Source organism: Variovorax sp. NFACC27 (assembly GCF_048301545.1).
GTDB lineage: Bacteria > Pseudomonadota > Gammaproteobacteria > Burkholderiales > Burkholderiaceae_C > Variovorax > Variovorax gossypii.
In genome coordinates this window covers 1,462,517-1,574,792 of record NZ_CP157613.1, presented here as the reverse complement: position 1 = coordinate 1,574,792, position 112,276 = coordinate 1,462,517, and the positions used below count along the sequence as shown (strand labels likewise).

General features: G+C 68.9%; 98 protein-coding genes (2 of these 98 cut by a window edge). 42 read left to right on the top strand and 56 right to left on the bottom strand.

The annotated features are described in order from the left end of the window. The 3 genes from ABL840_RS07320 to ABL840_RS07310 all read left to right on the top strand — a co-directional run. Positions 1 to 612: the 3' portion of a nucleobase:cation symporter-2 family protein gene (locus ABL840_RS07320; RefSeq protein ID WP_093196664.1), read on the top strand. The gene continues 804 nt to the left of window position 1, outside the view; only the last 612 of its 1,416 coding nucleotides appear in the window; the start codon falls outside the window, past its left edge; it ends in the stop codon at positions 610 to 612. A gap of 4 nt (positions 613 to 616) precedes the next feature. Next, the gene (locus ABL840_RS07315) at positions 617 to 2,044 is read left to right on the top strand and encodes an 8-oxoguanine deaminase (RefSeq protein WP_093196666.1); all 1,428 of its coding nucleotides are present in this window, start codon (positions 617 to 619) and stop codon (positions 2,042 to 2,044) included. A 177-nt stretch (positions 2,045 to 2,221) separates the two neighbouring features. Next, complete coding sequence (locus ABL840_RS07310) at positions 2,222 to 4,231, top strand: lipoxygenase family protein (protein WP_093196668.1); 2,010 nt, start codon at positions 2,222 to 2,224, stop codon at positions 4,229 to 4,231. 1 nt (position 4,232) lies between these two features. Here the strand turns inward: ABL840_RS07310 and ABL840_RS07305 are convergent, their stop codons facing one another. Genes ABL840_RS07305 through ABL840_RS07295 form a run of 3 tightly spaced genes read right to left on the bottom strand, consistent with a single transcriptional unit; the run spans position 4,233 to position 6,434 of the window. Next, positions 4,233 to 5,522, bottom strand: coding sequence for a c-type cytochrome (locus ABL840_RS07305; protein ID WP_093196670.1), 1,290 nt, complete (start codon positions 5,520 to 5,522; stop codon positions 4,233 to 4,235). 16 nt (positions 5,523 to 5,538) lie between these two features. Beyond that, positions 5,539 to 6,249 (bottom strand): c-type cytochrome, encoded by a 711-nt coding sequence (locus tag ABL840_RS07300; protein WP_093299777.1) that lies wholly within the window; start codon positions 6,247 to 6,249, stop codon positions 5,539 to 5,541. After that, on the bottom strand, positions 6,246 to 6,434 hold the full coding sequence (locus ABL840_RS07295) for a DUF2970 domain-containing protein (protein ID WP_093196674.1): 189 nt from the start codon (positions 6,432 to 6,434) through the stop codon (positions 6,246 to 6,248). The genes ABL840_RS07300 and ABL840_RS07295 overlap by 4 nt, the downstream gene beginning before the upstream one ends. A gap of 97 nt (positions 6,435 to 6,531) precedes the next feature. On the opposite strand from ABL840_RS07295, the gene ABL840_RS07290 reads away from it, so the two are divergent. Further along, positions 6,532 to 7,950 carry a PLP-dependent aminotransferase family protein gene (locus tag ABL840_RS07290; protein ID WP_093196676.1) on the top strand — a complete coding sequence of 473 codons (1,419 nt, stop codon included), beginning with the start codon at positions 6,532 to 6,534 and terminating at the stop codon, positions 7,948 to 7,950. Here ABL840_RS07290 and ABL840_RS07285 read toward each other — a convergent pair. The 7 genes from ABL840_RS07285 to ABL840_RS07255 form a co-directional block, all read right to left on the bottom strand. Beyond that, complete coding sequence (locus tag ABL840_RS07285; RefSeq protein ID WP_093196678.1) at positions 7,898 to 9,172, bottom strand: MFS transporter; 1,275 nt, start codon at positions 9,170 to 9,172, stop codon at positions 7,898 to 7,900. The two genes, ABL840_RS07290 and ABL840_RS07285, sit on opposite strands and share 53 nt — an antisense overlap. Positions 9,173 to 9,266: 94 nt before the next feature. Then, entirely contained in the window at positions 9,267 to 9,410 is a 144-nt protein-coding gene (locus ABL840_RS07280) for a hypothetical protein (protein WP_170217084.1), read from the bottom strand. Between the two features lie 64 nt (positions 9,411 to 9,474). Then, positions 9,475 to 10,308 carry a phosphonoacetaldehyde hydrolase gene (phnX, locus tag ABL840_RS07275; RefSeq protein WP_093196680.1) on the bottom strand — a complete coding sequence of 278 codons (834 nt, stop codon included), beginning with the start codon at positions 10,306 to 10,308 and terminating at the stop codon, positions 9,475 to 9,477. A 49-nt stretch (positions 10,309 to 10,357) separates the two neighbouring features. Next, on the bottom strand, positions 10,358 to 11,503 hold the full coding sequence (locus ABL840_RS07270; protein ID WP_093196682.1) for a TIGR03364 family FAD-dependent oxidoreductase: 1,146 nt from the start codon (positions 11,501 to 11,503) through the stop codon (positions 10,358 to 10,360). Further along, entirely contained in the window at positions 11,500 to 13,215 is a 1,716-nt protein-coding gene (locus ABL840_RS07265; RefSeq protein ID WP_093196684.1) for a putative 2-aminoethylphosphonate ABC transporter permease subunit, read from the bottom strand. Before ABL840_RS07265 ends, ABL840_RS07270 begins: the two co-directional genes overlap by 4 nt. A gap of 2 nt (positions 13,216 to 13,217) precedes the next feature. Next, positions 13,218 to 14,297, bottom strand: a complete 1,080-nt coding sequence (locus ABL840_RS07260) for an ABC transporter ATP-binding protein (protein ID WP_093196686.1) — start codon at positions 14,295 to 14,297, stop codon at positions 13,218 to 13,220. 31 nt (positions 14,298 to 14,328) lie between these two features. Next, positions 14,329 to 15,363, bottom strand: coding sequence for a putative 2-aminoethylphosphonate ABC transporter substrate-binding protein (locus ABL840_RS07255; RefSeq protein ID WP_093196688.1), 1,035 nt, complete (start codon positions 15,361 to 15,363; stop codon positions 14,329 to 14,331). 297 nt (positions 15,364 to 15,660) lie between these two features. Between ABL840_RS07255 and ABL840_RS07250 the strand changes: the two genes are divergently transcribed. Further along, complete coding sequence (locus ABL840_RS07250) at positions 15,661 to 16,221, top strand: phosphonate degradation HD-domain oxygenase (RefSeq protein ID WP_093197224.1); 561 nt, start codon at positions 15,661 to 15,663, stop codon at positions 16,219 to 16,221. A 123-nt stretch (positions 16,222 to 16,344) separates the two neighbouring features. Continuing rightward, the gene (locus ABL840_RS07245) at positions 16,345 to 18,135 is read left to right on the top strand and encodes an ABC transporter ATP-binding protein/permease (protein WP_093196690.1); all 1,791 of its coding nucleotides are present in this window, start codon (positions 16,345 to 16,347) and stop codon (positions 18,133 to 18,135) included. Here the strand turns inward: ABL840_RS07245 and queC are convergent. Next, positions 18,087 to 18,821 carry a 7-cyano-7-deazaguanine synthase QueC gene (queC, locus tag ABL840_RS07240; RefSeq protein ID WP_093196691.1) on the bottom strand — a complete coding sequence of 245 codons (735 nt, stop codon included), beginning with the start codon at positions 18,819 to 18,821 and terminating at the stop codon, positions 18,087 to 18,089. The genes ABL840_RS07245 and queC overlap by 49 nt on opposite strands. A gap of 79 nt (positions 18,822 to 18,900) precedes the next feature. On the opposite strand from queC, the gene ABL840_RS07235 reads away from it, so the two are divergent. Next, positions 18,901 to 19,311 (top strand): DUF2177 family protein, encoded by a 411-nt coding sequence (locus ABL840_RS07235; RefSeq protein ID WP_093196693.1) that lies wholly within the window; start codon positions 18,901 to 18,903, stop codon positions 19,309 to 19,311. A gap of 21 nt (positions 19,312 to 19,332) precedes the next feature. On the opposite strand, the gene ABL840_RS07230 is transcribed toward ABL840_RS07235, so the two are convergent. Both ABL840_RS07230 and ABL840_RS07225 read right to left on the bottom strand, forming a co-directional pair. Then, positions 19,333 to 19,812: a DUF1854 domain-containing protein gene (locus ABL840_RS07230; RefSeq protein ID WP_093196695.1), complete on the bottom strand. Its 480-nt coding sequence runs from the start codon at positions 19,810 to 19,812 to the stop codon at positions 19,333 to 19,335. After that, a complete protein-coding gene (locus tag ABL840_RS07225; protein ID WP_093299775.1) occupies positions 19,809 to 22,085 on the bottom strand; it encodes an ABC transporter ATP-binding protein in 2,277 nt (758 codons plus the stop codon). Before ABL840_RS07225 ends, ABL840_RS07230 begins: the two co-directional genes overlap by 4 nt. Positions 22,086 to 22,224: 139 nt before the next feature. Here ABL840_RS07225 and cphA (ABL840_RS07220) point away from each other — a divergent pair, with 139 nt between their 5' ends. From cphA (ABL840_RS07220) to ABL840_RS07200, 5 genes are all read left to right on the top strand, one after another. Beyond that, positions 22,225 to 24,465, top strand: a complete 2,241-nt coding sequence (gene cphA / locus ABL840_RS07220) for a cyanophycin synthetase (RefSeq protein WP_240652106.1) — start codon at positions 22,225 to 22,227, stop codon at positions 24,463 to 24,465. 46 nt (positions 24,466 to 24,511) lie between these two features. Next, a complete protein-coding gene (gene cphA / locus ABL840_RS07215) occupies positions 24,512 to 27,079 on the top strand; it encodes a cyanophycin synthetase (protein WP_093196701.1) in 2,568 nt (855 codons plus the stop codon). Positions 27,080 to 27,232: 153 nt separating this feature from the next. After that, the gene (locus tag ABL840_RS07210; protein ID WP_093196703.1) at positions 27,233 to 27,649 is read left to right on the top strand and encodes a hypothetical protein; all 417 of its coding nucleotides are present in this window, start codon (positions 27,233 to 27,235) and stop codon (positions 27,647 to 27,649) included. A gap of 77 nt (positions 27,650 to 27,726) precedes the next feature. Next, a complete protein-coding gene (locus ABL840_RS07205; protein ID WP_093196705.1) occupies positions 27,727 to 28,194 on the top strand; it encodes a hypothetical protein in 468 nt (155 codons plus the stop codon). Positions 28,195 to 28,331: 137 nt separating this feature from the next. Then, positions 28,332 to 28,598, top strand: a complete 267-nt coding sequence (locus ABL840_RS07200) for a hypothetical protein (RefSeq protein WP_093196707.1) — start codon at positions 28,332 to 28,334, stop codon at positions 28,596 to 28,598. A gap of 49 nt (positions 28,599 to 28,647) precedes the next feature. Here the strand turns inward: ABL840_RS07200 and ABL840_RS07195 are convergent, their stop codons facing one another. The 10 genes from ABL840_RS07195 to ABL840_RS07150 form a co-directional block, all read right to left on the bottom strand. After that, complete coding sequence (locus tag ABL840_RS07195; protein ID WP_093196709.1) at positions 28,648 to 29,565, bottom strand: dihydrodipicolinate synthase family protein; 918 nt, start codon at positions 29,563 to 29,565, stop codon at positions 28,648 to 28,650. A gap of 16 nt (positions 29,566 to 29,581) precedes the next feature. After that, positions 29,582 to 31,330 carry an IlvD/Edd family dehydratase gene (locus ABL840_RS07190; protein WP_093196711.1) on the bottom strand — a complete coding sequence of 583 codons (1,749 nt, stop codon included), beginning with the start codon at positions 31,328 to 31,330 and terminating at the stop codon, positions 29,582 to 29,584. Between the two features lie 30 nt (positions 31,331 to 31,360). Continuing rightward, positions 31,361 to 32,392: a galactofuranose ABC transporter, permease protein YjfF gene (yjfF, locus tag ABL840_RS07185; protein ID WP_093196713.1), complete on the bottom strand. Its 1,032-nt coding sequence runs from the start codon at positions 32,390 to 32,392 to the stop codon at positions 31,361 to 31,363. After that, complete coding sequence (locus ABL840_RS07180; protein ID WP_093196716.1) at positions 32,389 to 33,438, bottom strand: ABC transporter permease; 1,050 nt, start codon at positions 33,436 to 33,438, stop codon at positions 32,389 to 32,391. The genes yjfF and ABL840_RS07180 overlap by 4 nt, the downstream gene beginning before the upstream one ends. Then, positions 33,435 to 34,961, bottom strand: coding sequence for a sugar ABC transporter ATP-binding protein (locus ABL840_RS07175; RefSeq protein ID WP_093196719.1), 1,527 nt, complete (start codon positions 34,959 to 34,961; stop codon positions 33,435 to 33,437). The genes ABL840_RS07180 and ABL840_RS07175 overlap by 4 nt, the downstream gene beginning before the upstream one ends. A gap of 16 nt (positions 34,962 to 34,977) precedes the next feature. After that, the gene (gene mmsB, locus ABL840_RS07170) at positions 34,978 to 36,195 is read right to left on the bottom strand and encodes a multiple monosaccharide ABC transporter permease (RefSeq protein WP_093196721.1); all 1,218 of its coding nucleotides are present in this window, start codon (positions 36,193 to 36,195) and stop codon (positions 34,978 to 34,980) included. Then, a complete protein-coding gene (gene mmsA / locus ABL840_RS07165; protein ID WP_093197227.1) occupies positions 36,182 to 37,708 on the bottom strand; it encodes a multiple monosaccharide ABC transporter ATP-binding protein in 1,527 nt (508 codons plus the stop codon). Before mmsA ends, mmsB begins: the two co-directional genes overlap by 14 nt. A gap of 38 nt (positions 37,709 to 37,746) precedes the next feature. After that, entirely contained in the window at positions 37,747 to 38,817 is a 1,071-nt protein-coding gene (gene chvE / locus ABL840_RS07160; RefSeq protein ID WP_093196723.1) for a multiple monosaccharide ABC transporter substrate-binding protein, read from the bottom strand. A gap of 15 nt (positions 38,818 to 38,832) precedes the next feature. Next, positions 38,833 to 39,798 carry an ABC transporter substrate-binding protein gene (locus ABL840_RS07155; protein WP_093196725.1) on the bottom strand — a complete coding sequence of 322 codons (966 nt, stop codon included), beginning with the start codon at positions 39,796 to 39,798 and terminating at the stop codon, positions 38,833 to 38,835. Between the two features lie 75 nt (positions 39,799 to 39,873). Continuing rightward, positions 39,874 to 41,328: an aldehyde dehydrogenase family protein gene (locus ABL840_RS07150; RefSeq protein ID WP_093196727.1), complete on the bottom strand. Its 1,455-nt coding sequence runs from the start codon at positions 41,326 to 41,328 to the stop codon at positions 39,874 to 39,876. 149 nt (positions 41,329 to 41,477) lie between these two features. Here ABL840_RS07150 and ABL840_RS07145 point away from each other — a divergent pair, with 149 nt between their 5' ends. Further along, positions 41,478 to 42,437: a LysR family transcriptional regulator gene (locus ABL840_RS07145; RefSeq protein WP_093196729.1), complete on the top strand. Its 960-nt coding sequence runs from the start codon at positions 41,478 to 41,480 to the stop codon at positions 42,435 to 42,437. A gap of 22 nt (positions 42,438 to 42,459) precedes the next feature. Here the strand turns inward: ABL840_RS07145 and ABL840_RS07140 are convergent, their stop codons facing one another. Next, positions 42,460 to 43,233, bottom strand: a complete 774-nt coding sequence (locus ABL840_RS07140) for an SDR family NAD(P)-dependent oxidoreductase (RefSeq protein ID WP_093196731.1) — start codon at positions 43,231 to 43,233, stop codon at positions 42,460 to 42,462. Positions 43,234 to 43,370: 137 nt separating this feature from the next. Here ABL840_RS07140 and ABL840_RS07135 point away from each other — a divergent pair, with 137 nt between their 5' ends. The 3 genes from ABL840_RS07135 (at position 43,371) to ABL840_RS07125 (ending at position 46,196) form a co-directional block, all read left to right on the top strand. Beyond that, positions 43,371 to 44,312 (top strand): SMP-30/gluconolactonase/LRE family protein, encoded by a 942-nt coding sequence (locus ABL840_RS07135; RefSeq protein ID WP_093299770.1) that lies wholly within the window; start codon positions 43,371 to 43,373, stop codon positions 44,310 to 44,312. Positions 44,313 to 44,394: 82 nt separating this feature from the next. Further along, entirely contained in the window at positions 44,395 to 45,357 is a 963-nt protein-coding gene (locus tag ABL840_RS07130) for an AraC family transcriptional regulator (RefSeq protein ID WP_256228261.1), read from the top strand. Between the two features lie 101 nt (positions 45,358 to 45,458). Further along, positions 45,459 to 46,196 (top strand): Crp/Fnr family transcriptional regulator, encoded by a 738-nt coding sequence (locus ABL840_RS07125; RefSeq protein ID WP_093196735.1) that lies wholly within the window; start codon positions 45,459 to 45,461, stop codon positions 46,194 to 46,196. On the opposite strand, the gene ABL840_RS07120 is transcribed toward ABL840_RS07125, so the two are convergent. The 5 genes from ABL840_RS07120 to ABL840_RS07100 form a co-directional block, all read right to left on the bottom strand. Continuing rightward, on the bottom strand, positions 46,128 to 47,219 hold the full coding sequence (locus ABL840_RS07120) for an aldose epimerase family protein (RefSeq protein ID WP_093196737.1): 1,092 nt from the start codon (positions 47,217 to 47,219) through the stop codon (positions 46,128 to 46,130). The genes ABL840_RS07125 and ABL840_RS07120 overlap by 69 nt on opposite strands. A 14-nt stretch (positions 47,220 to 47,233) precedes the next feature. Further along, positions 47,234 to 48,175: an alpha/beta hydrolase family protein gene (locus tag ABL840_RS07115; protein ID WP_093196739.1), complete on the bottom strand. Its 942-nt coding sequence runs from the start codon at positions 48,173 to 48,175 to the stop codon at positions 47,234 to 47,236. Then, complete coding sequence (locus ABL840_RS07110; RefSeq protein WP_093299767.1) at positions 48,172 to 52,911, bottom strand: CapA family protein; 4,740 nt, start codon at positions 52,909 to 52,911, stop codon at positions 48,172 to 48,174. Before ABL840_RS07110 ends, ABL840_RS07115 begins: the two co-directional genes overlap by 4 nt. Positions 52,912 to 52,999: 88 nt before the next feature. Then, positions 53,000 to 54,043 (bottom strand): OmpA family protein, encoded by a 1,044-nt coding sequence (locus ABL840_RS07105; protein WP_093196743.1) that lies wholly within the window; start codon positions 54,041 to 54,043, stop codon positions 53,000 to 53,002. A gap of 185 nt (positions 54,044 to 54,228) precedes the next feature. Continuing rightward, entirely contained in the window at positions 54,229 to 55,107 is an 879-nt protein-coding gene (locus ABL840_RS07100; protein WP_093196745.1) for a LysR family transcriptional regulator, read from the bottom strand. 140 nt (positions 55,108 to 55,247) lie between these two features. On the opposite strand from ABL840_RS07100, the gene ABL840_RS07095 reads away from it, so the two are divergent. Next, entirely contained in the window at positions 55,248 to 56,228 is a 981-nt protein-coding gene (locus tag ABL840_RS07095) for a DMT family transporter (protein ID WP_093196747.1), read from the top strand. Continuing rightward, positions 56,225 to 57,361, top strand: a complete 1,137-nt coding sequence (locus ABL840_RS07090) for an NADH:flavin oxidoreductase/NADH oxidase (protein WP_093196750.1) — start codon at positions 56,225 to 56,227, stop codon at positions 57,359 to 57,361. Before ABL840_RS07095 ends, ABL840_RS07090 begins: the two co-directional genes overlap by 4 nt. Before the next feature lie 19 nt (positions 57,362 to 57,380). Here ABL840_RS07090 and ABL840_RS07085 read toward each other — a convergent pair whose 3' ends face one another. From ABL840_RS07085 to ABL840_RS07070, 4 genes are all read right to left on the bottom strand, one after another. Continuing rightward, a complete protein-coding gene (locus ABL840_RS07085; protein ID WP_218152977.1) occupies positions 57,381 to 58,178 on the bottom strand; it encodes a class I SAM-dependent methyltransferase in 798 nt (265 codons plus the stop codon). After that, positions 58,175 to 58,717 (bottom strand): GNAT family N-acetyltransferase, encoded by a 543-nt coding sequence (locus tag ABL840_RS07080; protein WP_093196752.1) that lies wholly within the window; start codon positions 58,715 to 58,717, stop codon positions 58,175 to 58,177. The genes ABL840_RS07085 and ABL840_RS07080 overlap by 4 nt, the downstream gene beginning before the upstream one ends. Position 58,718: 1 nt before the next feature. After that, positions 58,719 to 59,336 (bottom strand): helix-turn-helix domain-containing protein, encoded by a 618-nt coding sequence (locus tag ABL840_RS07075; protein ID WP_093196754.1) that lies wholly within the window; start codon positions 59,334 to 59,336, stop codon positions 58,719 to 58,721. Positions 59,337 to 59,411: 75 nt separating this feature from the next. Beyond that, positions 59,412 to 60,506 (bottom strand): hypothetical protein, encoded by a 1,095-nt coding sequence (locus ABL840_RS07070; protein ID WP_093196756.1) that lies wholly within the window; start codon positions 60,504 to 60,506, stop codon positions 59,412 to 59,414. A gap of 171 nt (positions 60,507 to 60,677) precedes the next feature. Between ABL840_RS07070 and putA the strand changes: the two genes are divergently transcribed. Beyond that, positions 60,678 to 64,397, top strand: a complete 3,720-nt coding sequence (gene putA / locus ABL840_RS07065) for a trifunctional transcriptional regulator/proline dehydrogenase/L-glutamate gamma-semialdehyde dehydrogenase (protein ID WP_093299765.1) — start codon at positions 60,678 to 60,680, stop codon at positions 64,395 to 64,397. A 19-nt stretch (positions 64,398 to 64,416) separates the two neighbouring features. Here the strand turns inward: putA and ABL840_RS07060 are convergent, their stop codons facing one another. The 3 genes from ABL840_RS07060 to katG all read right to left on the bottom strand — a co-directional run bounded on the left by ABL840_RS07060 (position 64,417) and on the right by katG (position 67,640). Beyond that, positions 64,417 to 64,809, bottom strand: coding sequence for a carboxymuconolactone decarboxylase family protein (locus tag ABL840_RS07060; RefSeq protein ID WP_093196760.1), 393 nt, complete (start codon positions 64,807 to 64,809; stop codon positions 64,417 to 64,419). A gap of 56 nt (positions 64,810 to 64,865) precedes the next feature. Beyond that, complete coding sequence (locus tag ABL840_RS07055) at positions 64,866 to 65,300, bottom strand: hypothetical protein (protein ID WP_093196762.1); 435 nt, start codon at positions 65,298 to 65,300, stop codon at positions 64,866 to 64,868. Between the two features lie 135 nt (positions 65,301 to 65,435). Further along, positions 65,436 to 67,640: a catalase/peroxidase HPI gene (gene katG, locus ABL840_RS07050; protein WP_093196764.1), complete on the bottom strand. Its 2,205-nt coding sequence runs from the start codon at positions 67,638 to 67,640 to the stop codon at positions 65,436 to 65,438. Between the two features lie 497 nt (positions 67,641 to 68,137). On the opposite strand from katG, the gene blaOXA reads away from it, so the two are divergent. Next, positions 68,138 to 68,944, top strand: a complete 807-nt coding sequence (gene blaOXA, locus ABL840_RS07045; protein ID WP_093196766.1) for a class D beta-lactamase — start codon at positions 68,138 to 68,140, stop codon at positions 68,942 to 68,944. Beyond that, the gene (locus ABL840_RS07040) at positions 68,941 to 69,867 is read left to right on the top strand and encodes a polysaccharide deacetylase family protein (protein ID WP_093196768.1); all 927 of its coding nucleotides are present in this window, start codon (positions 68,941 to 68,943) and stop codon (positions 69,865 to 69,867) included. The genes blaOXA and ABL840_RS07040 overlap by 4 nt, the downstream gene beginning before the upstream one ends. A gap of 21 nt (positions 69,868 to 69,888) precedes the next feature. On the opposite strand, the gene glmS is transcribed toward ABL840_RS07040, so the two are convergent. Beyond that, positions 69,889 to 71,769, bottom strand: a complete 1,881-nt coding sequence (gene glmS / locus ABL840_RS07035; RefSeq protein WP_093196770.1) for a glutamine--fructose-6-phosphate transaminase (isomerizing) — start codon at positions 71,767 to 71,769, stop codon at positions 69,889 to 69,891. A 138-nt stretch (positions 71,770 to 71,907) separates the two neighbouring features. Between glmS and ABL840_RS07030 the strand changes: the two genes are divergently transcribed. Further along, positions 71,908 to 72,399 carry an Lrp/AsnC family transcriptional regulator gene (locus ABL840_RS07030; RefSeq protein ID WP_093196771.1) on the top strand — a complete coding sequence of 164 codons (492 nt, stop codon included), beginning with the start codon at positions 71,908 to 71,910 and terminating at the stop codon, positions 72,397 to 72,399. Positions 72,400 to 72,420: 21 nt separating this feature from the next. On the opposite strand, the gene glmU is transcribed toward ABL840_RS07030, so the two are convergent. After that, a complete protein-coding gene (glmU, locus tag ABL840_RS07025; RefSeq protein ID WP_093196773.1) occupies positions 72,421 to 73,851 on the bottom strand; it encodes a bifunctional UDP-N-acetylglucosamine diphosphorylase/glucosamine-1-phosphate N-acetyltransferase GlmU in 1,431 nt (476 codons plus the stop codon). Between the two features lie 49 nt (positions 73,852 to 73,900). Here glmU and ABL840_RS07020 point away from each other — a divergent pair, with 49 nt between their 5' ends. After that, the gene (locus ABL840_RS07020) at positions 73,901 to 74,755 is read left to right on the top strand and encodes a DUF6279 family lipoprotein (protein WP_256228262.1); all 855 of its coding nucleotides are present in this window, start codon (positions 73,901 to 73,903) and stop codon (positions 74,753 to 74,755) included. A 33-nt stretch (positions 74,756 to 74,788) separates the two neighbouring features. Here ABL840_RS07020 and ABL840_RS07015 read toward each other — a convergent pair whose 3' ends face one another. Beyond that, complete coding sequence (locus ABL840_RS07015; protein ID WP_256228263.1) at positions 74,789 to 75,559, bottom strand: Crp/Fnr family transcriptional regulator; 771 nt, start codon at positions 75,557 to 75,559, stop codon at positions 74,789 to 74,791. Positions 75,560 to 75,662: 103 nt separating this feature from the next. Here ABL840_RS07015 and ABL840_RS07010 point away from each other — a divergent pair, with 103 nt between their 5' ends. Continuing rightward, on the top strand, positions 75,663 to 76,073 hold the full coding sequence (locus tag ABL840_RS07010; protein WP_093196777.1) for a BLUF domain-containing protein: 411 nt from the start codon (positions 75,663 to 75,665) through the stop codon (positions 76,071 to 76,073). A gap of 80 nt (positions 76,074 to 76,153) precedes the next feature. Here the strand turns inward: ABL840_RS07010 and ABL840_RS07005 are convergent, their stop codons facing one another. Next, a complete protein-coding gene (locus ABL840_RS07005; protein WP_093196779.1) occupies positions 76,154 to 76,471 on the bottom strand; it encodes a DUF2917 domain-containing protein in 318 nt (105 codons plus the stop codon). Positions 76,472 to 76,641: 170 nt separating this feature from the next. Here ABL840_RS07005 and ABL840_RS07000 point away from each other — a divergent pair, with 170 nt between their 5' ends. Then, entirely contained in the window at positions 76,642 to 77,625 is a 984-nt protein-coding gene (locus ABL840_RS07000; RefSeq protein ID WP_093196782.1) for a LysR substrate-binding domain-containing protein, read from the top strand. A 131-nt stretch (positions 77,626 to 77,756) separates the two neighbouring features. On the opposite strand, the gene ABL840_RS06995 is transcribed toward ABL840_RS07000, so the two are convergent. After that, positions 77,757 to 78,374 carry a 5-formyltetrahydrofolate cyclo-ligase gene (locus ABL840_RS06995; RefSeq protein ID WP_093196784.1) on the bottom strand — a complete coding sequence of 206 codons (618 nt, stop codon included), beginning with the start codon at positions 78,372 to 78,374 and terminating at the stop codon, positions 77,757 to 77,759. Between the two features lie 9 nt (positions 78,375 to 78,383). Here ABL840_RS06995 and ABL840_RS06990 point away from each other — a divergent pair, with 9 nt between their 5' ends. From ABL840_RS06990 to ABL840_RS06980, 3 genes are all read left to right on the top strand, one after another. Then, a complete protein-coding gene (locus ABL840_RS06990) occupies positions 78,384 to 80,414 on the top strand; it encodes a lytic transglycosylase domain-containing protein (RefSeq protein ID WP_093196786.1) in 2,031 nt (676 codons plus the stop codon). Positions 80,415 to 80,426: 12 nt separating this feature from the next. Further along, on the top strand, positions 80,427 to 80,981 hold the full coding sequence (locus ABL840_RS06985) for an MgtC/SapB family protein (RefSeq protein ID WP_093196788.1): 555 nt from the start codon (positions 80,427 to 80,429) through the stop codon (positions 80,979 to 80,981). Positions 80,982 to 81,091: 110 nt separating this feature from the next. Continuing rightward, positions 81,092 to 81,781 carry a glutathione S-transferase family protein gene (locus tag ABL840_RS06980; protein ID WP_093196790.1) on the top strand — a complete coding sequence of 230 codons (690 nt, stop codon included), beginning with the start codon at positions 81,092 to 81,094 and terminating at the stop codon, positions 81,779 to 81,781. Positions 81,782 to 81,923: 142 nt separating this feature from the next. On the opposite strand, the gene ABL840_RS06975 is transcribed toward ABL840_RS06980, so the two are convergent. Further along, complete coding sequence (locus ABL840_RS06975; protein WP_093196792.1) at positions 81,924 to 82,649, bottom strand: OmpW/AlkL family protein; 726 nt, start codon at positions 82,647 to 82,649, stop codon at positions 81,924 to 81,926. Positions 82,650 to 82,813: 164 nt separating this feature from the next. On the opposite strand from ABL840_RS06975, the gene ABL840_RS06970 reads away from it, so the two are divergent. From ABL840_RS06970 to otsA, 5 genes are all read left to right on the top strand, one after another. Further along, the gene (locus ABL840_RS06970; RefSeq protein ID WP_093196794.1) at positions 82,814 to 83,983 is read left to right on the top strand and encodes a multifunctional CCA addition/repair protein; all 1,170 of its coding nucleotides are present in this window, start codon (positions 82,814 to 82,816) and stop codon (positions 83,981 to 83,983) included. 91 nt (positions 83,984 to 84,074) lie between these two features. Beyond that, positions 84,075 to 85,931 (top strand): hybrid sensor histidine kinase/response regulator, encoded by a 1,857-nt coding sequence (locus ABL840_RS06965; protein WP_093196796.1) that lies wholly within the window; start codon positions 84,075 to 84,077, stop codon positions 85,929 to 85,931. A gap of 102 nt (positions 85,932 to 86,033) precedes the next feature. Further along, on the top strand, positions 86,034 to 86,837 hold the full coding sequence (otsB, locus tag ABL840_RS06960; RefSeq protein WP_093196798.1) for a trehalose-phosphatase: 804 nt from the start codon (positions 86,034 to 86,036) through the stop codon (positions 86,835 to 86,837). After that, positions 86,834 to 88,756 (top strand): glycoside hydrolase family 15 protein, encoded by a 1,923-nt coding sequence (locus ABL840_RS06955; RefSeq protein ID WP_093196800.1) that lies wholly within the window; start codon positions 86,834 to 86,836, stop codon positions 88,754 to 88,756. The genes otsB and ABL840_RS06955 overlap by 4 nt, the downstream gene beginning before the upstream one ends. Positions 88,757 to 88,862: 106 nt before the next feature. After that, the gene (otsA, locus tag ABL840_RS06950; protein WP_093196802.1) at positions 88,863 to 90,248 is read left to right on the top strand and encodes an alpha,alpha-trehalose-phosphate synthase (UDP-forming); all 1,386 of its coding nucleotides are present in this window, start codon (positions 88,863 to 88,865) and stop codon (positions 90,246 to 90,248) included. Positions 90,249 to 90,260: 12 nt separating this feature from the next. On the opposite strand, the gene ABL840_RS06945 is transcribed toward otsA, so the two are convergent. Then, positions 90,261 to 90,602, bottom strand: a complete 342-nt coding sequence (locus ABL840_RS06945; RefSeq protein ID WP_093196804.1) for a hypothetical protein — start codon at positions 90,600 to 90,602, stop codon at positions 90,261 to 90,263. 172 nt (positions 90,603 to 90,774) lie between these two features. On the opposite strand from ABL840_RS06945, the gene ABL840_RS06940 reads away from it, so the two are divergent. Then, a complete protein-coding gene (locus ABL840_RS06940) occupies positions 90,775 to 92,220 on the top strand; it encodes a PLP-dependent aminotransferase family protein (RefSeq protein WP_093197237.1) in 1,446 nt (481 codons plus the stop codon). Positions 92,221 to 92,245: 25 nt separating this feature from the next. On the opposite strand, the gene ABL840_RS06935 is transcribed toward ABL840_RS06940, so the two are convergent. Genes ABL840_RS06935 through hisN form a run of 5 tightly spaced genes read right to left on the bottom strand, consistent with a single transcriptional unit; the run spans position 92,246 to position 96,215 of the window. Continuing rightward, on the bottom strand, positions 92,246 to 92,692 hold the full coding sequence (locus ABL840_RS06935; RefSeq protein WP_093196806.1) for a DUF1877 family protein: 447 nt from the start codon (positions 92,690 to 92,692) through the stop codon (positions 92,246 to 92,248). Beyond that, entirely contained in the window at positions 92,689 to 94,233 is a 1,545-nt protein-coding gene (locus tag ABL840_RS06930) for a tetratricopeptide repeat protein (RefSeq protein ID WP_093196808.1), read from the bottom strand. Before ABL840_RS06930 ends, ABL840_RS06935 begins: the two co-directional genes overlap by 4 nt. Positions 94,234 to 94,275: 42 nt before the next feature. Further along, a complete protein-coding gene (locus ABL840_RS06925; protein ID WP_093196810.1) occupies positions 94,276 to 95,202 on the bottom strand; it encodes an ROK family protein in 927 nt (308 codons plus the stop codon). Between the two features lie 30 nt (positions 95,203 to 95,232). Further along, on the bottom strand, positions 95,233 to 95,427 hold the full coding sequence (locus tag ABL840_RS06920) for a DUF2905 domain-containing protein (RefSeq protein WP_093196812.1): 195 nt from the start codon (positions 95,425 to 95,427) through the stop codon (positions 95,233 to 95,235). A gap of 11 nt (positions 95,428 to 95,438) precedes the next feature. Next, positions 95,439 to 96,215, bottom strand: coding sequence for a histidinol-phosphatase (gene hisN / locus ABL840_RS06915; RefSeq protein WP_093196814.1), 777 nt, complete (start codon positions 96,213 to 96,215; stop codon positions 95,439 to 95,441). 114 nt (positions 96,216 to 96,329) lie between these two features. On the opposite strand from hisN, the gene ABL840_RS06910 reads away from it, so the two are divergent. After that, complete coding sequence (locus tag ABL840_RS06910) at positions 96,330 to 96,728, top strand: DUF5329 family protein (protein ID WP_093196816.1); 399 nt, start codon at positions 96,330 to 96,332, stop codon at positions 96,726 to 96,728. An 8-nt stretch (positions 96,729 to 96,736) separates the two neighbouring features. Here ABL840_RS06910 and ABL840_RS06905 read toward each other — a convergent pair whose 3' ends face one another. The 5 genes from ABL840_RS06905 to ABL840_RS06885 form a co-directional block, all read right to left on the bottom strand. Continuing rightward, complete coding sequence (locus tag ABL840_RS06905) at positions 96,737 to 97,606, bottom strand: ABC transporter permease (protein ID WP_093196818.1); 870 nt, start codon at positions 97,604 to 97,606, stop codon at positions 96,737 to 96,739. Further along, positions 97,603 to 98,463, bottom strand: coding sequence for an ABC transporter ATP-binding protein (locus ABL840_RS06900; RefSeq protein ID WP_371287137.1), 861 nt, complete (start codon positions 98,461 to 98,463; stop codon positions 97,603 to 97,605). The genes ABL840_RS06905 and ABL840_RS06900 overlap by 4 nt, the downstream gene beginning before the upstream one ends. A 63-nt stretch (positions 98,464 to 98,526) precedes the next feature. Further along, the gene (locus ABL840_RS06895; RefSeq protein ID WP_093196820.1) at positions 98,527 to 99,537 is read right to left on the bottom strand and encodes an ABC transporter substrate-binding protein; all 1,011 of its coding nucleotides are present in this window, start codon (positions 99,535 to 99,537) and stop codon (positions 98,527 to 98,529) included. Between the two features lie 28 nt (positions 99,538 to 99,565). Continuing rightward, positions 99,566 to 100,459 (bottom strand): TauD/TfdA dioxygenase family protein, encoded by an 894-nt coding sequence (locus ABL840_RS06890; protein WP_093196822.1) that lies wholly within the window; start codon positions 100,457 to 100,459, stop codon positions 99,566 to 99,568. A gap of 744 nt (positions 100,460 to 101,203) precedes the next feature. Then, positions 101,204 to 102,319 carry a class I SAM-dependent methyltransferase gene (locus ABL840_RS06885; protein ID WP_093196824.1) on the bottom strand — a complete coding sequence of 372 codons (1,116 nt, stop codon included), beginning with the start codon at positions 102,317 to 102,319 and terminating at the stop codon, positions 101,204 to 101,206. 26 nt (positions 102,320 to 102,345) lie between these two features. Here ABL840_RS06885 and ABL840_RS06880 point away from each other — a divergent pair, with 26 nt between their 5' ends. Together ABL840_RS06880 and ABL840_RS06875 are read left to right on the top strand one after the other, a co-directional pair. After that, positions 102,346 to 103,125: an SDR family oxidoreductase gene (locus tag ABL840_RS06880; protein WP_093196826.1), complete on the top strand. Its 780-nt coding sequence runs from the start codon at positions 102,346 to 102,348 to the stop codon at positions 103,123 to 103,125. A gap of 8 nt (positions 103,126 to 103,133) precedes the next feature. Further along, positions 103,134 to 103,514: a dihydroneopterin aldolase gene (locus ABL840_RS06875; RefSeq protein WP_093197242.1), complete on the top strand. Its 381-nt coding sequence runs from the start codon at positions 103,134 to 103,136 to the stop codon at positions 103,512 to 103,514. A gap of 25 nt (positions 103,515 to 103,539) precedes the next feature. On the opposite strand, the gene ABL840_RS06870 is transcribed toward ABL840_RS06875, so the two are convergent. After that, the gene (locus ABL840_RS06870) at positions 103,540 to 104,766 is read right to left on the bottom strand and encodes an MFS transporter (RefSeq protein ID WP_093196828.1); all 1,227 of its coding nucleotides are present in this window, start codon (positions 104,764 to 104,766) and stop codon (positions 103,540 to 103,542) included. A gap of 100 nt (positions 104,767 to 104,866) precedes the next feature. On the opposite strand from ABL840_RS06870, the gene ABL840_RS06865 reads away from it, so the two are divergent. The 4 genes from ABL840_RS06865 to ABL840_RS06850 are packed head-to-tail and all read left to right on the top strand — an operon-like array spanning position 104,867 to position 108,200. Further along, the gene (locus ABL840_RS06865) at positions 104,867 to 105,865 is read left to right on the top strand and encodes a LysR family transcriptional regulator (protein WP_093196829.1); all 999 of its coding nucleotides are present in this window, start codon (positions 104,867 to 104,869) and stop codon (positions 105,863 to 105,865) included. 55 nt (positions 105,866 to 105,920) lie between these two features. Continuing rightward, positions 105,921 to 106,865: a tRNA 2-thiocytidine(32) synthetase TtcA gene (gene ttcA, locus ABL840_RS06860; RefSeq protein ID WP_093196831.1), complete on the top strand. Its 945-nt coding sequence runs from the start codon at positions 105,921 to 105,923 to the stop codon at positions 106,863 to 106,865. 46 nt (positions 106,866 to 106,911) lie between these two features. Further along, positions 106,912 to 107,535 carry a DUF4136 domain-containing protein gene (locus ABL840_RS06855; protein WP_093196832.1) on the top strand — a complete coding sequence of 208 codons (624 nt, stop codon included), beginning with the start codon at positions 106,912 to 106,914 and terminating at the stop codon, positions 107,533 to 107,535. Between the two features lie 20 nt (positions 107,536 to 107,555). Continuing rightward, positions 107,556 to 108,200, top strand: a complete 645-nt coding sequence (locus tag ABL840_RS06850) for a histidine phosphatase family protein (RefSeq protein WP_093196834.1) — start codon at positions 107,556 to 107,558, stop codon at positions 108,198 to 108,200. A gap of 21 nt (positions 108,201 to 108,221) precedes the next feature. Here the strand turns inward: ABL840_RS06850 and hmpA are convergent, their stop codons facing one another. Continuing rightward, positions 108,222 to 109,415, bottom strand: a complete 1,194-nt coding sequence (gene hmpA, locus ABL840_RS06845) for an NO-inducible flavohemoprotein (RefSeq protein WP_093196836.1) — start codon at positions 109,413 to 109,415, stop codon at positions 108,222 to 108,224. A 158-nt stretch (positions 109,416 to 109,573) separates the two neighbouring features. On the opposite strand from hmpA, the gene norR reads away from it, so the two are divergent. Beyond that, entirely contained in the window at positions 109,574 to 111,112 is a 1,539-nt protein-coding gene (gene norR, locus ABL840_RS06840; protein ID WP_256228264.1) for a nitric oxide reductase transcriptional regulator NorR, read from the top strand. A gap of 41 nt (positions 111,113 to 111,153) precedes the next feature. Here the strand turns inward: norR and ABL840_RS06835 are convergent, their stop codons facing one another. Next, positions 111,154 to 112,276 carry the 3' end of an efflux RND transporter permease subunit gene (locus ABL840_RS06835; RefSeq protein WP_093196840.1) on the bottom strand. Its footprint extends 2,048 nt past the window's final position, so only the last 1,123 of its 3,171 coding nucleotides appear in the window; its start codon lies off the right edge, out of view; it ends in the stop codon at positions 111,154 to 111,156.

Below are 112,276 nucleotides of genomic sequence, written 5' to 3'. Positions count from 1 at the left end.
TGCATCGTGATGCTGATCACGCTGGTCGAATCCACCGGCATGTTCCTCGCGCTCGGCGAGATCACCGGCCGCAAGGTGGGCACCGATGCGCTGACGCGCGGCCTGCGCGCCGACGGCCTGGGCACGGTGATCGGCGGCGTGTTCAACACATTCCCGTACACCTCGTTCTCGCAGAACGTGGGGCTCGTGACAGTCACCGGCGTGCGCTCGCGCTACGTGGCGGCCGGCGGCGGCGTGCTGCTCATCGCGCTCGCGCTCTTCCCGAAGATCGCGCACATCGTGGCCTCGGTGCCGCAGTTCGTGCTCGGCGGCGCGGGCATCGTGATGTTCGGCATGGTGGCGGCCACGGGCGTGCGCATCCTCGGCGAGATCGACCATTCGCAGAACCGCCATGCGCTGTACGTGATCGCGATCTCCATCGGCCTGGGGCTGATCCCCACGCTGTCGCCGAACTTCTTCCAGCACTTTCCGGCCTGGACGCATCCGCTGACGCACAGCGGCATCGTGCTCGGCACCTGCGCCGCGGTGCTGCTCAATCTTTTCTACAACGGCGTGCTGTCGAGGGAGCGATCCTTCACACTGGCGGCGCGCACCTCGCATGGGACCGAATGACATCATGAACACATCCACCACCGCCACGCCCTCCCCGCTGCGTATCGTCCGGCACGCCGACGTGCTGGTCACCATGGACGCCGCGCGGCGCGAGATCCGCGACGGTGCGGTGGTGATGCAAGGGCCCGCAATCGCCTGGGTCGGAGAGACAGCGCAGCTGCCGGCGGTGTACCTCGACGCCCTGCGCGAGGGCCGCGCCGAAGCCATCGACATGCACGGCCACGTCGTGATGCCCGGACTGGTCAACACGCACCACCACATGTACCAGAGCCTCACGCGCGCGGTGCCCGAAGCGCAGGACGCCGAGCTCTTCGGCTGGCTCACCAACCTGTACCTGCTGTGGGCGCGCCTCACGCCCGAGATGATCCGCGTGTCCACGCAGACCGCGATGGCAGAGCTGATGCTCTCGGGCTGCACCACCACCAGCGACCATCTCTACCTGTTTCCCAACGGCTCGCGGCTCGACGACTCCATCGAGGCAGCCGACGCAATGGGAATGCGCTTCCACGCGGCGCGCGGCAGCATGAGCGTGGGCCGCAGCGCCGGCGGCCTGCCGCCCGACGAGGTGGTGGAGACCGAGGAAGCGATCCTGCGCGACAGCGAGCGGCTCATCGACCGCTGGCACGACGCCTCGCGCCATTCGATGCGCCGCATCGTGCTCGCGCCCTGCTCGCCCTTCTCGGTGTCGCGCGACCTGATGCGCCTGTCGGCCGAACTCGCGCGCGAGCGCGGCGTGTCGCTGCACACGCACCTGGCCGAGAACGACAACGACGTGGCCTATTCGCGCGAGAAGTTCGGCATGACGCCGGCCGAGTACGCCGAAGACCTTGGCTGGGTCGGCCGCGACGTTTGGCACGCGCACTGCGTGAAGCTCGACGAGGCTGGCATCGCGCTCTTCGGCCGCACCGGCACCGGCGTTGCGCACTGCCCCTGCTCCAACATGCGGCTGGCCTCGGGCATCGCGCCCATCGGTGCGATGCGCCGCGCGGGCGTGCCCGTGGGGCTGGGCGTGGACGGCAGCGCGTCGAACGACGGCGCGCACATGCTGGGCGAGGCTCGGCAGGCCATGCTGCTGCAGCGCGTGGGCTACGGCCCGGCCGCGATGACTGCGCGCGAGGCACTCGAAATCGCCACGCTTGGGGGCGCGAAAGTATTGGGCCGCGACGACATCGGCTCAATCGCGCCCGGCATGTCGGCAGACATCGTGGCCTTCGACATGCGCGGCGTCGCGCACGCGGGCGCGGGGCACGACCCGGTGGCTGCGCTGGTGTTCTGCACGCCGGCCTCGGTGTCGCTGAGCGTGATCGGCGGCACGGTCCGCATCCGCAATGGCGAATTCACCGGGCTCGAGCTGTCACCGCTGCTGGCAAGGCACCGCGACCTGGCGCACACGCTGTACGAAGCCGCGCGTCATCCGCATACTGCCGCCTGACTGCATCCTGACCCGCTTCCGGCGCGGTTGCTGTGCACCTTCGAGGTAGGCAGCAACCCTGATTGCCAACGCCGGAGCCCCTCCGCAGAATCCGGCCACAAATAGAACGAGCGTTCGATTTTGTGGCCAACCACCCCGTCGGCCTTCCCAAGATTCATAACGACAGGGAACTCCCCGATGAAGCGCAGAGACATCCTCAAATGGTCCGCCTCGGCGGGCGGCCTGGGCCTGCTGGCCGGCAAGACTTCCACCGCCTCGGCCGCGCTGCCGGTGCCCAAGCCCACGCTGCCGCAGAAGATCGACCCGATCAGCGCCACGCTGCGGCGGCTCGAGCTGGTGGGGCGGCAGGCGACCTATCTCTGGACCGAGTCGCACATCAACCTGGCCGGCGTGCCGATGGGCGCTGTGGTGCCCGCGACCGAGCTGCCTGCGCTGGAGCACCAGCTCAAGACGATCGCGAAGGCGCTGGAAGCCGTCACCAATTTCGCGGCTTCGTTCGCCACCAGCGCGCTGGCCTCGGGCAGCCTGCAGTCGCTCGATAACCTGCGCACGCGACTGGCCGGCCTGCAGGCCAGCTTCGACCAGCTGCTGGCCGCCAACGGCGGGCTGGCGACGCTGCCGGCCGCGGTGCTGGCGCTGCTGGGCACGCTCACCGGCACGGCGGGCGACATCGCCACGCAGCTCAAGCAGATCCACCACGACCTGCTGTCGCAGGGCCCGTTGGGCGCACTGAACGGTCCGAAGACGGTGGCTCAATACGACGCCCTCTTCGTCACCATCGAGAAGCCCGCCATCGCGCAACTGCTGCACGACAACGACCTGTTCGCCGCCATGCGCGTGTCGGGGCCCAACCCGATGCTGATACAGCGCGCTACCACGCTGCCGGCGAAGTTCCCGCTGGGCGACGCGCAATACCGGCAGGTGATGGGCGCGGGCGACAGCCTCGCCGACGCTGCCGCCTCGGGCCGGCTCTACATCCTCGACTACGAAGGCCTGGGCGACATGGCGCCCGCCGGCCCGCAGATCAAGCCGCTCACGGGCACGGGCTACATCCACGCGCCCATCGCGCTGTTCGCACGGCCGAAGACCGGCCGCTCGCTGGTGCCGGTCGCCATTCAATGCGGGCAGGACCCGGCCGCGAACGCGATCTTCCTGCGCGTGGACGACACCGCGAACGCCGAGGCTTACTGGGCCTGGCAGTCGGCCAAGACCGTGGTGCAGGTGGCCGACTTCAACTACCACGAGATGTTCGTGCACCTGGGCCGCACGCACCTGATGTCGGAAGCCTTCGCGATGGCCACGCAGCGCCAGCTCGCGACCGCGCACCCGCTGAGCCGGCTGCTGTCGCCGCACCTGGAAGGCGCGATGTTCATCAACGAGGCCGCGACGCTGATCATCATGGCGCCGCTGACCACGGGCGACGTGATCCTCGCCGCGCCCATCGAGACGCTGCAGCAGCAGTGTGGCCGCGACCGGCTGGCCTACGACTTCTACGACCGGATGATGCTGCCCAACGACCTGCGCACGCGCGGCGTGGACGATGCGACCGCGCTGCCCGACTACCCGTACCGCGACGACGCGCTGCTGGTGTGGAACGCGATCGCGCAGTGGGTGGGCGACTACGTAGCCACCTACTACCTGAGCGACGCCGACGTGACCGGCGACTACGAGCTCAAGGCCTGGGCCACCGAGCTGGCCACCAGCGGCAAGGTGCACGGCTTCCGCGCGATCACCACGCGCGCGCAGCTGATCGACGTGCTCACCGCCATCATCTTCAACGCCAGCGCGCAGCACGCGGCGGTGAACTTCCCGCAGTATTCGGTGATGACCTATGCGCCCTTCAGCGCGGGCACCGAAGGCACACCGGCGCCGACGAGCAGCACCGGGCAGAACGAGGCGAGCTGGTCGCAGATGCTGCCCTCGCGACTGGCGGCGCAGGAGCAGATCCTGCTGTTCCACATCCTCGGCGGCGTGTACTACCGGCCGCTGGGCGAATACAAGGACAACGTGTTCCCGCATCTGCCGGTGCTGCTGGACCCTGCCATCGCGGGGCAAGGCGGGCCGCTGGAGCGCTTTCGTAATGCGCTCGCGGGCATCGAGGCCACCATCGGCCAGCGCAACACCACGCGCGTGCGGCCCTACGAGCACCTGTTGCCGAGCCGGATTCCGTCCAGCACGAACATCTGACTCAGCGCCGCATGGTGTCGAGCTGCGTGACGGGCGGGCTGTCGTTGCCCCAGGAGCCGCGCACGTAGGTGAGCACTGCCGCTACCTCGGCTGCGTCCAGCGTCTGGCCGAACGGCGGCATGCCGTAGGGACGCGGATTGCCGGAGGTCGATGGCAGGAAGCCGCCGTGCGAGATCACCTGGATCAGGTTGGTGGGCCGCGCCATGTTCACGGCGCGATTGCCCGCCAACGGCGGATAGGCGCCAGCCGCGCCCTGCCCCTGGTCGCCATGGCAGTAGGCGCAGCGCTGGTCGTAGATCTTCGCGCCGCGCGCCATGGTGCCGGCATCGCGGCGGATCGGGGCCTTCGCTGCTGCGACGGCCGGGGCTTCGGCCTTCGGCGCGTCGGGCAGATCCTTGAGGTAGTTCGCCATCGCCGCAAGGTCGGCGTCGCTCAGGTACTGCGTGCTGCGGAACACCACGTCGGCCATCGGCCCCATGACCGATCCGCGCGGCGCGGTTCCGTTCTTGAGCAGCGCCACCACCTCGGTTGCAGGCCAATCGGCCAAGCCCGCCTCGTGCGGATCGGTGAGCGAAGGTGCATACCAGTTCTCGACCGCGATGAGGCCGCCCGATAGCCCCAGCTTCGTCTCCGTCGCCCCCAGCGAGTTGCGGCTGCCGTGGCAGGCGATGCAATGGCCCAGGCCGTTGACCAGGTAGGCGCCACGGTTCCATTCGGCGGGCTTGCCGGCATTGGCGACGAATGGCTCGGGCTTGAACGAGAGCGCGCGCCACACGGCCAGCGCGGCCTGCGTGTCGTACGGAAAGCGCAGCCGGTGCTCCCGGTTGGGCACCGCCGAGGGCGGCACGCTGCGCAGGTAGGCGTAGATCGCGTCGGAGTCCTCGCGCGTCACCTGCGTGAAGCTGGGATACGGGAACGCCGGATACAGCAGCCGCCCATCCTTGCTTCGGCCGTTGTGCATCGCGCGCCAGAAATGCGCGCTGCTCCAGCTACCGATGCCGGCCTTGTCGTCGGGCGTGAGATTGCTCGAATAGACGGTGCCGAAGGGCGTGTCGATCGGCATGCCACCCGCGTAGGGCTCGCCGCCGCGCGTGGTGTGGCAGCCCGCGCAGTTGCCGGCCAGCGCGAGGTAGCGCCCGCGCTCGACGAGTTGTGGCGTGGACTGGAAGGCCTCGGCCTGCGCGGGCAACGGGTCTTCGCCGCGCAGGTTCATCGCCACGATGCCGCCGGCGGCAGCGGCGCCGAGCACGACGAGCGCGAGCAGCGTCCAGGCGAGGTGTCGCAGTTTCATGATGGGCGCGGCTCCGTCACTTCGGCATGCCGCCGCAGGTCATGGGCAGCGGCGCGGGCAGCGAGGTCGCGGGTTTCGTGTCGACCGGCATCGGCTGCACGGCGAGCCAGCTCGCGACGGCGTTGATGTCGGCGGTGCTCATGCGCCGGCCGATGTCGGCCATGCAGTCGGGCGCCGGCGCGTGCCGCTCCTTCGTGAGCCAGGCACCGAGCTGCGACGACACGTACAGCCGCGGCAGCCCCAGCAGCCCCGGGATGGCCGGCTGTACGCCGGTCAACGCCGCGCCGTGGCACTGCACGCAGGCGGGGATGCCGCGCGCGGCGTCGCCTTCGCGCACCAGCTGGCGGCCGCGTTGGAGCTGCTCGGGCGTGGCGTCGCTGTTGGGGGAAATGGGCGGATACGGCAGCTGCAGCCCGGCGAAGTAATCGGCCATCTCGCGCAGATAGGCGTCCGACAGGTGCTGCACCATGTACGCCATGTCGCTGTTGAAGCGGCGGCCGTCGCGAAAGCTCACGAGCTGGTTGAACAGGTAGCCGGCCGGCTTGCCCGCCAACCGCGGAAAGTAGCCTGCGTTGGTGGTCGCGCCCTCGCGGCCGTGGCAGGCGATGCAGGCGGCCACGCGCTGCTCGATGGTGTCCGGCACGATGGCGGGCGTGGCCGCGTTCGCCATGCCCTGCACGACAAGCAGCAGCCCGAGCGCGAAGAGCCTGAGCGCGCGCTTCTTCATGTGCCGGCAACGTAGTGCGCCAGCGTGATCAGCCCCGCGATCAGCAGCAGCACCATCACGAGGGCCACGCCGATCAGCGGCAGGATGCCGACCTGCGCCGTCCGCCTCTCGGCGTCGGCCCGGCGGCCTCCCAGCCCGATGAAACTCCAGAGAACGGCGCGCAGCGCGCGCAAGAGATTCGACATGGGTCGAGTGTGGCCCAGGCCGGCTAGAAAAAACAGATGCAGATTCGCTCCAATTGACCGGTGCAGATAAAGTGCCTCCGAACGAACACCCCCAGCGATGAAGAGATACGAAGCCCTGGCCGCCGACATCGAGGCCTCGATCCGCAACGGCACGCTGAAGACCGGCGACCGCCTGCCCTCGGTGCGCCACACCGGCCAGAGCCGCGGAGTCAGCGCGTCGACCGTGTTCGAGGCCTACTACCTGCTCGAGGCGCGCGGCCTGGTGCGGGCGCGCGACCGCTCGGGCTACTACGTCACGGGCGGCGGCCTGCGCGACGCGCCGCCCGAATCCACACTCACCTCGCGCCCCGCCGGCGGGCCGAAGTCGCTCGACGTGAGCGACCAGGTGTTCGACATCCTCGAAGCCAGCATGTCACGCAAGGTCGTGCCCTTCGGCTCGGCCTTTCCGAGCCCGCTGCTCTTTCCGCTGGCGCGGCTCGGGCAATTCATGGCCGCAAGCGCCAGGTCGCTCGACCCGTGGAGCACGGTGGACGACCTCACGCCCGGCAGCGCGGCGCTGCGCCGGCAGATCGCGCTGCGCTACCTGGCCGACGGCATGCAGGTGGCAGCCGACGAGATCGTTGTCACCAACGGCGCACTGGAGGCGCTCAACCTCTGCCTCTCGGCGGTGACGCGACCGGGCGATACGGTGATCGTCGAATCGCCCACCTTCTACGCGGCGCTGCAGGCGCTGGAGCGCATGGGCCTGCGCGCCGTCGAGGTGCCGACGCATCCCGGCGAGGGCATCAACCTCGAAGCGCTGGAGCTGGCCATCGCGGCGCACAGGCCCACCGCATGCTGGTTGATGACCACCTTCCAGAACCCGCTCGGCAGCCTGATGCCCGACGCGAAGAAGAAGGCGCTGGTAGAGCTGCTCGCACGCCACGGCCTGCCGCTGATCGAGGACGACGTGTACGCCGAGCTCTACTTCGGCGAACGCCGTCCCGCGCCCGCGAAAGCCTTCGACACGCAGGGGCTGGTGCTGCACTGCTCCTCGTTCTCGAAATGCCTGGCGCCGGGCTATCGCATCGGCTGGACCTCGGCCGGCCGCTTCGCGCGCAAGGTCGCGCGGCAGAAGCTGTCGAGCACGCTCAGCACCTCTGCGCCGGCGCAGCTGGCGCTCGCGGGCTACCTGGAGAAAGGCGGGCTCGACAAGCACCTGCGTAAGCTACGCCAGACGCTGGCGGTGCAGCAGGCCAGCTTCGCGCAGGCCGTGGGGCACTACTTTCCGCCGGGCACACGCGCGACACGGCCGCTGGGCGGGTACTTCCTGTGGGTCGAGCTGCCGGCTCGGGCCAACGCGCTGGAGATCCACCGCAAGGCGCTGGAACTCGGCATCAGCGTCGCGCCGGGTCCGATCTTCTCGGCCACGCGCGCCTTCTCCAACTGCCTCAGGCTGAACTACGGCCACCCATGGGACGCGGTCAGCGAGCAGGCAATGCAAACACTCGGCCGCCTGATCGCCGAAGCGTCCTGAACAGCAGGAAGGACGCGATGCTCACGTTCACCAGGTTCCAGCCGATGCCGTTGATGAAGGCCGCGTGGTAGCTGCCCGTGAGGTCGAACACCTTGCCCGACATCCAGCCGCCCAGCGCCATGCCGAAGAGCGTGAACATCAGCACCGTGCCCACGCGTCCGCCCGCTTCCTTCGGCGGGAAGTGCTCGCGCACGATGATCGCGTACGACGGCACGATGCCGCCCTGAAACAGCCCGAACAGCGCCGAGATCACGTAGAGCGGCACCAGCCCGTCGAAAGGCAGGAACAGCAGCAGCGCCACGCACTGCAGCACGCCGCCCAGCAACAGCGTGCGCAGCCCGCCGATGCGGTCGCAGATGGCGCCCGACACCAGCCGGCTCACGATGCCGAAGCCCAGCATCAGCGACAGCATGATCGCGCCCTGCGCCGGTCCGTAGCCCAGGTCGCCGCAGTAGGCCACGATGTGCACCTGCGGCATCGCCATGGCAACGCAGCAGGCCACGCCGGCCACGCACAGCAGGCCCTGCGCCGTGCCCATGCTCAGGCCGAAGGGGCGCGTCATGTCGCGCGCAGCCACGGTGCCCGCTGCCGCGTTGGCCGGTGCCGCCACGACCAGCGCAGGTGGCCGTGCGCGAAAGAACATGGCCAGCAGCGCCATCGTCACGCCGCAGAAGATGCCCATGCCGATGTAGGTCTGGCGCCAGCCCACCGTTTCGACGAAGTGCTGCGCGATCGGCGGCCATACAGCGCCCGCCAGGTAGTTGCCGCTCGCGCACACTGCGACCGCAATGCCGCGCCGCTTGACGAACCAAAGCGAGGTGTCGGCCACCAGCGGCGCGAAAGCCACCGAGCTGCCGAGCAGGCCGACCAGCAGGGCCTGCACGATGGTGAAGCTGACAATGCCGCTGGAGAAGCCCGTGGCGACATAGCCCGCACCCAGAAAGATCGCCCCCATCAGCAGCGGCTTCATTACGCCGATGCGGTCCGCCAGCTTGCCCATCAGCACGCCGCCGAAGCCGAACCCGAGCATCAGCAACGTGTAGGGCAGCGAGGCATCGGCGCGCGCCACGCCGAACTCTGCCTGCACCGCCGGCAGCATCACCGACACCACGTACATGCCGCTGCTACCGACCGTCATGATCAGCAGCGTGAGGCCCAGGCGGACCATGGCGTAGCGTGAATCGGGCTGGTGCTGGTGGGTGGTTGTCTCGTTTGTCGTCATTGTTTTCTCCGCGGCGAGGATACCCCCTGGCGCGGAAACGCGAGACAAGCGAGGAGCCCGGTGGTGCCGGACCACCGTCAGGAGCGGCTTGCGCTCAACGATGCGCGACCAACGCAGGCGCGGCGACGATGCTCGTCGAAGCCTTGGGCACCGGCACGCCGGGCTTCGTCGGCTTTTCGTCGCACGCGGCCGTCAGCAGGCCGAGGCAGAAGAGAAGGACAAAGGCTGTGCTTCGCATGCGGGCCATGCTAGGCCCGCGAGGCGGCGCGTCAAGTCGGACGCTGCCGCTTTCTCTTCGTCGCTCAGACGGCAGTGGCGGCGGGCCGTTCGCCGGCTTGCAGGCGGCGCTCGATGTCTTCCAGCACCTGCGGCAGGTCGGCGACGCTGTCGATCACGTAGTGCGCGCCGGCTGCTTCGAGGTCGGCGGTGGCGCGCGCGCGGCGCTCCTGCTGCTGCGCTTCGTCGAACGCCTGCCACTCGGCCAGCGTGAGTCCGTTGGCGTTGCCGCTGACCGCGAGGCCCACGGCCCAGGTGCCGGCGTTGAGACCTTCCTGCAGGCCGACGCCGGTGTCGTCGACCTTCACCACGGTGTGCGGCGGCCACACGCCGAGGTCGGCGAAGCAGCGGTACATCATGAGCGGCGACGGGCGGCCTTCGGCCAGGTCGCCGGCGCACACGAGGTTGTCGGGCGAGTAGCCGCCGGCCGCGGCGATGGGCACGACCACTTCCATGATCGGGCGGTTGTAGCCGGTGGTGGAGCCGATCTTCAGGCCGCGCTCGCGCGCCGCTTTCACCGCCTCGAGCGCGCCGGGAATGAAGTCGGCATGGTCGCGCACGCTGGCCGCGTTCATCGGCGTGAACACCTCGTAGAGCCTGTCGACGTCGGCGTCGTTGAAGGCGTGGCCGTGCTTGGCTTCCCATTGCGCGGCGATGCGCGGCAGCGTGCCCAGCGCCTTGATGTGATCCCACTTGGCCATGCCCATCGGGCCGCGCGCCTCGGCGATGGTGATGTCGACGCCGAACTGCTCGAACAGCTTCACGAAGGCGCCCATGGGCGCGCAGGAGCCGAAGTCGAGGATGGTGCCGGCCCAGTCGAAGACGACGGCCTTGAGTTGCGAGTGGTTGTGGGCGTTCATGGCGGCGGAGTGTGAGTGGCTGGCTGAAAAGGTTGCGGCGGGCCGGAGGTCACCATGCATTGAAGACGTCGTGCGCGATGCCGAAGCCGGTGCTCGCGCCGCTGCCGCTGGTGACCAGCACCAGCCGCGTGGCGTCGTCGGGCGCGTCGATCACGCAGGGCGTGGTCTTCGACGAAGGGTACACGCCCGTCCAGCGCTCGACGATCTGCGCGGATTCGAGGTTCAGCGTGCTGCGCAGGTGACGCAGGATGAGCTGGTCGACCTCCTCCATCGCGAAGGGCTCGGGCGCGTCGGCGTAGTGATGCGAATCGCCGACCACCAGCGAGCCGTCGGCGCTCTGCACCACGATCAGGTGGATGCCGTGCGCGAGCGACGCGGCCTCTTCCTGCTCCAGGCGCGCGCGCAGCGCGGCGGCCTCGGGCAGCGTGCTGTAGCCCTCGTAGCGTGCGAGGCTCAGGTCCATCATCACCGAGCCCGGCAGGCGGAACCCTTCCTCGGGCTTCACGCGCAGCATCTGCAGGCGGCACAGCGTGAGGTCGTGCGTGACGATACGGTCGGAGAAAAGGCCGTGCAGGTCGGTGTTGGTGCAGACCACCACGCGCTCCGCGTGCAGCGTGCCGCGCGAGGTGCGCACGCGCGGCGTTTCCACCTCGTGCACGGTTTCGCCGAAGCGGAAGGTCACGCCGTGCGCCTCGGCCAGCCACTTCGTGAGCAGGCCGATGGCGGTGCGCGATTCGACGCGCAGCTCATGCGGGCTGAAGAGCACCGAGCGCGCATCTGCAAGGCTCAGCGCGGGCGCCCTGGCCTGCGCGTCAGCGGCATCGAGCAGCTCGCAACCCTTGCCCATCGGCGTGCGCATGAATGCTTCGAGCACGTCGTGCGCCTCCGGGCGATAAGCCGCGAGCCACAGGTTGCGGTGCACGACCTCGATGCCGGCCTGCGGTGCGACCTCGTTCCACACGCCGCGTGCATGCATGGCGCGGCGCCACATGTCGCCCGGCGCCTGGCCGGTGATGGTGATGAAGCCGAAGTTGCGGATCGACGCGCCGATGGCGGCCGCGTCGCGCTCGATCACGCAGACCTTGAGGCCGCGCTGCACGGCGGTGTAGGCATGGGCCAGGCCGACGATGCCGGCGCCGACCACGATGAGGTCGAAACTGTCGGGGTTGCTTGCTTGCGGGGTTGCGCTTGTCAACGATGTCTCCAGGTCTGGGTGCGCTCGAGTGCCCAATGCCCCGCCAGCGCGAACAGGCCCCGGCCGATGGCGGCCGTGAGCATGATCAGCGAGGCCATGGCGGCGGCGGGCGCCACGTCGCCGGCGTCGTCCATGTTGAGCACGGCGATGGCGGCGAGGGTGGTCTGCGGCGAGTAGAGGAACACGACGGCAGACACGGTCGTCATCGCGTTCACGAAGAAATAGCCGCCCACGTTGAGCACGGTGGGCAGCGCCACCGGCAGGTGCACGCGCCACAGCGTGTGCCAGAACGGCACGCCCATCGATTCCGACACCAGCTCGTACTCGCGGTCGAGCTGGCGCAGCGCGGTGAGCGAAGTGAGGTGCGCCACCGAGAAGAAGTGCGCCACCGTGCAGACCACGAGGATGGTCATGCTGCCGTAGATGGCGCGCAGCGGGTTCGAAGGCGAGATGAAGAAGAAGATGTAGCCCACGCCCAGCACCAGCCCCGGCACCGCCAGCGGCAGGTTGGCCAGCAGGTTGAGCAGCTCGCGCAGCAGCCCGAAGTGGCGCGGCTTCTCGACGAAGTAGGCCGATACGAAGGTGACGAGCGCGCCCGCCACCGCCGCGCACACGGCCATGCGCAGCGAATTGAAGTAGCTGCCCCAGCCGCCGCCGTCCATGTTGCTGAAGTCGTAGTTCTTGAACGACGGCACGAGGTTGTAGGGCCAGTAGGTGGCCAGCGACGCGAACACCGCCATGCCGATCATCACGAGGATGGCGAGGGCAGTGAGCACGCAGAACGCCAGCAACGCGCGGTCGCGTGTCTTCACGGGTTCGGGGTGATAAGGCGTGGCGCGCGCCGACAGCGCCGCTGCCTGCCTGCCGCGCACATGGCGCTCGACGAGGAAGGACAGCACGGCGGGAATCAGCAGCACGAGACCGACCACCGCGCCCATCTGGAAGTTCTGCTGCCCGACCACCTGCTTGTAGATGTCGGTGGCGAGCACGCCGGTCTGGCCACCCACCACCTTCGGCACGCCGAAGTCGGTGACGACCAGCACGAACACCACCATCGCGGCCACGATGAGGCCGTAACGTGAGGAAGGCAGCGTCACCGTGCGGAAGATGCGCCAGCGCGAGGCGCCCAGCGTCTGCGCGGCCTCGTAGAGCCGGCCGTCGGAGGTGGCCATGGCGGTGGTGAGGATCAGCAGCGCGTGCGGCAGCGTCCAGAACACCGAGCCGAGCACGATGCCCAGCGGGCCGTAGATCGACACGTCGCCCAGCAGCCCCTTGAACAGGCCCTGGTTGCCGAACAGGTAGACGAGGCTGATCGCGGGAAGCAGCGAAGGCGCGAGCAGCGGCATCAGCGCCACCGCGCGCAGCACGCCCTTGGCCGGCATGCAGGACAGCGTAAGCCCGTAGGCATAGACGTAGGCGATGGCGGTGCAGATCACCGCGCTGATCGCCGCGAGCCCCACGCTGTTGAATGCCGACTGCACCAGCGCGGGGTTCTCGAGGTAGCGCGCGAAGTTGGCAAGGCCGACGAAGGCGCCATCGCGATCGAAGAAGCTCTGGCCGACCAGTGCGCCGACGGGCAGCGCGACGATCACCACCAGCAGCAGCACGACCAGCAGCACGGCGGCGCCCGTCAGCCAGCGCTCGCGGTCGAAGGTGCTGCGGCGCATCGCCACCACCGGCGCGACGGCGATGGCGTCGGGAGAACTGCTCATGCTCAATGCGCCAGGACCGACAGCGCGTTCAAAGGCAGCTGGATGTGGACCATGCTGCTGGGCACCAGCGGCTCGTCGCCGCCGCTGCGGGCATCGGCGGGCAGCTCGGCTTCGATCTCGATGCCCAGCGGCTCGCAGGCCAGCCGGGCCGACGTGCGGTTGCCGAAGAACTCGGTGTCGAGCAGGCGCGCGGCGAAGCTGTTGGCGCCGAGCTCGGTGCCGAAGCGCTTCACCACCACGTGCTCGGGACGGATGCCCACCGTGGCCTGCGAGCCGATGCTGAGGTTGCCGGGCGCGCACAGCAGCTCGCTGTCGCGCACGCGCACCTTGCCGTCGGCCAGCACCGTGGCGGGCAGCATGTTCATTCGGCCCACGAAGCCGGCCACGAAGCGGGTGCGCGGCTGGCGATAGAGCTCGTCGGGCGTGCCGGCCTGCTCGATGCGACCGTTGTGCATGAGCACGACGCGGTCGGCCATCGAGAGGGCTTCTTCCTGGTCGTGCGTGACCATGATGGTGACGATGCCCAGGCGCTTCTGCAGCGCGCGGATCTCGCTGCGCAGCGTGGCGCGCACCTGCGCGTCGAGCGCGGAGAGCGGCTCGTCGAGCAGCAGCAGGCGCGGATTGGGCGCGAGCGCACGGGCCAGCGCGATGCGCTGCTGCTGGCCGCCCGAGAGCTGCACGGGGTACTTGTCGGCATGCGCGGCGAGCCCGACCAGGTCGAGCATCTCGCGCGAGCGCTTGGCCATCTCGCGGGCCAGCGCGCCCGTGGGATGCAGGCCGTAGGCGATGTTCTGCGCGGCCGTCAGGTTGGGAAAGAGCGCGTACGACTGGAACACCACGCCGAAGCCGCGCGCCGCGGGCGGCAGGCCCGCGATGTCCTGGCCGCCGAGCAGGATCTGGCCGCTGTCGGCACGCTCGATGCCGCAGACGATGCGCAGCAGCGTGGTCTTGCCGCAGCCCGAGGGGCCGAGCAGGCACACGAACTCGCCGGGCTCGATGTCGAGATCGATGCCGTCGAGCACGCGTGTGGCGCCAAAGGACTTGCCGATGCCGCGGAGGGAAAGAAAGCTGCTGCTCGTCATGGCCGGATACCGTCTTGCTTCGATGCCGGGATCAGAGCGGCTTCTTTTCCGACTTCGATTCGTAGCGCTTCGACCACTCCGTCAGGATGCGCTCGCGGTTGGCGGCGGCCCAGTTGAAGTCGTTCTTGGCAAGCAGCTTCTCGACATCGCCCGGCACGAACTCGAGCTTCTCCTGGATGCCAGGCAGCGCGAGCACGGCGAAGTTCTTGGCGTACAGCTCGTTGGCCTGCTTCGTCACGGCCCAGTCGGCCAGCGCCTTGGCGGCTTCCTGCTTCTTGCTGGTCTTGATGATGCCGGTGGCTTCCATGTCCCAGCCCAGGCCTTCCTTGGGCAGCACGATGTCGATGGGAGCGCCGTCGCGCTTGGTCTTGTTGGCGCGGTATTCGAAGGACATGCCGAGCGCAAACTCGCCGGCGCCGGCCTGGCGGCAGGGCTTGCTGCCCGACTGGCTGTAGATGCCGATGTTCTGGTGCAGCGCGTCCATGTACTTCCACGCCTTCTCTTCACCCATCATCTGGATCCAGCCCGACACCATCAGGTAGCCCGTGCCCGAGGCGGCGGGGTTGGGCATGGTGATCTGGCCCTTGTAGACCGGGTTGGTCAGGTCGGCCCAGCTGGTGGGCTTGGGCAGGTTCTTCTTCGTGGCTTCGGCGGTGTTGAAGCAGATGGCCGAGGACCACACGTCCATGCCGACCCACTTGGGCGGGTTGGCCGGATCGCGCATGTTGGCCTTGATGGCGTCCAGGCCCTTGGGCGCGTAGGGCTGGAGCATGCCTTCCTTGTCGAGCAGCATCAGCGAGGTGGCGGCCAGGCCCCACACCACGTCGGCCTGCGGGTTGGCCTTTTCGGCGAGCAGCTTGGCGGTGACGATGCCGGTGGAGTCGCGCACGAACTTCAGCTCGATGCTCGGGTTCTCCTTTTCGAAGGCAGCCTTGTAGGCCTGCACCTGGTCGGCTTCGAGCGCGGTGTAGACCAGCAGCTCGGTGCGGCCCTGGGCCGATGCGGCGAAGGCCAGCGAGAGCAGAGCGGCCGGCACGGCGGCCCAGCGGATGGAACGATGCAGCATGGACGGGGTTTCCTTGGGAGAAAGTGGAAAGAAGAAAGGACGCAGCGGGGGAGCAACCGGACGCGAATTCGAAAGTACGCAGATTCCGCCCGGCGACGAATGGGGGCGATGTTGGCAGCGGCATATGACAGAGATTTGTCAAAATGCCTCAAAAAAACTCAAATACCCAAAAATGCGCCGGAGAGTGACGATTCCCGGCAGTCCTGCCACGACAGCGTCATCCAGGTGTCACCGTGGCGCAGCAGACTCACGGACTTATTGCCTGTGCTTTCGCCCCGTCCGTTCGGTTTCACTTTCATGACACTCGACCTCGCCGAGATCGCCCGCCTGTTCGCCGAGCGCGGTGGAGTCGCATACGCGGGCGAACCGGTGTCGCAGCTCGAACATGCGCTGCAATGCGCCTGGCTCGCCGAACAGGCCGGCGCGAGCGACTCGCTGGTCACCGCGGCGCTGCTGCATGACCTGGGGCACCTGCTGATCGCCGAGCACCAGACGCTTTCGCACTCTCCTACAGAGCTGGGCATCGACGACCGGCACCAGTACATCGCCCTGCCCCTGCTGCGCGGCGTGTTCGACGTCGAGGTGCGCGAGCCGATCCGGCTGCACGTGGACGCCAAGCGCTACCTGTGCGCGACCCGGCCCGACTATTTCTCCAGGCTCTCGCCCGATTCGGTGCGCAGCCTCGCCCTGCAGGGCGGCGTGATGGACACCGAGGCGGCCCAGCGCTTCGCCTCCCACCAATGGTCCGGCGATGCGATCCGGCTGCGGCTGTGGGACGAGGAGGCGAAGATCGAGAAGCTGCAGACGCCGCCTCTGGCCCACTTCCTGACGACTGCAGCCAGGGTCATGCTGCGCTGACGAGTTCTTTTCGGGGCGTCCGGGCAGGTTCGCGGCCCGTTTCAGGCCGGTTTAAGAAACATTTGTCTACGATGGTCTCCTCAAGATGACCAGCGCCGCCCGGGCGCGTTCGAGGAAACCAGCATGTCCCCATCCATCACAGCTCGCGCGGGCTCGTTCATCCAGGTGCTGCGCCGCGTCTTCAGGCTTGCGGCGCCTTACTTCCAGTCCGAGGAGAAATGGCGCGCGCGGACCATGTTCGCCGCCATCGTCGCGCTCAACCTGGCGTACGTCTACGCGCTGGTGCTCTTCAACCAGTGGTACGGACGCTTCTACGACGGGCTGCAAAACAAGGACGTGACGGTGTTCTGGCGCGAGATCCGCGTGTTCGTCGTGCTGGCCTTCTTCAACATCGCGCTGCAGGTGCTCAAGTTCTATGTGACGCAGCTGCTCCAGTTGCGCTGGCGCGCCTGGATCACGCGCGACTATCTCGGCCGCTGGATGGCGGACCGCACCTTCTACGAGATGGAGCTGGCCCGCTATGCCGGCAAGGACGGCACGACGCCGGACAACCCGGACCAGCGCATCCAGGAAGACATGCAGTTGTTCACCAGCGCGACCATGACGCTGTCGATGGGCTTGCTGAACGCCGTGGTCACGCTCGTCAGCTTCGTCGGCATCCTCTGGGGACTCTCGGGAACGACGGAGCTCTCGCTGAACGGCACCACCTACCAGGTCGCGGGCGCGATGGTCTGGCTGGCGGTGGCCTACTGCGTGGTCGGCACGATCATCACCCACTACATCGGACGGCCGCTGATCGGGCTGAACTTCCGCCAGCAGCGCTTCGAGGCCGACTTCCGCCACCACCTCGTGCGCGTGCGCGAGTACAGCGAGGCGATCGCGCTCGACCGCGGCGAGAAGGTGGAGCATGGCCAGCTCGACCTGCGCTTCGGCTCCGTGCTGCGCAACTACCTGCAGCTCATCAAGCAGCAGAAGAATCTCGTGACCTTTACTGCGTTCTTCGGGCAGGCCGCTGTGATCTTCCCGTTCGTGGTCGCCGCGCCGCGCTTTTTCAGCGGCGCGATCCAGCTCGGCCAGCTGATGCAGATCTCGTCGGCCTTCGGCAAGGTGCAGGATTCGCTGAGCTGGTTCGTCGACAACTACGACAGCGTGGCCGTGTGGCGCGCCACGACCGACCGTCTCACCAGCTTCGACGATGCAATCCGCGCGCATGCCGCGCAGGAGAACGCCCTCGAGCGCAGCGATGCAGCCGGGCTTCATACCGACGGCCTCTCGCTGAACCTGCCGAACGGCACGCCGCTTCTGGCCAACGCGGCACTCACCGCGAAAGCCGGCGACAGCGTGCTCGTGCAAGGCCCCTCGGGCAGCGGCAAGTCGACCCTGTTCCGCGCCTTCGCGGGCATCTGGCCGTTCGCGCGCGGACGGGTGCAGGTGCCGGCCGATGCGATGTTCGTGCCGCAGCGGCCCTACATGCCGGACGGCCCGCTACGCGTTGCCCTGGCCTATCCGGAAGACGCCGCGAAATACGACGACGAACAGCTGCGCCGGGCGTTGAAGGACGCCCTGCTGCCCGAGTTCGCCAACCGGCTGGACGACAGCGATGCATGGAGCCAGAAGCTGTCGGGCGGCGAGCAGCAGCGGCTCGCCATCGCGCGCGTCCTGCTGAAGAAACCCCGCTGGGTCTTTGCCGACGAGATCAGCAGCGCACTGGATGCGCCGGCCGAGCGCACGCTGTACCAGCGGCTTTCGGAGATGGTGCGCGCGGGCGGCGGCGCGATGGTCTCGGTGGCCCATCGAGCGGCGGTGGGCGAGTTCCACAACCAGCGCTGGACGCTGGTGCCGGAAGCCGAGGGCGCCACGGCGCGCTACCGCGTGGAAGTCGTGGCGGCGCCGGCGGGCAGCGCAGCCGCGTAGCGCTCCCAGCCCTTCTTGCGCAGGTCGCAGGCAGGGCACTCGCCGCAGCCGTAGCCCCACGCATGGCGGTGCACGCGATCGCCGAGATAACAGGTGTGGGTTTCCTCCACGATCAGGTCGACCAGCGGCTCGCCGCCCAGGCGATGGGCCAGGCTCCAGGTCTCGGCCTTGTCGATCCACATCAGCGGCGTCTCGATGACGAGGCGGCGCTCCAGGCCGAGCGAGAGCGCGAGCTGCATCGCCTTCATGGTGTCGTCGCGGCAGTCGGGGTAGCCGGAGAAGTCGGTCTCGCAGACGCCGGTCACGATCACCTGCAGCCCGCGCCGGTAGGCCAGCGCGCCCGCGAGCGTGAGAAACAGCAGGTTGCGCCCGGGCACGAAGGTGTTGGGCAGGCCGTCGGCCTGCATCGCGAAGGCGACCTCCTCGGTGAGCGAGGAGCCGCCCAGCTGCGCCAGCGCGGCGAGCGTGAGCACGTGGTCCTCGCCCAGGCGGGGCGCCCAGTCGGGAAAGCGCTCGCGCATCTTCGCGAGGATGTTGCCGCGCACGTCGAGCTCCACACGGTGGCGCTGCCCGTAGTCGAAGCCCAAGGTTTCGACGCGCTGGTACTTCGAGAGCGCATCGGCGAGGCAGGTGGTCGAGTCCTGGCCGCCGGAAAACAGAACGAGGGCGGTGGTGTGCAGAGGCATATCCGTCAACGGCGGGGCCGCTGTAGTCCAAAGGCGCAATTTTCGCAGGCTGCGCGAGGCCGCGGATACGATCCCGCGCATGAGTGCCAAACACCTGGTTGCATGGGTCGTCACCCTGGCGGTGCTGCTGGCGCTCGACATGGTCTGGCTCGGCGTCGTGGCCAAGGACATGTACCAGCAGGGCATGGGCGGGCTGATGTCGCCGAACCCGCGGCTGGGCTTCGCGGCCGTGTTCTACCTGGCCTACCCCGTCGGCCTGCTGGTGTTCGCGATCGTGCCCGGCCTGCGAGCGGGAGGCACGATGCGGGCGGCGCTGATGGGCGGGCTGTTCGGCCTCTTCTGCTACGGCACCTACGACCTCACCAACCTGGCGGTGGTGCGCGACTGGCCGGTGGCGCTGTCGTTCATCGACATGGCCTGGGGCACGCTGGTGAGCGGCGCGGCGGCGGCGGCAGGTGCCACCGCATTGCACCGGTTCGCACGGCGCTGAAGGCGCGGCGGGATTCTTCTGCTAGAGGAAACGCTCGAGCAGCTTGCGCGAGGTACGGTCGAGCGTCTTCACGTCCGGAATGCGGAACTGCACGCCGTGCGCGCTCGCGATCAGCAGCGCGCCGCCCTCGAGCCGGCGGATGTCTTCCTCGGCCTTGAGCACGAAGCTGGTTTCGCCGCGATCGGTGCTGATGGTCCAGGTGCTCGGCACGCCGAAGCTGGACACGCCGTGCAGCTTCAGCAGCGTGGGCGCGAAGTCGCGCACCGCGAGGTCTTCCTCAAGCAGGGCCTTGGCCTGCGCCGGCAGCTGATCGACGCTGTCGATCCAGACCAGCTCGCGCCCTTCGCTGCCGACCATTGAAATGCCATGGCCGGGCGCGCTCAGCGGAAAGGCCCGCACGGGCACGACGCCGACATGGCGCTCGCCTTGTGCATCGGTCAGCACGAGGCGGCCGAAGGGATCGCGCTCCAGTTGAAAGTCGTTGTTGTTGTCGTTGGTCATGCGTCCCCCGCCGGATGGGCTGCGTGGGCGATGGCGACCGGCGCCTGCGCATTGGCGCGCTCGTCGGCCGCACCTTCGCTCGCGTCGTCGTCGCCCTGGCGCAATTGCGCCTGGTAGAGCCGCCAGTAGGCGCCCTGCTTCGCCATCAGGGCGTCGTGCGGCCCGACCTCGACCACCTCGCCGCGGTCCATGACCACGAGCCGGTCGGCCTTGCGCAGCGTCGACAGGCGGTGCGCGATGGCGATGGTGGTGCGGCCCTGCACGAGGTTGTCGAGCGCCTTCTGGATTTCCTTCTCGGTCTCGGTGTCCACGGCCGAGGTGGCCTCGTCGAGGATCAGGATGCGCGGGTCGATCAGCAGCGCGCGCGCGATGCTGATGCGCTGGCGCTCGCCGCCCGACAGGCCCTGCCCGCGCTCGCCCACCAGCGAGTCGTAGCCGTGCGGCAGGCGCAGGATGAAGTCGTGCGCATGCGCGGCGCGCGCGGCGGCGACGATTTCCTCGCGCGTGGCGTCGGGCTTGCCGTAGGCGATGTTCTGCGCGATGGTGCCGAAGAAAAGGAAAGGCTCCTGCAGCACCAGACCGACGTGGCGGCGGTAGTCAGCCACGGCGAAGCGGCGGATGTCGGTGCCGTCGACCTTGATGGCGCCGTCGGTCACGTCGTAGAAGCGGCAGATCAGGTTGACCAGCGTGCTCTTGCCCGAGCCGCTGTGGCCCACGAGGCCGATCATCTCGCCGGGCTCGATGGTCAGGTCGAGGTCGTGGATGACGGCGCGCGAGCCGTAGCGGAAGCCCAGCCCGCTCATGTCGATGCGACCCTGCACCCGCTCCACCTTCACCGGGTTGGCCGGTTCGGGCACGTTGCTCACGTGGTCGAGGATGTCGAAGATGCGCTTGGCGCCCGCCGCGGCCTTCTGCGTGACCGAGACGATGCGGCTCATGGAGTCGAGCCGGGTGTAGAAGCGGCCGATGTAGGCGATGAAGGCGGTGAGCACGCCCACCGTGATGCTGCCGCGCGCCACCTGCCAGATGCCGAAGGCCCAGACCACGAGCAGGCCGATTTCGGTGAGCAGCGACACGGTCGGGGTGAACAGCGACCAGGTGCGGTTGAGCTTGTCGTTGACCTGCAGGTTGTAGACGTTGGCCACGCGGAAGCGCTCGGCCTCGCGACGTTCCTGGGCGAAGGCCTTCACCACGCGGATGCCGGGGATGGTGTCGGCCAGCACGTTGGTCACTTCGGACCAGACGCGGTCGATCTTCTCGAAGCCGGTGCGCAGGCGGTCGCGCACGACGTGGATCATCCAGGCGATGAAGGGCAGCGGCACCAGCGTGACCACCGCCAGCAGCGGGTTGATGGAGATCAGGATGACCGCGGTCATCACGATCATCAGCACGTCGTTGGCGAAATCGAGGGCGTGCAGCGAGAGAAAGACGTTGATGCGGTCTGTTTCAGAGCCGATGCGCGCCATCAGGTCGCCGGTGCGCTTGCCGCCGAAATAGTCCAGCGGCAGGGTCAGCAGGTGCTCGTAGGTGGTGGTGCGCAGGTCGGCGCCGATGCGCTCGGACACCAGCGCCAGCAGGTAGGTGCGTGCCCAGCCCAGCCCCCAGCCGACCAGCGCCGCGATCAGCAGGCCGCCCAGGTACAGGCCGACGCGCATGGTGTCGATCTTCTGCCCGTTCTGGAACGGGATCAGGATGTCGTCCATCAGCGGGATGGTCAGGTACGGCGGCACCAGGGTGGCGGCCGTGGAGAACAGGGTCAGCAGAAACCCTGCGATCAACTGCTTGCGGTAGGGCTTGGCGAAGCGGCCGAGCCGCAGCAGGACCCATGTCGAGGGCGGGGTCTGGAGCTCGGTGTCGGCGGAATCCTCGCCGTCGGCCGTCTCGACGGCCTCGGGTGTCTCCTTGGAGACACCTGCCATGCGCTGGCCGAACAGCTTCAGCAACCGCAAGGCCGCAACCTGCCCGGCCAGGGTGTAGCGCCAGCGCGCGAGGCGGCCCGAGGGGCCCGTCAGATCGAGCGTTCCGACGCCCGAATGGTCGGAAAGGCGCAATTCCAAGGCCGCGTCGGTTAGCGGCCACTCACGCCAATCACCGCCAGGATCGAGCGAAATCAGCCTCCGGTCAGTCAAGGCGACTAGGCCGGAAGCGAAGCGAAGTTGGTCGTCGAGGTCAACCGTCAGTGTTACCAGAACGTTTTCCGCGACTGCGAGGCGGTTTTTGAGTACCGCTTCTGTTTCGCCCTCGCGGGTGCCGACTGGATCGTGATGTTGCATTGTGTTTCTTTGACTCTTGCCCGTCGCGGGCCTCATGGACCGCGTCATGGCGCCTCAAGTCGGGCGCCGATTCTGACTGATAGCCATGGGCGCACTTGAAGGCGCCGTGGTGCTCGGCCAAAGCACATCGAACGTTTGCATGACCCGTTTCGACGACATCCGACTGCTGCGCATCAATTATTTGCGCGGCCCCAACCTCTGGACCTACCGCCCGGTCCTCGAAGTCTGGCTCGACCTGGGCCAGCTCGAAGATTTCCCCTCCAACAAGATCGACGGCTTCACCGACCGCCTGACCGCCCTGCTGCCGGCGCTGATCGAGCACCACTGCGGCGTGGGCGAGCGCGGCGGCTTCATCCAGCGCCTGACCGAAGGCACCTGGTCGGGCCACGTGCTCGAGCACGTCGTCATCGAACTGCTGAACCTCGCGGGCATGCCGACCGGCTTCGGGCAAACCCGCAGCACCTCGGAGCACGGCGTCTACCGCATGGTGTTCCGCGCCCGTGACGAGCAGGTCGCCCGCGTGGCGCTGGCCGAGGGCCACCGCCTGCTGATGGCTGCCATCAACAACGACCCGTTCACCGCCGCCGACGTACAGAAGGCCGTCGACGCGGTCAAGGCCAAGGTCGAAGACTGCTACCTCGGCCCGAGCACCGCCGCCATCGTGGCAGCCGCCACCGACCGCGGCATTCCCCACATGCGGCTGAACAGCGGCAACCTGGTGCAGCTGGGCTACGGCGCCAACCAGCAGCGCATCTGGACCGCCGAGACCGACTACACCAGCGCCATCGGCGAATCGATCGCCAGCGACAAGGAGTTGACCAAGTCCCTGCTCGCGAGCTGCGGCGTGCCCGTGCCCGAAGGCCAGGTGGTCGCCGACGCCGAAGAGGCCTGGGAAGCCGCCGAGGACATCGGCCTGCCCGTGGTCGTGAAGCCGTCGGATGCCAACCACGGCCGCGGCGTCTCGCTCGAGCTGACGACCCGCGAGGAAGTCATGGCCGCCTTCGCGGTCGCCGAGCCCGAGGGCAGCGACGTGATGGTCGAGCGCTTCATCCGCGGCCACGAGCACCGCCTGCTGGTGGTGGGCGGCGAGGTGGTGGCGGCCGCGCGCGGCGAGATCATCACCGTGACCGGCGACGGCAAGGCCAGCGTGCGCGAGCTCATCGACAAGCAGCTCAACAGCGACCCGCGCCGCGGCGCCGAGGAAGAGTTCCCGCTCGACGTGATCGTGGTCGACACCGACGCCAAGCTGCAGCTCGAGCTCAAGCGCCAGGACCTGAACGCCGACGCCGTGCCCGCCGCCGGCCGCGTGGTCACGATCCAGCGCAACGGCAACATGGCCAACGACTGCACCGACCTGGTCCACCCCGAAGTCGCGCACGCCGCCGTGCTGGCCGCCCGCGTGGTGGGCCTGGACATCGCCGGCATCGACCTCGTGGCGCAGGACATTTCCAAGCCCCTCGGCCCGCAGGGCGGCGCGATCGTCGAAGTCAACGCCGGCCCCGGCCTGCTGATGCACCTGAAGCCGGCCGTCGGCTCGCCGCGCCCGGTGGGCCGCGCGATCTGCGACCACCTGTTCCCCAACGACGCGCCCGGGCGCATTCCCGTGGTCGGCGTGGCCGGCTCGCGCGACACCGCCGTGCTGGCACGCCTGGTGGCCTGGCTCATCAACCTGGGCGGCCGCCACACCGGCCTGGCCTGCCGCGACGGCCTGTTCCTCGAGCGCCGCCGCGTCGATGCGCGCGACAGCGCCAACTGGGAAGCCGGCCACCGCCTGCTCGTGAACCGCGCCGTGCAGGCCGTGGTGATCGAGAACGGCGCCGAGACCATCCTGCGCGACGGCCTCTCCTACGACCGCTGCGAAGTCGGCATCGTCACCGACCTCGAAGGCTCGGAAGCACTGGCTGATTACGACATCACCGAGAGCGACCAGATGGTCAAGGTGCTGCGCACGCAGGTCGACGTGGTGCTGCCCGAGGGCACGGCCGTGCTGAATGCCGCCGACCCGCGCGTGGCCGGCCTGGCGCCGCTGTGCGATGGCGCGGTCATCCTCTATTCGGCCGACGCGCAGGCTCCTGAACTCACTGCACATCAGACCGCCGGCGGCAAGGCCGTGCTCGTGCGGCAGGACCGCGTGGTGCTGGCCAACGGCAGCAGCGAATCGTTCCTGCCGGGCCTCGGCCGCCTGACCGTGTGGCGCGCCACCCATGCCGGCGTGAGCCTCGAGAGCCTGCTGGCCGCCGTGGCCGCGGCCTGGGCCATGGGCATTCCGCTGAACCTGATCGGCGCCGGCGTCGAAGCCTTCGAGGCCGACCTGCAGGCCGCGCTGGCCTCGCTGCAGCTCTCGCAGACCCAGCCTCTCCAACAACCCCAATTCGCCTGAGGCACCTTCGCCTCGCCAGATAGACAGCAGCAGCTCTCGCAGCCCCATGAAAGTCACCCGCACCCGAGCCCTTCGCGGGCCCAATCTCTGGAGCCGCCACACCGCCATCGAGGCGGTCGTGGCCTGCCAGGGCGACGAGAACGCCATCAGCAAGCTGGCCGGTTTCGAAGACCGCCTGCGCGCGCGCTTCCCCACCATCGGCGAACTGCACCCGATGGTGCTGGGCCAGCCGCTGGCGCTGGCGCACGTGCTGGAGAACGCCGCCGTCGCGCTGCAGGCCCAGGCCGGCTGTGCCGTCAACTTCGGCCACACCTCTCCCACGATGGAAGAAGGCGTCTATCAGGTCGTGTTCCAGTACAGCGAGGAGGCCGTGGGCCGCCGCGCCGCCGAACTGGCCGAGCAGCTGATCGCCGCCGCGCAGGCCGACACGCCCTTCGACGCCGAAGCCGCCATCGCCGAACTGCGCGACCTCGACGAATCCGAGCGCCTGGGCCCGAGCACCGGCTCCATCGTCGATGCAGCGGTTGCGCGCGGCATTCCGTACCGCCGCCTCACGCGCGGCAGCCTGGTTCAGTTCGGCTGGGGCTCCAAGCAGCGCCGCATCCAGGCCGCCGAGGTCGACAGCACCAGCGGCGTGGCCGAGTCGATCGCGCAAGATAAAGAACTGACCAAGCAGCTGCTCAACGCCGCCGGCGTGCCGGTGCCGCTGGGCCGCCCCGTGACGAGCGCCGAGGACGGCTGGGCCGCCGCCAACGAGATCGGCCTGCCGGTCGTGGTGAAGCCGCAGGACGGCAACCAGGGCAAGGGCGTCACGGTCAACATCAACTCGCGCGAAGAGCTGTTCGCGGCCTACGACTCGGCCGCCGTCTACGGCGAGGTGATGGTCGAGAAGTTCCTCCCCGGCTTCGACTTCCGCCTGCTGGTGGTGGGCGACCGCCTCGTGGCCGCCGCTCGCCGCGATCCGCCGCAGGTGATCGGCGACGGCAGCTCCACCGTGCGCCAGCTGGTCGACACGGTGAACCTCGACCCGCGCCGCGGCGAGGGCCACGCCACCTCGCTCACCAAGATCCGCCTGGACGACATCGCCATCGGCCGGCTCGAATCGCAGGGCCTCACGCCCGACAGCGTGCCCGCGCGCGGCCAGCGCGTGGTGCTGCGCAACAACGCGAACCTCTCCACCGGCGGTACCGCCACCGACGTGACCGACACCGTGCACCCCGAAGTCGCGGCGCGCGCCGTCGACGCGGCGCAGATGGTCGGCCTGCACATCTGCGGCGTCGACATGGTCTGCGAGAACGTGCTGCGCCCGCTCGAGGAGCAGCACGGCGGCGTGGTCGAAGTGAACGCCGCGCCCGGCCTGCGCATGCACATCTCGCCTTCCTTCGGCCGTGGCCGCGCGGTGGGCGAGGCGGTGATGGACACCCTCTTCGCCCACGGCGACGACGGCCGCGTCCCCGTGGTGGCCGTCACCGGCACCAACGGCAAGACCACCACCGCGCGCCTGATCAACCACCTGCTCGCGTCGAGCGGCCTGCGCACCGGCATGACCAACACCGACGGCGTGTACGTCGACGGCCGCCAGACCGACAGCGGCGACTGCAGCGGCCCCAAGAGCGCGCGCAACGTGCTGATGCACCCCGACGTCGACGCGGCCGTGTTCGAAGTGGCCCGCGGCGGCATCCTGCGCGAGGGCCTCGGCTTCGACCGCTGCCAGGTGGCGGTCGTCACCAACATCGGCAGCGGCGACCACCTGGGTCTGAACTACATCACCACCGTCGAAGACCTCGCGGTGCTCAAGCGCGTGATCGTGCGCAACGTGGCGCCCGATGGCTACGCGGTGCTCAACGCGGCCGACGTCAACGTCGCCGCCATGGCCGCCGGCTGCCCCGGCAACGTGATCTTCTTCACCGCCGACCGCATGCACCCGGTGATGGCCACGCACCGCGCTCAAGGCAAGCGCACCGTGTACGTCGACCAGGACACGCTGGTGGCCGCCGAAGGCTCGTGGCGCGAACGCATCGCGCTGCGCGACGTGCCCATCACGCGCGGCGGCAGCATCGGCTTCCAGGTCGACAACGTGATGGCCGCCGTGGCCGCGGCATGGGGCGTGGGCCTCGACTGGGACACCATCCGCAGCGGCCTCGCGAGCTTCATGAACGACGCGGCCGGCGTGCCCGGGCGCTTCAACGTCATGGACTACCGCGGCGCCACCGTGATCGCCGACTACGGCCACAACACCGACGCCATGCGCGCTCTGGTGTCGGCCGTGGACACCATGCCGGCGAAGAAGCGCTCGGTGGTGATCAGCGGCGCGGGCGACCGGCGCGACTCGGACATCCGCGACCAGACGGCCATCCTCGGCGAAGCCTTCGATGACGTGATCCTCTATCAGGACGCGGCCCAGCGCGGCCGTGCCGACGGTGAAGTCATGGCGCTGCTGCGCCAGGGCCTGCAGGGTGCGGCGCGCACGCGCTACGTCGACGAGATCCGCGGCGAGTTCGTGGCCATCGACGCCGCGCTGGCGCGCCTGCAGCCGGGCGACCTCTCGCTGATCCTCGTCGACCAGGTCGAGGAAGCGCTCGCTCACCTGGCCCAGCGCATCGCTGCCGGCTGAAGCCGGCCTTGCCGGACACGTCCCACAAGCAGGGGCGAGTCCGGCCCGGTCGGCGGCGTGCGGCTGTCCCACAGACCGCCGCCCACCGGCGACAGCACACTGAGGCTCCGGTCACGCACCCTCCCGGAGGGGCGTGCATTCACAGGAGCCCTCATGAGAACAAGCCTTCGTTCCATTCTTTCCGCCACGGCACTCTTCGCCGCCAGTGGCTTCATCGTCTTCGGCGCGCAGACGGCCAGCGCGCAGGCGCCGGGCAGCGATGCCCGCATGCAGAAGGAGCGCGCCACCTGCGACGGCGTGCAACAGGACCGCGCAGCCTGCCTGCGCGAAGCCGGCGCCGCACGCCAGGAAGCCGGGCGCGGCGGCCTCACCAGCCCCAGCCCCGCGCGGGAACAGGTCAACGCCCTCGCCCGCTGCGGCGAGTTGCCCGCCGCCGAGCAGCCCGACTGCGAAGCCCGCATCAAGGGCGGCTCGCGCACCACCACCGAAGGCAGCGTGATGGGCGGCGGCGTGATCCGCGAGACCGTGACGCCCCTGCCCCCGCAGACCGTGCCCGCACCCGCACGCTGAGCGATGAATGCGAACCCGGCCTGCGCCGGGCGCTCCAACCTTTCCCTGGTTTTCCAGCTCACCTCAAGGAGTCATCCATGAAAAGCAACACCCGTTCGATGCTCTTCACAATGCTCGCTGCCGGCGCACTGACAGCCACCACCGCCGCTTTCGCGGCTCCGCCGGCCCGCGGGGACGCCCCCGGCATCTATCAACAGGAGCTGGCCGTCTGCGGCCACAACCAGCAGGACCGCGCAGCCTGCATCCGCGAAGCAGGAGCGGCACGCCAGGCGGCCGCGCGCGGCGGCCTCACGAGCGCCCCCGACTACCGTGCCAACGCACTCGCGCGCTGCGGCCTGCAGCAGCCGGCCGATCGCCCCGCATGCGAGGCTCGCGTGCTCGGCAGCATGGGCAACACCACGACCAACGTGGACGGCAGCGTGATGGGTGGCGGGCTGATCCGCGAATCGGTCACCACCACCATGGTGCCGGTGGCGCCTGCGCCCATGGAACCGCAGCCGATGCCGATGCCCATGCCACGGCCGATGCCGGCTCCGATCCGCTGACCTGACAGGTTTTTTGCACCAGGGGCATTGCCATTTCCACGGAGATGGCGATGCCCCTATTGTCATATTTCTGTCATAAAAGGCTGCGACATGCTAGCTATAGTTCCCGCTCTCTGCCCACCGAGGAACCCTTTCTCATGAATGCCATCAAGGTCGCTCGCCGATTCATCGAAACGGACCCGGCCAACGAATCGGCCAAGATCCTGGCCCAGCTCGTGTTGGCTCTCGAGTCCGAACGCAGCTTCGAACTGATTACCCTCTACGACCTCGACTACAAGAGCTTCCAGCTCGCAATGGACATCCTGAAGGAGTGGCGGCTCGACCGCTACTACGCCAGCAAGTCCAAGCTGTTCGACCTGTCGCTGCAAGTCAGCGAACTCGAAAAGAACTCCACCGCCTCCTGAACCCCGGCGACTCCGGGCGCCCCGCCCGGTATTCCCTCTCCCCGCCGCCCTACTTCCCCCAGCGCAACACCATCGGATCGAGCCGCTTCGCGGTCTCGATCAGCCCGGCACGCGTGTCGGGGTGCATGGCCGGCAGTGGATGGCGCGGCGCCTCGCAGGCGATCACGCCGCCCTCCTTCATCAGCGACTTGCAGGCCAGCAGGCCTGCCTGGCGGTTCTCGTAGTTGATGAGCGGCAGCCACTGCTGGTACAGCGCGAAGGCCTTCTCGCGGTCGCCCGAGCGGTGCGCCTCGATGATCGGCCGGATGCCGTCCGGATAGCCCCCGCCCGTCATCGACCCGGTCGCGCCGGCGTCGAGGTCGGGCATCAGCGTGATGGCTTCCTCGCCGTCCCATGGTCCCTCGATGGCATCGCCGCCGAGACGGATCAGCTCGCGCAGCTTCGAGGCCGCACCCGCCGTCTCGATCTTGAAATACGCCACCTGCTCGATCTCCTTCGCCATGCGCGCGAGGAACGGCGCCGACAGCACCGTGCCGCTCGCCGGCGCGTCCTGGATCATGATGGGAATGCCCACCGCGTCCGACAGCCGCGCATAAAACTCGAAGATCTGCGGCTCCGGCACGCGGAACGTCGCGCCGTGGTACGGCGGCATCACCATCAGCATCGCGGCGCCCATGTCCTGCGCGCGGCGGCTGCGTTCGGCGCACACCTTGGTGCTGTAGTGCGTGGTGGTCACGATCACCGGCACGCGGCCCTTCACGTGTTCGAGGATGGTTCGAGTGAGCACCTCGCGCTCCTCGTCGGACAGCACGAACTGCTCGGAGAAGTTCGCCAATATGCACAGGCCGTCCGAGCCTGCATCGATCATGAAATCGACGCAACGCTTCTGGCTCTCGAGATCGAGCGCGCCCTGTTCGGTGAAGGTGGTGGGCACCACCGGGAAGATGCCGCGGTATCTGGGGGTCATGGTGTACGGGTGTTGATCAGTGCGAGTGACGGGGAACGGCGGCGCCTCTGCAGCCGACGAGAAAATCGAAGTCGCAGCCTTCGTCGGCCTGCAGCACATGGTTGACGTAGAGCTTCTGGTAGCCGCCGCCGCGCGTGCTCATCGGCTGCTTGTCGGACGCGGATAGCGAAGCCAGCCGAGAAGCAAGCTCCTCGTCGCTGATGTCCAGATGCAGGCGCCCTGCGTCGCAGTCGAGCTCGATCCAGTCGCCGTCGCGCACGGCCGCGAGCGGGCCGCCGTCCGCCGCTTCAGGTGCAACGTGCAGCACCACCGTGCCGTAGGCCGTGCCGCTCATGCGCGCGTCCGAGATGCGCACCATGTCCTTGATGCCCTGGCGCAGCAGCTTCGGCGGCAGACCCATGTTGCCGACCTCGGCCATGCCGGGGTAGCCCTTGGGGCCGCAGTTCTTCATCACGAGGATGGAGCTGGCATCGACGTCGAGGTTCTCGTCGACGATGCGGTCCTTGTAGTGCTCCAGGTTCTCGAACACCACCGCCTTGCCGCGATGCTTCAGCAGCTCGGGCGACGCGGCCGAGGGCTTGAGCACCGCGCCGCGCGGCGACAGGTTGCCGCGCAGGATGCGGATGCCGCCGTCGGCGATCAGCGGCTTGTCCAGCGGGCGGATGACCTCGTCGTCGAGGCTGGGCGCATCGCGCACGTTGTCCCAGAGCGAATGGCCGTTCACCGTCAGCGCGCCGGGGTGCGGCAGCAGCTTGGCCTCGCCGAGCCGGCGCAGCACCGCCGGCAGGCCGCCCGCGTAATAGAACTCCTCCATCAGGAAGCGCCCCGAGGGCATCAGGTCGACGATGGTCGGCGTGTGGCTGCCGATGCGCGTCCAGTCTTCCAGCTCCAGCTCGACGCCGATGCGCCCCGCGATCGCCTTCAGGTGGATCACGGCGTTGGTCGATCCGCCGATGGCCGCGTTCACGCGAATCGCGTTCTCGAAAGCCTCGCGCGTGAGGATCTTCGACAGCGTGAGCCCTTCCTTCGCCATTTCCACCGCTCGCATGCCCGACATCTGCGCGAGCACGTAGCGCCGCGCATCGACCGCCGGAATCGCCGCGTTGTGCGGCAGCGAGGTGCCCAGCGCCTCGGCCATGCAGGCCATGGTCGAGGCCGTGCCCATGGTGTTGCAGGTACCGGCCGAGCGCGACATGCCGCCTTCGGCCGAAAGGAACTGGTGAAGGTTGATCTCGCCCGCCTTCAGCGACTCGTGCAGCTGCCACACGGCCGTGCCCGAGCCGATGTTCTTGCCTTCGAGCTTGCCGTTGAGCATAGGCCCGCCCGTGACCACGATGGCCGGGATGTCGCAGCTCGCCGCGCCCATCAGCAGCGCAGGCGTGGTCTTGTCGCAGCCGGTGAGCAGCACCACCGCGTCGACCGGGTTGCCGCGAATCGCTTCTTCCACGTCCATGCTCGCGAGGTTGCGCGTGAGCATCGCCGTGGGCCGCAGGTTCGATTCGCCATTCGAGAACACCGGAAACTCCACCGGAAAGCCGCCCGCCTCCGAGATGCCGCGCTTCACGTGCTCGGCGATCTTGCGGAAGTGCGCGTTGCACGGCGTGAGCTCAGACCAGGTGTTGCAGATGCCGATGATCGGCCGGCCGTCGAATTCGTGATCGGGAATGCCCTGGTTCTTCATCCAGCTTCGGTACATGAAGCCGTTCTTGTCGGCAGACCCGAACCATTCGGTCGAGCGCAGTTTCTTCGGAGGGGTGTCCGGCATGCGGGTTGTCCTGAGGGAAAAGATTGAAAGTCAGCGCCGTGGTGCGCGCGAGGTGAAGAAACGCTGCAGCAGGCAGAACACGAAGAGCAGAGCGCCCACGACGATGCGCGTCCACCACGAGCTCAGCGTGCCGTCGAAGGAAATGAGCGTCTGGATGATCCCGAGCATCAGCACGCCGAAGAGCGTGCCCGCCACGTAGCCCACGCCGCCGGTGAGCAGCGTGCCGCCGATCACCACCGCCGCGATGGCGTCGAGCTCCAGCCCCATCGCGTGCAGGCCGTAGCCCGAGAGCATGTAGAAGGTGAAGATCACGCCCGCCAGCGCCGAGCAGAAGCCCGAGAGCGTGTACACGCCGATGAGCGTGCGGCGCACCGGCAGGCCCATCAGGATCGCCGACTGCTCGCTGCCGCCGATGGCGTACACCGCGCGGCCGAACGAAGTGCAGTGCGCGATGAAGATCGCCGCCAGCAGCACCACGATGGCGATCACCGCGCTGATCGACACCGAGGCCTCGCCCCACACCGGGATGCGGATCTGCGAGACCTCCGAGTAGAACTCGTTGGTGATGCTGATCGAGTCAATGCTGATCAGGTAGCAAAGGCCGCGCGCCAGGAACATGCCCGCCAGCGTGACGATGAAGGGCTGCAGCCTGAAGCGCTCGATGAGCACGCCCATGAACGCGCCGAAGGCCGTGCCCATCGCAAGCACCAGCGGAATCACGATACCGGGGCTCCAGCCGTGCTTCTCGACCAGCGAGGCCGACACCATCGTGGTGAGCGCGATCACCGAGCCCACCGACAGGTCGATGCCGCCCGAGAGGATCACGAAGGTCATGCCCACGGCAACGACGATGAGGAAGGCGTTGTCGATCAGCAGGTTGAGGAACACCTGCGCCGAGAAGAAGCCGTCGTAGAAGACCGAACCCAGCGTCGCCACCAGCACGAAGAGCGAGATGGTCGCGACCAGCGGGAGGTACTTCGGGTTGAGTCTTCCGTTGCTCCTGCCGTTCGTACGCCCGGGCGCAGGCTTCGGCGAAGCGGCGCTCTCGATCACCGCGCTCATGGCCGCGCTCCTTCATGCACCGGCCGCTGAACCAGCATTCGCACCTGCGACCTGAACTCCGGCGACTGCAGCAGCATCACCACGAACACCACGCCCGCCTTCACCACGAGGTTGATCTCCGGCGGCACGCCCAGCGAGTAGATCGCGTAGGTCAGCGTCTGGATGATCAGCGCGCCGATCACGCTGCCCACGAGGCTGAAGCGTCCGCCCGTCAGTGCCGTGCCGCCCAGCGTCACCGCGAGGATCGCGTCGAGCTCGATGAGCTGGCCCGCGTTGTTGCCGTCCGCGCTCTTCACGTTGGAGCTGATCAGCAGCCCCGCCACGCCCGCGCAGGCGCCGCAGAACGCATAAGCGCCGACGATCAGCCGCCGCGCCTGCACGCCCGCCACGCGCGCCGCCGTCGGGTTGATGCCCACCGCCTGGACGAACAGCCCCAGCGCCGTGCGCGTGATCGCCAGGTAAAGCAGCGCGAACACCGCCGCCACGATGAACAGCGAGAACGGCAGCCCCAGCAGGTAGCCGCTGCCGAGGAAGAAGAAGGGCTTGTAGTAGATGGTGATGATCTGCCCGTCGGCGATCAGCTGCGCGATGCCGCGCCCCGCCACCATCAGGATCAGCGTCGCGATGATCGGCTGCATGCCCACCTTCGCCACCAGCAGGCCGTTCCACAGCCCGCACACCAGCGCGATGCCGATGGCCGCGAGGATCGCGAGCGGCATCGGAAAGCGGCTCGTGTCGCTGGACACCGAACCGCCGATCATCCAGGCCGCAAGCGCCGCCGCGATGGCCACCACCGCGCCCACCGAGATGTCGATGCCGCGCGTGGCGATCACCAGCGTCATGCCCAGCGACACCAGCACCAGCGGCGCCGCGCGGTTCAGGATGTCGACCAGGCTGCCGTAGAGATGGCCGTCGCGCCATTCGAGATGCAGGAAGCTGGCGTTGAACACGGTGTTCACCGCGAGCAGCAGCACCAGCGTGACGATGGGCCAGGCGAGGCGGTGATGCATCGCCGCCGAGAAAAGGTTCTTCTTCGGGTTCGTCATGCCGCGGCGATCATTTCGCAGACCTCGTCCTCGGTCGAGCCGCCCGGCAGCTCGCCCACCTTCTTCCTGTCGCGCAGCACCACGATGCGATGCGCCACGCGCACCACCTCGCTCATCTCCGAGGAAATGAAGATCACCGCCATGCCGGCCTTCGCGAGTCGCAGGATCTCTTCCATGATCTCCTGCTTGGCCGCCACGTCGATGCCGCGCGTGGGCTCGTCGAGGATCAGCAGGCGCGGCTCGGTCGCGAGCCAGCGCGCGATCATGGCCTTCTGCTGGTTGCCGCCCGACAGCAGGCCGATGGGCGTCTCGACGCTCGCGGTCTTGATGCCCAGCGACGCGACGAACTTCTCCGCCATCGCCGTCTGCTCGGCATGCGAGAGAAAGCGCCTGGTGCCCAGCCGTGCCTGCAAGGCCAGCGCGATGTTCTCGCGCACCGACAGCTCGGCGACGATGCCGTCCGTCTTGCGCTCCTCGGGACACAGCGCCAGGCCTTCGCGGATCGCATCGGCCGGGTTCGAGAAAGAGACGCTGCGGCCGTCGACCTTGAGCACGCCGCGATCCGGCGTCTCCAACCCGAACAGCAGCCGCGCGAGCTCCGTGCGGCCCGCACCGAGCAACCCCGCAATGCCGACGACCTCGCCCGCGCGCACGCGCAGGTCGGTCGCCTGCAGCTGGCCCGCCTGCCCCAGCCCCTCGATCTGCAGCAGCGCGGGCGCGGCCTCGTCGAACGCGGGCAAGGCCGCCGGCCGCGCGGACTGCGCCGCCAGCTCGCGGCCCAGCATCGCGGCGATCAGCGCCTGCGGCCCGAGATCGGCCGCGCGCCACTCGCCGATCCACGCACCGTTGCGCAGCACGGTGATGCGGTCCGACACCGCGTACATCTGGTTGAGGAAGTGCGTCACGAAGACGATGGCCAGCCCCTCGCCGCGCAACCTGCGCAGCACCTCGAACAGCTTCTCCACCTCGTCGTCGTCGAGGCTGGAAGTCGGCTCGTCGAGGATCAGCACCTTCGACGAAACGCCCAGCGCACGCGCAATGGCCACCATCTGCTGCACCGCCACCGAGTAGCTCGACAGCAACCGCGTCACGTCGATGTCGAGGCCGATGCGCGCCAGCAGCTCCTCGGCGCGCCGGTTCACCGCCGCCCAGTCGATGCGAAAGCCCTGCGCCGCGCCCTTGCGCGGATAGCGCCCGGCGAACACGTTCTCCGCCACGGAGAGGTTCGGGCACAGGTTCACTTCCTGGTAGACCGTGCTGATGCCCAGCTTCTGCGCCTCCAGCGGTGAGTGCGGGCGGATCGGCCGGCCTTCGAGCAGCATCTCGCCGCCGCTGGACGGCAGCACGCCCGTCAGCACCTTGATCAGCGTCGACTTGCCCGCGCCGTTCTGCCCCATGAGCGCGTGGATCTCGCCCGGATGCAGGTCGAGCCGCACGTCGCGCAGCACCGGAATGCCGCCGAACTGCTTGTGGATGCCCCTGAGCTGGAGTACGGGGCCGGCGGTGCTTCCGTCTTCTGCCATGTCGTGCCGCTGCCCGTTACTTGTTCTTGTTGTAGACGTCGATGAAAACCGCCGCCAGCAGTACAAGCCCCTTGATGACCTGCTGGTAGTCGATGCCGATGCCCAGGATCGACATGCCGTTGTTCATCACGCCCATGATGAAGGCGCCGATCACCGCGCCCATCACGCGGCCCACGCCGCCCGAAGCGGATGCGCCGCCGATGAAGCAGGCCGCGATCACGTCGAGCTCGAAGCCCAGGCCGGCCTTGGGCGTTGCCGTGTTGAGCCGCGCCGCGAACACCAGGCCCGCCAGCGCCGCCAGCGCGCCCATGTTCACGAAGGTGAGGAAGGCCAGCCGCTGCGTCTTCACGCCCGAAAGCCGCGCCGCCTTCTCGTTGCCGCCCAGCGCATAGATGCGCCGGCCGACGGTGGTGCGGTTGGTGACGAAGTCGTACACCACGATCAGCACCGCCATCACGATCAGCACGTTGGGCAGGCCCTTGTAGGTGGACAGCAGGTAGCTGAAGAACAGGATGATGGCCGCGAAGAACAGGTTCTTCACCAGGAAGAAGGCGTACGGCTCCTGCTCCATGCCGTGCGCTGCCAGCCTGGCACGCCCGCGCAGCTTGAAGAACACCAGCGCCGCCGCGGCCAGCGCGCCGACGATCAGCGAGGTGGTGCGCAAGGTGTCGCCGCCCAGCGGATCGGGAATGAAGCCCGAACTCAGGCGCTGGAACTCCACCGGAAACGGCCCCACCGACTGCCCCGCCAGCAGCGCCAGCGTGAGCCCCTTGAACACCAGCATGCCCGCGAGCGTGACGATGAACGACGGGATCTTGCGGAACGCCACGAACCAGCCCTGCGCCGCGCCGATGACCGCGCCCGCGAGGATGCTCACCAGCGCCGTCGGCACGAAGTGCCAGTCGTACTCCACCATCAGCACCGCAGCCAGCGCGCCGATGAAGCCGCACACCGAGCCCACCGACAGGTCGATGTGGCCCGCCACGATCACCAGCAGCATGCCCAGCGCCATGATGACCACGTAGCTGTTCTGCAGCAGCAGGTTGGTGAGGTTCAGCGGCCGCAGCAGCGTGCCGTCGGTCAGCACCTGGAACAGCACCATGATCGCGACCAGCGAGATCAGCATGCCGTATTCGCGCAGGTTGTTCTTCAGGAAGCCGGCATGCAGCTTCGCCGATGCGCCCTCCGCCGCGGGAACGGCGGCTTTCACCGCGTTGACTTCAGGCTGCGACATGAACGGAACTCCCTGAACTCACGATGGCGTGCATGATGCGCTCCTGCGAAGCTTGCGCAGCCGGAAACTCGGCGACGAAGCGCCCCTCGTTCATCACGTAGATGCGGTCGCACATGCCGAGCAGCTCCGGCAGTTCCGAAGAAATCATGAGAATGCCCTTGCCCTCGCCGGCAAGCCTGTCGATGATGGTGTAGATCTCGTACTTGGCGCCCACGTCGATGCCGCGCGTGGGCTCGTCGAGGATCAGCAGTTCGGGCTTCGTGAAGAGCCACTTGCTCAGCACCACCTTCTGCTGGTTGCCGCCTGAAAGGTTGACCACCAGCTGCTCGATGCCCGAGCAGCGGATGTTGAGCGCCTTGCGGTACTCATTGGCCACCTTGAACTCGCGCCCGTTGTCGATCACCGACCTGTCGGCGATCGCATCCAGGTTCGCGAGGCTGATGTTCTTGCGGATGTCTTCCTCGAGCACCAGCCCGAGGCCCTTGCGGTCTTCGGTGACATAGGCGATGCCGTGGTCGATGGCCTTGCGCACCGTGCTCACGTCCACCTGCTTGCCATGCATGAACACCGAGCCGCTGATGCGCTGGCCGTAGGAGCGGCCGAAGACGCTCATGGCCAGTTCGGTGCGGCCCGCGCCCATGAGGCCCGCGATGCCGACGATCTCGCCCTGGCGCACGTTCAGGCTCACGCCCTTGATCTGCTCCCGATCGGCGTGCAGCGCGTGGTGCACGCGCCAGTCGCGCACCTCGAACACGGTCTCGCCGATCTTCGGGTCGCGCTGCGGGTAGCGGTGCGCCATGTCGCGCCCGACCATGCCGCGGATGATGCGGTCCTCGCTGATGGGCTGGCCGCGGCAGTCCATGGTCTCCACCGTCGCGCCGTCGCGCAGCACGGTGATGGAGTCGGCCACCTTGGCGATCTCGTTGAGCTTGTGCGAGATGAGGATCGAAGCGATACCCTGGCGCTTGAGTTCCAGCAGCAGCATCAGCAGCGCGTCGCTGTCGTTCTCGTTGAGGCTGGCGGTGGGCTCGTCGAGGATCAGCAGCTTCACCTCCTTGGCCAGCGCCTTCGCTATTTCCACCAGCTGCTGCTTGCCCACGCCCAGGTCGGTCACCAGCGTGGTCGGCGGCTCCTTCAGGCCCACCTTGGCGAGCAGCTCGCGCGTCCTCGCATAGGCGGCGAACCAGTCGATCACGCCGCCGCTGGCGATCTCGTTGCCCAGGAAGATGTTCTCCGCGATGGACAGCAGCGGCACCAGCGCCAGCTCCTGGTGGATGATGATGATGCCGAGCTTCTCGCTGTCGGCGATGCCCCTGAAGCGGCGCTCCTCGCCCTCGAAGAAGATCTCGCCGGTGTACGAGTCGCACGGGTAGACGCCGCTCAGCACTTTCATGAGCGTCGACTTGCCCGCGCCGTTCTCGCCGACCACCGCGTGGATCTCCCCCGCGCGCACGCTGAGGTTGACGTTGCTCAGCGCCTTCACGCCGGGAAACGTCTTGGTGATGCCGCGCATCTCGAGGATGGCGGCATCGGCTGTGCGACCGTCGACGCTCACTTGATCTGGCTTTCCTTGTAGTAGCCGCTGTCGACCAGCACCGTCTTCCAGTTCGACGCGTCCACGCTCACCGGCTTGAGCAGGTACGAAGGCACGACCTTGATGCCGTTGTTGTAGGTCTTGGTGTCGTTCACTTCGGGCGTCTTGCCCGAGAGCATCGCGTCCACCATGGACACCGTCACCTTGGCCAGCTCGCGCGTGTCCTTGAACACGGTAGAGCTCTGCTCCTTGCGCAGGATCGACTTCACCGACGGGATCTCCGCGTCCTGCCCCGACACCACCGGCATCGGCTGCGAGCCCGAGCCGTAGCCCACGCCCTTGAGCGAGGACAGGATGCCGATCGAAAGCCCGTCGTACGGCGACAGCACCGCGTCGACGCGGTCCTTGGTGTAGAAGGCCGACAGCAGGTTGTCCATGCGCGCCTGCGCCACCGCGCCGTCCCAGCGCAGCGTGCCGACCTTGTCCATGCCCATCTGCTTGCTGCGCACCACCAGCTTGCCGCTCTTGATGTAGGGGTCGAGCACCGACATCGCGCCGTTGTAGAAGAAGAAGGCGTTGTTGTCGTCGGGCGAGCCGCCGAAGAGTTCGATGTTGAACGGGCCCTTGCCGCTCTTCAGCCCCAGCGCCGACTCGATCGACTGCGCCTGCAGCACGCCGACCTGGAAGTTGTCGAAGGTGGCGTAGTAATCGACGTTCTTCGAGCCCTTGATGAGGCGGTCGTACGCGATGACCTTCACGCCCTTGTCGGCGGCCTTCTGCAGCACGTCGGACAGCGTGGTGCCGTCGATGGCCGCGATGACCAGCACCTTGGAGCCCTTGGTCACCATGTTCTCGATCTGCGCGAGCTGGTTCGGGATGTCGTCGTCCGCGTACTGCAGGTCGGTCTTGTAGCCCTTGTCCTTGAAGTACTTGACCATGTTGGCGCCGTCGGCGATCCAGCGCGCCGACGACTTGGTGGGCATGGAGATGGCGATCAGGCCCTTGTCCTGCGCATTGGCCAACGGCGTGAAGCCGACCACGGCCAGTGCGATGCCCGCGAGCGATGCCTTGAGGAAGTTGCGTTTCATGATGGGTGTGGGCTCTCAGTACTTGCGATTGGGAAACTCTTTGGCGGCAACTTCCATGGGGAAGATGCTCTCGACCGTCACGATGCGCTTGGGCAGCGTCTTGCCGTCCTTGATGTCCTTCACGGCCTGCATCAGCTGGGGCCCGAGCAGCGGGCTGCACTCGACCGACACGTTGAGCTTGCCGGCGATCATTGCCTCGAAGGCACCCTTCACGCCGTCGATGGAGATGATCACGATGTCCTTCGCCGGCTTCAGGCCCGCTTCCTCGATGGCCTGGATCGCGCCGATGGCCATGTCGTCGTTGTGCGCGTAGAGCACATTGATCTTCTTGCCCTCGGCCTTCAGGAAGGCTTCCATCACCTCCTTGCCCTTGGCGCGCGTGAAGTCGCCGGTCTGCGAGCGGATGATCTTGAACTTCGGGTCGGCCTTGATGATTTCCTCGAAGCCCTTCTTGCGGTCGATGGCAGGCGCCGAGCCCACGGTGCCCTGCAGCTCGACGATGTTCACCTCGCCCTTCTGGTCCTTCATCTTCTCGACCAGCCAGCGGCCGGCCTTGCGGCCTTCCTCGGTGAAGTCGGAGCCCATGAAGGTCACGTAGAGCGAGTCGTCCTTGGTGTTGACGGAGCGGTCCGTCAGCACCACCGGGATCTTCGCGGCCTTGGCCTCGCGCAGCACGGTCTCCCAGCCCGACTCGACCACGGGCGAGAAGGCGATCACGTCGACCTTCTGCGCGATGTACGAGCGGATGGCCTTGATCTGGTTTTCCTGCTTCTGCTGCGCGTCGGAGAACTTCAGCTCGATGCCAGCCTCCTTGGCGGAAGACTTGATCGACTCGGTGTTGGCGGTGCGCCATTCGCTCTCCGCGCCCACCTGCGCGAAGCCGAGCACGAGTTTCTTCTGCGCGAGCACGGAGGCGGGCAGCAGTCCGCCGAGCGCGGCTGCGGCCAGGGCGGTGTTGAGGGTGCGGCGATTCATGGTCATGGGATGTCTCCTTCTTGATGATTCCGAGGATTTGCCGGTTGGCGTTGGCGGTTGACGTGCTGAAACCCCGTCCGGTCAGGCCAGCATGTAGCCGGTCTTCACCGTCGTGTAGAACTCCGCGGCGTGGCGCCCTTGTTCGCGCGGCCCGTAGCCCGACCCCTTGCGGCCGCCGAAGGGCACGTGAAAGTCCACCCCCGCGGTCGGCAGATTGACCATCGTCATGCCGACCACGGCATGGCGCCTGAAATGCATCGCGTGCTTCAGCGAATTGGTGCAGATGCCCGCGCACAGGCCGAAGGGCGTGTCGTTGCACAGCGCCAGCGCCTCGTCGTAGTCGTCGGCACGCAGCACGCAGGCCAGCGGCCCGAAGATCTCCTCGCGCGCGATGCGGTGCGAGGGCTTGGCGAGGAACAGCGCGGGGCTGATGTAGTGGCCGGCGGTGGCGCGCTCCAGCGCCTCGCCGCCCCACACGTGCTCGGCGCCCTCTTCGCGCGCCACGTCGACCCACGCGAGGTCCTGCGCGAGGCGCTCTTCGTCGACCACCGGGCCGATGTCGACGCCGCGCTCCAGCGCGTGGCCGATCTTCAGCGTCTTCAGGCGCTGGCGCAGCTTCGCCACGAAGGCGTCGTGCACCGCCGATTCCACGATGAGCCGGCTCGACGCGGTGCAGCGCTGGCCGGCGGAGAAGTAGGCGCCCTGCACCGCGCAGTCGACGGCGCGGTCGAGGTCGGCATCGGCCAGCACCACCAGCGCGTTCTTGCCGCCCGTCTCCAGCTGCACCTTGGCGCGCCGCGCGGCCGCCGCCTGCAGGATGCGCTCGCCGTTCGCCATCGAGCCCGTGAAGCTCAGCGCATCGACCAGCGGGCTGTCGACCAGCGCCTGCCCCACCTCGCGGCCGCTGCCCATCACGAGGTTGAAGGCACCGGCCGGCAGCGCGGCGCGGCTGATGATCTCGGCCAGCGCCCAGCCGCAGGCCGACACCAGCTCGGCCGGCTTGAACACCACGCTGTTGCCGTGGGCCAGCGCGGGAGCGATCTTCCACGCAGGAACGACGAAAGGCGAGTTCCACGGCGTGATGAGCCCCACCACGCCGACCGGTTCGCGCGTGACGTCGACCTGCACGCCCGCGCGCACCGAGGCCACGTTCTCGCCACCGCCGCCGCGCAGCGCTTCGCCCGCGAAGAACTTGAAGATCTGGCCGGAGCGGGCCACTTCGGCCACCGCCTCGGCCAGCGTCTTGCCCTCCTCGCGCGCCAGCAGCAGGCCCAGGTCGTCCTTGCGTGCGAGCAGCTCGGTGCCGATGCGGTCGAGCACGTCGGCGCGCCGCTGCGGCGTGCTGTGGCTCCAGTGGGGAAAGGCCTCGGTGGCGGCGCGGATGGCCGCTTCGGCCTGGCGGCGATCGGCACGTGCGTACTCGGCCACCACTTCACTGGTGTCCGAGGGATTGGCGCTCACACCGGTGGTCGCGCTGGTTTCCCAGCGGCCGTTGATGTAGAGCCGCACGTTCTGATGGATCTCGCCATGGATCACCGGGGCGTGGACCTTGTCTCTGTTGTTCTTGAAGTGCCGGCAGTCTATGTATAGATTTGATATCGATCCAATCGTTTTTTAAGCAAAATGGATATCGATCGCCGGATTCTGGAAAACCCGATCAGTCCTTTGTTTCAAGCTCCAGAGACATGACCAACTACAACCACTGGTTCATCCGCGCCCGCCTCAAGACCCGCCAGCTGCTGCTGCTCGTGGCCCTGGCCGAGGAGGGCAACATCCATCGCGCGGCGCAGGTGCTCAACATGACGCAGCCGGCCGCGTCCAAGCTGCTGAAGGACCTGGAGGACGTGCTGGAGGTGCCGCTGTTCGAGCGCCTGCCGCGCGGCATGCGGGCGACCTGGTACGGCGAGACCATGATCCGCCACGCCCGCGTGGCGCTCGCGAGCCTGAACCAGGCGCACGACGAGCTCACCGCGCTCAAGGCAGGCCGCTTCGGCCAGGTGAGCGTGGGCGCCATCACCGCGCCCGGCCTCACGCTGATGCCGCCGGCCGTGGCGATGGTGAAGCGCGAGCAGCCCGACCTGCGCGTGTCGCTGGAGATCGAGACCAGCCCGGTGCTGATCGAGCGGCTGGAGCAGGGCAAGCTCGACATCCTCGTGGCGCGCCTGTTCGCCGAGCACGACAAGTCGCAGCTGCGCTACGAAGCCCTGAGCGAGGAGCCCGTGTGTGCGCTGGTGCGCCCCGGCCATCCGCTGCTGGGCGTAAGCGGCCTCACGCTGCGCGACGTGGTGAGCGCCGGCTGGATCGTGCCGCCCGCGGGCAGCGTGCTGCGCCACCGCTTCGAGCTGATGTTCCAGGAGGAAGGCCTCGCGCCGCCGAGCAACACCATCGAGAGCTCGGCCCTGCTCTTCATCACGCGCATGCTGCAGCAGAGCGACATGGTGGCGGTGCTGGCGACCGACGTGGCGCGCTACTACGCGTCGCACGGCATCGTGTCGCTGCTGCCGCTGGACATGCCCTGCCACATGGACGCCTTCGGCATCATCACGCGCACCGACCGGCTGCTGTCGCCGGCGGCGAAGGTGATGATGAAGGCGCTGAAGACCGCGAGCATGAGCGTCTACGGACGCAAGCTCGAGATCGACTGACCGGATCGATCCGTGGACCTGGTCAGGTCCAGCCGGCGTCGACGGTGAACTCCTGCGCGGTGCACATCTTCGCGTCGTCGGAAGCGAGGAACAGCACCATGCGCGCGATGTCTTCCGGCATCAGCTTGTCGGGCAGGCACTGGTTGCGCTTGAGCGCCTGCTCGCCCTCATCGTCGAGCCACAGCTTCACCTGCCGCTCGGTCATCACCCAGCCGGGAGAAACGGTGTTGATGCGGATGCGGTCGCGGCCCAGTTCCACCGCGAGCCCGCGCGTGAGGCCGTTCACCGACGACTTGGCGATCGCGTAGCAGGGATAGCCCGAGCCCTTGGTCTGCCAGCCCGTGGAGCCCAGGTTGACCACCGAGCCGAAGCCCAGTCGCTTCATGCCCGGCACCACCGACTGGATCGCGAAGAGCGCGGGCCGCTCGTTGATGGCCATGCGGTTGTCGTAGTAGTCGGGCGTGACCGATTCGAGCGTGTGGCGGTCGTCGCTGGCCACGTTGTTGACCAGCACCGCGAAGTCGCCGAGTTCGGCGGCGGCATCGGCAATGGCCTTCTGCAGCGAGGCGATGTCGCGCACGTCGCAGGCGCGCCACCACGGCGCCGCATGGCCGGCCTCTTCGATCTGCCGTGCGAGTGCCGCGCTGGCGCCCTCGGCGATGTCGACGAAGGCCACGCGCGCGCCCTGGGCCGCGAAGGCGGACACGATGGCCGCGCCGATGCCGCTGCCGCCGCCCGTGACGAACACCGTGCGGCCCGCCAGGCTGGGATGGATGGAAAGCTGGGGGGAATTCAAGAAAAGTCTCCGGAGTGCCCTGCATCTGACATTGCAATATGCATATCGATCAATGCATGGATTTTTAATTTCCGTTATCAATATGCCTTGATACGATCCGCCGCGTCAAGAAGACACTTGAACAGGAAACAAGACCAATGAGCAAAGAGACAAGCCCCGTTCCCTCTCCCCTCTCCTCCCCTGCCGTCATCGGCGAAGCCGAATGCATCTGGCCCGCCGGCGCCAACCTCGGCGAAGGCACGATGTGGTCGCAGCGCGAGCAGGCGCTGTACTGGATCGACATCCTCACGCCGCGCCTCTTCCGCTACGACCCCGCCACCGGCGCGCAGCGCACCTGGACCTTCGACGAGGAGATCACCGCCATCGCCGAGCGCGCCTGGGCACCGGGCCTCTTCATCACGCTGCGCCGCGGCTTCGCGCTGTTCGACACCACCGCGCCCGGCAACGAAGCGAAGCCGCGCTACCTGCACCAGCCCGAGCCCGAGCGCACCGGCAACCGCTTCAACGACGGCAAGTGCGATGCCCGCGGCCGCTTCTGGGCCGGCAGCATGGACTTCGACTGCAAGGCGCCCACCGGCGCGCTCTACCGCTACGACGCCGATGGCCGCTGCACGAAGCACGACGACGGCTTCGAGGTGACCAACGGCCCGACCTGGTCGGCCGACGGCCGCACCATGTATTTCAACAACACGGTGCTCGACAACCTGTATGCCTACGACTTCGACATGGAAGCCGGCACCGTGTCGAACCGCCGCGTATGGCACCGCTTCCCCAAGCCCGACGGACTGCCGGACGGCATGACCACCGACGCCGCCGGCCGGCTCTGGATCGCGCACTGGGGAGGCTCCTGCGTCACCTGCCACGACCCGGTGAGCGCGGCCGAGTTGTGCCGCATCGCGATACCCGCGAGCCACGTCACCGACTGCGCCTTCGGCGACGCCGACCTGCGCACGCTCTACATCACGACCGCGCGCAACAGCCTCACGCCCGAGCAGCAGGCCGCCGAGCCGCTGGCCGGAGGGCTCTTCAGGGTGCGCGTCGACAGCCCCGGCGTGCCGGCGGCGCTGTTCGCGGGCTAAATCCCACGGCCGTCGAGGGACGTAGCGCCCGCAAGTGCGCAGGATGCGCGCAGTTGTCGGACATTCGGACTTTCTGACGCCGATGGCCATGCTGAACTTCTCGACCGACGACATCCACCCGCGGGACCGCTTCGACCACTGGTGCGAGGTTCGCGGGCGGCACATGTTCGGCGTCACGATCGAGCTGCCGCGCGAGCGCCGGCCCGATTTCCAGGGCCGCTTCCACGCCATTCCGGTCGGCGGCGCGACTGTCTCGAACATGAGCGCCTCGTCCTATCAGATCAGCCGCACCCGCGCCGACATCGCGCGGGTCGCCAGCCAGAGCCTGTGCATCGGCCTGCAGGTGCGCGGGCCGGGGCTGATGAACACCGACCGGGCTTCCGGCCTGCAGATACGCGAGGGCGACCTCGTCGTCAATCACTCCGACCTGCCCTACGCCGGCACGCCGGTGCGCACCGACGGCTTCGACTTCCGGATGATGCGGATCCCGCTGACGCCCGAGCTGCTGCTCGGCGCGCGGGCCGACGACCTGTTCGCCGAACCCCTGGACCGCGCCGCGCCCTTCCTGCGGCCGCTGATGGCGCAGTTCCAGGCGCTCACGCGGCACCCGGCGGACATCCCTGGCGCCGAGACCGAAGTCGCCCACGCCGCCCGGCTGGCGCTGCTGGCGCGCGGGCGCCTGGCACCGGGCCTGCCGGAAAGCCGCGCCGCGCTGCGCTCGGGCTTCCTGCATGCGGCGCGCGAGATCCTGGCGCGCGACCTGCGGCTGCCCGAGCTTTCGCCGGCCAGGGTTGCCCGCGAACTGGGCATCTCGCTGCGCCAGGTGCACGTGCTGTTCGAGCCCACGGGGCTGTCCTTCGCGCGCACGCTCACGTCCATGCGGCTCGCCGACGCCTCCAGGATGCTGGCCGAGGCGCCGGAGCGTTCCGTCACCGACATCGCCTATCTCTGCGGCTTCGACAGCATCGCCACCTTCTACCGGGTGTTCCGCGCGGCCTACGCCATGACGCCGCGCGACGCGCGGGCGGCGGCGCAGGGCGGGTGACGCCTTCGGCACCGTACTTTCGAAAACAGAAGTACCAATAAATAGGGGCGCCTGCGCGCATTGAGAAGACGGGCGAGGCGCCTTCGCGAATCATCCGCGGCATGTATCTGCATCCCCTGACAGCCGGCCTGCCGGCGGCGGAGCGGGAGGCGCTCGCCCGCCAGAGCCAGCTTCGCTACTTCAAGCGCAACCAGACCGTGCTGCGCATCGACGAGCCCACGGACAGCATCTACTGCGTAGCCAGCGGCCTGCTGCGGGTGGCCGCGCCGGGGCGCGACCCCGACGCGGAGTTCACGAGCGAGTTCATCCGCCGGGACGATTTCTTCTTCGACCTGTCGATCCGGGAAGACCGCTACACCTCGTCCCAGGCGCTGGTGGCGGCGCTGCCTTCATCGGTGTATCTCGTGCCCATCCGCGCCATGCGCGAGCTGTGCGTGAGGCATCCCGCCGTCGCGATGGCGCTGCTGGGCCTGGCCATGAAGCGCATGAGCATGCTGCGCGGCCAGATGCGGCGCGTGACGACGCTGCCCTCCGAAGACCTGGTGCGCCGCGTGCTCTACCAGCTCACGGAGCTGGCGCCGGCTCCCGCGGGCGGCTATGACAAGCGGATCTCGCAGTCGCTGATCGCCTCGTACTCGGGCCTCTCTCGCGAGGTGGTCAACAAGACGATGCGCGACATGGAAAGCCGCGGCCTGCTGCGGCGCGACGGCGAGGCCGTGCACGTGTCGCCAGAATTCGCGGCGACCGACTTCGGCACCCTGCCGGAAGACTCAGCCGGCGATGCCGAAGCGATGCTCGGTCGCGCCGCGGAAAACCTCGGACGGCCGCAGCACTGTTGAAGGAAAGTCCGGCCGGTTCGGCGAATCGGGGAAGTGCTGCGTTTCGAGGCACAGCCCGTCGCCCTGCCGCAGGCTCGCGCCCGCGCTGCCCAGCAGGCTGCCGTCGAGGAAGTTGCCCGAATAGAACTGCACGCCCGGCTCGCTGGTGTGCACTTCCATCACGCGGCCCGAGGCCTCGTGCTCCAGCCGCGCCGCGAGCGCCAGCCCCTGCTGCGCCGGATCGCGGTCGAGCACCCAGTTGTGGTCGTAGCCGTGCGCGCGCAGCAGCTGCTCGTGGCCTTCGCGGATGCGCTCGCCGATGCGCGTCGCCGCGCGAAAGTCGAAGGGCGTGCCCGCCACCTCGGCGATGCCCAGCGGGATCAGCGTCGCGTCCACCGGGCAGTAGCGGCTTGCGGCGAGGGTCAATCGGTGGTCCATCACCGAACCGCTGCCCGCGAGGTTGAAGTAGTCGTGATGGCTCAGGTTCAGCACCGTGGGCCTGTCGGTGGTGGCGCTGTAGTCGATGCGCCATGTGTTCGCCTCCGTGCCCAGCGTGTAGCGCACCACCAGCCGTACCTCTCCCGGGTAGCCCTCTTCCCCGTCGGCGCTGGTGTAGCTCAGTTCGATGGCGATGGCGTCGTCGCCGGCTTGCCGGGCCGGCACCGGCGCGATCTCCCAGTAGCGCTTGCCGAAACCCGTCGCTCCGCCGTGCAGCGAGTTCGGCCCGTTGTTAAGCCCCAGCTGGTACGCCTTGCCGTCGAGCGTGAAGCGCCCGCCCGCGATGCGGTTGGCGTAGCGCCCGACGATGGTGCCCAGGTGCGGATGCGGCCCGAGGTAGTCGGCCAGCGTGGGCAGGCCCAGCACGATGTTCGCGCTGTGCCCATGACGATCGGGCACGCGCAGCGCGGTGACGATGCCGCCGAGGTTGATGGCACTCAGGCTCAGGCCCAGGCCGTTGTCGAGCATGTATTCGGTGACCGCGCGGCCGTCGGGCATGCGGCCGAACTCGCGCGAGGTGATGCTGTTGCCGTGGCTGATGCTCATGTGTCTCCTGTGGTTCAGGGGAACAGCGCCTCGCGCGCGCACTGCGAGGCGGTGCGCAGCGCGATGCGGTCCTTGAGGTCGTGAAAGTCGGGCGGCTCGGCCGCATGGGTGCGCAGCTCGATGCGGTGGCCGGCTTTCGTCACCGCGTCGGCAAAGCGCTCCTGCAGCACGAAAGGCGTGTTGCGGTCCTCGCGGTTGCCGATCAGCACGATGCGCCGCGACGGATCGCGCGCGATGCCGCCCACGTGGTCGAGCGGGTCGTAGAACTGCGTGCTGCCGGTGGTGTCGGTGCGGCCGTCCTTCGAGCGGCCCAGCATGCGCGCGCGCTCCAGCAGGCCGTAGGCACCCGAAGTGAGCACCGCGCAGGCCACGCGCGTGCGCCCCATCGTGAGCAGCGCGGCGCCCGCTGTGGCGCCGCCGCTGTGGCCGACGATCACGATGCGCTGCAGCCGGTGGCGCTGCATGAGCGCGTCGAGCGCGGCATCGAGCGCGTGGAACTCCACCAGCTGGCGGCGCTTGCGGTGGTCGCCCGACGAGCCGTAGGTGCCGGGCCGTGCCATGAAGATCCACGGCACGCCCGCGCGGTCGCGGCTGCGCTGCGCGTCGAGCGTGCGCAGTTCGTCGGTGTTCTCGGGAATGCGCGTGGGCGCCTGGTCCATCACGCCGTCGCGGTCGCCCGAGAACTGCACGATGGCGATGCGCGCCCCGTCGATGTCGTCGCTCGCGAAATAGCGGATGCAGGACGGTCCCTCTACGGCCTGCACCCACAGGAAGCCGTTGCGGTCGGGGCAGCGGCTGCGGTCGGCGGGCTGGTTCCAGTACAGCACCTCGTCGTTTCCGGCGGCGAAGAGGCGGGGCACGTCCGGCCCCGTGCGCTGCGCGCAAGCCGCCTGCGCCAGCGCGAGCAGAACGAGCGCGCCGCGCGCGCAACGGCGAAGGAAGGCCGGCGTCGTCATAGCCGCTGCAGCAGCCCGGGGATGCTGCCGAAGTCGGAACGGTCGCGGTCGCCCTTCACCAGCACGAGGTCGCCGTCGCGCAGGAAGGTGCCGAGGTAGTTGGCGAGCTGCACGGCATCGTCGAAGTGCGGGCCGAGCAGCTCGGCGGGCATTTCCTCGCGCAGCCAGCGCATCTCGGCGCCGTGCGTCACGAGGTGCTGGATGCCCGAGGCCAGCAGCGGCTCGGCCAGGCCGCGGTGCATGGCCTCGGCGTCCTTGTCGAGGTTGACGATGCGCCCCAGCACACCGATCTTGCGCAGCACCGGGCCGGCATCGGCACGCTGCCAGGTGCGCACGAACTCCATGGCGTTGCGCATCGACATGACCTCCGCGTTCCAGCTGTCGTCGATCAGCGTGGCCTGCACGCCGCCCAGCGTGCGCAGCGCGCGCACCTGCATCACCGAGGCCGGCAGGCGCACATGCGGCATGCGCGCGCAGGCGGCCTCGCCGTCGAAGCCCATGGCCAGCAGCGCCGCGAAGGCGAGCACCGAATTGCGCACCAGCCCCGCGCTCTCGACCGGGAACAGGTACTCGTGCGTTCGCCCCGGCACGGCAACGCGCACACGGCAGCCGCCGCCGGGCTCGGGCCGGGCGTCGAGCATGCGCACGTTGGCGTCGGGCCCGCTGCCCACCACCCAGATCGCGCCGGCCGTGCGCGCGGCCGCCTCCACCACCTGGCGCAGGCAGGGAATGTGATCGGGCACGATCGCCACGCCGCCGGGCTCCAGCCCGAGAAAGATGCGCGACTTGTATTGAGCCGTGAGCTCCAGCGTCGGCGCCTGCCGCGTCTGCGAGAGCCCCACCTCCGTGAGGATGGCCACATGCGGCCGGGCCATCAGCGAGATGGGGCCCCGGTCCATCCACAGGCCGCTCTGCGCCATTTCGAGGATGCACACGTCCACGTCGGGCCCGAGGTTCGCCAGCGTGGCCGGCACGCCGACGCGCGAGTTGTAGTTGTAGACGGTGGTGTGAACGCGCGCGCGCTCCGGCAGCAGGTCGCGCAACATAGCGATGGTGGACGACTTGCCCACCGTGCCGGTCACGCCGACCACCAGGCCCTTGAAGCGCGCCCGCGCGGCCTCGCCCATTGCGAGCATCGCGCGAATCGGATCATCGGCCTGCAGCAGCGGAAAGGCCGGATCGAGCCCCTCCACCGTGCGGGCCACGACGGCGCCGGCCAGCGTGAACTGCAGGCGGGGCAGCTCGAGATGGCGGTCCCAGTTGTCGGAGCCTGGCTTGCTGTAGCTCTCGTGAACGGCCAGCGTGCGGTAGTCGGAAGCGACGAAAAGAGACGGCTGCGGCAGCACGCCCATGTGCACCGGGCCGCGCACCACCGAGTTGGCGTACCAGCCCGCCGGCGGCTCGACCAGCCAGTGCCCGCCGGTGGCCCGCTGCACCTCCTCGGCGGTCCACACGGGCGCGGGGTGCGCAGCCGCGCCGTGCCGGTCGGCCGAGAGCACGGGCGCGGGACGTTCGGGCAGGGGCGCGGGCAGTTCCGGTACGCGCAGGCCGCACCAGAACGGCAGGCGGCGCGGAGGCGGCAGGTCGGGAAGATCGCCGCGCACGCTCACCTCGAGCTGCAGCACGTCGCTTTCCAGCAGCCCCGCGCGCGGCGGCCTCAGGCCGTAGCGGTCGCGGTAGATGCGGCCGGGCTCCCAGCGGCTGGTGGGCCACATCCAGTCGCAGGGGTCGTGGTCCATGCCCTCGCCCCACGGCGGCATGCGGCTGCTGCGCATCGGCATCGCGCGGAAGCCCACGCGCAGGTCGGCGGCGACGGGCTCGTCGACGGACCAGAACGACTCGACCCACAGCAGGCGGCGCCCGACGATCTGCTTCGGCGTGCAGCGCAGGCCCACGAGGCGCAGCGGGCCGATCTGCAGCGGCGCGATGCGCGCGTCGTCGGGCACGGCGTCGACCAGCCATTCGGGCCTTGGCGCGGACAGCGCAGCGATGACCGGCGCGGGCTGCTGTGCTGGCGCAGCAGCGTCTGTGGTGCCGGCCTGGAACGCCTGCCGGTCCGGTGGCGACAGCCTCGCGACGCAACGGCCGCCAGGCAGCGGAACCATCTCGGTACCGAGCGCGCGGCATTGCGCGGCGAAGCGCTCGCCGAGCGCCTGCGCCTCGTCGCCCTCGAGTTGCCGCGAGAAACCGAAGCCGACGCCGATGGGCGTGAACGTCACCTCCTCCACGCCGCGCGGGCTCAGCGCCAGCGTGAAGACGCCGGAGTCGCCGAAGTCGTTGCGCACCGAGTCGAACAGCAGGTCGCCCGCGTCGTGCAGGATCGGCCGGCCGCGATGGAGCTCGATGCCCTGCAGCACGTGCGCCGAGGTGCCGAGCACCGCGTCCGCGCCGGCGTCGACGATGGCGTGGCCGACGGCGATCTCGGCCTGCGTGGGCTCGGTTTCGAGATTGGCGCCCCAATGCACCGCCACCAGCACCACGTCGGCCTCGCGGCGCGCGGCCTCGATGCGCGGCGTGAGCGTGGCAGTCCATGCGGCGGGATCGTCGAGCGGAAGCCAGGCCGCACCCGCGCGCGCCGCCGTCGCGGCGAAGCTCGGCTGCGTGGCGTCGAGCGAGAACAGCGCCACGCGCACGCCGCCCGCGCGGCGGAAGGCCGGGCGCAGCGCGGCCTCGGGCGTGCGGCCGGTGCCCGCATGGGCGATGCCCGCGACCTGCAGCAGGGCCTGCTGCTCCATGAGCGCCTCGGGGCCGTAGTCGCCGCTGTGGTTGTTGGCGGTGGCGACCATGCCGATGCCGGCCTCGGTCAGCACCGCGAGCATCTCGGGGCGCGCGCGATAGTAGTAAGGGCCGGCCTCGCCCTTGTCCACGCCCTGCTCGCCCACGGTGGCGACCACGCATTCGAGATTCGCGATGCGAAGGTCGGCCTCGCGCAGCGCGGCGATGTCGCCGAGCATCCTGTGCGCGCCGCCGAGCTCCTTCAACCGGTAGTGCTGGCGGCGCGCGAGGTTCACGTCGCCGCCCCATGCGACGGTGCCGGTGCCCGCCGCGCGGCCCTCGTTCTCCTTCAGCATGCGGTGGTAGGCCACGTAGCCGGAGAGGTAGTGCTCCACGTCGTCGATGCGCACGCGGAAGCTGTGGTGCTTGATGAAGAAGGAGCCGGCGATGCGCGCGGGGTTGCGGAAGAACATCGCCAGCTCGGGCCAGAAGTGGCCGTTGGCGAGGTAGCGCGCGCGGTACTCCAGCGCGCGGTCGAACCTGTCGCGGTCGAGCCCTTCCAGCAGCGGGCGCAACTCGGGGTCGGCCTCCAGCCGCAGCACCATGTCGCGCGCGGCCATCATCAGCTCAAGCAGCGTGGGAAAGGTGGTGATGCGTTCCAGCACGAAGTCGAGATAGCCCGACACGTTCTGCAGGCCGAACCGGTAGTAGCGCAGCTCGGGCCGGTAGCGAGTGAGCTCGTTGACGCAGTAGCTCAGCCAATGGTCGTGCGCGCGCCAGTGCTCGGCCGCGATGAAGTGCTCGAAGGCCTTCTCGACGACCGCGAGCCAGCGCTCGTCGCACGTGAGGCCGTACAGGCGCATCAGCCCGAAGGCCGCCTCGCCGTCGTAGTAGATGACGCGAAACCTGTCCTTCACGTCGAGCGCGGGCGCATTGAGCACGTGCACGAAGCTGCCCGTCTCCGGGTCCTGCATGTGGCGGATGCCCAGCGCGAGCTGCTCCAGCAGCGGCAGGTATTGCTCGTCGCCCGTGAGCTCGGTGTACTTGACCAGCGCGAGCAGGCACACGGCATTGCCGCCGAGCTTGATCTCGCTGCCGATGTCCAGCAGGTAGGCCGCGCGCGTGCCGTCGGGCAGGTTGGCCGGGCGGATCAGCGTGCCGGTGAGGAAGGCCAGCGAGCGGTCGATGGCGGCCTTGAGCGCGTCGTTGCGCGTGAGCTCCCACGCCTCGAGCATCGCGTAGGTCGAGCTCGCGTGGCGCAGCGTGTTGTAGGTGGGGATGGTGCGGTCGAAGCAGGGAAACCAGCCGTAGTGGAATTCGCCCGTGGGCTTGACCTGTTCGGCGAGGTAGTTGCCCGCGTCGTCGATCAGTGCGTGCACCTGCTGTGCGTTCCATTCACGCAGCTCGCGAAAGCCTGCCGCCTGCCCTTCGGCGGTGACCGGCCATGCGCCCTTCGCGTCGACGTAGACCGCCCGCGTCGTGAAGCACCAGACGGGCGCGGCATCGTCCGCCGGAAAGTTGAGCTCGCGGCCGAAGCGCCGCTTGGTGTGCAGGCGCAGGTTGCCGGCGTTGGGCTCGGCATGGTCCACGTCGCCGTTGTAGAGGATCGCGCTGCCGTGCATCTCCTGCGCGAGCAGCGCGAACTCGAAGCGCGCGTCGAAGGCGATGCCCTCGTTGAAGTAGTTGCGCTTGGTCTGCGCGAGCCTCGCCTTCAGCTCGCCCCAGCTCATGGGCACGACCTTGTCGACCACTTCGGCGCGCAGGCGCTGCGGCTGCTGCGCGGCTCGCCTGGCCTGCGTGGTGACGGCATCGGCGGCGGCGCGCCATGCGGCTTCGATGTCGCCGCCGCGGCCCGAGGCCACGCGGGCCCGGCTGCCGCTGTCGCCGATGGCGAAGAAGACCACGCAACCCGCCTCGCCGGTGGCAGGCGCCGTGGCGGGCAGAACACCCGCCGGGTCCGCCAGGGCCTGCCTGGCGCGGTTCAACAGATCTGCAAGAGGATTCTTCTGGTCTTGATTCATGCAGCCGCGAATGATGACAGGCCACGGCGCGGCCCGCCATCCCGTCAATCCATGGAATTTGCTCGCAGCCTGACGACTGGCTGACCTGCTACAGCCGCAGCAGCTCCACGCGCCTGTTCTTCGCGCGTCCGTCCTCGCTGGTGTTGGGCGCCACCGGCTCCTTCGAGCCCGCGCCGCGCGAGCTGAAGCGCCGCGCATCGAGCCCCGTCTTCGCGAGCGCCGCGATGACCGCCACGCTGCGGCGCCGCGACAGGTCGGCGTTGTGTCCTTCCTCGCCCTGCGCGTCGGTGTGGCCCACCACCTGCACGCGCAGCTGCGGGTTGTTGCGCATGAGCTTGGCGATCTCGTCGAGCGTGGCTTGCGAGTCGGGCTTGATGTTGTCCTTGTCGAGATCGAAGTGGATGCCGTAGAGGTTGACGCGGCCGCTCTCGGCAAGGCTCTTCTGCATGGCCGTGGCATCGACGAAGACGATCTTGCCGGTCTCCATGGCCTTGGCCTCGACCACCTTCACGAAGGCGAAGTTGCCGCGGAAGTTGCCTTCGGCCAGCGCGATGCTGGCGTACACCTTGCCGCCGTTCGGGCTGTCGTACTGGGCCAGCAGGTAGCGACCGCCGGTGCCGAAATAGGTGCTCACGTAGTTGCGGCCCAGGCCGATCATGGGCCACTCGGGCGTGTCGACCGCATCGGCCAGCGCGGAGACGTCGGTGTTGGGGCCGCTGCGGTCCGGGTCCTTCCTGTAGCAGCTGCCGTCGTTGCTAGCGCAGGAGAACAGCATCTGGAAGCCCTTGGCCTTCAGGCTGGCCTCGTAGTTGCGCTGCACCTCGAGCAGCGAGCGGCCTTCAGGCAGGTGGTAGTAGTAGAGCGATACCTTGCCCGCCACCTGCAACCGGTTGGGCACGGGCCTGGGGTCGCCCCAGGTCTGGATGGGTTCGCGGATGAGTCCGACCTCGTCGTAGTTCTTGCTCTGGAAGGCATCCATCACGGAGCCTTCGTAGCGGCCGACCAGCGGGTGGTCTTTCGCGGGCTCTGCTGCCGACGAAAAAGCAGCGGCCGCGAGCAGTGCGGCGCCAGCCAGGAGTTGTTGCCAGCGCAAGCCTGCGACGAGGCGAAGCGCGGAGATCGAATGAGCCATGTGGTTGTCCGTTTTCCAGGCGAATAGCGCCTCGGGTGAGGCGCGCATCGAAGGTATCGGCGGCTCGGTGGGCGGGCAATACGCCGTTCGATATGCCTGTTAAGAAGAAGCTCCTAAGAACGATCGCGAGATGGCGCAACTAGCACCAACGCGTGGTGTGTCGCCGGCTTCTTCGCGTACCGGTTTCAGGCCCAGGCTTCCATCACGGCACTGCGCACCGCATCGACCGCTACGGCCCTCCTGTCCTCCGCCGGCGCAACCCAGCAAAGCCATGTGTGCGAGCGCCACCCTTTCCAGATCGCGAGCTCGCCGTTGCGCTCGCCCTGCTCCGCCTGGTCGAGCCGCATCAGCCCCGCGCCCATGCCGCTCGCGACCATGCTGCGGATGGCGCTCTCGCCGTCGGCCGTGCGGCCCTGTCGGTATTCGCGGCCCGCGCCGGCGAAGAGCTTCTCGAGATGCACGCGCAGGATGCACGAAGGCGGCGTGCCGACCCACGGCAGGTTCGTGAGTTCGTCGAGCGAGAGGTCGGGATGCGCCTCGGCCACCGGAGGCGGCAGCGTCACCACGAGATCGACGACGCCGAGCCGGTGCAGCTCCAGCCCTTCGATGCGCTCGCCGTCGCTGAGCACATAGGCGCAGTCGAGATCGCCGCGCTGCACGGCGGAAAGCGTTTCGTACGAGAGGCCCTGCCTGAGCTGCAGCGCGACCTGAGGATGCCGCTCCGCCAGCTTCACCAGCACCTCGCCCAGCCGCAGCGCCACCGGATCGACCACCGTGCCGAAGCGCACCACGCCCTGCGCCGCGCCCCGCAGCTGGTCGGCCGCCGAGCGCATGCGCATCGCCGAGGCCAGCGTGCGCTCGGCCTCCTCGAGCAGGCCGGTGCCGGCCTCGGTGAGCGACATGCCGCGCGGCGTGCGCTCGAACAGCTTCACGCCGAGCTCGTCTTCCAGCGCCTTGAGCTGGGCACTCACCGCCGGCGCGCTGGTGAACACGCGCTCGGCGGCCCGCGTGAGGCTGCCTTCGCGCGCGATGGCGACGAAGGTCTTCAGTTGGTAGAGCTCCATGGGAACGGATTGTGAGCTTCGGGGCCGGACCGGTCCGTTCGCTTTTTTGGAGCCCCCTGTCCAAAGAAGCGAATGGCATTCGGAGCGTCGGGCGCCCATCCTCGGGACATCGATTCATCGCAAGAAAAGGCTGGTTTTCCATGTCCCGTCGCCAACGCATCGCCGGCACCGCCGCGCTGCTGCTCGCCACCTCCGGGTGGGGCTCCCTGTTCCTCGTGAGCAAGGGCGTGCTCCACCATGTCGAACCCGTGTGGTTCACGCTGATCCGCTACACGCTGTCGGCGCTGCTCTTCGTGCTGCTGGTATTGCCGCGCGGCGCGGCTCCCTGGCGCAAGCTGCGCCGGCACGCGGGGCCGCTTGCGCTGCGCGGCGCCGCGGGCTTCGGCGTGTTCAGCGTGATGCTGCTGGTGGGGCTGGCGCATTCGGTGCCCTCGCATGGCGCGGTCATCATCGCCACCACGCCCATGACCACGCAGATCGTGCGGTGGCTGCTCGACGGCGTGCGCCCCACGCGCACCACCCTGCTGACCAGCGCGCTGGCACTGCTGGGCGTGGCGACGGTCTCCGGCCTGCTGACCGGCAGCGCGGGCTCTTTGGCCGGCGCGAGCACGCTGCTCGGCGACGCGATCGCCTTCGGCGGCACGCTGGGCTGGGTCTGGTACACGCGCGGCACCACGCGCTTTCCGGAGCTCGACGTGATCGAGTACACCGCGCTCACGGTGCTGGCCTCGTGGCCCGTGCTGCTGGCGGCGGCCGTGGGTGCTTCGCTGCTCGGCTGGTCCGCCGTGCCGAGCATGGAAGGCCTGCGCCTGTCGTGGCATGCGCTGCTCTTCGTGGGCGTGGTGCCTTCGGCCATCTCGGTGCTGGCCTTCAACTACGGCGTGCGCGCGCTCGGCGCCGTCACGGGCACGGCTTTCCTCAACTTCGTTCCGGTGTCGGCGCTGCTGATGAGCGCGGCGATGGGCCGCCTGCCCACGGCGGGCGAGGCGGCCGGCATGGCGATGGTGATCGCGGCGCTCCTGATCCATACCGCATCGAGCCGCAAGGCTTCCGCCGCCGCGGCTGCACCGATCGCGCTGCCACAGCAGAATTACCGGACCTGTGGAGCCACACCCTCATGAGCATCAGCGACAGCCCCCGAAGCCATCTTTTCGAGCCCCTGCAGCTCGGCCCCCTCCGGATCGACAACCGCATCGTCATCGCGCCGATGTGCCAGTACTCCGCCACCGATGGCACGCCGGGCGACTGGCACCTGATCCACCTGGGGCACCTGGCGCTTTCCGGCGCGGGGCTGCTGATCCTCGAGGCGACGGCTGTGGAGGCCGACGGGCGCATCTCGCCCGGCGACCTGGGGCTCTACTGCGACGCGAATGAAGAAGGACTGGCGCGCGTGCTCTCGGCGACGCGAGCCCACTCGCCCATCAAGATCGCCGTGCAGCTGGGGCATGCGGGGCGCAAGGCATCGAGCCGCGCGCCGTGGGAAGGCGGCAGGCAGATCCGGCCGGACGAGCCCGGCGGCTGGAAGGCATGCGCGCCCTCGGCCGTACCGCACGCGCCGACCGAAGACCCGCCCGTCGCGCTCGACGCCGCCGGCCTGGCCCGCGTGCGCAATGCTTTCGTCGATGCCGCCCGGCGCGCCGCGCGACTCGGCATCGACGGCATCGAGATCCACGCCGCGCACGGCTACCTGCTGCACCAGTTCCTCTCGCCGCTTGCCAACCACCGCGAGGACGAATACGGCGGCAGCCTCGAGAACCGCATGCGCTTTCCGCTCGAGGTGTTCGACGCCGTGCGCGAAGCCTTCCCCGCCGACCGCCCGGTATGGGTGCGCGTCTCGGCCATCGACTGGGTGCCGGGCGGCTGGGACCTCGAAGGCACCGTCGCCTTCGCCAGGGCGCTCGAGGCGCGCGGCTGCGCGGCCATCCACGTCTCCAGCGGCGGCGTGTCGCCGAAGCAGGCGATCGCGCTCGGCGCGGGCTACCAGGTGCCGTTCGCCGAGCGCGTGAAGTCGGAGGTCGGCATGCCGGTCATCGCCGTGGGCCTGATCACCGAGCCGCGGCAGGCGGAGGAGATCGTCGCCAGGGGCCAGGCCGATGCGGTGTCGCTCGCGCGCGCGATCCTCTACGACCCGCGCTGGCCCTGGCATGCGGCCGCCGAGCTCGGCGCGCAGGTGAAGGCGCCGCACCAGTACTGGCGCTCGCAGCCGCGCGAGTTCAAGGACCTGTTCGAGAACGCGATGTTCGGCGCGCGCTGAAAGGCAGACGGCGATACCGTCAGCGGCGCACTGCCTCCAGCCAGAACAGCTTCTGGCGCATCGTCAGCGGCTCGCCATTCTCCATGCGCCGGTGCTGGCGCTCAAGCGCGTTTCGGCATTCGTCGATGCCGAACGCCGGACAGACATACGGCACTTGCTTCAGGTACCACGCGAAGGCGCCGATGTCGGCGAAGGCGATCAGCTCGGCGCCCTCCGCGCTTTCTTCGACGGCGAGGCCCGCGCGCTCCAGTTGCGCAACGGCCGTGTCGAGCTTCCAGCGCGGAAGTTCGGGCATCGGCAGGCCCAGCAGCTCGTGGCAATCGGCATTGAAGTCGGACGCGACCTGCTGAGTGACGAAGCGCCCTCCCGTCGCGAGGATGCGGCGGACCTCGCTCGCGACGAAGGACTCGTGCCGGTTGACGACCAGATGGAACGACGCATCCGCGAACGGCAGCCTCGCCGGTTCTTCGCTGTCGTCGTCCTGCAGCGCGTTGTCCTCGGCGCCCTCGACCTCCACCACCTCGACACCCAGCGGAGCCAGCCGCTCGCGCGCGACGGCAACGTTGGGCGCCCAGCCCTCGGTCGCCACAGTGCGTGGCGGACGAAAAGCCAGCCGGCTGAGCCACTCGCCGCCGCCCGTGCCCATGTCGAGCATGTCGGGCGAGCGGCGCGCATGCCGTTCTACGACCTGCTCGAAGTTCCATGGCGTGGCCGTCGTCGTGATGCGGCCACCGTACGAAAGATCCCAGCCGACGAGGGGCCGGTCCCGTGCCTCGCGCAGCAGCTCGTCGAAGCGGCCATCCATCGCGTCGTTCACTTCAGGTCGCGATAGAAGTAGGTGGTGGCACAAGGCTCGCCCTGCGGCAGCAGCGCGTAGCCCGGGATCGAGCCGACACGCACCCAGCCCGAGCGCTCGTAGAGCCGCTCGGCATCGGCGCTCGATGTGTCGAGCACCAGCAGCGTCTTGCCGCGCTCGCGCGCCAGCTCTTCGGCCGCCTTCATCAGCAGCGCACCGATGCCCCTGCGGCGCGCGCGGCGGTGCACGAGCATCTTCGCCACCTCGCCGCGATGCGGCTGGTTCTCGGGCTGGGCCAGCACGACCTGCACGGTGCCGAGGATGCCTTCTTCGTCCTCCGCCACCAGCAGCGCGCGCTCGCCGCTCGCCACGCCGTCGGCCACATGGCGCCAGAAGGCCTGCGCGCGGGCCTCGGTCAGCGGCTGCATGAAGCTCACCGATGCGCCGCCCTCCACGCAATCGGCCAGCACGGCGGCCAGCTCGCGCAACTGCGCATCGGTGACGGTGTCCAGCAGGCGGATGCGCGGGCTGCTGTCGTCGGAATTCGTCGTTCGGTTCATCTCATCTCCAGGAAGCGGGCGCGGAAGGCATGGTCGCGATCACGACCACGTAGCGGGTGTTCTTGCGCGAGGGGTTGTAGTAGCTCATGGGGCGGTCGAGCACCATGGCCAGGCAGTCGCCGGTCTCGAGCCGGTGGCTCTCGTCGCCCAGCGCGAGTTCGATGACGCCGTCGAGCACCCACACCTGCTGGTGGATGAGCGGCTCGCGCGCCGATGTCTCGTAGGCCACGCGGGCCTTCGGCGGAAACAGCACCTCGACGATCTGTATCGGCGAAGCGAAGCCGCCGGGCGACACGTTGCGCCGCACGTAGCCTGAATGCGGATCGCGCCACTGCAGCTGGTCGGCCAGCCGCGACACCGGATCGGCCGCGGGAGCCGGTGCCTCGAACAGCGAGGCCAGCGACACGCCGAGGCCGGTCGCGAGTTTTTCCAGGACCACGGCAGTGGGGCTGCTCTCGCCGCGCTCTATGAGCGAGATCATGGAGCGGCTGACGCCGCAGTGCGTGGCCAGCGCGTCGAGCGAGAGGCCGCTGGCCGCGCGCAGGTCTCGCACGCGCTGCGCGATGCGGTCGTTGAGGCCGGATGCCCCGGCGCCGGGTGCTTCTTCTATTTCCTTCATATTGGATGAAATATCCACCATGAAGGAAATTCCGTCAACCCTCCCGACTCTGCCCATCCTCCCCGCGAAGCATCTTCATCGCGAAGGGCCGATCAGCGTGGCGCGCGCGGCCTCCGACGGAAAGACACAGGCCACGTCGTGCGCGCAGCCCGGCACCACCACGACTTCACGGCGCTTGTCGGGCGCGAGCAGCGTGCGGTCGTACTGCGCATAGGCCAGGCCGCGCTGCAGGCGGAACGAGCCCTGCGCCATGGCGGCGCAGGACTTGTCGAGCACGCGGTAGGCGGTGCCCCTGGCGTCGTTGCTGTCCAGCGCGCCTTCGAGGTAGCCGATGTCGGCCTGCGCGTACTGCCGGCGCGCCTGCTCGGCACTGCGGCCGAGGTGCGCGGGCAGGTCGTCTGTGCCGTACTTCCAGCGGTTCATTTCGGGGCACGCGGCGGCATCGGGCACCGCGAAGCCCGAGACGGACGCGCCGTCGGGCGAGAGCCGCGGGCGCACCGGGTCGAAATAGAGCCACGTGCTCGGGTCGGCCACCACGAAGCGCATGGCGACCTTGCCCGTCACGGCGTCGTTGCGCGCGAAGGCGGCGTAGCGCTGCACGAACTGCCCGCCTGCCGAGAAGCCGGCGATGGTGATGGTGCGCAGGCTGGGCCAGCGCTGCGCGATGTCGGCCACGAGCGCATCCATGACCGCGAACGAGCCGATGCGGCTGCCCGATGCCGAGCGGCCGCCTTCGAGCCACGAGCCGCAGCTCCACAGCAGGTCGCCGGTCTGAGGCGCGGGCAGGCCCGGGCTGGTGCAGCGGCCGGCGGTCGCCTTGTCGGAGGGCACCTGGAAGAGCGGCGCGACAACCAGCGTGTCGCCCAACACGCCGGCATCGCGCACGGTGCGCAGCGTCGCCTCGAATGTCTTGTTGGCGTCGCGCGAGTGGCCATGCATGGCGATCAGCGCTTTGGTAGGCCCGGCGGTGGCTCCGGCCGCCGCATCGGGATCGAGCGACGAGTAGTAGTGAAGCGCGCCTCCGGCCCCGGGCGGCGTGAAGCCGCGAAAGCACTCCGCGGCGGCCGAGTCCAGGCAGGCGGAGGCATCGGCGGTTGCCGCATGCGCCGGCCAGGGCGCGATGCACGCGGCCGCGAGAGCCAGGGGGAAGAACCATCTGAAGCTGGACATGTTCGTGCGACTCCCGGAATGGAACGCGGATTCTCTGCCCGCCATGCAGCACCCAAGCTGACTTGCGCGCTGATTTACCAGCGATTTACTCAGCGGAAACGTCACTCTTCGAACACATATTCGGCCGCGGTGCGCGGATCATCCAACATATATCGCAAGCACCAGCCGCCCATGAACCCCGACCCCCTGCCCTCTTCCTTTGCAGCATTCGCCGACGGACTGCAACCCGATCCCGCGCCGCTGCGCGCCCGCATCACAGCGGCCTGCCGTCGCCCCGAGCCGCAGGCGGTGCCTCCGCTGCTCGCGCAGGCCCGCCTGCCGGACGGGCAGGCGGAGGAAGCCCGGAAGCTCGCATTCCGCATCGCCCGGCAGCTGCGCGAGCGCAGGAACGCAGGCGGCCGCGCCGGCCTCGTGCAGGGCCTGCTGCAGGAATACGCGCTGTCGTCGCAGGAAGGCGTGGCGCTGATGTGCCTGGCCGAGGCGCTGCTGCGCATTCCCGATGCCGGCACGCGCGACGCGCTGATCCGCGACAAGATCGCGCACGGCCAATGGCAGTCGCACGCGGGCCGCAGCCCCTCGGTGTTCGTCAACGCCGCGACATGGGGCCTGCTGCTCACGGGCAAGCTGGTGGCCACGCACAGCGAGAGCAGCCTGTCGGCGGTGCTCACGCGCCTCATCGGCAAGGGCGGCGAGCCGCTGATCCGCAAGGGCGTGGACATGGCGATGCGGATGATGGGCGAGCAGTTCGTCACCGGCGAGACCATCGCGCAGGCTCTGGGCAACGCGCGCGAGCTGGAGGCGCAGGGCTTCCGCTATTCGTACGACATGCTCGGCGAGGCGGCGCTGACCATGGAGGACGCGAAGCGCTACCGCGCCGCATATGAAGAGGCGATCCACGCCATCGGCGAGGCATCTGACCGCCGCGGCGTGTACGAGGGCCCTGGCATCTCGATCAAGCTCTCGGCGCTGCACCCGCGCTACAGCCGCGCGCAGCATGCCCGCGTGATGGCCGAGCTGTACCCGGTGCTGCGCGACCTCGCCCTGCTGGCGCGGCAGTACGACATCGGCCTGAACATCGACGCGGAGGAGGCCGACCGCCTCGAGCTCTCGCTCGACCTGCTGGAACGGCTGTGCCTCGAGCCAGCGCTCGCGGGCTGGAACGGCATCGGCTTCGTGGTGCAGGCCTACCAGAAGCGCTGCCCCTTCGTGATCGACTTCGTGATCGAACTGGCGCGCCGCAGCGGGCACCGGCTGATGGTGCGGCTGGTGAAGGGCGCCTACTGGGACAGCGAGATCAAGCGCGCGCAGGTCGACGGCCTCGACGGCTATCCGGTCTACACGCGCAAGGCCTACACCGACGTGTCGTACCTCGCCTGCGCGCGCAAGCTGCTCGATGCGCCGGAGGCCGTGTACCCGCAGTTCGCCACGCACAACGCGCACACGCTGGCGGCCATCTACACGATGGCGGACCCGTCGCGCTACGAGCCGGGGCAGTACGAATTCCAGTGCCTGCACGGCATGGGCGAGCCGCTCTACGAGCAGGTGGTGGGCCCGCTAGCGCGGCCCTGCCGCATCTATGCGCCCGTGGGCACGCACGAGACGCTGCTGGCCTACCTGGTGCGCCGGCTGCTGGAGAACGGCGCGAACACGTCCTTCGTGAACCGCATCGCGGACCCGGCGATCCCGCTCGAGGTGCTGGTGGAAGACCCGGTCGCCACGGTGGAGCACATGGCGGTGCAGGAAGGTGCCACGGGCCTTCCGCACCCGGCCATCGCCCTGCCCGTCGCGCTGTACGGAACGCAGCGCGCCAATTCGCACGGACTCGATCTCGCGAGCGATGACAGCCTGCGCGCGCTGGGCCGGGTGCTGCGCGAAAGCGCGGGCGAGAACTGGCAAGCCGCGCCGATGCTCGCCGGGGCCGCACCGCAGACAGGCGAGGCGAACGATGTGCGAAACCCGGCCGATCATCGCGACATCGTCGGGCGGGTTCGGGAAGCCACGCAGGCCGACGTCGAATCAGCCGTCGCGCAGGCCCACGGCTTCGCGGCGGACTGGGCGGCCACGCAGCCCGCCGCGCGCGCCGCACTGCTCGAACGCGCCGCGTCGAAGCTGGAGCAGGACATGCCGCGCCTGCTCGGCCTGCTGACGCGCGAGGCTGGAAAGACATATGCCAACGCCGTCGCCGAAGTGCGCGAGGCGGTCGACTTCCTGCGCTATTACGCGGCGCAGGCGCGCAGCGATTTCTCGAACGACACGCATCGCGCGCTCGGCCCCATGGCCTGCATCAGTCCGTGGAACTTTCCGCTCGCGATCTTCACCGGCCAGGTGGCTGCCGCGCTCGCTGCGGGCAACCCGGTGCTGGCCAAGCCGGCCGAGCAGACACCGCTGGTGGCGGCCGAGGCGGTGCGCGTGTTGTGGGAGGCCGGCGTGCCGCGTGCCGCCGTGCAGCTGCTGCCGGGCCGCGGCGAGACCGTCGGCGCCGCGCTGGTGGCCGACGCGCGCGTGCAGGGCGTGATGTTCACCGGCTCGACGGAGGTCGCGCGCATCCTGCAGAAGACGCTGTCGCAGCGGCTCGGCGCGCACGGTGCGCCGGTGCCGCTCATCGCCGAGACCGGCGGGCAGAACGCGATGATCGTCGACTCGTCCGCGCTCGCGGAGCAGGTGGTCGCCGACGTGATGGCCTCGGCCTTCGACAGCGCGGGCCAGCGCTGCTCGGCGCTGCGCGTGCTGTGCGTGCAGGAGGAAGCGGCCGACCGGCTGGTCGTGATGCTCAAGGGCGCGATGGCGCAGGCCTGCATCGGCAATCCCGCGCGGCTGGCGGTGGACGTGGGCCCGGTGATCGACGCCGAGGCGCGCGACGGCATCGAGCGCCACGTCGAGGCCATGCGCTCGCGCGGCCACGCGGTCTTCCGCCAGGGCCGCGAATACGCGCACGACACGCAAGACGGCACCTACGTGATGCCGACGCTGATCGAGCTCGACGGCATCGCCGAGCTGCAGCGCGAGGTGTTCGGGCCGGTGCTGCACGTCGTGCGCTACCGCCGTCGCGACCTCGGCGCGCTGGTCGGGCAGATCAACGCCACGGGCTACGGGCTCACGCTGGGCGTGCACACGCGCATCGACGAGACCATCGCGCAGATCGTGGAGCACGCCAGGGCGGGCAACGTCTACGTGAACCGCAACATCGTCGGCGCGGTGGTGGGCGTGCAGCCGTTCGGCGGCGAAGGACTCTCGGGCACGGGGCCGAAGGCCGGCGGGCCGCTGTACATGCTGCGCATGCTGTCGGCGCGTCCGGACGACGCGATGGTGCGCGCGGTGGCCGGCGGTACCGCAGTGCCGCGGACGCCGCTGTCGGCACTGGCGCGATGGGCCCGGGAAACCGGCCGCACTGCGCTCGCGGCGCAGTGCGCGGCGTTCGCCGAGCAGTCACGCGCCGGCAGCTCGCGCACGCTGGCCGGCCCGACCGGCGAGCGCAATGTCTACACGCTGGAGCCGCGCGAGGCGGTGCTGTGTCTCGCCGATGCCGAGGCCGACCGGCTGGCGCAGCTGGCCGCGGTGCTGTCGGTGGGCAGCACCGCGATCTGGCCCACCGACGCCGCGGCGCAGGGCCTGCGCGCTTCGCTGCCGGCCGAGGTGCGCCAGTGCGTGGCCGTCGCGAACGACTGGACCTCCGACACGGTGGCATTCGACGCGGCGCTGCATCACGGCAGCGCGCAGGGCCTGTCGGATGCGATGCGGCGCATCGCGGCGCGGCCGGGCCCGATCGTCGGCGTGCGCGGCTTCGCTTCCGGCGACGCGCGCATTCCCCTCGAAAGCCTGGTGGTGGAGCGCGCGATCAGCACCAACACCGCGGCGGCCGGCGGCAACGCGAGCCTGATGACGATCGGCTGAGCGCCGCCCGCACCCGCGGCTATTTGTCGAAGGCCGGATCGATAGGCACGCGGTAGCCGTTCACGAGCCGGTTGGTCTCGTTCGCCATGCCGACCACCGCCATGAGCTCGGCGAACATCGCGGGCGTCATGCCGGCCTTTTCCGCGCCCGCATGGTGGCTCGCGATGCAGTAGCCGCAACTGTTGGTGACGCTCACGGCGAGGTAGACCATTTCCTTCACCACCGGATCGAGCGCGCCGGGGGCCATCACTTCCTTCAGGCTGCTCCAGGTGCGCCTGAGCGTGACGGGGTCGTTGGCGAGGTACTTCCAGAAGTTGTTGACGTCGGGCACGTTGCGCGTGGCCTTGATGTCGTCGAAGACGGCGCGCACCTCGTCGGATGCGGCCGCGTATTCGATGGGCTGGGGTTTCATTGAGGGCTCCTGAGGTTGCCGGCAACGGTACCAGCCTCCGGGGCCTTTCGCCTTTTTCAATAGGTTTCGAGAAACCTGGCGTGCTCCCGGTGCATGTGCGAACGCGCGACCAGCCAACTCTTCAACGCGGCCTGCGTGTCGGGCGACAAGTCCCTGGAGCACTGGTCGAAGGCTTCGCCGAGCAGCCTGAACTCGACGTCGAGATGACGGCGCGAAGCCGATGCATCCGGCGTCGTCTGGTTCTTCGCGAAGGCGAGGAGCCCTTCCTGGCCGAACGCCTCGATCTCCTTCACGAGGCGCCGCCGCTCCTGCATGAGGCGCCTGACGATGGCCGAACGGCGGCGCGCGCCGAAGCGGCGGAGTATGGGATTCGAGTCGTCGCCCTGCACCGTCGCCAGGATGATGTCGAGCTGCTCGAGCAGATGCATCCACTGCTCGGGCTGGAAGAACTCCATGGGCACCGGCGGCGATGTCTTCTTCACGACTAGCATGGTTGTCTCCTGCCGTCATTTCTTATGCGTCCCGGCCTGGCCCGGAATCATCCGGAGCCAGGCCGATGCGTACTGAGCTCATTCACTCACTCACCGCGGGCAACCGCAACCGGCCCGCCCGCGGTCACCGTTCGATCACTTCTTCCCGAGGTCGAAGCGATCGAGGTTCATCACCTTGGCCCAGGCGGCCACGAAGTCGGTCACGAAGGCCTTCTGCGAGTCGGCCGCTCCGTAGACCTCCGAGAGCGCGCGCAGCTGCGAGTTCGAGCCGAACACGAGGTCGACGATGGTGGCCGTCCACTTGACTTCGCCGGTCTTGCGGTCGCGGCCTTCCAGCACGCCGTCGTTCGCGGCGGACTTCTTCCACCCGGTGTTCATGTCGAGCAGGTTCACGAAGAAGTCGTTGCTCAGCGTCTCGGGGCGCTTGGTGAACACGCCGTTGGGCGACTGCCCGAAGTTCGCGTTCAGGGCGCGCAGGCCGCCGACCAGCACCGTCATCTCGGGCGCGCTCAGCGTCAGCAGCTGCGCCCTGTCGAGCAGCAGCGCGGCGGCCAGCGATCCGTCGACACCCTTCTTCAGGTAGTTGCGGAACCCGTCGGCCTTCGGCTCCAGGGGAGCGAAGGATTCGACGTCGGTCTGCTCCTGCGAGGCGTCCCCGCGGCCCGGCGAGAAGGGCACCGTCACGTCCTGGCCTGCCTTCTTCGCGGCGGCCTCGACCGCCGCGTTGCCCGCCAGCACGATCAGGTCGGCCAGCGAGATCTTCTTGCCGCCCGACTGCGCGCCGTTGAACTCCTTCTGGATGCCCTCGAGCGTGGAAAGCACCTTCGCGAGCTGCGCCGGCTGGTTGACTTCCCAGTCCTTCTGCGGCGCGAGGCGGATGCGCGCGCCGTTGGCGCCGCCGCGCTTGTCGCTGCCGCGGAAGGTGGAGGCCGAGGCCCATGCCGCGCCCACGAGCTGCGAGATGCCCAGGCCCGAGGCGAGCACCTTGGCCTTCAGCGCCGCGACGTCCTTGTCGTCGACCAGCGGATGGTTGACGGCGGGGATCGGGTCTTGCCAGATCAGCTCTTCCTTCGGCACCAGCGCGCCGAGGTAGCGCGCGCGCGGCCCCATGTCGCGGTGCGTGAGCTTGAACCAGGCGCGGGCGAAGGCGTCGGCGAACTCCTGCGGGTTGGCCATGTAGCGGCGCGAGATCTTCTCGTAGGCCGGGTCCATGCGCATGGCCATGTCGGCCGTGGTCATCATCGGGGCGTGGCGCCTGGACGGGTCGTGCGCGTCGGGCACGGTGCCTGCGCCGGTGCTGCCCTTGGGCTTCCACTGGTTGGCGCCGGCCGGGCTCTTGGTGAGCTCCCATTCGTAGCCGAACAGCGTCTCGAAGTAGCTGTTGTCCCATTTCGTGGGCGTGGGGGTCCATGCGCCCTCGATGCCGCTGGTGGTGGCGTGCACGCCGATGCCGCTCTCGAAGCTGTTGCGCCAGCCCAGGCCCATCTCCTCGATGTCGGCGCCTTCCGGCTCCGCGCCGACCTTGGTCGGATCGCCGGCACCGTGGGCCTTGCCGAAGGTATGGCCGCCGGCGGTGAGCGCCACGGTTTCCTCGTCGTTCATCGCCATGCGGGCGAAGGTCTCGCGGATGTCGCGGGCCGACCCGAGCGGATCGGGGTTGCCGTTCGGTCCTTCGGGGTTCACGTAGATCAGGCCCATCTGCACGGCGGCCAGCGGGTTGGCGAGGTCGCGGTCGCCGCTGTAGCGCTCGTCGCCCAGCCACTTGCCTTCGGGACCCCAGTAGATGTCGTCTTCCGGCTCCCAGATGTCGGGGCGGCCGCCGGCGAAGCCGAAGGTCTTGAAGCCCATGGACTCCAGCGCGACGTTGCCGGTCAGGATCATCAGGTCGGCCCACGAGAGCTTGCGGCCGTACTTCTGCTTGATCGGCCACAGCAGGCGGCGTGCCTTGTCGAGGTTGCCGTTGTCCGGCCAACTGTTCAGGGGCGCGAAGCGCTGCGCGCCGTGGCCGCCGCCGCCGCGGCCGTCGGCCGTGCGGTACGTGCCGGCAGAGTGCCAGGCCATGCGGATGAAGAGAGGTCCGTAGTGGCCGTAGTCGGCGGGCCACCAGTCCTGCGAATTGGTCATCAGGGCGTGGAGGTCCTTGATCACGGCATCGAGGTCGAGGGTTTTGAACTCCTCGGCGTAGTCGAACGCCTCGCCCATCGGGTTGGACTCGGCGGAGTGCTGGTGCAGGAGCTTCAGGTTCAGCTGGTTGGGCCACCAGTCTGTATTGGCAGGAGCACCGGAAAAGGTGTGCTTGCGCGCATGGCCCGGGAAGGGGCACTTGGTTTCATCGGACAAGGGGTTCTCCTTTGGTAGTTGATCACGCGGGGGCCGGACCCAGTCTAGGTTTGGATTTCCCGCTGTTCAATCCAATTGAGTGAATTGAGTCCATAGCGGAGAACTATGGATTTCACCCTATTTCACCCTGTCGGAGAGCTTAAGAATTCATTTCGGCGGATGCCCGCGATCCGGCTCGCGCGACGGGACGAACGCCGGCGTGGATCTCGCGCACGAACAGCGTGAAAGGACAGCGGGGGTTGTTCGGCGAAGGGCTGCCGTTCGTAGGTGAACCCCATGGTTTGTCGTCACTTCTCCTCGCGGTACGAACCCGAGCCTTTTCGCTCTCCCGCGACAAGCACTAACGGCGCGGAACGCTAGACTCATCGCGCTGGCCGAGGGTCCTGCACCACGCGTGAATACCGCGCCGGCATCTTCGATGCCTCAGTGCCACGGGATGCCCCGGAAGCACGCCCGGCACCACACTCCTCCTCTCCTTCCCCGCAGAAACAAGCAACGTGCTCAACCGCGTCCTCCGGGTTGCCGCGACAGCAGCGGCCGCCCTTCTTTCGGTTCCTTTCGCGACCGCGCACGAGCTGTGCACGCTGATTGCCGATGCCGATTCCGGCAAGGTCGTCCTGCAGCGTGGCCCCTCCTGCTCCGAGCGCGTGACGCCTGCCTCGACCTTCAAGCTCGCCATCAGCCTCATGGGCTACGACGCAGGCGTGCTGAAGGACGCTGCACAGCCTGCCCTGTCGTATCAGGCGGGATATCCGGATTGGGGTGGCGATGCCTGGCGGCGTGACGTCACGCCGACTACGTGGATCAGGGACTCCGTCTTCTGGTACTCGCAGCAGGTCGTGAAGCGCGTGGGGCAGGAGCGCTTCGCGCACTACGCGAAGGTTTTTCAGTATGGCAATGCAGATGTCTCTGCGGTGCCGGTCGATGACCCCGGGCAGAACGGCGTCTGGGTGATGAGCTCCCTGCGCATCTCCGCCGAGGAACAGCTCGCGTTCATGCGCAGGATCGTGCGCCGCCAGTTGCCGGTGAGTGCGCATGCTTTCGATATGACCGCACTCATCGCAAGCTACGGCGCACCGGTCGACGGCTGGGCCGTGCATGGCAAGACGGGCACCGGGTCGCCGGGCAGCGACAACCGCTATGACGCAAGCCGCGCTTATGGCTGGTACGTGGGCTGGGCTACGAAGGGCGAGAGAAGGCTGGTATTCGCACGCCTGATCCAGGACGAGCAAGCCCTCAAGCCCAACGCGGGCCTGCGCGCGCGCGACGAGCTGCTCCAGCTTCTGCCGGCCGCTGCGCCATGACCGCATTGCGTCGCGCACTTGCCGCGCTTCTCTTCGCTCTCGGCTCGTCCTGCGGGCTGGCCCAGACCCTGGCGCTGACATTCGACGACGGCCTCGATCCCCAAAAGGAACCCGCGGCTCCGTCGTGGAACCGGCAGATCCTGGAAACGCTCCACGATGCGGGCATCACGTCGATGGTGTTTCCAGCACTCGTGCGCACCGGCCGGGCCCAGGGACTGGACCTCATCCGGGACTGGTCGCACGCGGGCCACGCGATCGGCAACCACACCTCCCGGCACCGCAGCCTGGGATCGCCTCAAGTGCCGCTCGCGGACTTCATCGGCGACGTCAAGGAGGCCGACGCCGTGCTGAGCCGGATCCCGGGCTGGACGAAGATGCTGCGCTTTCCGTATCTGAAAGAGGGCAACACGCTCGCCAAGCGAGACGGCATGCGCCTCTGGATGCAGGCAGCGGGCTACAGGGCGGCGCCGGTTTCGATCGACGCGAGCGACTGGTACTACAACCAGCTCTATGCGGCCTGGCTGGACGAAGGCAATGCCGACAAGGCCGATCGCGTGAAGGCCGCTTACATCGAGCATCTGCTGGACCGTGCTGCCTACTACGACGGCCTGGCCCGGCGGGTCCTCGGCCGCAGCCCCGCCCATGTGATGCTGCTGCACACGAGCAGGATCAACGCCGCTGCTCTCGGGGAGCTGATCGCGGCGTTCCGGGCGCGAGGGTGGTCCTTCATCGCCGCCAAAGCGGCCTTCGATGATCCGATCTACACCGCGCAGATCGACACCCTGCCGGCGGGCGAAAGCGTCATATGGGCCAGCGCCAAGGCGGCGCAGATTCCGGGTCTGCGGTATCCGGCGGAGGACTCGGTCTACGAGGAGCCCAAGCTGCGCGCGCTGGGGCTGGTGCCGGCGCGCATGCTGCAGTAGCGCACCCGCCGGCCTCCGCGCTCACTCCACCGTCACGCTCTTCGCCAGATTGCGCGGCTTGTCCACATCGGTCCCGCGCGCACAGGCCGTGTGATACGCCAGCAGCTGCAGCGGCACCACGTGCAGGATCGGCGAGAGCGCGCCGTAGTGTTCGGGCATGCGGATCACGTGCAGGCCTTCGCTGCTGGTGATCTTGGTGTCGCCGTCGGCCAGCACGTAGAGCACGCCGCCGCGCGCGCGCACTTCCTGCAGGTTGCTCTTGAGCTTTTCGAGCAGCGCGTCGTTGGGGGCCACGGCCACCACGGGCATCTCGCTGGTCACCAGCGCGAGCGGGCCGTGCTTGAGTTCGCCGGCGGCATACGCCTCGGCGTGGATATACGTCACTTCCTTGAGCTTGAGCGCGCCTTCGAGCGCGATCGGGTAGTGCAGCCCGCGGCCCAGGAAGAGCGCGTTGTCCTTGCGCGCGAAGTCCTCGGCCCAGCCGATGATCTGCGGCTCCAGCGCCAGCACCGACTGCAGCGCGACGGGCAGGTGGCGCATCTCCTTCAGGTAGCGCGCCTCGTCGGCCTCGCTCAAGCGGCCCTTGGCCTGCGCGATGGCGAGCGTGAGCAGGAAGAGCCCCGCCAGCTGCGTGGTGAAGGCCTTGGTCGAGGCCACGCCGATTTCCACGCCGGCGCGCGTGATGTACGCCAGCTTGCATTCGCGCACCATCGCGCTGGTGGCGACGTTGCAGATGGTCAGCGTCTGCTCCATGCCCAGCGAACGAGCGTGCTTCAGCGCGGCCAGCGTGTCGGCCGTTTCGCCCGACTGGCTGATGGTGACGACCAGCGTCTTCGGGTCGGGCACGGATTCGCGGTAGCGGTACTCGCTCGCGATCTCAACCTGCGTGGAGATCTTCGCGATGCCCTCCAGCCAGTACTTGGCGGTGCAGCCGCTGTAGTAGCTGGTGCCGCAGGCCAGGATGAGGATCTTGTCGATGTCCTGGAACACGCGATGCGCGCTCGCTCCCGTGGCGCCGTCCTGGCCGATACCGTCGAACAGCTCGGGCACGATGCCTTCCACGCCTTCGAGCGTGTCGCCGATGGCGCGCGGCTGCTCGAAGATTTCCTTCTGCATGTAGTGGCGGTAGGGGCCGAGCTCGGCGGCGCCGCTGTGTGCCAGCACGGTGCGCACCTGGCGGGTGACCGGCTTGTGGTTCTTGTCGACGATCCAGTACTTGCCGGGCTGCACGTCGACCACGTCGCCCTCTTCCAGGTAGATGATCTGGTCGGTCACGCCGGCCAGGGCCATCGCGTCGCTGGCGAGGAAGTTCTCGGCGCCGTCCTTGCCCGCGCCCAGGATCAGCGGTGAACCCGCACGCGCGCCGACCACGCGCTGCGGCTCGTCGCGGCAGATCACGGCGATGGCGTAGGCGCCGTGCAGCTGCAGCACGGCCGCCTTCACGGCCTCGAACAGGTCGCCGTCGTAGAGGCTGTCGACGAGGTGGGCGATGACCTCGGTGTCGGTCTGGCTCTCGAAGGCGTAGCCCTTGGCTTCGAGCGCGGCGCGCAGCGTTTCGTGGTTCTCGATGATGCCGTTGTGCACGAGCGCGATGCGGCCCGGCCGCGCGGCCTGCGCGTCGGCGCCTGGGCCATGGCTGAAATGCGGGTGCGCGTTGTGCACCGCCGGCGCGCCGTGCGTGGCCCAGCGCGTATGGGCGATGCCGGTGAGGCCCTCGACCTTGTCGTCGCGCACCTGCGCCACGAGGTCGGCCACGCGCGAGGTGGTGCGCGCCCGCGTCAGGCCGCCTGCATGCACCGCCACGCCGCAGGAGTCATAGCCGCGGTACTCGAGCCGCTGAAGGCCCTGCACGAGGACCGGAACGATGTTGCGATGGGACGCTGCCCCGACGATGCCGCACATGGTGAGCTGCCTTTGAATGAAGAAGAGGCTCGATGGTAGGAAGGCACGAAAGAAATATGCATTCGAAATTCAATTGATTTCGGACTTTTATTTCTCCACTCCATACATATGGAGTTTTATTCCATAATTTCTTCATATATGGAATCAATCTCCCTCGATTCAACAGACCTGCGCCTGCTGGACGCCCTGCAGCGCGACGCCTCGCAGACCAACCAGCGCCTGGCCGCAGACGTGGGCATCTCCCCGCCCACCTGCCTGCGCCGCGTGCAACGGCTGCGCGACATCGGGCTGATCGAGCGCCAGGTCGCGCTGCTGTCGCCCGACAGGCTCGCCACGGTGCTGGGCCACGGCCTGCAGGCGGTGATCGAGATCTCGCTGGACCGGCAGGACGCCGCCTCGCTCGATGCCTTCGAGGCGCGCGTGATCGCCGACGACGCGGTCCAGCAATGCTGGCGCGTGTCGCCCGGCCCGGACTTCGTGCTGGTGGTGGCGGCGCGCGACATGCAGGACTACGGCACCCTTACGCAGCGCCTGTTCACGGCCGATGCGAACGTTCGCAACGTCAAGGCCTTCTTCAGCCTGAAGCGCGCGAAGTTCGAACCCCGGGTGCCGCTGGCGCCCCGGGCATAGAGAACAAGGAAAGGAAGGCCCTCAGGCCTTCGGTTTCTTCTGGGGCCGCTTCCAGTTGGGGAAGCTCACCGCCTTGCTGCGCGCCACGGTAAGCGCGCCCGGCTCGGTCGACTTGTTGATGGTCGAGCCGCCGCCGATGGTGCCGCCCGCGCCGATGGTGACGGGCGCCACCAGCACGCAGTTGCTGCCCACGTGCACGTCGTCGCCGATCACGGTGCGGTGCTTGTTGGCGCCGTCGTAGTTGGCGGTGATGCTGCCCGCGCCGTAGTTCACGCGCTCGCCCACGGTGGCGTCGCCCAGGTAGGCCAGGTGGTTGGCCTTGGCGCCGGCGGCCAGCGTGGAGTTCTTCACTTCCACGAAGTTGCCGATGTGCACCTCGGCGCCCAGCTGCGCGCCGGGGCGCAGGCGGGCGAAGGGGCCGATCAGCGAGCCCGCGCCGACGCTCACGCCGGCCTTCTCGCCCTCGATGTGGGTGAACGGATGGATCACCGCGCCGGCCTCGATGCGCGCATTGGCGATGACGCAATTCGCGCCGATGCGCACGCCCTCGCCCAGCGACACCGCGCCCTCGAACACACAGTTGACGTCGATCTCCACGTCGGCCGCGCATTCGAGCGTGCCACGCAGGTCGAAGCGCGCCGGGTCGGCCAGGCGCACGCCCTGCTCCATCAGCGCATTCGCCTGGCGCAGCTGCCAGGCACGTTCCAGCGCCGCTAGCTGGGCGGGGCTGTTGATGCCGGCCACCTGCAACGCGTCGGTGGTGATGTGCGCGACCACGGGCACGCCGTCGGCGGCCGCGAGCTTCACCACGTCGGTCAGGTAGTACTCGCCCTGGGCGTTGTCGTTGTCCAGCCGGCCGAGCCAGCCCTTGAGCAGGCGCGCGGGCACGGCCATTACGCCGCTGTAGATCTCGCGCACCGCGCGCTGGGCCTCGGTGGCGTCCTTGTGCTCGACCACGGCCTGGACGTCGCCCGTGCCGCCTGAGCGGATGACCCGGCCGTAGCCCGTGGGGTCGTCGAATGCGATGGTCAGCAGCGCCAGCTTACCGCCGGCACTGGCGGCGACGAGCGCGCGCAGGGTTTCTTCGCCGATCAGCGGCACGTCGCCCGAGAGCACGACCACCGTGCCGTCGTCCGCCAGCAGCGGCGCGGCCTGCTGCACGGCATGGCCGGTGCCCAGCTGCGGCTCCTGGCGCGCGAAGCGCACCGTGGCGTTGCCGATGCCGCCGGCCATGGAGGCCTCGACCTCGGCCGCGCCATGGCCCGTGACGACCACCACGTCGCGTGCCCCGATGCGCGCGGCGGTGCCCGCCACGTGCGCCAGCAGGGCGCGGCCGCCCAACCGGTGCAGGACCTTGGGCAGCCGGCTCTTCATGCGGGTACCCTTGCCGGCGGCCATGATGACGACGTCGATCGGTCCGGCGTCGTGGTTCTGTTGCGGAGGCTGATTCATGCGTTTCTTTTCCAGGATTCGTTGCTCGACTTGCTCGGCAATCTCTGCAGTGACCCGAATTATCGGCGCGCTGCTCGTGGTGGCCGCCCTGGGCGCCTGCAGCGCGATCCAGCTGGCCTACAACAACCTGCCGACGGTGAGCTACTGGTGGCTCGACGGCTACCTCGATTTCGACGGCGCCCAGACCCCGAAGGTGCGCGACGAGCTCGCCCAGCTGCTGGCCTGGCACCGGCAGAACGAGCTGCCGCGCCTCGCATCGCTGCTGAAGGAGGCCCAGGCGATGGCTCCGGGCGAGGTGACGCCGGAGCAGGTCTGCGCCATGGCCGACCGCATCCGCGAGCGCCTGCTGGCCGTGACCGCGCGCGCCGAGCCCGCCGGCACCGAGCTGGCGCTGAGCCTGAACGAGGCGCAGCTGCAGCAGCTGGAACGCAAGTACGCCAAGAACAACGCCGAGTACCGCAAGGACTGGCTCGACCGCACGCCGGCCCAGGTGCAGGAGAAGCGCTACGACCAGTTCCTCGACCGCACCGAGGATTTCTACGGCCGCCTGAGCGCCGAGCAGCGCGAGCTGCTGAAGCAGCAGGTCGCGCAGTCGGTGTTCGACCCGAAGCTGGCGGATGCCGAGCGCCGCAAGCGCCAGCAGGAGGCGCTCAGGCTGCTGCGCGGCTTCGTCGCCGGCAAGCCTTCGCCCGCCGAGGCACGCGCCGCGCTGCACGACTACATCCAGCGCATCGCCGAGCCGCCGCCCGGGCCCTGGCGCGACCACCAGCAGGCCCTGCTGCAGGAAGGCTGCCGCAACACCGCGGCCATGCACAACGGCACGAGCGCCAGCCAGCGCGCGCAGGCGGTGCGCCGGCTGCAGGCCTACCAGGACGACCTGCGCGAGCTGGTGGCGGCGCGCTGAAGGCGCCGGAATGGAGCTCCGGAGTCTGGGGTTCTAGATAAGCGGCGTCGGCCGCATCGGACGCTCGAAGTAGTCGCCCAGCGCTTCCAGCGCGCGCGGCTCCATGATGCGCAGCCACCCGCCGTCGATCCTGTAGAGCCCCAGGCGCTGCAGGCGCCGCAGCGTCTTGTTGGTGTGCACCAGCGAAAGCCCCAGCGCGTCGGCGATGTGCTGCTGGTTGAACGGGAATTCGGCCCAGCCGTCGCGCTCCATGCCAACGCGCAGGGCGCGGCGGTACAGGTGCATCAGCAGCATCGCCACCCGCTCGCCGGCATTGCGCCGGCCGGTGGTGACGAGGTTGTCGTCGACCATCTTCTCCTCGCGCGCCGCCAGCCAGGTGATGTCGTAGCCCAGCTTGGGCTGGGCGTGGAACAGGCCCCAGAGCCGCTCGCGGGGGAAGGCGCACAGCGTGACGTCGGTCACCGCCTCGACGCCGTGCGTCTGACCGTCGGCGAATTCGTCCTGCAGGCCGAGGAAATCGCCGGGCAGCAGGAAGCTCAGGATCTGCCTCCGGCCGTCGCTGAGCGTCTTGTAGCGAAAGGCCCAGCCCGAATAGAGAGTGAAGAGCTGCGGGCTCGGGCGGTGCTCGTCGATGATCGAGCTGCCGGCCTCCACCCTCCGGGCGCCGACACGAAACGACTGGATCGTCCGCAGCTCGTCGCCGGACGGGGCCAGGAATGCGTCGAGCCGGCGCAATGCGCACTGGTCGCACGGATTCGCGCCCTGCGGAGGCGCCATGGCTGCGGGGTAGTCCTCGAACTTCACGCCTCACTATAGGCGCCCGCACTGGCGCCCGGCCTGTGTCTTTTGACATTTCCCGGCGCCCGGGCGCTGCCTACACTGCGCACCGTTTCCCCATCCAAGACGCATGACAGAACAAGAAACGCCCCCGCTTCATGAGATTCTTTACTGCAGCACGCTCGCCCAAGGCCTGCCTCCGGACACCGTGGGCCTGATCGCCTCGCGGGCCCGGGCGCACAACGCGCTGCACGGCATCACCGGCCTGCTGGTGTTCGACGGCTTGCGCTTCTGCCAGCACCTGGAAGGCCCGCCCGAGGCCGTCGGTGCATTGATGCAGCGCATCGGGAAGGATCCGCGCCACGTCGGCGTCAGGGTGGTCCACGAAGCCCCGCTGGGAGCCCGCCGCTACAGCGGCTTCGGCATGGGGCTGGCCGAGTGCGAGGGGCCCGACCTGATGGCCGGCGTGCATGCGCTCGACGGGGAGGTGGCGCTGCGGCACTTCCTGGCGCTGCTGCCCAGCTTCGACATCAACGGCTGATCGGCCCCGAAAGAACAGCCCCAGAAAAGGAAAAGGCGGCCGAAGCCGCCTTTTTCAGCACCTGGAGGACTGGGGAACGATCAGGCGTTGTCCCAGCTGTAGGTGGCGCCGTAGCCGTCCCAGGCCTCCATCACGATGCGCTGGCCCGCGGCCACCATCAGCGATTCGCCGGGTGCGAGCACCAGGTCTTCGCTGGGGTTGGCGAGCGTGGCGTCGGGCGTGATCCACACCCGGCCCTGCCTCACGCGCAGGATGCTGGCCGCCCGCGCCTTCAGGCTCATCGCCTCGCCGGGAGCGATCTGCCATGCACCGCGGCGGACGGCCGGCGGAACGGTGGCGGCGCGAGCCGGGACGGACAGGGACGAGAGCGATTCGGTGGTGCAGACGGCGGTGGACATGATGTAACTCCTTAGGGCTTTGCCGAGGCGCTTGACAGAAAGAGGCAATAGCGCAGTTCGGGAATGAATGATCGTTTCTCCGGCGTTGGCGGTCCAATGAAAACGAGGTAGCCTACTGATGCTGGTTCCGCATCAATTGATCGGCCGGGAACCGCCCTCGATTCATATCCATGCAACATTCCCAGACTCATCTGCGCTCCCGCCCCATTTCCGCCGGGCACCTGCGCGCCTTCGAGGCGGTGGCCCGGCACCTGAATTTCCGGGCGGCGGCGGAAGAAATGGCGCTGACCCAGTCGGCCGTGAGCCGCCAGATCCAGTCGCTGGAAGAGGAAGTGGGCGTGGCCCTGTTCCTGCGCCATACCCGAGCGGTCGAGCTCACCAGCGCGGGCGCGCTGCTCTTGCTGGCGGTGCAGCAGTCGCTGCCGCGCATCGACACGGCCGTGCGCCAGATCCGCCAGAGCGCGGGGCGGCAGAGCGTGTCGCTGACCACCTTCGCCTCGTTCGCCTCGATGTGGCTGATCCCGCGGCTGGAGGCCTTCCAGCGCGACAACCCCGAGATCGACATCCGCATCGACGCCAGCGACGTCGCCGTCGACCTCGACGTGGCCGACGTGGACATCGCCCTGCGCTACGGCCCGCGCGAGGTGATGCCCTCCGGCGCCGTGCGCCTGTTCGGTGAAACGCTCACCCCCGTGGCCAGCCCCTGGCTATTGAAGAGCAGCCCGCCGATCAAGACGCCGGCGGACATGACCCGGTTCACGCTGATCGAGGCGGGCGACGCCCACCGCACCCACCTCGAATGGCTGACCTGGCGCCGCTGGTTCGAGGTGAACGGGCTGGAGCGCGCGCAGCCCAAGCGCTGGCTCTATTTCAACTACGCCTACCAGATGGTGCAGGCCGCGCTCACCGGCCAGGGCGTGACCCTGGCGCGCAGCTCGCTGATCGCCGAGAGCCTGGCCAACGGCGACCTGGTCGAGGTGCTGCCGCAGCATCGTATGGATTCGCCGATGTCCTACTGGCTGATCGCGGGGCCGCGCAGCGTGCAGCGGCCGGAAATCAGGGCCTTCTGCGACTGGCTGCAGCTGCAGGCCGTGACCACGCGCGAGACCATCGGCGAGGTGCCCGATCCGGACACCGTCGACAACATCGACTGAGATTCAAAAGGAATGGCGGCTTGACCGCCTTTTCCAGGAACACCGCGGAACCGGCTTTGCCGGGCCGCTGGTGTTGCCCCCGGCGAGGGGGTTGGCGAAGCGACACGAAGTGCGCGCAGCCTGGGGGAGAGTCAAGCTACCGGCCAGACCACGCCGTTGTCGTTCAGGATGGCGTCCAGCGGCAGGTCGTGCGCCTCTGGCTCGAAGTCCGCGACGAAGCCGTTGGTGAAGCCCAGACCCACCGTGAACGGCCGGGGCTCCAGCGCGGCCAGCGTGCGGTCGTAGAAGCCGCCGCCGTAGCCCAGGCGGTAGCCGCCGGCGCTGTAGCCCACGCAGGGCACGAACAGCAGGGTGGGCACGATCAGCTCGGTGTCCTTGGGCTTGGGAATGCCGTAGGCGTCCTCTTCCATCTGGCAGCCCGGATACCAGGCGTGGAAGGTCAGGGTCTTGTGAACCTTGTCGATCACCGGCAGTCCGATGCGGCGGCGCTGGGGCTCTTCCATGAGTTCGCCGTCCTCCTTCCAGCGGTGCAGGGCGGGAAGCGGATCGAATTCGCCCTTGATCGGCCAGTAGGCGCCGATCACGGTATCGGGCCGGCCCACCAGCCAGATCCGCATCACGCGCTGCAGAAGGTCGGCGCGTGTCAGCCGATCGGGCATCGCAAGACGTTGCTCGATGAGTGCTTTTCTCAACTGTTCCTTAAGAAAACTCGCCGTTGCCGAAGTGTCGGCACCCTTTGACTTGTCCATAATCCCCCGATGCAGTTCCCAAGCATTTTGGCATCCAAGAGCCATCGCCCGCGCAAAGCGGCACCCGCACTGGTTTTTTCCGCGGTCCTGGCCCTCGCCGCCTTGCTCTCGCAGCAGCCCGCCGCCGCGCAGAGCAACACCAACGACGACGTTCTGATCCAGATGAAGCAGGCCTTCCAGCGCGGCGACAAGGCCCGGCTGACTGCCCTGCTTCCGCAGGCCCGCGGCCACGCGCTCGAACCCTGGGCTGCCTACTGGGAACTCAAGGCGCGCCTGCAGGAGGCCGCCCCCAACGAGGTACAAGATTTCTACGCCCGCTACCCCGGCACCTACCAGGAAGATCGCCTGCGCAACGACTGGCTGCTGCTCACCGGCCAGCGCCGCGACTGGGACAACTTCTCCGCCTCGGTCGACGGCTTCCGCATGGGCGACGACGCGCAGGTGCGCTGCTACGCGATCCTGGTCGACACGCTGCGCAACGGCACCGCCACCCAGGCACAGGCCGACGAGGTGCGCCGCAACTGGCTCGCCCAGAAAGACCTGGACGACGGCTGCCTCACCGCCGCCGACCGCATGGTCGCCGCCCGCCTGATGTCGACCAACGACGTCTGGAAGAAGGCGCGGCTGGCCATGGAGGCCAACCGCCCGTCGGCCGCGCGCGCCGCCGTCACCATCGCAGCGCCCGACGCGCTGCCGCTGTTCGAGGAGCTCAACGCGAGCTCGGCCAAGTTCCTGACAGGCCGCGCCTTCGTGGCCGCCAAGTCGCGCAAGGAGCTGGTGGTGCTGGCGCTCATCAAGATCGCCATCGCCGACCCCGAACTGGCCGCCTCGCAGCTCGACAGCAAGTGGGGCCCGATGCTTTCCGCCGAGGAGCGCAACTGGCTCTGGGGCACCATCGGCCGCGCCGCCGCGCTGAAGCTCTGGCCGCAGGCCGGCGCCTATTACGCCAACGTCACCAAGAACAGCGACCTGTCCGACGACATGCTCGCCTGGCGCGTGCGCGCCGCCCTGCGCGCCGGCCAGTGGAAGGAAGTCGCGCCCGCCATCAACGCCATGAGCGAGACCGCCCAGCTCGACCCCACCTGGGTCTACTGGAAGGCCCGCGCCCTGTCCAATGCCGGCGGCGACGAACGCCGTGCCCAGGCCCGCGAGCTCTACCAGAGCATTGCCGGCTCGCGCGGCTTCTACGAGATGCTGGCGCTCGAGGAGCTGGGCCAGCGTACCGTGGCGGCCACGCGCCCGGCCCCGCTCACGCCCGAGGAAAAGGCCGCCGCGCGCAACAACCCCTCGCTCGCCCGCGGCCTCTACGCCATCGCCATCGGCCTGCGCCCCGAAGGCACGCGCGAGTGGAACTACGCCACCAACCTGCACGACAAGGGCGGCATGGACGACCGCGCGCTGCTGGCCGCCGCCGACTTCGCCTGCCAGCGCGAGGTGTGGGACCGCTGCATCAACACCAGCGAGCGCACCAAGGGCGTGGTCGACGTGGAGCAGCGCTTCCCGATGCCCTTCCACGACACGGTGCTGCGCAAGAGCCAGGACATCGGCCTCGACCCGGCCTACGTCTACGGCCTGATCCGCCAGGAAAGCCGCTTCATCATGGACGCGCGCTCCGGCGTCGGCGCCTCGGGCCTGATGCAGGTCATGCCCGCCACCGCGCGCTGGACGGCCCGCAAGATCGGCATGACCGACTTCTCGCCCAGCCAGATCAACGACCGCGAGACCAACATCACCATCGGCACCAACTACCTGAAGCTCGCGCTCGACGACTTCGACGGTTCCATGGCGCTGGCCGCCGCCGCGTACAACGCGGGCCCCGGCCGGCCGCGCAACTGGCGCAACGGCCCGGTGCTCGACGCCGCCATCTGGGCCGAGAACGTGCCGTTCAACGAGACGCGCGACTACGTGAAGAAGGTGCTGGCCAACACCACCAACTACGCCGCCATCATCAGCGGCCGGCCGCAGTCGCTGAAGGAGCGCCTGGGCCGCGTCGGCCCGCGCGACGCCTCCGAGCCCGAGCCGAACAAGGACCTCCCCTGAAGTCCGCCTGACATGAGCTGGCGCGACGAGGTCCTCGACACCATCGCGTCCGAGTTCTCGGATGCGGGCGACGTCGCGCAGCTCACGCGCATCGTGCTGCGCCTCACGCTCGCGGGCGCGCTGGGCTTCGTGCTCGGCTTCGAGCGCGAGCAGCAGGGCAAGGCCGCGGGCGTGCGCACCCACATGCTGGTGGCGATCGGCTCGGCGCTGTTCGTGCTGATCCCGCAGCAGACCGGCATCGTCCCGGCCGACATGAGCCGCGTCATCCAGGGGCTGGTGGCGGGCGTGGGCTTCCTGTGCGCCGGCACCATCCTCAAGCAGGGCAAGGACGAGAGCCACGTGCAGGGCCTGACCACGGCCGCTGGCCTGTGGATGACGGCCGCCATCGGCATGGCCTGCGGGCTCGGCCGCGAAGTGACCGCCGTGACGAGCGCGCTGCTCGCACTCGCGGTGCTGGCGCTGGTGCCGCGCCTCGTGAGCCTGATCGAGCGCGCGTCCGGGCCGAAGAAGCAGAGCAGCAAGAACAACAGCGACGGCGACAAGGACGACGACAGCCGCCGTCGCTGAACGAAGGCCGCGGCATCAATTCGCGCCGCGTTCGGCATCAATCGCCGTGCGGCGCACGGCTAGCATTGAAGGCTTTGTTTCAGAACCCCGCAACGGACCGGAGACCCCTCATGCGCAAGCTCTACGTCGGCAACAAGAACTACTCGTCATGGTCCATGCGGCCCTGGGTGCTGATGAAACAGGCCGGCATCGACTTCGAGGAAGTCGCCGTGCGCTTCGACTCCTTCGAGGCCGACTCGCAGTTCAAGCACACCATCGGCGCGCTGAACCCGGTGGCCAAGGTGCCGGTGCTGGTGGAAGACGACGGTCTCGTCATCTGGGACACGCTGGCCATCGCCGAATACCTCGCCGAGACCTTTCCCGAAAAGCAGCTCTGGCCCCGCGCCGCGGCCGACCGGGCGCGCGCCCGCAGCGTCTGCGCCGAGATGCACTCGGGCTTCGGCGGCCTGCGCGGCCATTGCGGCATGAACCTCGAGGCCTCGCTGCCCGAGGTGGGCGCGCGGCTGATGAAGGAAGTGCCCGAAGTCGCCAGCGACCTCGCGCGCATCGTGCAGATGTGGAGCGGCCTGCTCGACGCGCACGGCGGCCCGATGCTGTTCGGCCGCGAGTTCGGCATCGCCGACGCCTACTTCGCGCCCGTGGGCACGCGCATAAAGACCTACGGGCTGCCGGTTCCGCAGCGGATCACCGACTACATCGAGCGCGTGCAGGCGCTGCCGGGCGTCAAGGCGTGGATCGACGCCGGGCTCGCGGAAAAGGACTTCCTGCAATTCGAAGAGCCCTACCGCACGGGGCGATAGGGCTCTTCGAACAAGAGTGGCGTGCCCTTGCGAGGGGAATCGCGGGACACCGCGGAACCGGCTTTGCCGGGCCGCAGGTGTCGCCCCCGGTAGGGGGTTGGCGAAGCGACACGAAGTGCGCGCAGCCTGGGGCGAGCCAGGTTCAGAACCTGTACGTTGCCGACACGTAGGTGACGATCGGGTTCAGCTTCAGGCTGGCCTCGCTGGTGGCCACCGGCAGGCCGTAGACCGAGGTGGTGGTCAGCTTGGCCTTGGTCTTCAGCGGGATGTACGACACCGAGAACGAGATGCCCCAGTGCTTGTCGAACTGGTAGGCCGCGCCCACGTTGATCACCGGTGCGAACGAGCTGTCGAGCTTGGCCGTGGTGTTCACGGCGAAGGGCGACTGGTGGAACTGCGTGGCCAGCGCGCCCTGCAGGTTCGAGGTCAGCTTGACGTCGCTGTACCAGACGTAGGTGGCGCCCAGGCCCACGAACGGGCGGAAGGCGTCGTTGCCTTCGTTGAAGAAATACTTGCCCAGGATCGTGGGGCTCCACTGGCGGGCCTCGCCGAGCTGGCCCACGCGCCCGAGGGTGCCGGTGCCGTTGAGCTTGAACTTCGGCGGCACGCCGAACACGCCTTCCACCGCCCAGTGGCTGTCGAGGAAATAGGTGGCGCTGAGGCCGAGGGTGTCGGAGTCGCTCACGCTGGCGCCGGAACCGGCCAGCACGCTCGGGATGGGCGAAGTCACGGTCAGCGGCTTGCTCGAGTCCTGCGGCGACAGATGGAACCACCCTGCCCCGACGACCCAGTCGCCGGCCTGTTGCGCCATGGCGCTGCCGGACGCCAGGGCGCCCAGGGCTGCAAGCGCAATCGTTGTTTTCTTCATGATGTGAATTGCTCCTTTGATTGAAATATCCCTCTACGGATACGGGCGTCGGCTGTGACCGCCGCTGTAAATCTTCCGTATGACGAAAGATTGCCCGGTCCGATCGCCGGATTATCGAACGACCGTTCTATTTTCAATCCAAGGAGTATCCCTACACTGCGGCCATGAAAATCTTTCTCGTCGGCGGCGCGCTGCGCGACCGCCTGCTGGACCGCCCGGTATCCGACCACGACTGGCTGGTGGTCGGCGCCACGCCCGAGGAGATGGTGGCCCGCGGCTACCTGCCCGTGGGGCGCGACTTTCCGGTGTTCCTGCACCCCGAGACGCGCGAGGAATACGCGCTCGCCCGCACCGAGCGCAAGAGCGCGCCGGGCTATCGCGGCTTCACCGTGCACGCAGCCCCCGACGTCACGCTCGAGCAGGACCTCGCGCGCCGCGACCTGACCGTCAACGCCATCGCGCTGCCGTCGGAGCTGGTGAGCGCCGACGGCCGCTTCGACCCCACGCCCGGGACGCTGGCCGATCCCTTCCACGGTCAGCGCGACCTGCGCGACAAGGTGCTGCGCCACGTGACCGACGCCTTCCGCGAGGACCCGGTGCGCATCCTGCGCGTGGCGCGCTTCGCGGCCCGCTTCGACGACTTCGGCGTCGCTCCCGAGACCAAGGCGCTGATGCGCGAGATGGTCGCGGCCGGCGAAGTCGACGCGCTGGTGCCCGAGCGCGTGTGGCAGGAGCTGTCGCGCGGCCTGATGGAAACGCGCCCTTCCCGCATGTTCGAGGTGCTGCGCGAATGCGGGGCGCTGGCGGTGCTGCTGCCCGAGATCGAAGCCGACGCGCGGACCATGCAGGCGATCGACATCGCCGCGGGGCAGAAGGCGTCGCTGGCCGTGCGCTTCGCCTGCCTGACCGGCGGCCTCGGCCGGAGCGGGCCACCCGGTCTGAAGGCACTGCATGCGGTGTGCGAACGCTGGCGCGTGCCGGTGGAGATCCGAGAACTGGCCGAGGTAGTGGCGCGCGAACAGGGCCACATCGACGACAGCGGCACGCTCGACGCCTCCGGCCTGGTCCGCCTGCTGGAGCGCTGCGATGCCTTCCGCAAGCCGGCGCGCTTCGCCGAGGCGCTGCAGGCCTGCGAGTGCGATGCGCGCAGCTCAGGCGGCGGCGAGGCACCCTACGCGCCGCGCCAGCACCTGCTCGCGGTGCTGGCCACGGCGGCGGCCGTACCCACCGACGTGGTGGCCAGGGCCGCCCAGCAGTCCGGCGCCACCGGCCCGAAGATCGGCGAGGCCATCCACCGGGCGCGGGTCGAGGCCGTCGCGGCATCGCCGGCCTGAGCCTCGCTGGCGGAACACCGCCTGAAGACCGCCCGCCGGGACATGACTTCTGGCACTTCCCGGTGCAGGCCCTGTCGATAGCATCGGCCGGGTGAATGCCACCGCGCCGAAGCCGTCACGCGAATCCGCCGACTTCCCGCTCCCCTCGGGGCCGGACGAACTGGCCCTGCGCGTGCTGCGCGAGCACGTGGCCTCGGTGTACGCGGCCTACAACGCGTCGGTGTTCGTGCACTTCGGCCTGGGCGCGGCACTGGGCACCGCCATGTACGTGCACCAGCCGCGCACCTGGATCCTGGTCTGGATGGCGGTGCATCTCTCGCTCGGCCTGTTCCTGTTCCTCATGCCGCGCTGGCACCCGGGCGTGCCGCTCGCCGACACCACGCGCTGGGCACGCCGGCACTCGCGCACCGTCACCGCCGTGGGCGTGGGCATGGCGAGCGCGCCGCTGCTGTTCATCTCCCCCGACGACCTGCCCGTGACCTCGGTGGTGACGGTGGTCATCATCGGCAGCTGCGCCCGCGCCATGCAGCTGCTGTGGCCGCTCAAGCCCGCGCTGTACGGCTACACCCTGCCGATGATGCTGAGCCTGATCGCCGTGCTGGCCTGGCAGGGCGACGCCATGCACTTCTTCCTTGCGATCTTCAGCCTGGGCTACCTGCTGTTCACGCTGCGCGTGGGCAACCAGCAGCACAGGCTGCTGACCGATTCGCTGGTGCTTCGCTTCGAGAACGAGGCGCTGGCCGGGCAGCTCGGCAGGCAGATCGCGGTGGCCGAGCGCGCCAGCGCGGAGAAGACGCGCTTCCTCGCCACCGCCAGCCACGACCTGCGCCAGCCGCTGCATGCAATCGCTCTCTTCGGCGCGGCGCTGGAAAACGAACTGCGCGAGCACCACGGCGGGCGCAATGCGCGGCAACTGATGCGCGCGGTGAACGCGCTGGGCAATTCGCTCGACACCATGCTCGACGTGTCGCGCCTCGACGCGGGCGTGGTCACGCCCACCGTGGTGCCCGTGCCGCTCGACGCGCTGTTCCGCTCGCTCAACCACATGTTCGCGGCGCGGGCCGAGCAGCGGCAGCTTCAGCTGCGCGTGCAGGCCAGCGGCCTGTGGGTGCGCAGCGATCCGCAGCTGCTGTTTCGCATGCTCTCGAACCTCGTCGACAACGCGCTGAAGTACACGGCACGCGGCGGCGTCGCGGTGCGGGCCCGCGCGCGCGGCGACATGGTGTGGATCGAGGTGTTCGACACCGGCATCGGCATCGCGCCCGAGCAGCAGGAGCGCGTGTTCGAGGAGTACTACCAGGTGCACAACCCGGGCCGCGACCGCACGCAGGGCCTGGGCATCGGCCTGTCGATCGTGCAGCGGCTCTCGCGGCTGCTGGGGCACCCGGTGCAGCTGAAGTCGCGCCCGGGCCGCGGCAGCCGCTTCCGCCTGCGCCTGCCGGCCTCGGCCGCGGACGAGGCGACGACGCCCTCGGCCGGCCTTGCAACGCCCTTCGCCGCCGGGGCCATGCCCGATCCGGTGCGCACCGTACGCACGCCCCTCGCGACACGCGGACGCATCCTGCTGATCGACGACGAGGCGGAGGTGCGCGAGGCCATGACCGGTTTCTTCCAGGCCCACGGCCTCGCGGTGGAGACCGCGGCCGACGAAGCCGAGGCCGCCGAGCTGCTCGCCCGGCCCGAGACGCGCGAGCACCCGTTCGCGCTGCTGGTGTGCGACTACCGCCTCGCCGACGGCGACAACGGGCTCGACGTCGGCCAGCGGCTGCAGCGCCGCTTCGATCTGCAGGCGCCGCTGCTGCTGGTGACCGGCGAGACCTCGCCCGAGCGGCTGCAGCGCGTGCGCGCCTCGGGCGTGCCGGTGCTGTTCAAGCCGGTGAGCGCCACGACGCTGCTGGGCGTGCTCGCCGAGCTGATCCCCCAGGCGGAGACGGAAACGGCTCACTGAGCTGCTTTCGGGGGATCGCCCGGGCAGGCCCCGGGGATGATCCGGGGAGATTGGGCTTTCGCCGACAAGCGCCGCGCACGGTGCGTGTTAAGGTTTTCCCCGATGCCAAAGTCCTCCAGCAACTCGCAGTTGCCACCTCCGTTGGGCCGGGACGCAGCCCTCTTCCTCGACTTCGACGGTACGCTGGTCGGGCTCGCGCCCACGCCTGAAGCCATCGAGATTCCGCCGGCCCTCGTGCCCCTGCTGGCCGACCTGCGCGACCAGCTGGGCGGCGCGCTCGCCGTGGTTTCGGGCCGCCAGATCGATTCCATCGACCGTTTCCTCGCGCCGCTGCGCCTGCCCGCTGCCGGCGAGCACGGCGTGCAGCGACGCGACGCCGAGGGCCGCATGCAGGAGCAGCGCCCGCCCGACCTCGTGCCCATCCTCGACGTCGCCAACGAACTCGCGCGCGTGCACGAAGGCCTGCTGGTGGAGCGCAAGCACGCCGCCATCGCCCTGCACTACCGGCTCGCGCCGCAGCTCGAGGCGGTGTGCCGCGACGCGATGTCGCGCGCCATCGCGAACCATCCGCAGCTGGAGCTGATGCACGGCAAGTTCGTGTTCGAGGTGAAGCCCGCGGGCGTCAACAAGGGCATCGCCATCGACGCCTTCATGACCGAGGCGCCCTTCGCGGGCCGCACGCCCGTCTTCCTCGGCGACGACACCACCGACGAGAGCGGCTTCGCCGTGGTGCAGCCGCGCGGAGGCATCGCCGTGAAGGTCGGCTCGGGGCCGAGCCTGGCGCTGCACCGCCTCGAATCGCCGCGCGCCGTGTACGAATGGCTCGTGCAGGCACGCGACATGCTCGCTGCACGGCCGCAGGACACCGCAAGCCAACCCGAAGAATCACCGAGGAGCCCCCGATGAGCGAACAACAACTGCCGGTGGCGCCCGAGGACCGCGCCGGCCAGGCGCTGGCTGGCGCGGCCGGCCCGGACGATCGCGCGCCGGTCGACGCGCAGGCGGCCGCCGCCCCCGGACCGCGAGGATTCGCGCCGCCGGCCGAGCCCTCTCTCGACGTGGGCGTGATCGGCAACTGCGCCTACAGCGCGCTCATCGACGCGCGCGGCCGCGCCGTGTGGTGCTGCCTGCCGCGCTTCGACGGCGACCCGGTGTTCAACGCCCTGCTGCATCCCGGCGAGGATGCCGGCGCCTGGAGCATCGACATCGAGAACTTCGCCGAGGCGAAGCAGTGGTACGAGCCGAACACCGCCGTGCTGCGCACGCAGCTCTTCGACAGCGCGGGCCAGGGCATCGAGATCACCGACTTCGCGCCGCGCTTCTACAGCCGCTCGCGCTACTTCCGCCCGCTGATGATCGTGCGCCGCGTGCGGCCCATCGCGGGCGCGCCGCGCATCCGCGTGTCGCTCGACCCGCGCTTCCAGTGGGGCTCGTCGGCGCCGGTGGAGGTCACGCGCGGCAGCAACCACATCCGCTACGTCGGCCCCGACGTGACGCTGCGGCTGAACACCGACGCGTCGATCTCGCACATCCTCTCGCGCCAGCCCTTCGTGCTCTCGCGCGAGTACAACTTCATGTTCGGCGTGGACGAGACGCTGATGGACGGCATCGCCGACACCGCGCGCCGCTTCGAGCAGGAGACCATCTCCTACTGGCGCACCTGGAGCAAGCGCCTGGCCATTCCCCTCGAGTACCAGGACGCGGTGATCCGCGCGGCCATCACGCTGAAGCTCTCGCTGTACGAGGACACCGGCGCCATCGTCGCGGCCATGACCACCAGCATTCCCGAGGCGCCGGGCAGCCAGCGCAACTGGGACTACCGCTACTGCTGGCTGCGCGACGCCTTCTTCGTGGTGCGCGCGCTCAACTCGCTCAGCGAGGTAGGCACCATGGAGGACTACCTGCGCTGGCTCGGCAACGTGGTGATCGGCTCGCACGGCGAGCACATCCAGCCGCTGTACGGCATCGGACTGGAGCGCGAGTTGCCCGAGTCCTTCGTCGACGGGCTGCCGGGCTATCGCGGCATGGGCCCGGTGCGCGTGGGCAACCAGGCCCAGGAGCACTTCCAGCACGACGTGTACGGCAACATCGTGCTCGGCGCGGCGCAGGCCTTCCACGACCAGCGGCTGCTCAGCCGCGCGGGACTGGCGGAGTTCCCGCACCTGGAGGCGGTGGGCGAGCGGGCGGTGCGCGTCTACGGCACGCCCGACGCCGGCATGTGGGAGCTGCGCACCCGCGCGCGCGTGCACACCAGCTCGGCGCTGATGAGCTGGGCCGCCTGCGACCGGCTCGCGAAGATCGCGCGCACGCTGCAGCTGCCCGAGCGCGCCGCCTACTGGCACGGCCATGCCTCGCGCATGAAGGAAGAGATCCTCGCCAAGTCGTGGTGCGAGGAGCGCCAGGCCTTCGCCGAGAGCTTCGGCGGGCACGAGCTCGACGCGAGCATCCTGCTGATGGTGGAAGTGGGCCTGATCGACGCGCGCGACCCGCGCTTCATCTCCACCGTCGACGCGATGGAGAAGTCGTTGTGCGACGGCCCCTACATGCGCCGCTACGAGGCCGCCGACGACTTCGGCAAGCCCGAGACCGCATTCAACATCTGCACCTTCTGGCGCATCGACGCGCTGGCCAAGATCGGCCGCAAGGCCGAGGCCCGCCAGATCTTCGAGACCATGCTCGCGGCGCGCAACCCGCTGGGCCTGCTGTCGGAGGACACGCACCCGGTCACGGGCGAGATGTGGGGCAACTTTCCGCAGACCTATTCGATGGTCGGCATCATCAACGCGGCCGTGCGACTGTCCGCTCCCTGGGACTCTTGCATATGAAACAGGCCCCCCGGCTTTTCACTCGCTTCGCTCGTGCAACTCCACCCCCCGGAGGGGAGGCACGGCCCGCCTTGGGGCGGCCCGGCGGCGGCCGCAAGGAGGCTCCATGAGCCGTCTCGTCGTAGTTTCCAACCGCGTGGCCGACCCGCGCAAGCCCGCCGCCGGCGGCCTGGCCGTGGCGCTGGGCGAGAGCCTGCAGCAAAGCGGCGGCCTTTGGTTCGGCTGGAGCGGACAGGTCATAGAGGGCGGCCCGACCGGCGAAGGCGAGCTGCACAGGCAGCAGGCCGGCAAGGTCACGCTCGCCACCCTCGACCTGAGCCGCGAGGACCACGACAGCTACTACCTCGGCTACAGCAACGACGTGCTCTGGCCGGTGTTCCACAACCGGCTCGACCTGGCGCACTTCGACGCCGGCTTCGTCGGCGGCTACCGGCGCGTGAACCAGCTGTTCGCGCGCAAGCTGCTGCCGCTGCTGAAGGACGACGACATCATCTGGGTGCACGACTACCACCTGATCCCGCTGGCGGCCGAGCTGCGCGCCATGGGCTGCAGGCAGCGCATCGGCTTCTTCCTGCACATTCCGCTGCCGCCGCAGATCATCACCGCGGCCATCCCGCAGCACGAGTGGCTGATGCGCTCGCTGTTCGCCTACGACCTGATCGGCTTCCAGGCGCAGCAGGACGTGCAGCACTTCGAGCACTACGTGCGCAACGAGGCCAACGGCGAGTACCTGGGCGACGAGATGTACCGAGCCTACGGGCAGACGGTGCGCGCCGCCGCCTTCCCCATCGGCATCGACGTGGACGAGTTCGCTGCGCTCACGCATGCGAAGGAGTCGCGCGACATGTACGAGACCATGAAGCGCGAGTATTCGCAGCGCCGGCTGCTGCTGGGCATCGACCGGCTCGACTATTCGAAGGGCATTCCGCAGCGCGTGCGCTCGTTCCGCGAGCTGCTGGCGAACTACCCCGAGAACCGGCGCAGCGCCACGCTGATCCAGATCGCCTCGCCCACGCGCGAGACGGTCGACGCGTATGCCGACATCCGGCGCGAGCTCGAATCGCTGTGCGGTGCCATCAACGGCGACTACGGCGAGCTCGACTGGATGCCGGTGCGCTACATCCACCGCATGGTGGCGCGCAAGCGGGTGCCGGGCCTGTGCCGCGCGGCGGCCGTGGGGCTGGTGACGCCGCTGCGCGACGGCATGAACCTCGTCGCGAAGGAATACATCGCGGCGCAGGACCCGGCCGACCCGGGCGTGCTGGTGCTGTCGCGCTTCGCGGGGGCGGCCGAGCAGCTGAGGGAAGCGCTGCTGGTGAACCCCTACGACACGCACGGTACGGCGGAGACCGTGCAGCAGGCGCTGCAGATGCCGCTGGAAGAGCGGCGCGAGCGGCACCAGAAGCTGCTGTCGCGCATCCGCGAGCAGGACATCCACTGGTGGCGGCGCAGCTTTCTCGATGCGCTGCGCGAGGCGGCGAGCGAGCGCTGAGCCCCTCGCCGGCTACCAGCCGGTCAGCAGCCGCACGAACCGCATCACGGGCCGCGCCTCGGCCACCGCTGCCCTCGGCGCCCGCTGCACGGACAGCGGCGCGTGCACCCTCAGGTGCACCGGCGTCAGCGCCGACACCTCGATCCAGCCGCCGTGCGGCAGCCGGTGCACGTCGCCCTCCTCGAGCGGCGTCTCGGTCATGAACACGGTCTCGCCCAGCCAGCCGGGCGGCGAGACCACGCGGGCGCGTCCTTCGGCCAGGTGCAGCCATGCGCCGGCATCGACCGGCAGGCGCAGGGACTGGCCTGGCTCGAGAACGATGGAATCGGGCGCTTGGGAGAGTGTGGTGATCATGGCGGACCTCGGAAGAACGAGGCTTCATCGTAGGAATCCGGGCGCCCGAAAAACAGGCACACGCAGCGGCTATTGCAGCCGTAACAGCCGAGCTGGAAACGCATCTGTTATGGTCGTTTTCCCAGCCAACTGCATCTGTTTTCGGATGCCCGATGCGGGGAACATCGACGCCATGGATTCGCTACCGCTCTACCGCCAGCTTTCCGCGCACTACGTGGATGCGATCCACACCGGCTCGCTCAAGCAGGGCGACAAGCTGCCGTCGTTGCGCAGCCTGATGCGGCTGCACGACATCAGCCTGTCGACCGCGCTGCAGGTCTGCCGCGCCATGGAAAGCGACGGCTGGGTCGAGGCGCGCGACCGCTCCGGGTATTTCGTGCGCCGGCCGCAGCGGCTGGCCATCGCGCCCATGGAAGAGCCCGTGGCCGACGTGCCGCCCGATCCGGCGCAGTTCGTCAGCATGCGCGCGCGCATGGCCAACTTCATGGCGCGCGGCCGGCACACCGGCGTGAAGCTCAACTTCGCCATCGCCCGCGCAGCGCCCGAGCTGTATCCCGCCGAGGCCCTGCGCAACTCGATGACGCGCGCGCTGCGCCAGCGGCCCGAGCTGCTGACCACCGCCTCGTCGCAGAAGGGCCACGAGCAGTTCCGCGAGGCCGTGGCGCAGCGCAGCCTGCGCATCGGCATGACGGTGCCGCCCGACGAGGTGCTCGTCACCAACGGCTGCATCGAGGCGCTGAACCTCGCGCTGCGCGCCATCGCGAAGCCCGGCGACACGGTGGCCGTGGAATCGCCCACCTTCTACGGCCTGTTGCAGGTGCTCGAGAGCCTGGGCCTTCGCGCGCTGGAGATTCCCACCAGCCCGCAGACCGGCATCTCGCTGGAAGCGCTCGACCTCGCCATCCACACCTACGACGACATCAAGGCCGTGGTGGTGGTGCCGCACCTGCAGAACCCCATCGGCAGCGTGATGCCCGACAGCCACAAGCAGCGACTCGCGCACCTGTGCGAGAGCCACGGCATCGCGCTCGTCGAGGACGACACCTACAGCGACCTCGTGGAGAGCGACGCGCCGCTGCGTGCCCTGAAGTCGTGGGACCGCACGGGCAACGTGATCTATTGCGCCTCGCTGCACAAGGTGCTGGCGCCGGGGCTGCGGCTGGGCTGGATCACCGCCGGGCGCTGGCACGCGCAGGTGGAGATGCTCAAGTACGCCCAGACCCGCAACAACGAGGCGCTGGCGCAGATCGCCGCGGGCGAGTACATCGCGGGCGGCGCCTACGACCGCCACCTGCGCCGGCTGCGCGAGCGGCTGCACGTGCAGCGCGACCAGACGGCCGACGCCATCGCCAGGTACTTCCCGGCGGGCACGCGCATGAACCTGCCGCGCGGCGGGCTCCAGCTGTGGGTGGAGCTGCCGGGGCAGCGCTCGTCGGTGAACGTCTTCGATGCCGCGCTGCGCGAGCAGATGCTGGTGGCGCCGGGCGCGCAGTTCTCGAACTCGGGGCGCTTCGACAACTACCTGCGCATCAACTGCGGCTGGCCGTATTCCGATGCCGTCGAGGCCGGGCTGCGGCGGCTCGGCGAGATCGTGTCGGCCGTGCGGCCGGCGAGCTAGGGCCGGTCGACCCGGCTAACCCCGTTCAGACGATGTAGAACACCACGGCGTCGCGCCTCGAGGCTGCGCCGGCGAAGAAGCGCTTGACGCCTTCCATGAAGTCCGCGAGGTCCTGCGCGCCGTCCTGCCAGACCTTGGCCCAGTAAAGCTCGCCGAACTTCGCCGGCTCGCCCGTGAAGCGGCCCACGAGTTCGCTGACGTCGCATTGCGCGAGCCGCGCCGCCGCGCGCTCCACGTGGGCGGCCGTGAGATAGATGCAGCCCAGCCCGTCGGTGCCGTCGAGTTCCTCGCCGTCGATCGCCTCGGGCATCAGTGTGCGCACCACGTCCCAGGCCTGCTCCACCGTCTGGCTGTCGTGCGGTCCGCCCTGCGCGGCGGGCGAGTTCAGGAAGCCGGAGACGGTGGACGGGTCGATCACCAGCGCGCGCAGCCGGTAGCGGTCGAGGGCGTAGAAGGCGGCGCCGATGCTCATGTACTCGGTTCCATGCGCGCCGCACGCGCCACGGCCGCCAGCGCGATGCTCACGCTTTCTATGTTGCGCTGCGCGTTGTCGATGTTCCGGAAATGATCGGGCGTGCAGATCTGGTTGAGCAGCAGCGTGCGCTTGAAGTGCAGCAGCGCCTGGCGCAGGTCGCCCTCTTCCTGCGCGATCAGGCCCAGGTCGTTGTGGGCATTGGCGGCCGTCGCGGAAATGCCGCGGCAGCTGCGCTGCTGGATGTCGAGCGAGCGCTCGAACAGCTCCCGAGCCCGGACGAAGTCGCGGCGCGACATGTGCAGGCTGGCGAAGTTGTTGAGCATGTCGGAGTGCAGTTCGGTGTCGCCCTCGCCCGGCGGGAGCTTGTCGAGATGCACCAGGGCGCGGGCATAGCAGAGCTCGGCCTTCACGTCCTGCCCTGACTCGGCATAGAGGAACGCCAGGTTGTTGAAGGCGCGCACCACGCCGTCGCTGGAGCCGCCCCCGGCCTCGGACACCGCCATGGCGATGGTCTTCTTGTAGAGCGCCTCGGCCTCGTCGGCCCGCCCGGCCGCGGCGTGCAGCAGCGCGAGCGTGTTGGTCGGCCCGCGTCGCCAGCTGTCGTCGAGGCCCAGCTGGCCGATCATCGCGATGGCTTCGTCCGCCGATGCCTGGGCCTTTTCGTTCCAGCGCAGCCGGCGGCACAGCTCGGCATGGCTGGACAGGTGCAGCACCACGGTCTTGTCGGGACCGCCGTGCAGACGCCGGCTGGCGGCGACGGCTTCGGCGCAGAGCTTCTCGGCGCTCTGCAGGTCGCCCTGGGCGAGCGCATCGCGGTAACGCGCCTCGCGATCGTCGAGCAGGTTCAGCAGCGCGCCCTGTTCGTCGGAGGTCGCGCCGCGCGCCTTGCGCTGCTCGATGCCGACCAGCGTCAGGTCGAGTGCCTTGCGGGCGACGTCCATGTCCTCGGCGGGCATGCCGATCTTGCGGCCGATGGAGAGGCTTTCCTCGAGGCTGGCCCGCGCCTTGTCGAAGGCATCGACGCGGTAGCAGGCCTGGCCGAGCATGCACAGGGTCATGGCGAGGTTCTGGTGCGGCCCCCTGAACACGCGGCGCATGGCCGTGACGATCTGCTCGCCGATGGCGACGGCCTGCCCCCAGTCGCCAGCCTCGGCGGCGGCCACGAAGCGCTCCTGCAGCTTGTTGGCTTCGGCCAGGGCGGCGAGGTCGAAGTCCTTTGCTGCGTCCCTCGGCGCGGGGCGGCGGGTGGCCTGGCGCGCGGCGGGGGCCTCATCGCCATCGCCGTCCATTGCTCCGGTTCCGCCTTCCTTCAATTGCTTCAGGCGCCGGTGAACCCACCAGAGATCGAACAACAGCCACGGCAGCAGCACCATGAGACAGAAGCGCGAACCCGGCAGGCCCGCGAGCCCGTAGAGCAGCAGCCCCAGTTGCGCCGCGCCGCCCAGGTAGCTCCCCAGATAGAAGCGATGCGCTCCGATGAAGCCTCCCACCAGCCACAGCAGCCAGGCGAAGGAGGAGCGGCGAGGCGACGGGGTCATGGTTCCGCCGATGGTTCTGGTGTTGCGTGCCGCCGGTGCCGGTCAGTCGAGCAGCGCGAGCGCCGCGTAGTCGCCGACCTTGTCGCCCAGGCCCGCCGGGACGAGGCGCACGCCCTGCGTGAGCGGCGGCAGCTTGCCGTCGACCTGCGCCTGCAGCTTCGGCAGCAGGAAGTCGCGGTGGTGCCAGAACACGCTGCCGCCCAGGCTGATGCGCTGCAGGTCGAGCGTGGCGATCAGGTTGTAGAGCATGCGGCCCATCACGCGGCACAGCGCATCGACGATTTCCAGCGAATGCCGCTCGCCGGCCGCCGCCGAACTGAAGAGATCGGCCGCGGGCTGGCCGAAGCGCCGCGCGATCGAGTTGCCGGCGATCAGCCCCTCGACGTCGCCCACGTTGCCGCAGCCGCACAGCGCGCCGCTGGCGTCGTCGACCACGAAGCTGTGGCCCGCGTGGCCGGCATTGCCGTTCTTTCCGCGCAGCGCGCGGCCGTCCACGCACAGGCCGACGCCCACGCCGGTGCTCCAGGTGACGTAGGCGCAGTCGTCCATGCCCTTGAGCGCGCCCCAGTGGCGCTCGGCCTCCAGCGCGGCCACCGCGTCGTTCTCGACCCGCACGCGGGCGAAGCGTTTAGCCAGCGGGGCCTCGACCAGCGCGGTCATCCAGTTGTTGGGCAGGCCCCGAGCCGGGCCGGCGATGCCGCCACAGATATTGGGCGTGGCCAGTTCGACCTTGCCGTCGCGCAGCTCGAAAGGTCCGGCCGACGACACGCCCACGCGGTCGATGGACGCAGCATCGACCCCCTGCTCCGCGCAGACCTCGTCGATCATCCGCATGATCTGCACAGCCACCGCGTCGTTGTCGCCGGTCTTGGCCGTGGGCTCGCTGCGGCGGCCGATCAGCGGCGCGTCGCTCGAAGCGGAAAGGCTCACGGCCACCTTGGTGCCGCCGATGTCTACGCAGGCTCTCATCGCAGTTTGTCTTTTCCTTGTTTCTCGTCTCTACAGGAGGCGCGCGACCAGCGCCGCGATCATGCTGAGCACGATGGTGCTCGCGATCGGCAGCTGCCACTCGCGCCCGAAGGCACGGAACTCGAAATCGCCCGGCAGGCGACCGAAGCCGAAGCGGCGCAGCCAGGCGGTCAGGCCGCTCATGAGCACCAGCGCGAGGACGACGACGATCAGCCAGCGGAACATAAGGCGACAGTCTAGGCCGAGAGAATGGCCATGGCTTGCCGGTGGAGTTCGGGTGTTGCCGCGGCGATCACCCGTCCGTCGGACTTCAGGCCCAGCGGCTGGCCCTGCCAGTCGGTGATGACGCCGCCGGCCGCCTCGATCAACCCGGCCGGGCCGAGGTAGTCGTAGGGCTGCAGGCCGGTCTCGACCACGAGGTCGATGGTGCCGCCAGCCAGCTGGGCGTAGCCGTAGCAGTCGCCGCCGAAGCGGCGCATCGCGCACTGGCGGCTGAGCCTGTCGAAGGCGCTCCAGTCGGCCGGCGCGAAGATGTCGGGCGAGGTGGTGACGATGCGGGCCTTGGCCACTTCGGTGCAGCCGCTCACGCGCACGGGCTGGCCGTCGCGCGTGGCGCCCTGGCCTGCCACGCCGATCCAGCGCTCCTTGAGCACCGGCATGTCGATCATGCCCAGCGCCACGCGACCGCCCTGCAGCACGCCGATCAGCGTGCCCCACAGCGGCGAGCCGGTGATGAAGCTGCGCGTGCCGTCGATGGGGTCGAGCACCCAGACACGGTCGGCATCGAGCCGCTCGGGGCCGTGCTCCTCGCCGTAGATGCCGTCGGCCGGCACGCGTGCGCCGAGGATCTCGCGCATGGCCGTCTCGGCGGCGCGGTCGGCCAGAGTGACGGGGCTTTCGTCGGCCTTGGTGATGATGTCCAGCGGCGTGCGGAAGTAGTGCATCGACTTGGCGGCGGCGGCATCGGCCAGCGCTTCGGCGATCGGCGAGAGGTCGGAAATGGAAGAGCTCATGGAAGAGTGGGAAACGCGTGCCAAAACGTGCAATTAGACCCGAGCCGGGCCGGGTTTGACACGCCGGGCCGGCCAGCCCTAGCATGGCCCGAAATTTGCCAGGGACTACGACAAATGGCTTCTTTCCCCCACCTTCGCTCGGCGCTGCTGGCCCTCGTGCTCGGCGCCTCGACCCTGCTGGCCCACGCCACGCCCTCCGATACGGAAGACAAACTGATCGACACGCTGATCCAGCGCGTCTCGAGGATGAGCTCGATGATCTTCCTGCGCAACGGCAGCGAATACAACGCCGCCGACGCCGCCAAGCACATGCAGGCGAAGTACGACTATTTCAAAAAGGAACTGCTCACGGCCGAGGACTTCATCGAGCGCTGCGCCTCGCGCTCGGAAATGACCGGGCAGGCCTACAAGGTGAAGCTCACCAACGGCACGGTGCGCGACGCCAACGAATTCCTCAACGGCGAGCTGCGCGCGCTGCGGCAGGCCGCAGGGCCGAAGAAGACGGGCGGCTAGCCGAACAGCTAGCGCTGCTGCCCCCAGCGCCGCACCGTCAGCCGCTCCAGCGTCCTGAAGCCCAGGCTCTCGACCAGCAGGCCGATCAGCACCACCAGCGCGAGGCCCGCGAACACGCGGTCGGTGTAGAGCTCGTTGCGGTTCTGGAAGATGTACCAGCCCAGCCCGCCCTTGCCCGACGAGGCCCCGAACACCAGCTCCGCCGCGATCAGCGTGCGCCAGGCAAAGGCCCAGCCGATCTTCAGCCCCGACAGGATCGACGGCAGCGCCGCCGGCACCAGGATCTGCAGCACGTAGCGCAGGCCCCTGAGCCCGTAGTTACGCCCCGCCATACGCAGCGTGTCGGGCACGCCCTGGAAGCCCGCATAGGTGTTGAGTGCCAGCGGCCACAGCACCGAGTGGATCAGCACGAACACCAGGCTGCCGCGCCCCAGCCCGAACCACAGCAGCGCCAGCGGCAGCAGCGCGATGGCGGGCAGCGGGTTGAACATGGAAGTGAGCGTGTCCAGCAGGTCGCGGCCGATGCGCGTGGACACGGCGAGCGTGGTGAGCGCGAAGGCCAGCAGCACACCGGCGATGTAGCCCTGCAGCAGCACGGCCAGCGAGATGCGCACCTTCTCGATCAGCTCGCCGCTCGCGAGGCCGTCGAACAGCGCCGCCGCCGTGGCGGTGAAGGTGGGCAGCAGCAGGTCGTTGTTCTGCCAGCGGGCGGCCAGCTCCCACAGAGCGGCGATGACGGCGAGGATCAGGCCCTTGCGCAGCCATGCCTGCGACCAGATGCGCTCGCCCAGCGGCAGCCGGCGCTCGAGCGGCACTTCGGTGAAGGGCTCGAGCGTGCGCTCGTACTCGGGGCGGATGGGCGGGACGATGGCGCTCATGCCACGGTCTCCTCTACTGCCTGCTTCTCTTCCTCGAACAGCATGTCGTGGATGCGCTGCGCCGTACCCTGGAATTCGGCGCCGCCCAGGCTGTCGAGCGTGAAGGCGTGGCTATTGATCTCGGCGCGCATGCGCCCCGGATGCGGCGACAGCAGCGCGATGCGGTTGCCCACCACCAGCGCCTCCTCGATGGAGTGGGTGACGAACAGCAGCGTGAATCGCACCTCGTCCCACAGCTCGAGCAGCTCCTGCTGCATCCTGCGGCGCGTGAGCGCATCGAGCGCGGCGAAAGGCTCGTCCATCAGCAGCACGCGCGGCTGCATCGCGAGCGCACGCGCGATCGCCACGCGCTGCTTCATGCCGCCCGAAAGCTGGTGCGGATGCACGTCGGCGAACTTCGAGAGGCCGACCTTGTCGAGGTAGTGCAGCGCGCGCTCGGCCGCTTCCTTCCTGCCGAGCGTGCGGGAGGCCAGCAGCGGGAACATCACGTTCTGCTTCACCGTCTTCCACGGCGGCAGCTGGTCGAATTCCTGGAACACGACGATGCGGTCGGGCCCGGGCTGCGCCACGCGCCGGCCGTCGAGGCGGATCTCGCCCTCGACCGGCGGGATGAAACCGGCCACCGCCTTCAGCAGCGTGGACTTGCCGCAGCCCGAGGGGCCGAGCAGTACGAAGCGGTCGGCGGCATGGACATCGAAGCTCACGCGATGCGTGGCGCGCACGACGCGCTCGGGGGTGCGGTATTCGAGGCTGACGTTGTCAACCTGCAGCAGCGGTGCACTGTCTTGCTCCCTCTCCCGCTCGCGGGAGAGGCTCGGGGTGAGGGCTGGCGGCGATGCCGGGGGCTCCCCCCTCACCCCCGCCCTCTCCCGATGGGAGAGGGAGTCAACCCGCGAATCCAGAACCGCTGCCGTGCTCACTCAATTCCCCGACACGTTTTGCGCGTCGTCGAAGAAGTAGTCCTTCACCGAAGCCGGCTTGTTCTTGATCGCGCCGACGCGGTGCATGAACTCGGCCAGCGGATAGGTGTTCTGCGGCGTGGTCTTGAACTGCACCTCGGGGTTCTTGATGATCTTCAGCAGCAGGTCGCGGTCGAGCTTCGCGTTGCTCACCTTCAGGTAGATGTCCGCGGCCTTCTCGGGGTTGGCGGTGACGAACTTCGCCGCCTCGTCGAGCGCATCGACGAAAGCCTTGTATGTCTTCGGGTTCTCGCTGCGGAATTTCTCCGTGGCGTAGAGCACCGTCGCCGACGACGGGCCGCCCAGCACCTGGTACGAGTTGAGCACGATGCGCGCGTTCGGATTGCCAGCGAGTTCCTGCTCCTGGAAGGGCGGATTGCCGAAATGCCCCGTGATCTCCGTGCCGCCCTTGATGATGGCCGCCGCCGCATCGGGGTGCGGCACCGCCACGCTGATCTTGTCGAGCCTGTTGAACTCCTTGTCACCCCAGAGCTTGGCCGAGGCGAACTGCAGCACGCGCGACTGCACCGACACGCCCACTGCGGGCAGCGCGATGCGGTCCTTGTCGGTGAAGTCGGCGATCGACTTCACGTTCGGGTTGTTGGTCACCAGGTAGTACGGGAAGTTGCCCAGCGAGGCCACGCCCTTCACGTTCTGCTTGCCCTTGGTGCGGTCCCACAGCGTGAGTAGCGGCCCCACGCCGGCGCCTGCGATCTCGATGTTGCCCGACAGCAGCGCGTCGTTCACCGCCGAGCCGCCCGAGAGCTTGACCCATTCGACCTTGGCATCGACACCCGCGGCCTTCGCGTGCTTCTCGATGAGCTTCTGCTCCTGCGCCACGTTCAGCAGCAGGTAGACGATGCCGAACTGCTCGGCGATGCGGATCTGGCCTTCGGCATGCGCGGAAAGGCTGCCGGCCAGGAGGCCGAGGCCGGCGACGAGCGCCGCGGCTTTGCGGGTGAAGCGGTTCATTGGATTGGGAATCGAGAGAGAAGAAGAATCAGAAAGGCGTGTCGCCGACGATGGTGGTGCGGTTCAGGCGGCGGCGCAGGTGGTCGGGCGTGCCGGCCGCGAGATGCATCAGCGAGCGGTTGTCCCAGAACACGAGGTCGTGCGGCGCCCATGTGTGGCGATACACGAACTCGGGCTTGACGCTGTGCGCGAACAGCTCCGCGAGCAGCGCGTCGCTCTCGTCCTGCGGCAGGCCGACGATGCGCGTCGTGAAATGCTCGCTGACGAAGAGCGCCTTGCGCCCCGTCTCCGGGTGCGTGCGCACCACGGGCTGCACCGCAGGTGCGACCTGATCGATCTGCGCCTGCGAGAGCTTGGGCCGCCACGGGTTCTTGGCGCGCAGCTCTTCGTACTTGGCGAGATAGCTGTGCTCGGCCTTCAGCGGCAGGATCCGCTGCTGCAGCTCGGGGCTCAGCGATTCCCATGCGAGATGCTGGTCGGCGAAGAGCGTGTCGCCGCCTTCGCTCGGAAGCTCCTGCGCGTGCAGCAGCGAGCCGAGGCTGGGCTTGGGCTTGTACGAGATGTCGGAGTGCCAGTAGACGCCGGCGTCGCCGAGACCGATGGGCTCGCCGTTCTCCTTGATGTTGGAGACGATGAGGATCTCGGGGTGGTCCTTGAGCTGGAACTGATGGAGGACGTGGATTTCGAGAGGGCCGAAGCGGCGGCTGAAATCGATGTGCTCCTGGGGGGTGATCTGCTGGTCGCGGAATACTAGGACGTGGTGGTCGAGGTGGGCCTTGTGGATTCGGGCGAAGTCTTCGGTGGTGATGGGCTTCGAGATGTCGAGGCCTACGACCTCGGCTCCTACGGGGGCGGGGAAGGGGCGGATCTCGAAGTGCTGCGCTGCGGTGTTGGCAACGCTGCTGGAGGGGACGGCAGTCATGCCGGGAATGTAGGGGGCGGGGTGTCGTTCGCCAACGAACTCTTCGTTGCTAGCTTATGACTATGTAATTTCGCCGGAGTTTGGTTTGGGTTCCGGGGCCGGGTCTCGGCCCGGCGGGCGACCTACTTTCTTTTGCTTCGCCAAAAGAAAGTAGGCAAAGAAAAGGCGACCCCACTGTCTGCGACCCTTCGCTTCGCTACGGGGCAACCTGCGGTGCTCGCGTTTCGCGGGGTCCGCAGAACTCGCTTCGCTCAAACAGCTGCGGCCCTTGTCCCTCCTACGTCTGCGCTCCTCGGCGCAGCCAGAAGGGAGTTGGAGACCGAACAGGCCATCGCTGCGCTCGGCTACCGAACTGCCTGGACTGGCCTTCGCTTCGCTCGGCCCGGAATCTCAATTCAATCGCGACGGTTTTAGCGAACCCAGCACCTCATTCTAAGCACTGCAGGCGCGAAGCGCTTGCTGTGCCTTGGGGGCCGAGCAAAGCGATGGCCCGGGTGTTCCCCCTCCCCTCTGGCTGCGCCGAGGAGCGCAGCGTTTCGCGGATAAGGGCCGCAGCTGTTTGAGCGAAGCGAGTTCTGCGGACCCCCTCCTACGTCGAGCACCGCAGGTTGCCCGCAGCGAAGCGAAGGGACGCAGACAGTAGGGTCGCCTTTCTTTTGCCTACTTTTCTTTGGCGAAGCAAAGAAAAGTAGGTCGGCCGCCGGGCCGAGTCCCGGCCTCGGAAAGCAAACCAAGAGCAGCCACTCAAAGCGTATGACTGCGATCCCCTTCAACAAACCCCATCGCATCCCACCCCTCCCCCACAGCAAACCCCAAAACCTTGAACAACTCCCCCATCTCATGCTCATGAATGAGCCGAGCCGCCATCCCCCGCTCACCAACAGACCCTTGCTCCATCCTGGCAAGCAACCCGCAATTCAACAGAAACCGCGCCTGGCTCGTATAGCCAAGCACAGCAAGCCCCGCATCCTGCCCAGCCAGCGCAACCCCGGTGAAGTCGACATGCGCCGTGATGTCCTTCAACCCGACATCAGCCAGCGGATCGCCATCGGCCTTGTGCCCCTGATGGCACATCACAGTCCCCATGTGCCTCTGCGGGTGGTAGTACTCGGCCTCGGGAAACCCGTAGTCGATGAAGAACGCGGCCCCCTTCTTCAGCCGGTCCGCCAGGGTCGCGATGAAGGCCTTCCCCTGCGGATGGATCTCGGTGAGGTAATCGTGCGCGCCAGGCACCTCCACCGGCGGACGCAGTTCTGTCGCGCGGTCGGCCCAGGCCCATCCATCGCCGGCGACATTGCGCACGACACCCCGCTCGAACCACTGCCCACCCACGCGGGCCAGCAGTTGCACCGGCATCGCATCGAGCACTTCGTTGCCGACGACCACGCCTTCCATCGCCTCCGGCAGCTCGTTGAGCCATTCGACGCGGCCTGCATGGCGAGCGAGCGCCTGCTGCTGCCGCTCGCGCAAGGTGCCCGACAGGTCGACGATGCGATAGCGCACGTCGCCGCGCCCCATCTCGTCGAGCGCATGCAGCAGCTGAACCGCGAGCGCCCCCGATCCGGCGCCGAATTCCCACACCGTGTCGGTTCCGGTCTTCTCCAGTGCCTCGGCCACCTGCACCGCCAGGGTCTGGCCGAACATGGGCGTGAGTTCGGGCGCGGTCACGAAGTCGCTGCCCGAAGAAGGCATGTGGCCGAACTTGGCCAGCGTGTTGGCGTAGTAGCCCAGGCCGGGCGCGTACAGCGCGAGCGCCATGAAGCGGTCGAAGCCTATCCAGCCGCCCGCGCGCTCGACGGAACGCGCGATGAGATGGTCGAGGGCGGTGGGTAAACTGCTGGGGGTCGTCTTTGTCGTCACAGCGCCATTCTCCCCTCTCTCCCCGCATGAGCCCCGCCTCCCCAGCCTCCACCTCTCCCCGCACGGTCCTCGTTACGGGCGCAGGCCGTCGGCTCGGCCGCGAGATTGCGCTGGCGCTCGCCGCGAGCGGCTGGCAGGTGGCGGTGCACTACCGGAACTCGCGCTCCGAGGCCGAGCAGACGGTCGCCGACTGCGCCGCGCTCTCGGGCGACTCGGCCCTGTTCTCGGCCGACCTCGAGGACGAACAGGCCACGCGCGCGCTGCTGCCCCGCGTGGTCGCGCGCTTCCGCGGCATCGATGCCGTGGTCCACAGCGCCGCCCTCTTCGAGCACGACGAGGCCGCCACCTTCGGCTACGCGCTCATGGAACGCCATGCGCGCAGCAACACCGGCGCGGCCATCCTGCTGGCGCAGGCGCTGCACGAGCACCTGGCGGCGCGCGATGCGCAGGGCGCGGTGGTCCATCTGCTCGACCAGAAACTCTGGAACCCGAACCCCGACTTCCTGAGCTACACGCTGTCGAAGGCCGCGCTCGAGGCCGCCACGCCGATGCTGGCGCTGGCGCTGGCGCCGCGCGTGCGCGTGGTGGGCGTGGCGCCCGGCCTCACGCTGGCGAGCCACATGCTGGACGACGACAAGTTCGCGCAACTGCACAAGCTGTCGCCGCTGGGCCGCTCGTCCACTCCGGAGGACGTGGCCGCCACGGTGAAGTTCGCGCTGGAGAACCGTTCGATCACCGGCACCACGCTGCTGGTGGACGGCGGCCAGCACCTGATGAAATTCGAGCGCGATTTCTCGCTCATGTGAGCACCTCCATGTCTTCCACCAAGCACACCCACGGCCACCAGACCCTCACCCTGATGGGCCTGCGCTTCGACGCGAACCTCGGCATCCTCGACCACGAAAAGGTCGCGCCGCAGCCGATCCAGGTCGATGCGGAACTCAACCTCGGGGAGCAGCCGCTGCTGCCGCAGGACGACGACATCTTCCATGTGCTGGACTACGGCAAGGTGCGCCTCATCATCATCGACGAGTGCACCGCCGAGCACGTCAACCTGCTCGAGAGCCTGATCGGCAAGCTGGTGCAGCGCCTGCTGCAGCTGCCCGGCGTGCTGGGCGTGCGCGTGAAGATCGCCAAGCTCGAGATCTTCGACGACTGCGAAGTGGCGATCCGCATGGAAGCCGGCGAGTGGTGAGCTGAGCCGCAGCCATCCGCGGCACTCAGGCCGCTGAGCCGCAGGCCACCGCGGACCTCTTTGCCGCCGGCCACATGCGCACGGCCAGCGCGCCGAGCGCCGATACCGAAGCCATCGCCGCCACGCCCGACCACCCCCATTGCGCCAGCACCAGGGCACCCAGCGCGGAGCCCGTGGCCATGCCGACGAACACCCCCGTGAAGAACACCGCGTTGAGCCGGCTGCGCGCGCCGGGGTCGATGCCGTAGACCACCGTCTGGTGCGCGATCAGCGCGGCCTGCAGGCCGAAGTCGAAGCCGATGGCGGCAACCACGATCAGCCCCAGCCGCGCGGCCGGAGCCGCAAGCAGCGGCGCGAACAGCATCGCCGCGAAGGAGACGGCGACCAGCGCGGCACCCATGCGGATCACCAACTCGGGACCGCGGCGATCCGCGAGGCGCCCGGCGATGGGCGCGGCCAGCGCACCCGCCGCGCCGGCAAGGCCGAAGGCGCCGGCTGCCGCGCTGCCCAGGTGGAACGGTGCGCCATGCAGCATCACGGCCAGCGTCGACCAGAAGGCGCTGAAGCCCACCGACAGCAGGGCCTGCGCGAAGGTCGCGCGGCGCAGCGCGCCATGGCGCTTCCACAGGCCGGCCAGCGAACCCAGCAGTGCGCCGTAGCCCAGGTGCGTGGTCGGGCGCAGGCGCGGCAGTCCGCGCGCAGCAGCGGCGCCGATGAGCGCGATGCTCACTGCCGCGACGACGAACATCGCGCGCCAGCCGAAGTGCTCGGCCACGAAGCCCGCGAGCACGCGCGACAGCAGGATGCCCAGCAGCAGCCCGGTCATCACCGTGCCGACGATCCGGCCGCGATGCGCCTCGGGCGCCAATGTGGCGGCGGCGGGCACCACGTCCTGCGCCATCGTGGCCGCGAGGCCGATGACAAGGCTCGCCGCCAGCAGCGGCGCGACCGAAGGAGAGAACGCCGCGCCCAACAGCGCGAGCACCAGCACGGAAGCCTTGACGAGGATGATGCGGCGCCGGTCGAAGCGGTCGCCCAGCGGCGCGAGCAGCAGGATGCCGAGCGCGTAGCCCAGCTGCGTGAGCGTGGGCACGAAGCCCACGGAACGGGCCGAGGCGCCGATGTCAGGGCCGAGCACGCCCAGCATGGGCTGGCTGTAGTACAGCGCGGCCACGCCGAAGCCGGCGCTGGCGGCCAGCAGCAGGATCAGCGACCCTGGCAGCTTTTCATGCGTGTTTTGAATGGAAGACATGGTGTAAACCCTTGGATTCGAGAAACGAAGGCTGGAGTTTGCGGGCCCCTCCACTCTGAAGGTAGGCCTGCGTGTCGAACAATTGATATACGCTCGGCGCATGGCCAAGCCACTCCCACCCCCGCCTCCGGCCGACCGCATCGAGTTGATGCAGACCTTCGTTCGCATCGTCGAGGCCGGCAGCCTGTCGGCCGCCGCCGCCCAGATGGGCACCACCCAGCCCACCGTGAGCCGCCGCCTGCAGGCGCTCGAACGCTCGCTGGGCGTGCGGCTGCTGCAGCGCTCCACCCACGCGATGAAGCTCACGGAAGACGGCGAGCGCTGCTTCGACCGCGCCAAGGAGCTGATCCTGAGTTGGGGCGCCTTCGAGGCCGAGCTGCGCGGCGTGGGCGACCAGCCCGAGGGCCGGCTGCGCGTGGTGGCGCCGCATGCCTTCGGGCAGCAGCTGCTGGTCGGGCCGCTGGCCTCTTACCTGCAGCGCCATCCGCAGGTGACGGTCGAGTGGCTGCTGCACGACAGCCCGCATGACGAAACGCCCGACTTCATCGCCGAGGGCGTCGACTGCGCGATCCGCGTCGGCGAGGTGACGGACCCCAACGCCGTGGCGATCCGCCTGTTCGACGTGCCACGCATCGCGGTCGGGGCGCCCTCCCTCTTCGGGCCCGGCACGCCGCTGCCGGTGCACGCCAGAGAGCTCGAAGCCCTGCCCTGGCTGGCGGCGCGCAACTTCTACCGGACCGAGGTCGTGTTCACGCACGAGAGCACCGGCGAGGTGTGCCGGGTGCCGATCCGCCCGCGCATGATCACCGACAGCCTCTACGCCCTGCGCAGCGCGGCCGTGCTGGGCGTGGGGGTCGGGGTGTCGTCGGCCTGGATGCTCACCGAGGAGCTGGCTGCGGGGCGGCTGGTGCACCTGGCGCCGCAGTGGCACGGCACGCCCGCGCCGGTGTACATCGTGTATCCGTACGCGCGCTTCTATCCGGCGCGGCTGCGGCTCTTCGTGGAGGCGATGCGGCAGGCCTTCCCGGAATCCCCGTTGCCCGCGGCCGGGGTGATCGGGGTAGCCGGAGCAACCGTAAACGGGCCCGATGGCGGGTGAAATGGGGATCGGGGACAATCACCCCCTTCCCCCGACTCCCCGAAGCAGCCTGCCCATGAACGCCGTCTGGATCGACGAGGCGCCCGCCACCGCCGACGCCACCGCCTCCTCTCCCGCCAATTCCATGAAGATCGAGCGCGAGACGCACAAGCTCGAGAAGCGCCTGTGCCGCCAGGTCGGGCAGGCGATCGTCGACTACAACATGATCGAAGAGGGCGACAAGGTCATGGTGTGCGTCTCGGGCGGCAAGGACAGCTATGCGCTGCTCGACATCCTGCTCAAGCTGAAGGCGCGCGCACCCATCCACTTCGACATCGTGGCGGTCAACCTCGACCAGAAGCAGCCCGGCTTTCCCGAGGAAGTGCTGCCCAAGTACCTGAGCGAACTGGGCGTGGACTTCCACATCGAGAACCAGGACACCTACAGCATCGTCAAGCGCGTGATTCCCGAGGGCAAGACCACCTGCGGCCTGTGCAGCCGGCTGCGCCGCGGCATCCTCTACCGCGTGGCCGACGAGCTGGGCGCCACCAAGGTCGCGCTGGGCCACCACCGCGACGACATGCTGCAGACCTTCTTCCTCAACATGTTCTTCGCCGGCAAGCTGAAGAGCATGCCGCCCAAGCTGGTGAGCGACGACGGCAGGCACGTCGTTATCCGCCCGCTGGCCTACGTGTCCGAGAAGGACACCATCCGCTGGGCCCAGCACCGCGAGTTCCCGATCATTCCGTGCACGCTCTGCGGCAGCCAGGAGAACCTGCAGCGCAAGCAGGTAGGAGAAATGCTGCACGAATGGGACAAGAAGTATCCCGGCCGCGTGGAGAACATGTTCACCGCGCTGCAGAACGTGGTGCCTTCGCACCTGCTCGACGGAACGCGGCACGACTTCAAGGGTCTGAAGGCGACCGGCGTGGCGGACGACGAGGGCGACAAGGCCTTCGACCCGCCTTCCTTCGATCTGCTCTCCCAGGCACCTGCCGCCCTGCGCATCGTCCAGGGCTGAACGGGCAACCCAGGGGAATTTTGGGCAACAGTGCCCGGAGACCCTCATGAAATCTGCGATCCCGGCTCTTCTTCTTGCAGTAACCCTGACAGGCTGCGCCACCTCCTGGGTGGTCGACAGCGACGTGAAGAGCTTCGCCTCCCCGGGCGCCATCGCGCCCGGCGCCACCTACCGCTTCGACCGCCTGCCCTCGCAGCAGGCCGACGGCGCGCGGCAGGAATCGCTCGAAGCCATGGCCGGCGCGGCGCTCGACAAGGTCGGCCTGCGCCGCGACGATGCCAAGGCCCAGTACATCGCGCAGATCGGCGCGCGCGTGACGGCCGGCCTCTCGCCCTGGGCCGACCCGTGGCTCTACAACGGCCCCGGGGGCTACGGCTACGGCGGCTATGGCTACTACGGCCGGCGCTGGTACGGCGGCGGCTGGTATGGCGGCCCCATGTTCGCGCCACCGGCCAACCCCTGGTACGAGCGCGAGGTGAGCATCGTGCTTCGCGAGGCAGGCTCCAACCGCGTGGTCTACGAGACCCGCGCCCGCAACGACGGCCCCTACACCTCGAGCGCGGCGATCCTGCCGGTGATGTTCCAGGCCGCGCTGCAGGGCTTCCCGAACCCGCCGCAGGGCGAGCGCCGGGTCAACATCGAGCTGCCGACGGCGCAGGCCCGGAAATAGCGGCTTTTAAAATTCCCCGGATGGAAGAACCCACCCGCCTGATCGCCGTTCGCCACGGCGAGACCGCCTGGAACGTCGACACCCGCATCCAGGGCCAGCTCGACATCGGGCTCAACGCCACCGGCGTCTGGCAGGCGCAGCGCGCGGGCGCGGCGCTGGCCGACGAGCCCATCGGCGTCGTCTATGCCAGCGACCTGTCGCGCGCCTGGCAGACCGCGCAGGCCATCGCCGAGCCCCATGGCCTGGCCGTGCAACCCGAGCCGCGCCTGCGCGAGCGGGCATTCGGCACCTTCGAGGGCATGAGCTTCGCCGAGATCGAGGCCACTCTGCCCGTGCAGGCCAGGCTCTGGCGCGAACGCGATCCCGAATTCGAGCCCGAGGGCGGCGAAAGCCTTCTCACCTTCCGCGACCGCGTGACGGGCGTGGCCGCCGAACTCGCGGCGCGCCATCCGGGCGAACTGGTCGTGCTGGTCGCGCACGGCGGCGTGATGGACGTGCTCTACCGCGCCGCCACCCGCCAGGAGCTGCAGGCGCCACGCACCTGGCAGCTCGGCAACGCGGCCATCAACCGCATGCTGTGGACGCCCGAAGGCTTCAGCCTCGTGGGCTGGAGCGACACCGCCCACCTCTCGGCCGGCAGCCCGCTCGACGAAACCACGAGCTGAAGCCTCGCTCCCCGCCCCGCATCAGCAATCCGCGCTCAGGTCCTCCAGCGGCCCGAAGAACTCGTAGCGGATCTGCTGCGCGGGCACGCCCAGCGCCACGCTGTTCGCGTACATCGCCTTCATGAAGGGCTTCGGGCCGAGGAAGTAGAAGTCCACGTCGCGGTCCGGCGGCAAGGCCTGCGCGAGCAGCTCCTTCGTGACGAAGCCGGTCGCGTGCGGCCGGTCGGCGTCGCGCGGCGCGTCGTACACGTAGAGCGCCTCCACGTTCGCATGCGCGGCCGCCAGTGCGTCGACGCGCGCCCGGAAGGCATGCACGCCGCCGTGGCGCGCAGCATGGATGAAGCGGATCGGCCGCCCCGTGGGCGCTGCGGTTTCGAGCATGCTCATCGCCGGCGTGATGCCCACGCCGCCGGTCACGAGGACCAGCGGGCGGCCTTCGGCGGGCGCGGGCTGCAGCACGAAGTCGCCGCTGGGCGGCAGCACGTCGAGCACGGTGCCTGGGCGGGCATGGGCATGCAGCCAGTTCGACACGCGCCCGCCCTCCTCGCGCTTCACGCTGATGCGCAGGCAGGGCTTGCCAGGCGCATCGGAAAGCGAATAGTTGCGCCGCACGGTCTCGCCGTCGATCTCCAGCACCAGCGTGAGGTACTGGCCCGGCAGGAACGCGGGCAGCGGGCCGCCGTCCTCGGGCTCTAGGTACAGCGAGAGGATGAGCTCGCTCTCCGGCTCGCGACGCGCCACGACGAAGCGGCGCGTGCCGCGCCAGCCGCCGGGGCGCCGCTCGTTGGCGCCGTACGCATCTTCCTCGGCGGCGATCAGCAGGCCGGCCAGCGCCTCGTAGGCCTCTGCCCAGGCGGCAATGATTTCGTCGGTCGCGACGTCGCCCAGCACCTCGCGGATGGCCTGCAGCAGGCACTTGCCGACGATCGGGTAGTGCTCGGGCTGCACGCCGAGCGCGACGTGCTTCTGGATGATCCGCGGCAGCGCGCCCGCCAGCGCCTCGAGCCGGTCGATGTTCGCGGCATAGGCGAGCACCGCGCCGGCCAGCGCGCGCGCCTGCGTGCCGCTGGCCTGGTGCGCTTCGTTGAAGAAGGTCTTCACCTCGGGATGGTTCGCGAACATGACGCGATAGAAGTGGGAGGTGATCGCCTCCCCCTGCGTCTGCAGCAGCGGAACGGTGGCCTTGACGAGGGCGATGGTGCGTTCGGAAAACATGGCTGGAAAACTCGAAGGTAGTGAAGGAACGTTCTTCCTTCTCATGAAGCGTGCCTGCCGTCGTGCCTTCGCAAGCCCTTGTTTTTGAACATTTTTTTTCCGACACAGTCAAATCGACCACAAGAAATGTTGTCAAATCGACCACCATGAGCGTAGAAATGACCACATCCGAGGGGCCCGACCACCCCAGCGAGGGCGAGCGCTTCGGCGCCCTCCTCAAGGCCGTGCGCGAACTCGTGCGCTGCGACGCGGTGGCGCTGCTGCGGCTGGAGGACGGCATGCTGCGCGCCGTCGCGGTCGACGGCCTCAGCGACGAGGCGCTGGGACGCCGCTTCGCGGTGGCGGCGCACCCGCGTTTCGCCCGCCTGCTCGAGAGTCCGGCGGGCGTGCGCTTTCCGCCCGATTGCGATCTGCCCGATCCCTACGACGGGCTCGTCTCGGGCCAACCCGAGATCCTGCCGGTGCACGACTGCATGGGCGCGCCGCTGCGCCTGCGCGGCGACACCTGGGGCCTGCTCACGCTCGACGCGCTGGAGCCTTCGGCCTTCGACGCCGTCGGCCCCGCGCGGATGGAAGCGCTGGTGCGGCTGGTCGAGTCGGGCATCGAGGCTGCGCATGCGGCACGCGACATGGCCCGGCGCACGGCACAGGAACAGGTGCTGGCCGAGGCCTGGCAGTCCGGCCGCGCCGCCGTGCGCGAACTGGTGGGCACCAGCGCGGCGATGCAGCAGCTGCGCCGCGAGATCGACACCGTGGGTGCCTCCGACCTCACCGTGCTGCTGCTGGGCGAGACCGGCGTGGGCAAGGACCTCGTGGCGCAGCGGCTGCATGCGTGCTCGCGGCGCAGGTCCCAGCCGCTGGTCCAGGTGAACTGCGCGGCGCTGCCCGAGACGTTGGCCGACAGCGAGCTCTTCGGCCATCGCCGGGGTGCCTTCACCGGTGCCATCCAGGACCGCACCGGCAAGTTCGAGCTGGCCGACGGCGGCACGCTGTTCCTCGACGAGGTCGGCGAGCTGCCGCTGGGCGTGCAGGCCAAGCTGCTGCGCGTGCTGCAGGGCGGCGAGCTGCAACGCCCGGGCAGCGATCGCACGCTGCGCGTGGACGTGCGCGTGATCGCGGCCACCAACCGCGACCTGCCCGCCGCCATCGCGCAGGGGCGGTTCCGGGCCGACCTGTACCACCGGCTGTCGGTCTATCCGCTGGTGGTGCCGCCGCTGCGCGCGCGCGGCCGCGACGTGCTCGCGCTAGCCGGCGGTTTCCTCGAGGAGAACCAGCACCGGCTGGGCGCGCGCAACCTGCGCCTGTCGCCCGCCGCGCGGACCGCGCTGCTGGCGCATTCATGGCCCGGCAACGTGCGCGAACTCGAACACACGATCAGCCGTGCCGCGCTGCGCGCCTACCGCGAGCACGCGCCTCGCGCGCGCTGGGTGGCGATCGAGCCGCGGCACCTGTTGCTGGAGGAAGCGCCGTTGCAGCCGTCGCCCGTCGATTTGCCGGCCACGGCGGCGGCTGCCGAAACCGGAACGCCGGTGACGCTGCGGGAGGCCACCGAAGCCTTCCAGCGCGAGTGGCTGGCCGCCTGCGTGGCCCGTCACGGCGGCAACCTCAGCCGGGCGGCTGCCCAGGCCGGCATGGACCGCAGCAACTTCCATCGCCTGCTGCGCAAGCTGGGCATCGCCGCGCAGCCACCGGCCTGACGCCCGGCGAGTGAGCGGCAGGTGCGCGGCGCAAGGCGCCGTCAGGCGTGCGAGGCAGCGTGCCCCGGGCCCTGGCTCGCCTGCGGCGTCTTCTCCTCGCCCGGCAGGTCCACCATCGGGCCGGTGCCGCTGTAGCGGTCGAGTGCAAGGTAGATGGCCGGCGTGATGTACAGCGTGATCACCTGCGAGAAGATCAGCCCGCCCACAACCGCCACGCCCAGCGGCTGGCGCAGCTCTGCGCCGGCACCCAGGCCCAGCGCGAGCGGCAGCGCGCCCATGAGCGCGGCCAGCGTGGTCATCAGGATCGGGCGGAAGCGCAGGCGGCAGGCCTCGCGGATCGCCTCGACAGGCTTCATGCCCTCGGTGCGCTGCGCCTCGAGGGCGAAGTCGATCATCATGATCGCGTTCTTCTTCACGATGCCGATCAGCAGCAGGATGCCGATGGTCGCGATCAGCGTGAGGTCGAAGCCGAAGAGCTTCAGCGAAATGAGCGCGCCCACGGCCGCCGACGGCAGCCCCGCCAGGATCGTGATCGGGTGGATGTAGCTCTCGTAGAGCACGCCCAGCAGCACGTAGATGACAAGCACCGCCAGCACCAGCAGCACGGCCTGGCTCGACTGCGAGCTCTGGAACACCGCCGCATCGCCGCCGTAGGTGGTGATGATCGACTGCGGCATCTTCAGCTCGTCCTTGAAGCGGTCGATCTTCGCGGTCGCGTTGCCCAGCGGCACGTCGGGCGCGAGGTTGAACGACACCGTCACCGCCTGCAACTGGCCCTGGTGGTTGACCGCGGTCGGGCCCACGGTGCGCTTGACCGTCGAGAAAGCCGACAGCGGCACCAGCTTGCCGGTGGTGCTGCGCACCGACAGGCGCGAGACGTCTTCCTCGAACTGGCGGTCGTTGTCTGCGGCCGAGAGGATCACCTGGTAGGTGTTGCTCGAGCCGTAGATGCTGCCGATCTGGCGGTCGCCGTACGCGTTGTAGAGCGCGGTGCGCAGGTCGCCCACCGCCACGCCGAGCACGCCGGCCTTGTCGCGGTCGATGTCGAGCGTGGCCTGCAGGCCGCGGTTCTGCGAGTCGCTGGTCACGTCGCGGAAGTCGGGGTCGGCGCGCATGCGCTCCATGAGCCGCGTGGCCCACGGCACCATCTCGCCCGCGTTCACG

What these genes read in the sequence shown, in the direction of transcription:
- ABL840_RS07280 (WP_170217084.1), bottom strand. Translation starts at nt 9,410, where the DNA reads ATGCGAAGCACAGCCTTTGTCCTTCTCTTCTGCCTCGGCCTGCTGACG.
- ABL840_RS07315 (WP_093196666.1), top strand. Translation starts at nt 617, where the DNA reads ATGAACACATCCACCACCGCCACGCCCTCCCCGCTGCGTATCGTCCGG.
- ABL840_RS07130 (WP_256228261.1), top strand. Translation starts at nt 44,395, where the DNA reads ATGGCCATGCTGAACTTCTCGACCGACGACATCCACCCGCGGGACCGC.
- ABL840_RS06905 (WP_093196818.1), bottom strand. Translation starts at nt 97,606, where the DNA reads ATGAGCGCCATCGTCCCGCCCATCCGCCCCGAGTACGAGCGCACGCTC.
- glmU (WP_093196773.1), bottom strand. Translation starts at nt 73,851, where the DNA reads ATGAATCAGCCTCCGCAACAGAACCACGACGCCGGACCGATCGACGTC.
- ABL840_RS07115 (WP_093196739.1), bottom strand. Translation starts at nt 48,175, where the DNA reads ATGACGACGCCGGCCTTCCTTCGCCGTTGCGCGCGCGGCGCGCTCGTT.
- ABL840_RS06895 (WP_093196820.1), bottom strand. Translation starts at nt 99,537, where the DNA reads ATGAACCGCTTCACCCGCAAAGCCGCGGCGCTCGTCGCCGGCCTCGGC.
- ABL840_RS06975 (WP_093196792.1), bottom strand. Translation starts at nt 82,649, where the DNA reads ATGAAGAAAACAACGATTGCGCTTGCAGCCCTGGGCGCCCTGGCGTCC.
- ABL840_RS07135 (WP_093299770.1), top strand. Translation starts at nt 43,371, where the DNA reads ATGAGCAAAGAGACAAGCCCCGTTCCCTCTCCCCTCTCCTCCCCTGCC.
- chvE (WP_093196723.1), bottom strand. Translation starts at nt 38,817, where the DNA reads ATGAAACGCAACTTCCTCAAGGCATCGCTCGCGGGCATCGCACTGGCC.
- ABL840_RS07195 (WP_093196709.1), bottom strand. Translation starts at nt 29,565, where the DNA reads ATGACCCCCAGATACCGCGGCATCTTCCCGGTGGTGCCCACCACCTTC.
- ABL840_RS06995 (WP_093196784.1), bottom strand. Translation starts at nt 78,374, where the DNA reads ATGGACAAGTCAAAGGGTGCCGACACTTCGGCAACGGCGAGTTTTCTT.
- ABL840_RS07060 (WP_093196760.1), bottom strand. Translation starts at nt 64,809, where the DNA reads ATGAAACCCCAGCCCATCGAATACGCGGCCGCATCCGACGAGGTGCGC.
- ABL840_RS06890 (WP_093196822.1), bottom strand. Translation starts at nt 100,459, where the DNA reads ATGACTGCCGTCCCCTCCAGCAGCGTTGCCAACACCGCAGCGCAGCAC.
- ABL840_RS07260 (WP_093196686.1), bottom strand. Translation starts at nt 14,297, where the DNA reads ATGACGAGCAGCAGCTTTCTTTCCCTCCGCGGCATCGGCAAGTCCTTT.
- ABL840_RS06910 (WP_093196816.1), top strand. Translation starts at nt 96,330, where the DNA reads ATGGCTTCTTTCCCCCACCTTCGCTCGGCGCTGCTGGCCCTCGTGCTC.
- ABL840_RS07290 (WP_093196676.1), top strand. Translation starts at nt 6,532, where the DNA reads ATGAAGAGATACGAAGCCCTGGCCGCCGACATCGAGGCCTCGATCCGC.
- ABL840_RS07210 (WP_093196703.1), top strand. Translation starts at nt 27,233, where the DNA reads ATGAGAACAAGCCTTCGTTCCATTCTTTCCGCCACGGCACTCTTCGCC.
- ABL840_RS07110 (WP_093299767.1), bottom strand. Translation starts at nt 52,911, where the DNA reads ATGAATCAAGACCAGAAGAATCCTCTTGCAGATCTGTTGAACCGCGCC.
- ABL840_RS07075 (WP_093196754.1), bottom strand. Translation starts at nt 59,336, where the DNA reads ATGAAGGAAATAGAAGAAGCACCCGGCGCCGGGGCATCCGGCCTCAAC.
- otsA (WP_093196802.1), top strand. Translation starts at nt 88,863, where the DNA reads ATGAGCCGTCTCGTCGTAGTTTCCAACCGCGTGGCCGACCCGCGCAAG.
- hmpA (WP_093196836.1), bottom strand. Translation starts at nt 109,415, where the DNA reads ATGTTTTCCGAACGCACCATCGCCCTCGTCAAGGCCACCGTTCCGCTG.
- cphA (WP_240652106.1), top strand. Translation starts at nt 22,225, where the DNA reads ATGACCCGTTTCGACGACATCCGACTGCTGCGCATCAATTATTTGCGC.
- ABL840_RS07225 (WP_093299775.1), bottom strand. Translation starts at nt 22,085, where the DNA reads ATGCAACATCACGATCCAGTCGGCACCCGCGAGGGCGAAACAGAAGCG.
- ABL840_RS07190 (WP_093196711.1), bottom strand. Translation starts at nt 31,330, where the DNA reads ATGCCGGACACCCCTCCGAAGAAACTGCGCTCGACCGAATGGTTCGGG.
- queC (WP_093196691.1), bottom strand. Translation starts at nt 18,821, where the DNA reads ATGCCTCTGCACACCACCGCCCTCGTTCTGTTTTCCGGCGGCCAGGAC.
- ABL840_RS07305 (WP_093196670.1), bottom strand. Translation starts at nt 5,522, where the DNA reads ATGAAACTGCGACACCTCGCCTGGACGCTGCTCGCGCTCGTCGTGCTC.
- ABL840_RS06875 (WP_093197242.1), top strand. Translation starts at nt 103,134, where the DNA reads ATGTCTTCCACCAAGCACACCCACGGCCACCAGACCCTCACCCTGATG.
- ABL840_RS07180 (WP_093196716.1), bottom strand. Translation starts at nt 33,438, where the DNA reads ATGACGAACCCGAAGAAGAACCTTTTCTCGGCGGCGATGCATCACCGC.
- ABL840_RS06955 (WP_093196800.1), top strand. Translation starts at nt 86,834, where the DNA reads ATGAGCGAACAACAACTGCCGGTGGCGCCCGAGGACCGCGCCGGCCAG.
- ABL840_RS07055 (WP_093196762.1), bottom strand. Translation starts at nt 65,300, where the DNA reads ATGCTAGTCGTGAAGAAGACATCGCCGCCGGTGCCCATGGAGTTCTTC.
- ABL840_RS06940 (WP_093197237.1), top strand. Translation starts at nt 90,775, where the DNA reads ATGGATTCGCTACCGCTCTACCGCCAGCTTTCCGCGCACTACGTGGAT.
- mmsA (WP_093197227.1), bottom strand. Translation starts at nt 37,708, where the DNA reads ATGCGCGGCATCACCAAGACGTTTCCCGGCGTGAAGGCGCTGAGCAAC.
- ABL840_RS06930 (WP_093196808.1), bottom strand. Translation starts at nt 94,233, where the DNA reads ATGACCCCGTCGCCTCGCCGCTCCTCCTTCGCCTGGCTGCTGTGGCTG.
- ABL840_RS07200 (WP_093196707.1), top strand. Translation starts at nt 28,332, where the DNA reads ATGAATGCCATCAAGGTCGCTCGCCGATTCATCGAAACGGACCCGGCC.
- mmsB (WP_093196721.1), bottom strand. Translation starts at nt 36,195, where the DNA reads ATGTCGCAGCCTGAAGTCAACGCGGTGAAAGCCGCCGTTCCCGCGGCG.
- ABL840_RS07095 (WP_093196747.1), top strand. Translation starts at nt 55,248, where the DNA reads ATGTCCCGTCGCCAACGCATCGCCGGCACCGCCGCGCTGCTGCTCGCC.
- ABL840_RS07245 (WP_093196690.1), top strand. Translation starts at nt 16,345, where the DNA reads ATGTCCCCATCCATCACAGCTCGCGCGGGCTCGTTCATCCAGGTGCTG.
- ABL840_RS06870 (WP_093196828.1), bottom strand. Translation starts at nt 104,766, where the DNA reads ATGTCTTCCATTCAAAACACGCATGAAAAGCTGCCAGGGTCGCTGATC.
- ABL840_RS06880 (WP_093196826.1), top strand. Translation starts at nt 102,346, where the DNA reads ATGAGCCCCGCCTCCCCAGCCTCCACCTCTCCCCGCACGGTCCTCGTT.
- phnX (WP_093196680.1), bottom strand. Translation starts at nt 10,308, where the DNA reads ATGAACGCCCACAACCACTCGCAACTCAAGGCCGTCGTCTTCGACTGG.
- ABL840_RS06925 (WP_093196810.1), bottom strand. Translation starts at nt 95,202, where the DNA reads ATGAGAGCCTGCGTAGACATCGGCGGCACCAAGGTGGCCGTGAGCCTT.
- ABL840_RS06850 (WP_093196834.1), top strand. Translation starts at nt 107,556, where the DNA reads ATGGAAGAACCCACCCGCCTGATCGCCGTTCGCCACGGCGAGACCGCC.
- ttcA (WP_093196831.1), top strand. Translation starts at nt 105,921, where the DNA reads ATGAACGCCGTCTGGATCGACGAGGCGCCCGCCACCGCCGACGCCACC.
- ABL840_RS07205 (WP_093196705.1), top strand. Translation starts at nt 27,727, where the DNA reads ATGAAAAGCAACACCCGTTCGATGCTCTTCACAATGCTCGCTGCCGGC.
- glmS (WP_093196770.1), bottom strand. Translation starts at nt 71,769, where the DNA reads ATGTGCGGCATCGTCGGGGCAGCGTCCCATCGCAACATCGTTCCGGTC.
- ABL840_RS07040 (WP_093196768.1), top strand. Translation starts at nt 68,941, where the DNA reads ATGACCGCATTGCGTCGCGCACTTGCCGCGCTTCTCTTCGCTCTCGGC.
- ABL840_RS06935 (WP_093196806.1), bottom strand. Translation starts at nt 92,692, where the DNA reads ATGAGCATCGGCGCCGCCTTCTACGCCCTCGACCGCTACCGGCTGCGC.
- ABL840_RS06865 (WP_093196829.1), top strand. Translation starts at nt 104,867, where the DNA reads ATGGCCAAGCCACTCCCACCCCCGCCTCCGGCCGACCGCATCGAGTTG.
- ABL840_RS07105 (WP_093196743.1), bottom strand. Translation starts at nt 54,043, where the DNA reads ATGGCTCATTCGATCTCCGCGCTTCGCCTCGTCGCAGGCTTGCGCTGG.
- ABL840_RS07005 (WP_093196779.1), bottom strand. Translation starts at nt 76,471, where the DNA reads ATGTCCACCGCCGTCTGCACCACCGAATCGCTCTCGTCCCTGTCCGTC.
- ABL840_RS07255 (WP_093196688.1), bottom strand. Translation starts at nt 15,363, where the DNA reads ATGCTGCATCGTTCCATCCGCTGGGCCGCCGTGCCGGCCGCTCTGCTC.
- ABL840_RS07300 (WP_093299777.1), bottom strand. Translation starts at nt 6,249, where the DNA reads ATGAAGAAGCGCGCGCTCAGGCTCTTCGCGCTCGGGCTGCTGCTTGTC.
- ABL840_RS06990 (WP_093196786.1), top strand. Translation starts at nt 78,384, where the DNA reads ATGCAGTTCCCAAGCATTTTGGCATCCAAGAGCCATCGCCCGCGCAAA.
- ABL840_RS07310 (WP_093196668.1), top strand. Translation starts at nt 2,222, where the DNA reads ATGAAGCGCAGAGACATCCTCAAATGGTCCGCCTCGGCGGGCGGCCTG.
- ABL840_RS07295 (WP_093196674.1), bottom strand. Translation starts at nt 6,434, where the DNA reads ATGTCGAATCTCTTGCGCGCGCTGCGCGCCGTTCTCTGGAGTTTCATC.
- ABL840_RS07070 (WP_093196756.1), bottom strand. Translation starts at nt 60,506, where the DNA reads ATGTCCAGCTTCAGATGGTTCTTCCCCCTGGCTCTCGCGGCCGCGTGC.
- ABL840_RS06980 (WP_093196790.1), top strand. Translation starts at nt 81,092, where the DNA reads ATGCGCAAGCTCTACGTCGGCAACAAGAACTACTCGTCATGGTCCATG.
- ABL840_RS06855 (WP_093196832.1), top strand. Translation starts at nt 106,912, where the DNA reads ATGAAATCTGCGATCCCGGCTCTTCTTCTTGCAGTAACCCTGACAGGC.
- yjfF (WP_093196713.1), bottom strand. Translation starts at nt 32,392, where the DNA reads ATGAGCGCGGTGATCGAGAGCGCCGCTTCGCCGAAGCCTGCGCCCGGG.
- ABL840_RS07250 (WP_093197224.1), top strand. Translation starts at nt 15,661, where the DNA reads ATGACACTCGACCTCGCCGAGATCGCCCGCCTGTTCGCCGAGCGCGGT.
- ABL840_RS07175 (WP_093196719.1), bottom strand. Translation starts at nt 34,961, where the DNA reads ATGGCAGAAGACGGAAGCACCGCCGGCCCCGTACTCCAGCTCAGGGGC.
- ABL840_RS06985 (WP_093196788.1), top strand. Translation starts at nt 80,427, where the DNA reads ATGAGCTGGCGCGACGAGGTCCTCGACACCATCGCGTCCGAGTTCTCG.
- norR (WP_256228264.1), top strand. Translation starts at nt 109,574, where the DNA reads ATGACCACATCCGAGGGGCCCGACCACCCCAGCGAGGGCGAGCGCTTC.
- ABL840_RS07125 (WP_093196735.1), top strand. Translation starts at nt 45,459, where the DNA reads ATGTATCTGCATCCCCTGACAGCCGGCCTGCCGGCGGCGGAGCGGGAG.
- ABL840_RS07155 (WP_093196725.1), bottom strand. Translation starts at nt 39,798, where the DNA reads ATGACCATGAATCGCCGCACCCTCAACACCGCCCTGGCCGCAGCCGCG.
- ABL840_RS07265 (WP_093196684.1), bottom strand. Translation starts at nt 13,215, where the DNA reads ATGAGCAGTTCTCCCGACGCCATCGCCGTCGCGCCGGTGGTGGCGATG.
- ABL840_RS07090 (WP_093196750.1), top strand. Translation starts at nt 56,225, where the DNA reads ATGAGCATCAGCGACAGCCCCCGAAGCCATCTTTTCGAGCCCCTGCAG.
- ABL840_RS06945 (WP_093196804.1), bottom strand. Translation starts at nt 90,602, where the DNA reads ATGATCACCACACTCTCCCAAGCGCCCGATTCCATCGTTCTCGAGCCA.
- ABL840_RS07010 (WP_093196777.1), top strand. Translation starts at nt 75,663, where the DNA reads ATGACAGAACAAGAAACGCCCCCGCTTCATGAGATTCTTTACTGCAGC.
- ABL840_RS07235 (WP_093196693.1), top strand. Translation starts at nt 18,901, where the DNA reads ATGAGTGCCAAACACCTGGTTGCATGGGTCGTCACCCTGGCGGTGCTG.
- ABL840_RS07120 (WP_093196737.1), bottom strand. Translation starts at nt 47,219, where the DNA reads ATGAGCATCAGCCACGGCAACAGCATCACCTCGCGCGAGTTCGGCCGC.
- ABL840_RS07230 (WP_093196695.1), bottom strand. Translation starts at nt 19,812, where the DNA reads ATGACCAACGACAACAACAACGACTTTCAACTGGAGCGCGATCCCTTC.
- ABL840_RS07000 (WP_093196782.1), top strand. Translation starts at nt 76,642, where the DNA reads ATGCAACATTCCCAGACTCATCTGCGCTCCCGCCCCATTTCCGCCGGG.
- ABL840_RS07100 (WP_093196745.1), bottom strand. Translation starts at nt 55,107, where the DNA reads ATGGAGCTCTACCAACTGAAGACCTTCGTCGCCATCGCGCGCGAAGGC.
- ABL840_RS07285 (WP_093196678.1), bottom strand. Translation starts at nt 9,172, where the DNA reads ATGACGACAAACGAGACAACCACCCACCAGCACCAGCCCGATTCACGC.
- ABL840_RS07080 (WP_093196752.1), bottom strand. Translation starts at nt 58,717, where the DNA reads ATGAACCGAACGACGAATTCCGACGACAGCAGCCCGCGCATCCGCCTG.
- putA (WP_093299765.1), top strand. Translation starts at nt 60,678, where the DNA reads ATGAACCCCGACCCCCTGCCCTCTTCCTTTGCAGCATTCGCCGACGGA.
- ABL840_RS07030 (WP_093196771.1), top strand. Translation starts at nt 71,908, where the DNA reads ATGGAATCAATCTCCCTCGATTCAACAGACCTGCGCCTGCTGGACGCC.
- ABL840_RS07145 (WP_093196729.1), top strand. Translation starts at nt 41,478, where the DNA reads ATGACCAACTACAACCACTGGTTCATCCGCGCCCGCCTCAAGACCCGC.
- cphA (WP_093196701.1), top strand. Translation starts at nt 24,512, where the DNA reads ATGAAAGTCACCCGCACCCGAGCCCTTCGCGGGCCCAATCTCTGGAGC.
- otsB (WP_093196798.1), top strand. Translation starts at nt 86,034, where the DNA reads ATGCCAAAGTCCTCCAGCAACTCGCAGTTGCCACCTCCGTTGGGCCGG.
- hisN (WP_093196814.1), bottom strand. Translation starts at nt 96,215, where the DNA reads ATGAGCTCTTCCATTTCCGACCTCTCGCCGATCGCCGAAGCGCTGGCC.
- ABL840_RS06970 (WP_093196794.1), top strand. Translation starts at nt 82,814, where the DNA reads ATGAAAATCTTTCTCGTCGGCGGCGCGCTGCGCGACCGCCTGCTGGAC.
- ABL840_RS06920 (WP_093196812.1), bottom strand. Translation starts at nt 95,427, where the DNA reads ATGTTCCGCTGGCTGATCGTCGTCGTCCTCGCGCTGGTGCTCATGAGC.